This is a genomic window from Acinetobacter sp. 102, assembly GCF_037028485.1.
Classification (GTDB): domain Bacteria; phylum Pseudomonadota; class Gammaproteobacteria; order Pseudomonadales; family Moraxellaceae; genus Acinetobacter; species Acinetobacter higginsii.
Genome location: NZ_JAZEZK010000010.1, coordinates 57672 through 173014, shown reverse-complemented (window position 1 = coordinate 173014; position 115343 = coordinate 57672). Strand labels below are relative to the sequence as shown.

Annotated in this window: 111 protein-coding genes, 2 tRNA genes and 2 pseudogenes (2 of these 115 cut by a window edge); 51 read left to right on the top strand and 64 right to left on the bottom strand. The window is 40.4% G+C overall.

Annotated elements, in window-relative coordinates; all coding sequences use genetic code 11:
* The 3 genes from WA352_RS12135 to WA352_RS12125 form a co-directional block, all read left to right on the top strand.
* Positions 1–642: the 3' portion of a hypothetical protein gene (locus WA352_RS12135; RefSeq protein ID WP_171496660.1), read on the top strand. 72 nt of this gene lie to the left of the window's left edge; the window shows 642 of its 714 coding nt (coding positions 73–714); its start codon lies off the left edge, out of view; it ends in the stop codon at positions 640–642.
* Positions 643–1352: 710 nt separating this feature from the next.
* Positions 1353–1961 (top strand): hypothetical protein, encoded by a 609-nt coding sequence (locus tag WA352_RS12130; RefSeq protein WP_118971165.1) that lies wholly within the window; start codon positions 1353–1355, stop codon positions 1959–1961.
* A gap of 25 nt (positions 1962–1986) precedes the next feature.
* Entirely contained in the window at positions 1987–3231 is a 1245-nt protein-coding gene (locus WA352_RS12125) for a tetratricopeptide repeat protein (protein WP_336142716.1), read from the top strand.
* A gap of 210 nt (positions 3232–3441) precedes the next feature.
* On the opposite strand, the gene WA352_RS12120 is transcribed toward WA352_RS12125, so the two are convergent.
* Complete coding sequence (locus tag WA352_RS12120; RefSeq protein WP_227555535.1) at positions 3442–4401, bottom strand: hypothetical protein; 960 nt, start codon at positions 4399–4401, stop codon at positions 3442–3444.
* A 568-nt stretch (positions 4402–4969) separates the two neighbouring features.
* A pseudogene (locus WA352_RS12115) lies at positions 4970–5293 on the bottom strand (DUF3885 domain-containing protein); the annotation flags it as partial.
* A 162-nt stretch (positions 5294–5455) separates the two neighbouring features.
* Here WA352_RS12115 and WA352_RS12110 point away from each other — a divergent pair.
* A complete protein-coding gene (locus WA352_RS12110) occupies positions 5456–5587 on the top strand; it encodes a KGW motif small protein (RefSeq protein WP_264673604.1) in 132 nt (43 codons plus the stop codon).
* A gap of 63 nt (positions 5588–5650) precedes the next feature.
* Positions 5651–5965 (top strand): hypothetical protein, encoded by a 315-nt coding sequence (locus tag WA352_RS12105; protein WP_004805695.1) that lies wholly within the window; start codon positions 5651–5653, stop codon positions 5963–5965.
* Between the two features lie 3 nt (positions 5966–5968).
* Here the strand turns inward: WA352_RS12105 and WA352_RS12100 are convergent, their stop codons facing one another.
* Together WA352_RS12100 and WA352_RS12095 are read right to left on the bottom strand one after the other, a co-directional pair.
* Complete coding sequence (locus WA352_RS12100; protein WP_033133625.1) at positions 5969–7114, bottom strand: glycerate kinase; 1146 nt, start codon at positions 7112–7114, stop codon at positions 5969–5971.
* 132 nt (positions 7115–7246) lie between these two features.
* Positions 7247–8047 (bottom strand): enoyl-CoA hydratase-related protein, encoded by an 801-nt coding sequence (locus WA352_RS12095; RefSeq protein WP_033133626.1) that lies wholly within the window; start codon positions 8045–8047, stop codon positions 7247–7249.
* Positions 8048–8154: 107 nt separating this feature from the next.
* Here WA352_RS12095 and WA352_RS12090 point away from each other — a divergent pair, with 107 nt between their 5' ends.
* The gene (locus tag WA352_RS12090; RefSeq protein WP_162180585.1) at positions 8155–8721 is read left to right on the top strand and encodes a nicotinate-nicotinamide nucleotide adenylyltransferase; all 567 of its coding nucleotides are present in this window, start codon (positions 8155–8157) and stop codon (positions 8719–8721) included.
* A 1-nt stretch (position 8722) separates the two neighbouring features.
* Here the strand turns inward: WA352_RS12090 and WA352_RS12085 are convergent, their stop codons facing one another.
* Positions 8723–9640 (bottom strand): LysR family transcriptional regulator, encoded by a 918-nt coding sequence (locus tag WA352_RS12085; protein ID WP_033133628.1) that lies wholly within the window; start codon positions 9638–9640, stop codon positions 8723–8725.
* Between the two features lie 97 nt (positions 9641–9737).
* Here WA352_RS12085 and gstA point away from each other — a divergent pair, with 97 nt between their 5' ends.
* From gstA to WA352_RS12070, 3 genes are read left to right on the top strand one after another with little or no spacing between them, the layout of a single operon-like run.
* Positions 9738–10340: a glutathione transferase GstA gene (gene gstA, locus WA352_RS12080; RefSeq protein WP_005204870.1), complete on the top strand. Its 603-nt coding sequence runs from the start codon at positions 9738–9740 to the stop codon at positions 10338–10340.
* Between the two features lie 40 nt (positions 10341–10380).
* Complete coding sequence (locus WA352_RS12075; RefSeq protein ID WP_336142709.1) at positions 10381–10608, top strand: tautomerase family protein; 228 nt, start codon at positions 10381–10383, stop codon at positions 10606–10608.
* A gap of 2 nt (positions 10609–10610) precedes the next feature.
* The gene (locus WA352_RS12070) at positions 10611–10985 is read left to right on the top strand and encodes a nuclear transport factor 2 family protein (protein ID WP_033133629.1); all 375 of its coding nucleotides are present in this window, start codon (positions 10611–10613) and stop codon (positions 10983–10985) included.
* 48 nt (positions 10986–11033) lie between these two features.
* On the opposite strand, the gene WA352_RS12065 is transcribed toward WA352_RS12070, so the two are convergent.
* The 8 genes from WA352_RS12065 to dapD form a co-directional block, all read right to left on the bottom strand.
* Positions 11034–11396, bottom strand: coding sequence for a glyoxalase superfamily protein (locus tag WA352_RS12065; RefSeq protein ID WP_033133630.1), 363 nt, complete (start codon positions 11394–11396; stop codon positions 11034–11036).
* Positions 11397–11407: 11 nt separating this feature from the next.
* Positions 11408–11977 carry a CAP domain-containing protein gene (locus tag WA352_RS12060; RefSeq protein ID WP_033133631.1) on the bottom strand — a complete coding sequence of 190 codons (570 nt, stop codon included), beginning with the start codon at positions 11975–11977 and terminating at the stop codon, positions 11408–11410.
* Between the two features lie 121 nt (positions 11978–12098).
* Positions 12099–12560 carry a peroxiredoxin gene (locus tag WA352_RS12055; protein ID WP_033133632.1) on the bottom strand — a complete coding sequence of 154 codons (462 nt, stop codon included), beginning with the start codon at positions 12558–12560 and terminating at the stop codon, positions 12099–12101.
* A gap of 19 nt (positions 12561–12579) precedes the next feature.
* Positions 12580–13266 (bottom strand): diphthine--ammonia ligase, encoded by a 687-nt coding sequence (locus WA352_RS12050; protein ID WP_033133681.1) that lies wholly within the window; start codon positions 13264–13266, stop codon positions 12580–12582.
* A 94-nt stretch (positions 13267–13360) separates the two neighbouring features.
* The gene (locus WA352_RS12045) at positions 13361–13786 is read right to left on the bottom strand and encodes a hypothetical protein (protein WP_004805717.1); all 426 of its coding nucleotides are present in this window, start codon (positions 13784–13786) and stop codon (positions 13361–13363) included.
* A 30-nt stretch (positions 13787–13816) separates the two neighbouring features.
* Positions 13817–14485, bottom strand: coding sequence for a 7-cyano-7-deazaguanine synthase QueC (gene queC, locus WA352_RS12040; protein ID WP_201772399.1), 669 nt, complete (start codon positions 14483–14485; stop codon positions 13817–13819).
* Positions 14486–14562: 77 nt separating this feature from the next.
* Positions 14563–15273 carry a 7-carboxy-7-deazaguanine synthase QueE gene (gene queE, locus WA352_RS12035; RefSeq protein ID WP_005204859.1) on the bottom strand — a complete coding sequence of 237 codons (711 nt, stop codon included), beginning with the start codon at positions 15271–15273 and terminating at the stop codon, positions 14563–14565.
* Between the two features lie 119 nt (positions 15274–15392).
* The gene (gene dapD, locus WA352_RS12030; protein ID WP_005204857.1) at positions 15393–16214 is read right to left on the bottom strand and encodes a 2,3,4,5-tetrahydropyridine-2,6-dicarboxylate N-succinyltransferase; all 822 of its coding nucleotides are present in this window, start codon (positions 16212–16214) and stop codon (positions 15393–15395) included.
* 577 nt (positions 16215–16791) lie between these two features.
* Between dapD and carO the strand changes: the two genes are divergently transcribed.
* Positions 16792–17541: an ornithine uptake porin CarO gene (carO, locus tag WA352_RS12025; RefSeq protein WP_033133633.1), complete on the top strand. Its 750-nt coding sequence runs from the start codon at positions 16792–16794 to the stop codon at positions 17539–17541.
* Positions 17542–17644: 103 nt separating this feature from the next.
* On the opposite strand, the gene WA352_RS12020 is transcribed toward carO, so the two are convergent.
* The 6 genes from WA352_RS12020 to WA352_RS11995 all read right to left on the bottom strand — a co-directional run bounded on the left by WA352_RS12020 (position 17645) and on the right by WA352_RS11995 (position 23254).
* Positions 17645–18568, bottom strand: coding sequence for a CysB family HTH-type transcriptional regulator (locus WA352_RS12020; RefSeq protein ID WP_005189937.1), 924 nt, complete (start codon positions 18566–18568; stop codon positions 17645–17647).
* A gap of 53 nt (positions 18569–18621) precedes the next feature.
* On the bottom strand, positions 18622–19692 hold the full coding sequence (locus tag WA352_RS12015; protein WP_005204853.1) for a sulfate/molybdate ABC transporter ATP-binding protein: 1071 nt from the start codon (positions 19690–19692) through the stop codon (positions 18622–18624).
* Between the two features lie 11 nt (positions 19693–19703).
* Positions 19704–20588: a sulfate ABC transporter permease subunit CysW gene (gene cysW, locus WA352_RS12010; RefSeq protein ID WP_033133634.1), complete on the bottom strand. Its 885-nt coding sequence runs from the start codon at positions 20586–20588 to the stop codon at positions 19704–19706.
* Positions 20585–21418, bottom strand: coding sequence for a sulfate ABC transporter permease subunit CysT (gene cysT / locus WA352_RS12005; protein WP_005189928.1), 834 nt, complete (start codon positions 21416–21418; stop codon positions 20585–20587). Before cysT ends, cysW begins: the two co-directional genes overlap by 4 nt.
* A 77-nt stretch (positions 21419–21495) precedes the next feature.
* Complete coding sequence (locus WA352_RS12000; protein WP_033133635.1) at positions 21496–22098, bottom strand: RBBP9/YdeN family alpha/beta hydrolase; 603 nt, start codon at positions 22096–22098, stop codon at positions 21496–21498.
* A 148-nt stretch (positions 22099–22246) separates the two neighbouring features.
* Positions 22247–23254 (bottom strand): sulfate ABC transporter substrate-binding protein, encoded by a 1008-nt coding sequence (locus tag WA352_RS11995; protein WP_004654537.1) that lies wholly within the window; start codon positions 23252–23254, stop codon positions 22247–22249.
* Between the two features lie 251 nt (positions 23255–23505).
* Between WA352_RS11995 and pabC the strand changes: the two genes are divergently transcribed.
* Genes pabC through tmk form a run of 3 tightly spaced genes read left to right on the top strand, consistent with a single transcriptional unit; the run spans position 23506 to position 25998 of the window.
* Entirely contained in the window at positions 23506–24318 is an 813-nt protein-coding gene (gene pabC, locus WA352_RS11990) for an aminodeoxychorismate lyase (RefSeq protein WP_033133636.1), read from the top strand.
* Between the two features lies 1 nt (position 24319).
* A complete protein-coding gene (gene mltG, locus WA352_RS11985) occupies positions 24320–25399 on the top strand; it encodes an endolytic transglycosylase MltG (protein WP_005322091.1) in 1080 nt (359 codons plus the stop codon).
* A complete protein-coding gene (gene tmk, locus WA352_RS11980; protein ID WP_033133637.1) occupies positions 25399–25998 on the top strand; it encodes a dTMP kinase in 600 nt (199 codons plus the stop codon). Before mltG ends, tmk begins: the two co-directional genes overlap by 1 nt.
* A 205-nt stretch (positions 25999–26203) precedes the next feature.
* Here tmk and nadB read toward each other — a convergent pair whose 3' ends face one another.
* The gene (gene nadB, locus WA352_RS11975; RefSeq protein ID WP_171248658.1) at positions 26204–27841 is read right to left on the bottom strand and encodes an L-aspartate oxidase; all 1638 of its coding nucleotides are present in this window, start codon (positions 27839–27841) and stop codon (positions 26204–26206) included.
* 372 nt (positions 27842–28213) lie between these two features.
* On the opposite strand from nadB, the gene WA352_RS11970 reads away from it, so the two are divergent.
* The 12 genes and pseudogenes from WA352_RS11970 to WA352_RS11915 all read left to right on the top strand — a co-directional run bounded on the left by WA352_RS11970 (position 28214) and on the right by WA352_RS11915 (position 38129).
* On the top strand, positions 28214–29590 hold the full coding sequence (locus tag WA352_RS11970; protein ID WP_004805748.1) for a Do family serine endopeptidase: 1377 nt from the start codon (positions 28214–28216) through the stop codon (positions 29588–29590).
* 121 nt (positions 29591–29711) lie between these two features.
* Positions 29712–30164 (top strand): acyl-CoA thioesterase, encoded by a 453-nt coding sequence (locus tag WA352_RS11965; RefSeq protein WP_033133639.1) that lies wholly within the window; start codon positions 29712–29714, stop codon positions 30162–30164.
* A gap of 36 nt (positions 30165–30200) precedes the next feature.
* Positions 30201–30731: a GNAT family N-acetyltransferase gene (locus WA352_RS11960; protein WP_005322095.1), complete on the top strand. Its 531-nt coding sequence runs from the start codon at positions 30201–30203 to the stop codon at positions 30729–30731.
* A gap of 163 nt (positions 30732–30894) precedes the next feature.
* On the top strand, positions 30895–32712 hold the full coding sequence (gene lepA / locus WA352_RS11955) for a translation elongation factor 4 (RefSeq protein WP_005189899.1): 1818 nt from the start codon (positions 30895–30897) through the stop codon (positions 32710–32712).
* 73 nt (positions 32713–32785) lie between these two features.
* Complete coding sequence (gene lepB, locus WA352_RS11950; protein ID WP_005322098.1) at positions 32786–33649, top strand: signal peptidase I; 864 nt, start codon at positions 32786–32788, stop codon at positions 33647–33649.
* A gap of 24 nt (positions 33650–33673) precedes the next feature.
* On the top strand, positions 33674–34051 hold the full coding sequence (locus WA352_RS11945) for a DUF4845 domain-containing protein (RefSeq protein ID WP_004654518.1): 378 nt from the start codon (positions 33674–33676) through the stop codon (positions 34049–34051).
* Positions 34020–34715, top strand: coding sequence for a ribonuclease III (gene rnc, locus WA352_RS11940; RefSeq protein ID WP_004805889.1), 696 nt, complete (start codon positions 34020–34022; stop codon positions 34713–34715). The genes WA352_RS11945 and rnc overlap by 32 nt, the downstream gene beginning before the upstream one ends.
* A gap of 4 nt (positions 34716–34719) precedes the next feature.
* On the top strand, positions 34720–35745 hold the full coding sequence (gene era, locus WA352_RS11935) for a GTPase Era (RefSeq protein ID WP_005189893.1): 1026 nt from the start codon (positions 34720–34722) through the stop codon (positions 35743–35745).
* A 26-nt stretch (positions 35746–35771) separates the two neighbouring features.
* Positions 35772–35968, top strand: a pseudogene (locus WA352_RS11930) (NF038104 family lipoprotein).
* 9 nt (positions 35969–35977) lie between these two features.
* Complete coding sequence (gene recO, locus WA352_RS11925) at positions 35978–36685, top strand: DNA repair protein RecO (protein ID WP_005189885.1); 708 nt, start codon at positions 35978–35980, stop codon at positions 36683–36685.
* Positions 36686–36739: 54 nt separating this feature from the next.
* Positions 36740–37468, top strand: a complete 729-nt coding sequence (pdxJ, locus tag WA352_RS11920; RefSeq protein WP_005189881.1) for a pyridoxine 5'-phosphate synthase — start codon at positions 36740–36742, stop codon at positions 37466–37468.
* A gap of 4 nt (positions 37469–37472) precedes the next feature.
* Positions 37473–38129 (top strand): tRNA-(ms[2]io[6]A)-hydroxylase, encoded by a 657-nt coding sequence (locus WA352_RS11915; protein ID WP_033133640.1) that lies wholly within the window; start codon positions 37473–37475, stop codon positions 38127–38129.
* Between the two features lie 111 nt (positions 38130–38240).
* Here WA352_RS11915 and WA352_RS11910 read toward each other — a convergent pair.
* The 10 genes from WA352_RS11910 to gloB all read right to left on the bottom strand — a co-directional run bounded on the left by WA352_RS11910 (position 38241) and on the right by gloB (position 50158).
* Positions 38241–38316 (bottom strand) — tRNA-Asn (locus WA352_RS11910).
* A 9-nt stretch (positions 38317–38325) separates the two neighbouring features.
* Positions 38326–38401 (bottom strand) — tRNA-Asn (locus tag WA352_RS11905).
* 142 nt (positions 38402–38543) lie between these two features.
* The gene (locus WA352_RS11900) at positions 38544–39770 is read right to left on the bottom strand and encodes a multifunctional CCA addition/repair protein (protein ID WP_033133641.1); all 1227 of its coding nucleotides are present in this window, start codon (positions 39768–39770) and stop codon (positions 38544–38546) included.
* A gap of 96 nt (positions 39771–39866) precedes the next feature.
* Entirely contained in the window at positions 39867–42137 is a 2271-nt protein-coding gene (locus WA352_RS11895) for an NADP-dependent malic enzyme (RefSeq protein ID WP_005204811.1), read from the bottom strand.
* A 191-nt stretch (positions 42138–42328) separates the two neighbouring features.
* The gene (locus WA352_RS11890; RefSeq protein WP_033133642.1) at positions 42329–45205 is read right to left on the bottom strand and encodes a bifunctional diguanylate cyclase/phosphodiesterase; all 2877 of its coding nucleotides are present in this window, start codon (positions 45203–45205) and stop codon (positions 42329–42331) included.
* A gap of 122 nt (positions 45206–45327) precedes the next feature.
* The gene (locus WA352_RS11885) at positions 45328–46041 is read right to left on the bottom strand and encodes a 16S rRNA (uracil(1498)-N(3))-methyltransferase (RefSeq protein WP_004805905.1); all 714 of its coding nucleotides are present in this window, start codon (positions 46039–46041) and stop codon (positions 45328–45330) included.
* Between the two features lie 22 nt (positions 46042–46063).
* The gene (gene metF, locus WA352_RS11880; protein WP_033133643.1) at positions 46064–46900 is read right to left on the bottom strand and encodes a methylenetetrahydrofolate reductase [NAD(P)H]; all 837 of its coding nucleotides are present in this window, start codon (positions 46898–46900) and stop codon (positions 46064–46066) included.
* A 72-nt stretch (positions 46901–46972) separates the two neighbouring features.
* On the bottom strand, positions 46973–48355 hold the full coding sequence (ahcY, locus tag WA352_RS11875) for an adenosylhomocysteinase (RefSeq protein WP_005189859.1): 1383 nt from the start codon (positions 48353–48355) through the stop codon (positions 46973–46975).
* A 566-nt stretch (positions 48356–48921) separates the two neighbouring features.
* Positions 48922–49128, bottom strand: coding sequence for a hypothetical protein (locus WA352_RS11870; protein WP_004771531.1), 207 nt, complete (start codon positions 49126–49128; stop codon positions 48922–48924).
* Between the two features lie 298 nt (positions 49129–49426).
* The gene (gene gloB / locus WA352_RS11865; protein ID WP_033133644.1) at positions 49427–50158 is read right to left on the bottom strand and encodes a hydroxyacylglutathione hydrolase; all 732 of its coding nucleotides are present in this window, start codon (positions 50156–50158) and stop codon (positions 49427–49429) included.
* Positions 50159–50518: 360 nt separating this feature from the next.
* Here gloB and WA352_RS11860 point away from each other — a divergent pair, with 360 nt between their 5' ends.
* Positions 50519–51505, top strand: coding sequence for a hypothetical protein (locus WA352_RS11860; RefSeq protein ID WP_033133645.1), 987 nt, complete (start codon positions 50519–50521; stop codon positions 51503–51505).
* Positions 51499–52365, top strand: coding sequence for a histone deacetylase (locus WA352_RS11855; protein WP_033133646.1), 867 nt, complete (start codon positions 51499–51501; stop codon positions 52363–52365). Before WA352_RS11860 ends, WA352_RS11855 begins: the two co-directional genes overlap by 7 nt.
* Positions 52366–52418: 53 nt before the next feature.
* Here the strand turns inward: WA352_RS11855 and WA352_RS11850 are convergent, their stop codons facing one another.
* From WA352_RS11850 to WA352_RS11810, 9 genes are all read right to left on the bottom strand, one after another.
* Positions 52419–53114 carry a methionine ABC transporter permease gene (locus WA352_RS11850; protein WP_033133647.1) on the bottom strand — a complete coding sequence of 232 codons (696 nt, stop codon included), beginning with the start codon at positions 53112–53114 and terminating at the stop codon, positions 52419–52421.
* Positions 53111–54139 carry a methionine ABC transporter ATP-binding protein gene (locus WA352_RS11845; RefSeq protein WP_033133648.1) on the bottom strand — a complete coding sequence of 343 codons (1029 nt, stop codon included), beginning with the start codon at positions 54137–54139 and terminating at the stop codon, positions 53111–53113. Before WA352_RS11845 ends, WA352_RS11850 begins: the two co-directional genes overlap by 4 nt.
* A 72-nt stretch (positions 54140–54211) precedes the next feature.
* On the bottom strand, positions 54212–55087 hold the full coding sequence (locus tag WA352_RS11840) for a MetQ/NlpA family ABC transporter substrate-binding protein (protein ID WP_033133649.1): 876 nt from the start codon (positions 55085–55087) through the stop codon (positions 54212–54214).
* Positions 55088–55696: 609 nt separating this feature from the next.
* Positions 55697–56983, bottom strand: a complete 1287-nt coding sequence (gene purD / locus WA352_RS11835) for a phosphoribosylamine--glycine ligase (RefSeq protein WP_033133650.1) — start codon at positions 56981–56983, stop codon at positions 55697–55699.
* A gap of 203 nt (positions 56984–57186) precedes the next feature.
* A complete protein-coding gene (gene purH, locus WA352_RS11830; protein WP_033133651.1) occupies positions 57187–58761 on the bottom strand; it encodes a bifunctional phosphoribosylaminoimidazolecarboxamide formyltransferase/IMP cyclohydrolase in 1575 nt (524 codons plus the stop codon).
* Between the two features lie 82 nt (positions 58762–58843).
* Positions 58844–59113 (bottom strand): DNA-binding transcriptional regulator Fis, encoded by a 270-nt coding sequence (fis, locus tag WA352_RS11825; protein ID WP_001086304.1) that lies wholly within the window; start codon positions 59111–59113, stop codon positions 58844–58846.
* Positions 59114–59486: 373 nt separating this feature from the next.
* Positions 59487–60350, bottom strand: a complete 864-nt coding sequence (locus WA352_RS11820) for a DUF3426 domain-containing protein (protein WP_033133652.1) — start codon at positions 60348–60350, stop codon at positions 59487–59489.
* Between the two features lie 14 nt (positions 60351–60364).
* Positions 60365–61270: a 50S ribosomal protein L11 methyltransferase gene (gene prmA / locus WA352_RS11815; protein ID WP_033133653.1), complete on the bottom strand. Its 906-nt coding sequence runs from the start codon at positions 61268–61270 to the stop codon at positions 60365–60367.
* 176 nt (positions 61271–61446) lie between these two features.
* Entirely contained in the window at positions 61447–61839 is a 393-nt protein-coding gene (locus tag WA352_RS11810) for a hypothetical protein (protein ID WP_005204781.1), read from the bottom strand.
* A 252-nt stretch (positions 61840–62091) separates the two neighbouring features.
* On the opposite strand from WA352_RS11810, the gene mnmG reads away from it, so the two are divergent.
* Both mnmG and WA352_RS11800 read left to right on the top strand, forming a co-directional pair.
* Positions 62092–63972, top strand: coding sequence for a tRNA uridine-5-carboxymethylaminomethyl(34) synthesis enzyme MnmG (mnmG, locus tag WA352_RS11805; protein WP_033133654.1), 1881 nt, complete (start codon positions 62092–62094; stop codon positions 63970–63972).
* Positions 63973–64072: 100 nt separating this feature from the next.
* Positions 64073–64405 carry a DMT family transporter gene (locus tag WA352_RS11800; protein ID WP_005204777.1) on the top strand — a complete coding sequence of 111 codons (333 nt, stop codon included), beginning with the start codon at positions 64073–64075 and terminating at the stop codon, positions 64403–64405.
* 63 nt (positions 64406–64468) lie between these two features.
* On the opposite strand, the gene WA352_RS11795 is transcribed toward WA352_RS11800, so the two are convergent.
* The 3 genes from WA352_RS11795 to WA352_RS11785 form a co-directional block, all read right to left on the bottom strand.
* A complete protein-coding gene (locus WA352_RS11795; RefSeq protein ID WP_033133655.1) occupies positions 64469–65092 on the bottom strand; it encodes a sterol desaturase family protein in 624 nt (207 codons plus the stop codon).
* A 97-nt stretch (positions 65093–65189) separates the two neighbouring features.
* The gene (locus WA352_RS11790) at positions 65190–66191 is read right to left on the bottom strand and encodes an AraC family transcriptional regulator (protein WP_336142694.1); all 1002 of its coding nucleotides are present in this window, start codon (positions 66189–66191) and stop codon (positions 65190–65192) included.
* 121 nt (positions 66192–66312) lie between these two features.
* Positions 66313–67200: a DUF4198 domain-containing protein gene (locus WA352_RS11785; protein WP_033133657.1), complete on the bottom strand. Its 888-nt coding sequence runs from the start codon at positions 67198–67200 to the stop codon at positions 66313–66315.
* Between the two features lie 315 nt (positions 67201–67515).
* Here WA352_RS11785 and WA352_RS11780 point away from each other — a divergent pair, with 315 nt between their 5' ends.
* The 3 genes from WA352_RS11780 to WA352_RS11770 are packed head-to-tail and all read left to right on the top strand — an operon-like array spanning position 67516 to position 71190.
* Positions 67516–69087: a DUF2271 domain-containing protein gene (locus WA352_RS11780; protein WP_033133658.1), complete on the top strand. Its 1572-nt coding sequence runs from the start codon at positions 67516–67518 to the stop codon at positions 69085–69087.
* A gap of 33 nt (positions 69088–69120) precedes the next feature.
* On the top strand, positions 69121–69711 hold the full coding sequence (locus tag WA352_RS11775; protein WP_033133659.1) for a PepSY-associated TM helix domain-containing protein: 591 nt from the start codon (positions 69121–69123) through the stop codon (positions 69709–69711).
* Between the two features lie 9 nt (positions 69712–69720).
* A complete protein-coding gene (locus WA352_RS11770; protein ID WP_033133660.1) occupies positions 69721–71190 on the top strand; it encodes a sulfite reductase subunit alpha in 1470 nt (489 codons plus the stop codon).
* On the opposite strand, the gene WA352_RS11765 is transcribed toward WA352_RS11770, so the two are convergent.
* Complete coding sequence (locus WA352_RS11765; RefSeq protein WP_033133661.1) at positions 71187–71408, bottom strand: DUF6500 family protein; 222 nt, start codon at positions 71406–71408, stop codon at positions 71187–71189. The two genes, WA352_RS11770 and WA352_RS11765, sit on opposite strands and share 4 nt — an antisense overlap.
* A gap of 158 nt (positions 71409–71566) precedes the next feature.
* Positions 71567–73639 (bottom strand): TonB-dependent receptor plug domain-containing protein, encoded by a 2073-nt coding sequence (locus WA352_RS11760; protein ID WP_033133662.1) that lies wholly within the window; start codon positions 73637–73639, stop codon positions 71567–71569.
* A gap of 283 nt (positions 73640–73922) precedes the next feature.
* Here WA352_RS11760 and WA352_RS11755 point away from each other — a divergent pair, with 283 nt between their 5' ends.
* The 4 genes from WA352_RS11755 (at position 73923) to WA352_RS11740 (ending at position 79393) form a co-directional block, all read left to right on the top strand.
* Positions 73923–76121, top strand: coding sequence for a TonB-dependent receptor (locus tag WA352_RS11755; protein ID WP_033133663.1), 2199 nt, complete (start codon positions 73923–73925; stop codon positions 76119–76121).
* Positions 76122–76438: 317 nt separating this feature from the next.
* On the top strand, positions 76439–76624 hold the full coding sequence (locus tag WA352_RS11750) for a hypothetical protein (protein ID WP_004805957.1): 186 nt from the start codon (positions 76439–76441) through the stop codon (positions 76622–76624).
* A gap of 325 nt (positions 76625–76949) precedes the next feature.
* On the top strand, positions 76950–78269 hold the full coding sequence (locus WA352_RS11745; protein ID WP_004805960.1) for an NCS2 family permease: 1320 nt from the start codon (positions 76950–76952) through the stop codon (positions 78267–78269).
* A 125-nt stretch (positions 78270–78394) separates the two neighbouring features.
* Complete coding sequence (locus WA352_RS11740; protein WP_005204754.1) at positions 78395–79393, top strand: adenosine deaminase; 999 nt, start codon at positions 78395–78397, stop codon at positions 79391–79393.
* 42 nt (positions 79394–79435) lie between these two features.
* Here WA352_RS11740 and WA352_RS11735 read toward each other — a convergent pair whose 3' ends face one another.
* The gene (locus tag WA352_RS11735; RefSeq protein WP_005204736.1) at positions 79436–79990 is read right to left on the bottom strand and encodes a cytochrome b; all 555 of its coding nucleotides are present in this window, start codon (positions 79988–79990) and stop codon (positions 79436–79438) included.
* A gap of 219 nt (positions 79991–80209) precedes the next feature.
* Between WA352_RS11735 and WA352_RS11730 the strand changes: the two genes are divergently transcribed.
* Both WA352_RS11730 and rnhB read left to right on the top strand, forming a co-directional pair.
* Positions 80210–80593 (top strand): hypothetical protein, encoded by a 384-nt coding sequence (locus tag WA352_RS11730; RefSeq protein WP_004805966.1) that lies wholly within the window; start codon positions 80210–80212, stop codon positions 80591–80593.
* A 38-nt stretch (positions 80594–80631) separates the two neighbouring features.
* Positions 80632–81198: a ribonuclease HII gene (gene rnhB / locus WA352_RS11725; protein WP_033133664.1), complete on the top strand. Its 567-nt coding sequence runs from the start codon at positions 80632–80634 to the stop codon at positions 81196–81198.
* Positions 81199–81255: 57 nt separating this feature from the next.
* On the opposite strand, the gene csrA is transcribed toward rnhB, so the two are convergent.
* The 3 genes from csrA to alaS form a co-directional block, all read right to left on the bottom strand.
* On the bottom strand, positions 81256–81519 hold the full coding sequence (csrA, locus tag WA352_RS11720) for a carbon storage regulator CsrA (protein ID WP_004805969.1): 264 nt from the start codon (positions 81517–81519) through the stop codon (positions 81256–81258).
* A gap of 237 nt (positions 81520–81756) precedes the next feature.
* Positions 81757–83037 carry an aspartate kinase gene (locus WA352_RS11715; protein WP_004805971.1) on the bottom strand — a complete coding sequence of 427 codons (1281 nt, stop codon included), beginning with the start codon at positions 83035–83037 and terminating at the stop codon, positions 81757–81759.
* 66 nt (positions 83038–83103) lie between these two features.
* Entirely contained in the window at positions 83104–85794 is a 2691-nt protein-coding gene (alaS, locus tag WA352_RS11710) for an alanine--tRNA ligase (RefSeq protein ID WP_171248657.1), read from the bottom strand.
* 257 nt (positions 85795–86051) lie between these two features.
* Here alaS and WA352_RS11705 point away from each other — a divergent pair, with 257 nt between their 5' ends.
* From WA352_RS11705 to WA352_RS11680, 6 genes are all read left to right on the top strand, one after another.
* On the top strand, positions 86052–87077 hold the full coding sequence (locus WA352_RS11705) for a type I glyceraldehyde-3-phosphate dehydrogenase (protein ID WP_004805974.1): 1026 nt from the start codon (positions 86052–86054) through the stop codon (positions 87075–87077).
* Positions 87078–87114: 37 nt separating this feature from the next.
* A complete protein-coding gene (locus WA352_RS11700) occupies positions 87115–87429 on the top strand; it encodes a hypothetical protein (RefSeq protein ID WP_033133666.1) in 315 nt (104 codons plus the stop codon).
* 64 nt (positions 87430–87493) lie between these two features.
* On the top strand, positions 87494–87994 hold the full coding sequence (locus WA352_RS11695) for a GNAT family N-acetyltransferase (protein ID WP_033133667.1): 501 nt from the start codon (positions 87494–87496) through the stop codon (positions 87992–87994).
* 415 nt (positions 87995–88409) lie between these two features.
* Positions 88410–89576 (top strand): ATP phosphoribosyltransferase regulatory subunit, encoded by a 1167-nt coding sequence (locus WA352_RS11690; RefSeq protein ID WP_033133668.1) that lies wholly within the window; start codon positions 88410–88412, stop codon positions 89574–89576.
* Between the two features lie 57 nt (positions 89577–89633).
* Complete coding sequence (locus WA352_RS11685; protein ID WP_004805984.1) at positions 89634–90953, top strand: adenylosuccinate synthase; 1320 nt, start codon at positions 89634–89636, stop codon at positions 90951–90953.
* Positions 90954–91029: 76 nt separating this feature from the next.
* Complete coding sequence (locus WA352_RS11680) at positions 91030–91350, top strand: putative quinol monooxygenase (protein WP_033133669.1); 321 nt, start codon at positions 91030–91032, stop codon at positions 91348–91350.
* A gap of 325 nt (positions 91351–91675) precedes the next feature.
* On the opposite strand, the gene WA352_RS11675 is transcribed toward WA352_RS11680, so the two are convergent.
* Entirely contained in the window at positions 91676–92686 is a 1011-nt protein-coding gene (locus WA352_RS11675; protein ID WP_081406949.1) for a helix-turn-helix transcriptional regulator, read from the bottom strand.
* 212 nt (positions 92687–92898) lie between these two features.
* On the opposite strand from WA352_RS11675, the gene WA352_RS11670 reads away from it, so the two are divergent.
* The 4 genes from WA352_RS11670 (at position 92899) to WA352_RS11655 (ending at position 96651) form a co-directional block, all read left to right on the top strand.
* Positions 92899–94449: a circularly permuted type 2 ATP-grasp protein gene (locus WA352_RS11670; protein WP_033133671.1), complete on the top strand. Its 1551-nt coding sequence runs from the start codon at positions 92899–92901 to the stop codon at positions 94447–94449.
* 72 nt (positions 94450–94521) lie between these two features.
* Positions 94522–95124, top strand: a complete 603-nt coding sequence (locus tag WA352_RS11665) for an alpha-E domain-containing protein (RefSeq protein ID WP_033133672.1) — start codon at positions 94522–94524, stop codon at positions 95122–95124.
* Positions 95121–95900, top strand: coding sequence for a transglutaminase family protein (locus WA352_RS11660; protein ID WP_033133673.1), 780 nt, complete (start codon positions 95121–95123; stop codon positions 95898–95900). The genes WA352_RS11665 and WA352_RS11660 overlap by 4 nt, the downstream gene beginning before the upstream one ends.
* Before the next feature lie 16 nt (positions 95901–95916).
* Positions 95917–96651 (top strand): proteasome-type protease, encoded by a 735-nt coding sequence (locus WA352_RS11655; protein WP_004805995.1) that lies wholly within the window; start codon positions 95917–95919, stop codon positions 96649–96651.
* Positions 96652–96700: 49 nt separating this feature from the next.
* Here WA352_RS11655 and WA352_RS11650 read toward each other — a convergent pair whose 3' ends face one another.
* The 7 genes from WA352_RS11650 to rpsF form a co-directional block, all read right to left on the bottom strand.
* Positions 96701–97171, bottom strand: a complete 471-nt coding sequence (locus tag WA352_RS11650; RefSeq protein WP_033133674.1) for a DoxX family protein — start codon at positions 97169–97171, stop codon at positions 96701–96703.
* Positions 97172–97232: 61 nt separating this feature from the next.
* Entirely contained in the window at positions 97233–98306 is a 1074-nt protein-coding gene (alr, locus tag WA352_RS11645) for an alanine racemase (protein WP_004805999.1), read from the bottom strand.
* A gap of 57 nt (positions 98307–98363) precedes the next feature.
* Positions 98364–99809, bottom strand: a complete 1446-nt coding sequence (gene dnaB / locus WA352_RS11640) for a replicative DNA helicase (protein ID WP_004806002.1) — start codon at positions 99807–99809, stop codon at positions 98364–98366.
* 186 nt (positions 99810–99995) lie between these two features.
* Complete coding sequence (locus WA352_RS11635; protein WP_033133675.1) at positions 99996–100295, bottom strand: TM2 domain-containing protein; 300 nt, start codon at positions 100293–100295, stop codon at positions 99996–99998.
* 116 nt (positions 100296–100411) lie between these two features.
* Positions 100412–100858, bottom strand: coding sequence for a 50S ribosomal protein L9 (gene rplI / locus WA352_RS11630; RefSeq protein ID WP_004654410.1), 447 nt, complete (start codon positions 100856–100858; stop codon positions 100412–100414).
* Positions 100859–100870: 12 nt separating this feature from the next.
* Positions 100871–101098, bottom strand: a complete 228-nt coding sequence (gene rpsR, locus WA352_RS11625) for a 30S ribosomal protein S18 (RefSeq protein WP_000090661.1) — start codon at positions 101096–101098, stop codon at positions 100871–100873.
* Between the two features lie 11 nt (positions 101099–101109).
* Positions 101110–101493: a 30S ribosomal protein S6 gene (gene rpsF / locus WA352_RS11620; protein ID WP_004806006.1), complete on the bottom strand. Its 384-nt coding sequence runs from the start codon at positions 101491–101493 to the stop codon at positions 101110–101112.
* 173 nt (positions 101494–101666) lie between these two features.
* Here rpsF and WA352_RS11615 point away from each other — a divergent pair, with 173 nt between their 5' ends.
* On the top strand, positions 101667–102161 hold the full coding sequence (locus tag WA352_RS11615) for a hypothetical protein (protein ID WP_033133676.1): 495 nt from the start codon (positions 101667–101669) through the stop codon (positions 102159–102161).
* 158 nt (positions 102162–102319) lie between these two features.
* Here WA352_RS11615 and cyoE read toward each other — a convergent pair whose 3' ends face one another.
* The 7 genes from cyoE to ppsA all read right to left on the bottom strand — a co-directional run bounded on the left by cyoE (position 102320) and on the right by ppsA (position 111004).
* Complete coding sequence (gene cyoE, locus WA352_RS11610) at positions 102320–103198, bottom strand: heme o synthase (protein ID WP_241345132.1); 879 nt, start codon at positions 103196–103198, stop codon at positions 102320–102322.
* A gap of 10 nt (positions 103199–103208) precedes the next feature.
* Positions 103209–103538: a cytochrome o ubiquinol oxidase subunit IV gene (locus tag WA352_RS11605; RefSeq protein ID WP_004806013.1), complete on the bottom strand. Its 330-nt coding sequence runs from the start codon at positions 103536–103538 to the stop codon at positions 103209–103211.
* Positions 103538–104158 carry a cytochrome o ubiquinol oxidase subunit III gene (gene cyoC / locus WA352_RS11600; RefSeq protein WP_004806016.1) on the bottom strand — a complete coding sequence of 207 codons (621 nt, stop codon included), beginning with the start codon at positions 104156–104158 and terminating at the stop codon, positions 103538–103540. The genes WA352_RS11605 and cyoC overlap by 1 nt, the downstream gene beginning before the upstream one ends.
* Before the next feature lie 4 nt (positions 104159–104162).
* Positions 104163–106154 carry a cytochrome o ubiquinol oxidase subunit I gene (cyoB, locus tag WA352_RS11595; RefSeq protein ID WP_004806017.1) on the bottom strand — a complete coding sequence of 664 codons (1992 nt, stop codon included), beginning with the start codon at positions 106152–106154 and terminating at the stop codon, positions 104163–104165.
* Between the two features lie 3 nt (positions 106155–106157).
* Positions 106158–107213 carry a ubiquinol oxidase subunit II gene (gene cyoA / locus WA352_RS11590; RefSeq protein WP_004654397.1) on the bottom strand — a complete coding sequence of 352 codons (1056 nt, stop codon included), beginning with the start codon at positions 107211–107213 and terminating at the stop codon, positions 106158–106160.
* Between the two features lie 299 nt (positions 107214–107512).
* Entirely contained in the window at positions 107513–108274 is a 762-nt protein-coding gene (locus WA352_RS11585; protein WP_033133677.1) for an RDD family protein, read from the bottom strand.
* 351 nt (positions 108275–108625) lie between these two features.
* The gene (gene ppsA / locus WA352_RS11580) at positions 108626–111004 is read right to left on the bottom strand and encodes a phosphoenolpyruvate synthase (RefSeq protein WP_004806022.1); all 2379 of its coding nucleotides are present in this window, start codon (positions 111002–111004) and stop codon (positions 108626–108628) included.
* 158 nt (positions 111005–111162) lie between these two features.
* Between ppsA and ppsR the strand changes: the two genes are divergently transcribed.
* Together ppsR and WA352_RS11570 are read left to right on the top strand one after the other, a co-directional pair.
* A complete protein-coding gene (gene ppsR, locus WA352_RS11575) occupies positions 111163–111999 on the top strand; it encodes a posphoenolpyruvate synthetase regulatory kinase/phosphorylase PpsR (protein WP_004806023.1) in 837 nt (278 codons plus the stop codon).
* 275 nt (positions 112000–112274) lie between these two features.
* Complete coding sequence (locus WA352_RS11570) at positions 112275–114353, top strand: sensor domain-containing protein (RefSeq protein ID WP_336142727.1); 2079 nt, start codon at positions 112275–112277, stop codon at positions 114351–114353.
* A 60-nt stretch (positions 114354–114413) separates the two neighbouring features.
* On the opposite strand, the gene WA352_RS11565 is transcribed toward WA352_RS11570, so the two are convergent.
* Positions 114414–115343, bottom strand: partial view of an LLM class flavin-dependent oxidoreductase gene (locus WA352_RS11565; RefSeq protein ID WP_162180586.1) — the 3' portion only. Its footprint extends 72 nt past the window's final position; only the last 930 of its 1002 coding nucleotides appear in the window; the start codon falls outside the window, past its right edge — the gene reads right to left on this strand; it ends in the stop codon at positions 114414–114416.

The window sequence follows — 115343 nt, the reverse complement described above, 5'->3', positions numbered from 1 at the left end:
AGTGAACAAGCAAAAACGCAAACTGATGCACTTGATGTAATTTCTTTCAAAGAAGTGAATAAACCATGGGCTTTGGCAATGGCTCAACTTCAACAAAATTCAGACTCATCAAATTATTTAATTACACTTGTTGATATTGCAAAGGTCTTAGATCAAGAGCCTTTATTAACAGCTAATGGTTTTGGTCATGCTGATAACTATCATGAATCTTTTTATAAAAGACGTACTTTTCATGATTCAAAGACGGAATATATTAAGCACTTTCATGAAAGTCGAGAGATACTAAGAAATTCACTTGATGAGTGCCAACGATGTTGTATGTACTTACAGCATTTAAAAAAGTTAAAGACGGTTCGTTATAGTTTGGGAAGTTATGGTCTAAAACATAGTGTTGAAAGATATCATCGGAAGTTGAATCTATTCGATAATGCTTATGTTTCTAACGGTGCATTTATCTGCTCCGCTATTCATATGGGTTTTTCAGTTATGAGGAAAGACGATTTAGATCCAAATGCTTGGATTTTTGCTAGCTTACAATCAGACATAATAGTATGGGAAAGACTACTTGAAGAACAAAAATCTTTCCGTGCTTTCACAAAACAGCGACTTTTTGAGAAAGTTAGCAAGAATATTGGATTTTAATCACACCAATATTCCTTAGTTTACAATTATATTTTGACTGGGAAATTAAAGTCTTAAACATAGATTAAGACTTTAATATAAAAATTTAAAGGTATACGTGACTCAATTTCTTGTTTCATTAAATCATAGGATTACAGAAGCATTTGTTGACGAAATATACTTCAACTCAAGATTAAATAAAACTTCATAAAATTTAAATTGATTCCAAAGTAATTGACTGGACGGCTGCTTAAAACTATCATTCCTTTGCTGACCTAAATTGTCAGTCGGTTTTAGCAGACCGTGGCGTATAGCGTACCAGATTCATACTTTTCCAAGTGTGGATTATGTGCGAAACCTTCTTGTTCCCCCTTTGCGGTAGAACGGGAGGGGGACGCTTCGTGCGTGCTGGTTCTATATGCCCAGTCTGCTAACCCCCTCTTTGTTCTGCCACCATCATTTAGCAGTGATTTGGTAGAACATTTATTCGCATATAGGAATTTATCATGTCACATTCTCTTTTCTCATCTGTACCTCTACCACATGTTCAGCCTGATTATTTCAAACAATGGGCAATACAGAGCTAATTCTTAACTAACTGTATTAAAAGCAGCATTTTTAAATACAACAATTCATAAGGTGGATGGCTAATTCACGCCTATACAAAAATACTTATTTTTATATCCCCTTGTGATTGTGAAGTATTACATTGAACATATGTGGGAAAAACTATGACTGAATTAACTAAACCAAAAATCATTCCAATCGAAAAGCGTCCACAAAAATCTAAGCTATTTTTAAAGTGTGTGGTATTGCCGGTTGTGATCTTTCTCATTGTTGCCAAAATTTTTTCCTTTGGATGGTTTGGCTACTTTTTCTTTGGCTTTGACTTATTCTGGTTTGTGATCATTTACTACCTCTATGAATATGGAAATACCTACTTCGATGGGATGACTGATCAGCTCAAAAGTCAGGGTGAAACATTTGATTATCAAAATCGTGGGGTATGGATTAATAGCCAAGACAAAACAATCATCCTTTTTGATCAACCTGATCAACGTTTAGTTAAATATCCTTTTGACTATATCACCTCTGTAGGACACTACAACTTGGTTGAGGATCGCTTTAGAACTACAACCACTGTGATCAGTAACCCCATGATGGGAACTCATGTTAATCAACGAGAGTATAGAACACCAATGAAGCGTGAATTCCAAGTCAATATTGGAACACGAGATCAATTTAAACCTAACTACAGTCTTAAAGTTTTGTTTCCTTGGCATAGCCCTAAAATGGCAAGTGAAATTCGCCAGTTACTATCGGCTGGTCATTATCAATAACAACAATATATAGGATAAGTATTAGATGAAAAAATTAATGCTAAATATTGGTGTAACTATCAGTGTGGTCGTAACCAGTTCAACGGTAAATGCAGAAACCAAGAAAGTGAACCTTTTAGCAGGACTTAACTATGTTCTGTCTCAAGGAACTAGCAAAGGAGATAACAATCAAAGTAACCATAATATGGGTATGCTTTACTATTTAGGTAAAAATGGCTTAAATGTAGATCATAAAAAAGCGGCTGAATGGTTTTCCAAGGCAGCAAACAATGGTTATGCTCCATCACAATATACTCTATCAGTCATGTATCTCAATGGAGATGGCGTGGCACAGAATGTAGAGAAAGGCGTTGCTTTATTGCAAAGCGCAGCACAGCAAGGGCAACCTGATGCAGTTAAGATGTATAAATCACTACAAGCCAAAGTACAGCAATTTAATACGACTCAAACGGTATCAGTCCAGACAACTAACACAGCTATTAAACACTTTGATACATCGAAGCTTGAGCCTAAGAACTTTAAGCAAGTGATACTCCCTAACCTGAGTGCTGATACCGTCGCCAGAAGCTTTTACAAAGTGACATCATCTAGAGATAAAAGGCCAACTGATGATTGGGTAGATGGGAAATACTATTTCGTTAATTTTCCAGAACTGAATGGGCCTGACTCTAAGGTTGTAATTAGTATTACTCCAATCTTGAGCTATCAGAACTTACAAAAAGAAGATCGCTATTTGGTTGGTGTTGAGCGAGCAAAAGTATTTGGTAATGGTGCAGATACATCACATGCTAGTGTTGGCTATCTAGACCTATATCTGTTTAAAAGACTCGATAATGGTCAATTCCAATTGGTGTCTAAAACTGAGGGCAATGGAACAGATGGCTTTTATGGATATGGAAAAACATGGTGGAATGACAAAGAGCTGAAGAAGAACCTGAAACCCATGGGGAAGAATGTCATGGGGAGCTATACCACAGATGGTCGTTATGGAAATGGTTTTAGTGAATCATTCTGGGTTATTCTACTATTGAATGAAGATGATTATATCGTTCAAGGCTATATTCCTGAAGGTAATGGAAGTACAGATGAGCCAGAATATGGTTATTCTTCTACCCTTAAAGTAATCAAAACAGAGAAACCATTCTATTCTATTGAAGTTCATTATCAGGGAACTGAGATGAACGATAGTCATAGGATCATCAAGGTCAATCAAATATCAAGATATGAATATACTCCGCATGCTGAGGAATATTATACTAAACAGAAATGATCAAACTAAGCATAAGTTGCCCCCTCATTCAATGAGGGGAAATTCTACGAAAGATTCCACTAACAAATAAGTGAAGAACTCATTTTGGATTTAAAGATAATGACAAATGAGTTGATACATAATTTTTGCTCATAAGAATATTACTGTTAATGCCTGACAACTAAAATCTATATAACTATTTTATGGATAAATTTATTTTATATCATGGGTTTAATCTAATCCGGGGAGCGGCAACACAAGCTGTTTGTTGAACTGATCTATATGTATTACACGATCAATTGAGGGAGCTTGCTTGCCCATTTTACGTAAAGGCGTATGCCACTCAATGATAGGACCTTTGGGATTTGAAATAGAGAGAATATTTAGCCCAATAATATTCCCATTACATAAAAAACCTTGCACTTTTATGTCGACCTTATCATCTGTATACCAAGGTTGAATAGAGGGATAAAAAGTAGGAACATCATCGTCTGATTCTATTTTTAACCATGCTTTAATTCTTTGATTAGTTAGCTTTTTTATTACTTTTTGAGTGTATGGGTCGTATTTGAAATGTGCCAAAAATATACACTCTGATTCAGAGTATGAAAAGACTCGCCATTTGTCATCAGATTTATCCAATTTTATAGGACGTATTAATAAATTCGTAATGGTTTTGACCGTTGGATGTGAAGATACAAAAGGATAAGTCATTAACAATGAAACTTTTTCATAACTTGCAACTAAAAAAGCTATATTGTTGATGAATAGTTTCTGCTTATTTTCAAGTCCTAATTCCAGAAATTTGCCTGTATCTCTGATTTTATTTGGAAGAGGAAAGACTTCAAGAAATTTTTGAAGATCTGAATTTATATTTTTTTGTTCATTAAATTCACGAATGCACCAATTTGATTGGTCAAAAGAAGTTGTTAAAGAAAAGACAGGTAGATTAATTTTTCCCTCTATTGTCCCTGAATGATTTTTATTTCTAGACCAAATATCGCCAATCCTAAAACTCTTAGAACTGGAAGAAAGCGATATATTTTCTAATACAAAATCTCCTACAACAGTGTTATCTGTATTTTGTTCTATGACTTCACGAAAAATGACTTGAAAACAAGTTAGTATAGTTTTACGGTGATGTATCTTTGAAATACCCCCAAACCACCAAACTAAGTAATTTACATCCATCTTTAGTTTCTTAAAGTCAGAGGTGCTTCTGTAGCCATTCTTATTAGGGACAATAGGGAAAGGTATAGTCAGCTTCATAAATTTTAGTATGATTTATTTATTTAAATTAAAAGTTAAGGCATTATAGAGTAAATAGTTATTCTAAAACAAATGACTAAGATTTGACATCATTGTGTATTATGAAAGCTTGTATTAATTAGATTGAAATTTTCGATATGCAGTTTTTTCGAGAAAAACTATTTCAGCATAGATGATTAAAAATTACTCAGTTGCTGATAGTGTATTAGGGTGTGTTGACAATTGCTGTATAAAATTTAATCTTCATTGAAAATTACTTTGATTACCAATAAGTTATGAATTAAATTTTCACAAATAATCTTTAAGGAAAAATCGATAATTTTACTTTTAAATTCATAGTGTTATTATTCAAATGTCAACAGACCCTAATTGTCTAGGCTGTTCTGATGCTGCTAAATAATACGCATAAGTTTAGTTAGGGCTTTTAAGAGGTTATAGGTTTTTGTCTCATCTATTTGTGATTTGTCTCATTTATTTCTGAATCTCACAGTTGCTTTAAGTTTATTTCTTGCTCTAAATGAAATTTGTAGGGGAGTATAAAGGCTGGATCATAGGCTTTATTGTTACGGGAATGGCTAAAATAGTGACCTGAGACAATGAATATAGAAGCATCATCCCCAAAGCAGTCTGTAATAATTTTATTATGTCGATTTAATAACAATTCATATTCGGCAGTCGTATCCGCATATCTTTTTGACTTGGGAAGGCTATGAATTCTGAACCAAAATTGTGGAAAGTAGTGCTTAAGTAGATGAGAAATTGGAAGTTTGTCGGCATAGAACTGATCCCATAGGGATTGAAATGAGTTGCTCATATTTTGACATAGAAGAATTTAGTAATATATTATTAATATAATTTGGAATAATTAATTTAAGAAGTAAAAAAATTAGGAGAATAGGTTCATATTAATTTTCACTTTGAAAAAATGGTTCAATTTTTGCATTCTCAATAATGATCATAAGAATTGGAGAACAACATGATAAAACATGAAAATTATTTAAGAACATTGCATACAAAAGATCGAGGTTGGTTTTGGTTTGGCTTGACTGTCGTTATTCAAATCGTACTGATAAGCGTGAGCTATTTGATGATGAATATTTCACTTTGATTGTTAAGCTTTTATCGCGTTATGATTGAAGTCTGATCTACGCTTATTTGAGCTATTTAAACGATGCTAAAATTGATTTATTACGTGCCAGAGTCTCACCTTGAATCTACAAAATCTGCCATTTTCGAAGCAGGGGCAGGTGGTATTGGCAATTACGAGCATTGTGCTTGGCAAGTCAAAGGCATTGGACAATTTAAGCCTGTAAAAGGTGCAAATCCTTTTTTAGGGCAGTTGGATGAATTAGAGCAGCTCGAAGAATGGCGAGTTGAAACTATTGTCACAAAAGAAAAGGCCAGTGCTGTGGCAAAAGCTCTAAAAGCAAGTCATCCCTATGAAGAACCTGCTTTTGAGTTTATCCAGATTTTAGAGATTCAATAAGCTTTATTCTTTTCTAAGCATACTGCTTTGAATCAACCGAGCGATATCTGTTGTCCGTGCGCTCACCAGTTCTGCTGCATTGGTACAAGCTTCTTCTAGGCTGATCGGGCCTGAGGTTAATGAAAAAGCAGCAGTAATACCATGGGCGTAAAGTGCTTGGTAATTCTCTCCAAGCGTTCCTGCAATCACAATCACGGGTACATTGGCGGCTTGTGCAATTTTAGCGACGCCAAAAGGTGTTTTGCCGTTTAAAGTCTGCTCATCAAACTTTCCTTCACCTGTAATCACCCAATCAGCTCCTTGGATTTTGGCAGCAAGTTGATTCAGTTCTGCAATGACTTCAACTCCAGATCGAAACTCAGCCTTTAAGAATGTTTTAGCAGCAAAACCAAGTCCGCCTGCGGCTCCTGCACCAGCTTCATTACGTTGATCGACGCTAAGCAATTGAGCAGTAACGTCGGCAAAATGGGAGAGAGCTTGATCTAACTCCAACACTTGTTGAGGCGAAGCGCCTTTTTGTGGCCCAAAAATATGAGATGCACCATTTGGGCCACATAAAGGATTGGTCACATCGGCAGCCAATAAAAATTTAGTCTGTTGAATTCGTGAATCAAAATTTTCTAGATCGATCTGTGCCAAGTTTTGCAAGGTAAGACCACCAGCAGGCAAGACTTGATGATCTGCATCTAGAAATTTAGCACCTAATGCATTGAGTAAACCTGTACCTGCATCGTTGGTTGCGCTACCGCCAATTGTCAAAATGATTTCCTGAGCACCCGCATCTAATGCTGCGAGAATCAGTTGTCCAGTACCGTATGTACTGCTATGACATGCATCGCGTTGTGATGGTTGAAGCAGTTGAATACCACTGGCTTGTGCCATTTCAATGATGGCGATCTTTTTAGCATCTAACCAGCCCCATTTTGCCAGTACAGGTTCACCAAGAGGGCCTTGTACCATTTGCTCACGCCATTGCCCAGAACAAACTTCCAATACAGCCTCGATAGAGCCTTCACCACCATCTGCCATAGGGCATTGAATGATTTCTGCTTCAGGAAAGACCTGTTGCCAACCTAAAGCAATTGCCTGAGCAATACCATGTGTAGATAGGCTGTCCTTAAATGAATCAGGGGCAATCACAACTTTCATAAATTCTTTGCAATCTAATTTTAATCTAGCTTGAGCTTAGTCTGTCCGATGTTGAATATCTAGATGAATGACAAAAATAAAAAAGCCACTAAGTAGCAACTCAGTGGCTTGGTTTAATCAACGACTATTGCATTAATTAAACTGAGAAAAATCAGGTTTACGCTTTTGCATAAAGGCTTGTACTGCTTCCATCATTTCAGGAGAGCGCACACGTTGCATAAAAATTTCTGCCTCATCATCCACACATTGAATGATTTCAGCCAAGTCTTGTTTCATCAACGCTTTACTTTGTTTGATTGAAGCCAATGGCAACGCAGCTAAATGTTGAGCTGTTTGTTGTGCAGTTGCATAAACATCTTCAACCACGTCGTTCACCAGATTGGCTTTCACCGCAGTTGCTGCATCAAACTTCTTCGCAGTAAATAGCAATTCAGCAGCTTTTTGATAGCCCGCTTGTTTGACTAATAAACGACTTGCAGCACCTTCAGGAGACAGGCCAAGGCTGACAAATGGAATTTGGAACAGGGCGCTTTTATCTGCGAAAACAAGGTCAGCATGTAATAGCAGCGTTACACCAATACCAATTGCTACACCTTTGACCGCAATGATCAATGGCTTAGACAAACGTGCAGCAGCTTTTAACAATACAAATGGAGGTTGATCGCCAGCTTTACCTTCATGTGGCTTTTGGATAAAGCCCATAAAGTCTTTCATGTCATTACCCGCAGTAAAGTCTTGTTCTGCACCACGGAAGATCACCACACGAACGTCTTTATCTGCATCTGCTTCATCCAAAGCTTTTGCGATCCAAAGATAAAGTTCGCCATAGAGTGCATTTTTTGCTTCTGAACGGTTAATGGCTAAGGTGAGTACGCCATCTTCTAAATTTGCTTGCAAATGTTGATGAGGTTGTTGAATACAGCTAAGTGTCATCGTACTATCCTTGCTTTAATCCAGATTGATTTTTAAGTGCCCTCATTATGTCGCATATTTATCTGAATGACACAACTGATGAGTTCACAAAAAGTGAAATTACGCCTATGTACACATTTGACTATCTTGTTTTTATTGGACGTTTTCAGCCTTTTCATTTGGCGCATATGCAAACCATTGAAATTGCGTTACAGCAAAGTCAGAACGTGATATTGGCTCTGGGTTCGGCTCAATCTGAACGGAATATCAAAAATCCTTTTTTAGCCACTGAACGTGAACAGATGATTTTGTCGAACTTTTCTGAACAAGATCAAAAGCGGATTCATTTTGTGCATGTCGTGGATGTCTATAATGATGAAAAATGGGTTAAACAAGTTAAAGATTTAGTCAATGCCGTCATTGAACCCAATGCGAAAGTGGGCTTAATCGGTCATTTCAAGGATGAATCTTCGTATTATTTACGTTTATTCCCTGAGTGGCAGATGGTGGAACTGGATAGTTTGAAAGATTCAATTTCAGCAACGCCAATGCGTGAAGCTTATTATCGGGGGGAGATTCAAGCTGAGTTTTTCCCTGAGGGGACAATACAGTTTCTGAGTGAGTTTCAAAAATCAGCGATCTATGCTGAATTACAGAAAAAATATTTAATGGATGATCGCAGTAATATTGAATAATTTAATTGGCGTTTGTTAACTCGTTGACCAGGAAATCAATCAAAACACGGAGATGAAAAGATTCGTGTTTTTTCGATGGATAAACCAAAGAAAAAGGGCGGGATGCACCAGAAAATTCAGTTAATACTTCAACAAGCGTATGATTTTCGATTTCTTTTTCAACAATAAAACGATAGGTCTGTAATAAACCTGCACCGTGCTTGGCCAGGGTAACTGTGCCTAAGATATCATCCAAACAACGTATTTTTGCAGTCGTTACATATTCTACAATTTGGCGATTTAGATTGAATAGCCAAGGAACATTTTTTCCTGTGCTAGGTAATACAAATTGAATGCATTGATGATGCTGTAAATCCTCAAGGTATTGTGGGGTACCAAATTGCTTTAGATATTCTGGTGATGCAACTACGATCAACTCAGCTTGTTCAAGTTGACGTGCAATCAGATTCGAATCAGCGAATTGCCGGCCACGAATCGCTAAATCATACCCTTCTGCTATAAAGTCCACATTTTTATTGGTGAGTTGTACATCAATTTCAATCTTTGGATATTGTTGTGAGAATTTTGCCAGTAAAGGCAATATTCGATAATGCCCATAAGGTGTGGGAACGCTGAGTCTGATGAGACCTGTTGGTTGCTGATTTTGATTCTTTAATTGTTGTTCTGCTTCAAGAATTTGATTTAATGCTTGTTTGCATTCATCAAAATAGATTTTTCCTTGTGGGGTTAAACGGACTTGGCGTGTCGTTCGGATAAACAATGGAAGGGTTAAATGCTTTTCAAGGCGTGCGATTGAACGACTCACAGCGGCAGGACTAACACCTGCATGTAATGCAGCTTTAGAAAAGCTTTCGTATTCAGCAACTAAACAAAACAGTTCGACGCTGCTAAACATCATTCGTCTAAGTTGCTGTGACATTCATTACACCATGTAAAAAATGATTTGAGTTGTACGCTATTTAAGCACATAAATGTAAATAATAAGATAGCTTCATCCCTTGTGATGGAGTGATTGTATGAAACTATTTTATTCACCAAACGCTTGTTCTTTAGCCCCGCATATTGTTTTAAGAGAGCTTGGAATTCCATTTGAATTGATCAAAGTCGATTTACAGCAGCATTTGACTGTATTAGGCGACGATTTTTATCAGCTTAATTCCAAAGGGCAAGTTCCTTTACTCCAGTTGAATGATGAATCATTTTTATCTGAAGGCAGTGTGATTAGCCAGTTTTTAGTGGATCAGGCTGGGCGAAAAGATCTATTACCAGAAATCAATACACCTCAACGTTATCAGGTACTGGCGTGGATGAATTTTATTGCCTCAGAAATTCATAAGGCATATACGCCTTTTTTTCATGACAGCTATGCTGATCAGCGTAAAGCAGTATTTAGCTCAATATTAAATAAGCATTATAGATGGATAGATCAGCAATTAGCTGAGCAGCATTACTTAACTGGACCGGATTTTACGATTGCGGATATTTATCTGTTTGTGGTGACACGCTGGGCAGCATTCATTGAATTGGATCTAACAGATTGCATACATTTGACCAAATTTATGCAGCGAGTTGCCAATCGTGAGACCGTCAAAAATGCGATTGCAGTCGAAGCCGCTTAGCGTATTGATCTCAATAAAATTATTCTAGAAGAGAAAAATCATGCCTTATATTTTGATTCAAATTACCAATGAGAATGTTTCAGTACAGCAAAAGCAGCAATTGATTAAGGAGGCGACAGAGCTTGTAGTTCGGGTACTGGATAAGGACCCTGCAACCACATTTGTGGTGATTGATGAGGTGAATACAGATAATTGGGGAGTGGCGGGAGAGACAGTATCAATGCTGCGACGAAAGCAACTCGTCCATAATGATGAGGCGACGGGGTAATTATGGTTAACGATGTAATTTCAGCGATCCATTCGCAACTGCATCAATATTTTGATGCTTTATATTTTTGTGATGTGAACCGTTTGCAACAAGTATTTCACCCTGATGCCATTTATATCAATGCAACGGATCATCCTTTGTTAAAACTGGATATGGCAAGCTATTTTTCTATTGTGGAGAAGCGTATTTCACCCGCTTCTCAAAATGCGCTAAGACAAGATAAAGTGGTTTCCATCAACCTGATTCATGAGCGATTGGCAATTGTGCATGTTGAATGTGCAATTCAGCCAAAATATTTTTATGACGCATTAACATTGATATATGAACATCAACAATGGAAAATTATAAGCAAAGTTTTTCAATATGAAATTCTATAGCTATAAATCCTTTAAGTCTAAACGGAAAGCTGCTTGAGTTTATATTGCTTAAGCATCTTCCCAAAAGATAATTCGATTTGAAAATGGATCGGTGATACTCAGTTCCAATGTTTCCCAGTCGGTTTTCTCTACTTGAGGTTTAGCAAATTTATAGTCTTTTGCATCTAATTCTGCATGCAGCAAACTGAGATTTTCCCAATAAATACGAATGGCGCTATGCGGGCTAGTATCACCAAAATGTTCCGATAAGTGGATAATGCAATCGCCTTTGGAAATCTGTAGATAAATAGGGAAGTTATCCCCAAACGTATGTTGCCAGTCCAATTGGAAGCCGAGATACTCAAGATAAAATGCTTGAGCAAGTTCAATATCAAAAATACGAAAAATCGGGGTAATTAATCCAGATTGCATGGTTCTTCCTCTTAGCGAACACCAAACTGTTGAGTCCAATAACTCTTTTGCTTGGCTGATGCGTCGACTGTACAGGCTAGCGCATAATCTGTAAATTTTGGATGCATTAAATTATGACAATGCACAGGGCTGGCAAGCCATGTAGCCATCACATCATTTAAATTTTTTTGTCCACGTGCTACGTTTTCACCGCCGCCTCGACCTTTAAATTGTGTTTGTTTTAGACGGGTTCTAAAATCTTGCCCTGTGCTACTGACATGTCCAAGCACACTGTACTGCGCCATATCTTCGGCATGCGCCAATGCACTTTGATATAACTGATTGTTCCATCTAAGTGGTGCAACTGCGGGAAAATACTGTCCACCACATTGATGTGGATGTTGCCGAATTTCATTAATTGCATCAAGAAGCACTTGTTGATAGGCCGGGTTTTGTAGGTCTTGGCAGCGTATTTCAATCGGTGGTTTTTGAATTTGTGCGACTAAGGGGGCAGAATCTTGAGAAGTCGTAGGTGCATTGGAGTTACATGCCGCTAGAAAAAATAACAAGGATAGGGGCAAAAAAGCATTGGGCTGAGTCATTTTAAATGTCTTTAATTTAATTCTTTTAATCTATTTATCATACGTCAATCGCAAAGCTGAGGGCAATTTGCTTGAATAAAAAAAGCGAGTCTTTAACTCGCTTTTTTGTTACTTAACATGATTATGCTGATTGTAACGCTTTTAAGTCTTCAAGCACTTGTTCTGCATGTCCAGCAGCCTTGACCTTACGATAGCTTTTGACCAATTTCTGGTTATGGAAAATAAAAGTTGAGCGTTCGATGCCCATTACTTGTTTGCCATACATATTTTTCTCTTTGATCACATCGAAATGTTTACATAACACTTCTTCTTTATCACTGATTAAATCAATCGTGAGTGCTTGTTTCTCTGTGAAGTTCTGATGTGCTTTCACTGAGTCGCGTGAGACACCAATAATTTGACAGTTTAACGCTTCAAATTGGTCTTTTAAGCAAGAAAAGCCAACGGCTTGAGTGGTACAACCAGGGGTTGAATCCTTTGGATAGAAATAAAGTACCAGCCATTCACTACTCAGCTCTGCAAGATTCACTTCACCCTGTGTGGTTGGGAAGGTGTGATTCGGTAATTGAATATTCTCAGACATTGTTCATCCTTCGATAAAATTAATGTTGTTCAAGCTCAAGTGGCAAAAAAGCATATTCCTCATGATAAACAATATCGCCTTGGCGTACAGGAATAGCTTTGTTAAAAATTGGCCCATCAATCACGGTGGTGTGGAATTCACCGCCTTCACCACATGGATCAATGCCACGATTTTCTAATTCTTGGATGTATTCCAGCGTGAGCGTTTTGCCTAAATCTTCGACTTTCATGCCGAGTTTAAGATTAACCGTTACGAGAATACTGCGAAAACCCAGATTGATAAATTCTTCAACCACTTCTTTATGTGGGCGTAACCACAGCGGCATACCCAATTGCAACCCTACTTGTTGGGTAACACGATCATGCCAACAGCCATGTTGAGGCATATCTAGATCACCGGTTACCAATACTTCGGCACCGTGTTGTTTGGCTTGATCGAGTAGGGCAATAAATTTACTTTCATAATCCGCCCAACTGGAAGATGCCATATACACTGGCAAACCAATGGCCTCTGCTTGTGCGCGAATAATATCCAGTGGCATTGCATGTGAACGAGAGCGTTGCCCTTGTTCTTCTAACATCATAATTAACCCGATCACTGTGCCTGTTTGCATGGCGTGATATAGGGCGAGGGAACTGTCTTTGCCACCACTAAAAGAGACGATAGACTGCCTTTGATCAGCATTGGTTTTCCATTGGTCTTGCATGGTGTTGTTCAACTTATTCACGATAGGAGGGATTTTAACAAAGCCTAATAAAAAAGCCCGCATAAATGCAGGCTTTGTTCTGAGCAAGACAAGCTTATTTTTTCGGCGCTTGTTGCTGCTGTTGCTGGGCAGCTTTCATTGCTTCTTCAGTGAGCTTTTCTAACTTGCTCACAAGCGGTGCACCTAAGCAAGCTTGTAAATCTTTATTTTGCTGTTGTACAAAACCTAAAGTACTTGGGCTTTTCTTCGCATTGATTGCGCTTTGGATTTCCCATTTTTGTGCTTCAGTTACTTTACCTTGCGCGTCAATTTGACAACCACAGAATTTAGTTACTTCTGCTGCTGTTAATTTGCCGCCTTTCGCAGTTTGGTCTTTACATACATTGACCAACGCTGCTTTTACATTGGTACTTTTATACGCAGTTTGTAATGGATTATCAGCTGCGTGAGTTGCCGTTGCAAATAATGCTGCAGCTGACATCATTGTAGAAAGAATAAGATTTGATTTAGAAAACTTCATATAATGTACCTAATTTTTACCCTATATCGGTTATTCAGCGTAACGCGTTGGATCCGCAATACCTGCTTCGATAAAACCTTGTTGACGTAAACGACAGCTGTCGCATTTGCCACATGCACGTCCTTGAGCATCTGCCTGATAGCAGGATACCGTTTGACTATAGTCTACGCCATGTTCGATGCCTAAGCGTATAATATTCGCTTTGGATAAATGTAACAAAGGTGTTTCAATTTTAAGGGGTTTTCCTTCCACACCAGCTTTTGTCGCCAGACGAGCCAAATTGGCAAAAGCATCAATAAATTCAGGACGACAGTCTGGATACCCTGAATAATCAACAGCATTGATCCCAATGACGATGGCAGCAGCGTCAAAAACCTCGGCTGCAGCAAGTGCATAAGATAAGAAAATAGTGTTACGTGCTGGAACATAAGTTACAGGAATGCCTTCTTGTAATTGTTCTGGGACTTCAATGTTATGATCTGTAAGCGCAGAGCCACCTAAATTACCCAAATCAATATTAATGACACGGTGTTCTACGCCTGCACGTTGTGCAAGTGCTTTTGCTGCATCAAGTTCAGTCGTCGAACGTTGACCATACATAAAGCTTAGGGCGATACATTCATAATTTGCCTGTGCCCAAGCAAGACACGTTGTTGAGTCTAAGCCGCCAGACAATAATACGATGGCACGAGAACGCATATTATTTTCCATGATTCAACCTAAAAATAAATTTGAGAAAAGCCGATCTATTTTGCAGAACGGATATGGTGAGTATTTTAACGACCAGATTCATCATTCCATAACAGCTTATGCAACTGTAATTGGAAACGAACAGGGAGATGGTCTTCTAAAATCCATTGGGCTAAGTCACGCGCCAAAGCAGGCAGGGCAACAGCACCTTTTTCAACTGCAAAAGCAGGCGAGAACCATACTGTACTCACTTTATCTTGCAACTGGAATTGTTCAAGTTGTTGTTTCGACCACTCATAGTCCGCACGATTACAGATCACAAATTTAATCTGATCATGTGGCGTTAAATAGTCAAGATTGCTGTATAGGTTCCGATGATCTTCTTTAGAGGTCGGTGTTTTTAAATCCAGTACTTTGGAAACACGTGGATCAACTTTAGACACATCTAAGGCACCACTGGTTTCTAGAGATACTTCAAAACCGAGGTCACATAGGCGCTGTAATAAAATCAGGCAATTCGGCTGAGCAAGTGGCTCGCCTCCTGTGACGCAAATATAGGGTGTTTTATGTTGGCTTGCAGTTTCGATAATCTGTTCAAGCGATAAACGCTCACCACCTTCAAAGGAGTAGGTCGTATCACAATAACTACAGCGTAAAGGGCAACCTGTTAAACGAATAAAAACGGTCGGTAGACCAAAGGTATTCGCTTCGCCTTGCAAAGAGTAAAAGATCTCCGTGATGCGTAAACCCGCCGCAGGATCGGAGACAGGAATTGCAGAAGAACGTAAGGAAGCCATAAACAGTTACCACAAACAGTTGCTACACAAGCAGCATGCTACATAAAAAACAAAATCTCTACGACCATGACTGATCGTAGAGATGGGGAACGATCAAGTTCCGCAATAAATATTACAAATTAGTCTTCGCGTAATAAATCGTTCAAGCTGGTTTTAGCGCGAGTTTTCGCATCTACTTTTTTCACGATGATTGCAGCGTAAAGGCTGTAAGTACCGCATTTAGATGGAAGGCTTCCCGCAACAACCACAGAACCTGCTGGTACGCGGCCATAATGAACTTCACCAGTCTCACGATCGAAGATCTTGGTTGATTGACCAATGAAAACGCCCATTGAGATGACAGAACCTTCTTCAACAATCACGCCTTCAACGATTTCAGAACGTGCACCGATGAAGCAGTTGTCTTCAATAATGGTTGGGTTTGCTTGTAATGGTTCTAAAACACCACCGATACCAACGCCACCAGATAAGTGAACATTTTTACCGATTTGCGCACATGAACCTACAGTAGCCCATGTATCAACCATCGTACCTTCATCTACATAAGCACCGATGTTGACATATGAAGGCATCAAAATCACATTTTTCGCTTGGAAACTACCACGGCGAGCAACAGCAGGCGGTACAACACGTACACCCGCAGCTTTGAACTGTTCTTCAGTCCAACCTGCGTATTTAGTATCTACTTTGTCATAGAAACGAAGATCACAAGCTTCAATTGGCTTGTTGTCATTGAGTTTGAATGACAGTAAAACTGCTTTTTTTAACCATTGGTGAACAACCCACTCACCATCGATTTTTTCCGCTACACGAAGTGTACCGTTGTCTAAAGCAGTCAATGCTTCTTCTACAGCTTGACGGATTTCTGTTGGGCAGTCCGTTGCGCTATAGTTGGCACGGTCTTCAAATGCTTGCTCAATGATTGTAGAAAGCTGAGACATGATCTTCGTTCTTCCAAAAAAATTTTGAAGATTTTACACTAATTTTGTAGGGTCTGTTGCCATTTTATAAATAGGTTGCGTTATAAGCTAAAATTTTATCAGACGAGGCATGAAACGCAGGGAATGGCTATTCCCTTGCCAAGTTTCATAACGAAGTATGAGGAAATTTTAGCTATAACCCTTTGGGACAAGAAGTTTTTTTGTCGCTACATCGTTATGTCTTGTTCATTTAGAAAGCCTAAACTTCACAAGCCATGCCTTGTATCGCCTAAAAAATCTTGCGCCGTATACGGCTCATGTCGCAACCATAGATAAAGTGGCAGCAGACCCTCAGAATCTTTGAAAAAAGTAGTTACAATATATTGTTTTAAATTTAAGCAACAAAACTGTAATAAAAATGGAGACCATTGTTTTTTATCTATAATTTAGAAATACATAATTCATTCGAATTTGTATCAAAAAATAACAAAAAGTAATCAGTTTCTGTATAAAAAGTTAGCGATCATTCTTTTATGCTTATTCCACAAGCAACAATTATATATTTATTTAAATAAAAGCGTTTTGTGAGGAGACTTCAATGAAAGCTTTGCGTGTTATGTTAGCAGCAGGTGCATTAACAGCGATTGCAGGTACTGCATTTGCAGCGGATAAACAAGTGGTGAAGGAATCAGTTTATGCATTCCCTTCATACTTAGATCCAGTTTCTGTTCGTGCTGAGGTAGGTACTACAGGCTACGGTGGTGCAATTTCATATAAAGTCAACCCATACGTGAGCTTAAGCCTTGGTTATAATGGTGGCGATATTTCTTGGTCAGACAGTTTGAAAATTGATGGCACGAAATATGATATGGACATGGACAATAAAACAGCATATTTAAATGCTGAAATTTATCCATGGGGTACTAACCAAAATGCATTTGCTCGTGCACTTTATGTAGCGGCAGGTGTTGGTTATCTTGATAATAGTTATGATTTGAAAAAATCTGTTTCTAATACAAACGATACAATCAAAATTGATGGTTCAAACTACTACGCTCCTGGCGGAAAGGGTTCGGTTAAAGGCCATTTAAATTATGATAACCAAATTGCTCCATACGTAGGCTTAGGTTTAAATAGTCCTGTTTATAAAAACTTTGGTGTATTTGGTGAAGTCGGTGCGTACTATACTGGTAATCCTGAAGTTGATTTAAAGTCTGAAGGTTTAATTAAAGTAGGTGGTACCGAGTCAGGTCAAGCTGCGGCTGATCGTGATGCTGATAAAATCGCGAATAAGAGCAGATATGAGTGGATGCCAGTTGCAAAAGTGGGTGTGAGCTTCAAGTTCTAATCCATGCATTCAGCATAAAAAAACGAGCTCAATGCTCGTTTTTTTATGCGTTTTAATAAGCAAAACAAAAGGCTCATATGAGCCTTTTGTTTTTTTGGATAATTTATTCTTCTGGATAAGCTACTTTTTTCAGTGCTTTAATATCTGTTTCTGGTGAGCAGAGCGAAATAAATTCATAACCATAGCCACGGAGCAGATGTCCTTTTCGTACCGCAATCCAAGTGGTATTAACACCAAATATATCTGTTTTAATTTGTTGTAAACGATAATCACGCTCCGCATCATAAGCGACATCGTTGACAATCCCGACCCCCATATTCAGTTCGACATAGGTTTTGATGACATCGGCATCGAGGGCTGACATTACAATGTCGGCATGCAATTGTGCATCTTCAAAGGCTTTGTCAATTTTAGAACGGCCTGTAAAACCGCCATGATAGGTAATCAACGGATATTCGGCTAAGACGTCCAAGCTGATTTTATCTAGTTTCGCTAGAGGGTGGTCTTTTGGGGTGATGATACTATGGTGCCATTCATAATAAGGTACGCTGGCCAAATTATCTTCTGTTGTTAATGATTCGGTTGCAATACCAATATCTGCTTCACCTTGTAGCAGCATTTCTGCAATTTCAACTGGGCTGGCCTGTTGTAAAACCAAATGGACTTTTGGAAATAATTTTTTAAACTGATTCACAATCGGTGGCAGCACATAACGTGCCTGAGTATGCGTGGTTGCAATGGTCAGTGTGCCTTCATCCACTTTATTAAAATCATCGGCTAGACGTTTAATATTGTCAGCATCGACCAACATGCGCTCTACAATGCTTAATAAGGATTGTCCTGGTTCGGTGAGGCCTAATAAGCGTTTACCTTTACGTACAAAAAGTTGTACACCTAATTCATCTTCTAAATCTTTAATGTGTTTACTGACACCAGATTGGGAGGTATAAAGTGCCGCAGATGCTTCAGTTAAATTAAAGTTTTGGCGAACAGTTTCTCGAATAATTCTGAGTTGTTGGAAGTTCATAAAAGTTTTTCCTCATAAGAGGATGGGGCGTGTTTTACCCCATCAATATTATTTTAAGCAACTTGCGTTGTTTGATCTGCGAATAAATGAAGTTGAGCTGCACTGATCCAAACGGTTTGATTTGGTTTGAATTGATGTAAGTTCGCTTCTTCTACACTTAATAAAATTTCGATAGTACGTCCACTACGATCTTGTAATTCCGCCACAACTCTACCTGCAATCCACACTTCACGTAAGAACGTTGCCTCAAGGGTATTGGCTTGAGGTTGGGTATGAATATGTAATTCATTTGGTCGTGCAAATGCAATGACTTTCCCTTGTGGCGCATCTAATAGAGTCGGTAGCTGAATACGGTCATCGCCGATACGGATAATACCGCCAGTATGCTCACCTTCAAAACGATTTGCTTGACCAAGGAAATCAAAAACAAATGGGGTAGCAGGTTTTTCATACACTTCACGTGGTGAACCAATCTGTTCAACGTCACCTTTGTTCATCACGATGATCTGGTCAGCCACTTCTAAAGCTTCTTCTTGATCGTGAGTCACGAAGATCGAAGTAATATGCAGCTCATCATGTAAGGTACGTAACCAACGGCGTAATTCTTTACGTACTTTGGCATCAAGTGCACCAAATGGTTCATCAAGTAACAAAACACGTGGTTCAACTGCTAGTGCACGGGCTAAAGCAATACGTTGGCGTTGACCACCAGAAAGCTGAGCAGGGTAACGATCTGCCAAGAAACCAAGTTGCACCAGATCAAGTAAGCGTGTCACACGTTTTTTGATGTCAGCTTCCGAAGGGCGTGTTGCACGTGGGCGAACGCGTAAACCAAAGGCAATATTGTCAAAAACAGTCATGTGGCGGAATAGGGCATAATGTTGGAAAACAAAACCAACCTGACGTTCACGCACGTGGATGTCTGTTGCATCTTCACCTTCAAGTAAAACCTGACCACCATCTGCAGATTCCAATCCTGCAATGATGCGTAATAATGTTGTTTTACCGCAGCCTGAAGGACCAAGTAGGGCAACCAATTCACCTTCAGGAAAATCTAAAGAGATATTTTTTAGCGCATGGAATGCACCAAAGTGTTTTTCAATATTTTTAACTTGAATACTCATGTGTTTATTCCTTAGTGATTGGGCTGATGTTTATTTGCTTGTTCTTGGCGGACTTCGAGCCACGTTTTCAAGATCAAAGTGAGAATCGCTAAAAATGCCAGTAACGATGACACAGCAAATGCAGCACTAAAGGTATATTCGTTATAAAGAATCTCGACGTGTAGCGGTAAGGTATTGGTTTGACCACGAATATGACCAGAAACCACGGATACTGCACCAAACTCACCCATTGCGCGGGCATTACACAAAATCACGCCGTAAATCAGACCCCATTTGATATTGGGTAAAGTGACTCTCCAGAAGGTTTGCCAGCCTGAAGCACCAAGTACAATTGCGGCTTCTTCTTCCTCTGTGCCTTGTGCTTCCATTAATGGAATGAGTTCACGGGCTACAAACGGAACAGTAATGAAAATGGTGGCGAGTACAATCGCAGGTACGGCATAAAGAATTTTGATATCGTTATCCATTAACCAGCCACCCATCCAGCCTTGCGCGCCAAAAATCAAGACTAACATCAAGCCTGCAATCACAGGAGAGACCGAAAATGGTATATCTATAATCGTGGTAAGAATGGCTTTACCGCGGAAATGGAATTTCGCAACGGCCCATGCTGCTGCGACACCAAACACCACATTAATGGGTACAGCAATCGCGGCTGTAAGTAAGGTTAACTTTACTGCAGATAATGTGTCCGAATCGGTTAAGGCGTTAATATAAACATTCAGACCTTGCTTAAATGCCTCAACAAATACCAAGATCAGGGGAAGTAGTAGGCAACTTAAAAAAAAGATTAAGGCAACACCAATCAAGGTATAGCGAACCCAAGTTGGTTCTCGGGTTGCATCTCGGGTTTGTAATTTGATTGCTAAAGCGTTGCTATTGGTATTTAAGCTCATTGTGCAACTCTCCCTGTGCGACGGCTAGCCCATGCTTGCACCAAGTTAATTAAAAATAAGATGCCGAAAGAGAGGATGAGCATAACCACAGCAATGGTCGTTGCACCTGCGTAATCGTATTCCTCTAAGCGAGAGATGATCATCAATGGTGCAATTTCTGTTTTATATGGTTGGTTGCCTGCAATGAAAATAACAGAGCCATATTCACCAACGCCACGTGCAAATGCTAAGGCAAAACCTGTTAGCAAAGCGGGGAATAAAATCGGCAAAATGATTTTGGTAATGGTCTGCCAGCGATTGGCACCTAGTGCTGAAGCTGCCTCTTCCAATTCGGTTTCAATATCACTGAGTACAGGTTGTACGGTACGAACCACGAAGGGTAGACCAATAAAGATTAAAGCAAGTGTGATCCCAATCGGGGTATAAGCCACTTCAATCCCGAGTGGAGAAAGGTATTGTCCAATCCAGCCTGTTGGGGCATATAAAGAGGTTAAGGCAATACCTGCAACAGCAGTCGGTAGGGCAAACGGCAAGTCCACCAAAGCATCGACAATGCGTTTGCCTGGGAAGTTATAACGCACAAGACACCAAGCCAATAACAAACCAAAAATAACGTTAACCAAAGCGGCAATCAGTGCGGCACTAAAGCTAAGCTGTAAGGATTTTAAAATTCGTTCTGAGGTTAAGATTTCCCATAAGCCATCCCATCCAATCCCTAAAGATTTGATAAAGACAGCAGATAAAGGAATAAGCACAATCAAAGACACGTAAGCGAGGGTGAAGCCTAATGAGAGACCAAACCCAGGCAGCACTCGGGAACGCTGCGACATGATATTTCCTCAAAGAGAAATGTTTGCTAAAACAAGCAAATAAATAATGCGAATACTAAAATTACGGAAAGCTGGGGTTAGGCAAATTTCAAATTAAAATTTGCCTGACTCATTCGGACGATAGGCTGCATCTTTTTTTCAGGTAGCAGGTAGTTCAGGATCTCAGGGAAAGGACCAAATCCAGAAGCAACATTGATATGACCAACTGGACCTAAATTGATTGGTGTTAATTTCCATGCTTGAGCAAGTTGTAGTGCATCGACATAACCCAACCACGGATCATTTTCACTGATCAATAACGTGGTCGGCACGTCAATTTTCAGTTGCTGAAAATACTGTTTATAGTCAGTCAAGCTATGACGAGCGAAGCCTGCTTCACCAAAACGTGCTGGATTCGCGGGTGCAACCAAAATCAGATTTTTAACTTTTGCTCTGAGTTCTGGGTGTTCAGCCAGCGCAGCAACACTGGTTAAGCAGCCAAAGCTATGTGCAACGATTTGAACAGGCGCTGGAGCTGCAACAACAGTTTTAACAAATTGAGCAACCCATTCGCTTAACACAGGACGATCCCAATGTTTCTGTTGAACGCGAGAGCTAGACACGAGTTGCTGTTGTAACCAAGACTGCCAATGCTGCGCTTCGCTACCACCTACACCTGGAACAATTACGGTATGAATCATGTCTATTCTCCTTAACCCCTTAGAATCCCTCCCAACCTCCCTTTAAGAAAGGGAGGAGTAACACGAATTTAGTAACTAAACTAAAATCTGTGTAATTCCCCTCTTTCAAAAGAGGTGAGCTGCGTTTATTGCAGCGCAAGGGAGATTTTTATTTGCCTGTGCTGTTGATCTTGACGATTTGGTCAAAGATACCGCCGTTATCAAAGTGTGTTTTTTGTACTTTGGTCCAGCCACCAAATTCTTGATCAATCGTTACCAATTTAAGTGGTTTAAACACGTTGCTGTATTTCTTTAATACCGCGGCATTACGTGGACGGTAGAAGTTACGTGCAGCAATCTCTTGTCCTGCTGGTGAATACAGGTAGTTCAAGTAACCACGAGCGATTTGCAAGTTGCCTTTTTTCTCAGCATTCTTTTCTACAACAGCCACTGGTGGTTCAGCGAGAATCGATAGAGAAGGGGTAACGATTTCGAATTTGCCCGGTTGTTCACGGACTGCAAGGTAGGCTTCATTTTCCCAAGCCAGCAATACATCACCGATACCGCGTTCAGCAAATGTTGTGGTTGCACCACGTGCACCTGAATCTAGTACTTTGGTTTGTTTATAAATTTGACGAACAAATTCTTGAGCTTTAGCGTCGTTACCACCTTTTTGATGTTTCGCCCAAGCCCAGGCACCTAAGTAGTTCCAACGTGCACCACCCGATGTTTTTGGATTTGGTGTAATAATTTCTACACCTGGCTTAACCAGATCACCCCAATCTTTGATTTGTTTTGGATTGCCTTTACGAACAAGGAATACAATTGTTGAGGTATATGGCGTAGAGTTGTTCGGTAATTTCTTTTGCCAGTCTGCTGGAAGAAGTTTTGCATTTTCAGCGATTTCATCGATATCTGCTGCAAGTGCAAGTGTGACTACATCGGCATTTAAGCCATCAATCACGGCACGGGCTTGTTTACCTGAACCGCCGTGTGATTGTTTAAAGTCGATGTCCTGACCTGTACGCTGTTTCCAGAACGTACCGAATTGTTTATTGAAATCTGTATACAGCTCACGCGTTGGGTCATAAGAAACGTTTAAGAATTCTTGTGCCGCGAATGAAGAAACTGAGAGTAATGCGGCAATGACGCCGACTTTAACTTGAGAAAAACGCATGGAAAACCCCTTAAAATCTAAATCACTGTTTGGAATATGTACGCAGCATAACGCCAGTTTTTTTGCAAAAAAAATAATTAAAATCGAATTTGTTATGAAAAAAATAGAAATAGATAAAACAGATAAGCTTTGCTGAATTATTGATATATAAGTGATTTTTAATTTTAGATTTTAATTGTTATACTTATTTAAAATCAATAGCTTATTGGTTTTGGTGATGCTGGCTTATAAAGTGGAAAGGTATCTAGATTATGCAGTGTTATAAAAATGGACAATTAATTGATTCCATCCCTTTATTAGACCGAGCTTTTCATTATGGCGATGGCTGCTTTACCACAGCACGTATTTTTCACGGAATTTTTGAACTAAAAGAACTACACTTTGCACGTTTAAAATTGGCATGTCAGTCCTTACAGCTGGATGCAAATTTATCTTGTATAGAAAAGTCTCTTGTACAATTACAGCAGCAATATTCAAATCTCAATGGCACATTAAAAGTCGTGATTAGCCGTGGTGAAGGCGATCGTGGCTATAGTTTGCCATTACATGCGGCTGATGTGTATGTCTGGTATTACCCAAGAGTGACACAGGCTTTTCAGCCTGAGTGGATTGAAAGTGGCATGTTAAATCATGCTTTGGGTTTGAATATGCCGCATTTAGTGGGTTTAAAAACGCTGAATAGATTAGAACAGGTCTTACTCAAGCAAGAAGCTGATCAGCGTGGTTGGTTAGAAGCCCTTGTTAGTGATGTACAAGGTTATATTGTTGAAGGGGTAAGCAGTAATTGTTTTATTCGTATAAATGATCGATGGATTACGCCTGAACTTCGTTATAATGGCGTCCACGGTGTGATGAGAGCCAAAATCTTGTCGAGAATGCAGCAATATCAGATTGAATGTGAGCAGCGGTGTATCGATATGAATGAGATTGGCCATATCCAAAGTTTATTTTTTTGCAATGCGTTACATCCAATGAAAGCGGTTGTTCGATTTAATGATCAGGCCTTAGCGCAGCAACCCTATCTTGATTTATTTGAAACTTTAAAACTTAGCCAGATTGATTAATATGCCAAAGCCGCCAAATTCCAGCAAAAGTAAGAAAAAGCCCAAAGCGAAACCGAAATCTAGATTTTCTTTTTTTAAAGCCTTTTTGATCGCCATTGTTATTTTTGTATTGGCGATCTTTGGCATTGTATGGTCGAGTTTATTTAAAAATTACCCTGTAGACAGTAAAAAACAGCTTTTGGTGATTTCTTCTGGTGATACCTATTCACGCTTTATTGATCGTTTAGCCAAAGAAAATAAGGTGAATTTTCCAATAGTTTTAAAGCTGTATCAGAAGTTTATGATTCATGACACCATGAAAGCGGGCGTTTATGAAATTACAGAAGGCATGAGTATTCGTCAGGTGATGGATATGTTGTCTGATGCAGACAATGCACAGATGAACCGTATTTTAGTGATTGAAGGAACCACTTTTTCACAATTGATTCAGAGTTTAAGAAAAGACCCAAATGTCACCAATACTTTGCTTGATCTTCCGCACAGTGAATTATTAAAACAATTAAATATCTCATATACGCATCCAGAAGGCCTATTTGCGCCTGATACTTACTTCTTTGCCAAAGGCGAGACCGATAAAAAAATCTTAACCGATTTGTATCGCCGTCAAATGAAATCGCTGGATGAGGCTTGGGCCAAGAAAGCACCGAACTTACCGTATAAAGATAAGTATGAAGCGTTGATCATGGCTTCGATTATTGAGAAAGAAACTAGCCTTGATAGCGAGTTAGAACAAGTTTCAGGTGTATTTGTCCGTCGTTTGAAAATGGGTATGCGCTTACAAACAGATCCAACGGTGATTTATGGTATGGGCGATAACTATAAAGGCAATATCACCCGTAATGACCTGCGTACGCCAACGGCTTATAACACCTATACCATTAATGGTTTGCCACCAACGCCAATTGCTTTGCCAAGTAAGAAAGCAATTGAAGCAGCGATGCATCCTGATGATGCCAAAAATATTTACTTCGTTGCCACGGGCAATGGTGGGCATAAATTTACCGCGTCTTTAGAAGACCATAATCGTGCAGTGCAAGAATATTTAACTGTGCTACGTTCAAAGAAAAAGCAGGGCGAATAATGTTTATTAGTTTTGAAGGGACGGAAGGTGTAGGAAAAACTACGCTGATTCGTAAAATTCATCAGTACTTTGAACAGCAAGGTAAAGAAGTGGTGTTGACCCGTGAACCAGGTGGAACACCATTGGCGGAACAGATTCGCTCCTTATTATTGGCGGTGAATCATGAAGAGCAAATGAGTCATGATACCGAGCTGTTATTAATTTATGCAGCGCGTGCACAGCATTTACAGCAAGTGATTTTACCTGCATTAGAGGCGGGTAAGATTGTGTTGAGTGATCGTTTTACCGATGCCAGCTTTGCTTATCAGTGTTCTGGACGTGGTTTAAGTCAGGAAAAGTTGCAACTGTTAAATCAAACCTTTGTGGCGAAAATGCCGAATATCACCTTTTGGCTGGATGCCCCAATTGAATTGGGCATGACCCGTGCGCGAGAGCGTGGTGCATTGGATCGTTTTGAGCAGGAGAAATTAAGTTTCTTTGCTAAGGTGCGTGCAGGTTATGAGACCTTATGGCAAGCAGAACCTGAACGGATGAAGCGTTTGGATGCAACACAGAATGCAGATGTTGTGTTTGAAGAGGCGCTGCAATATTTGAAATGAAAGCAGCTATATACTCAATCTGCATCATCTAAAAAGTTTGTGTGATGCTTTGGCTTTATTTCTTATGCCTTACTTTTCAGGGATGAAAAGTAACAAAAATCCTTTGTTGAGCTGACGGTACATCCTTGATACCGCAGCTCAACGGGCGACATCCCTGTCGCTTACCGCGATAGTAAATATTAACTAAGAGTCTTCTTTGAAAGTATCACTCATTCACCAACGGCTGTTCCACTTTAAAATTAGGTGGTGTTAACACTGTTTTACGAATCTCATTTGAAAGTTCAGGATAATCTAGCGTGTAATGTAAACCACGTGATTCCTTACGTTCCATTGCACAACGTACAATCATTTCCGAAACTAGAACTAGATTACGCAATTCAATTAGATTCTTACTGACACGATAATCCTGATAATACTCAGTGATTTCACGTTTCAACATTTCAATACGGTGCAAGGCACGTTGTAAGCGTTTGGTGGTACGGACAATACCCACATAGTTCCACATGGTAGAACGAAGCTCATCCCAGTTTTGCAGGATTACCACATCTTCATCTGCATCTGTAACTTGCGTTTCATCCCATGTTGGAACATCAGGGAATTGAAACTCAGCATCAAATTTCTGTTCGATATCTTCTGCTGCACTCATGCCATAAACGAAACATTCAAGTAGTGAGTTACTCGCCATACGATTAGCGCCGTGTAGACCTGTATAAGAGGTCTCACCAATGGCATATAAACCGTCTAAATCAGTTTGGCTATGTTCATCTACCACCACGCCGCCGCAGGTGTAATGTGCTGCTGGAACAACAGGGATCATATCTTTAGTGATATCAATGCCGAGTTCAAGTAAGCGCGCATATAGTGTCGGGAAGTGTTCAGTAATAAATTCGGGTGATTTATGGGTGATGTCTAACCAGACATGACGAATACCTAAACGTTTGATTTCGTGGTCGATGGTACGTGCCACAATGTCACGTGGAGCAAGTTCAGCGCGTTCATCAAAACGCAGCATAAAACGTTCGCCATCTGGTAAGCGTAAATAAGCACCTTCACCACGCATCGCTTCGGTGATCAAGAACGAACGCGCTTTCGGATGATATAAACAGGTTGGATGGAATTGGTTAAATTCCATATTCGCCACGCGACAACCTGCACGATAAGCCATGGCAATACCATCACCTGTGGCAATATCAGGGTTTGAAGTATATAGATACGCTTTCATTGCACCGCCACAAGCCAGTGCAGTAAATGGCGCGAGGAAAGTATGCACCTGTTCATTAGCTTCATCTAAAGCATAAAGACCAATTGAACGATTGGCTTGGTTTTGATGCCCAAGCTTGTGTAGGGTAATCAGATCAATCGCAATATAATTTTCAAAAATCGTAATATTTTCTCGTTCTTTCGCACGTTCAACCAAGGTGGTTGAAATGGCTTTGCCGGTTGCATCGGCAGAGTGAATGATACGACGTTGTGAATGACCACCTTCGCGGGTAAGGTGCAATTGTTCGTCATCATCTAGCGTAAATTGCACGCCTTGTTTGAGCAGGAAATCAACGGAAGGTTTGCCACCTTCGACGGTATGTTTGACGGCATCTAATTCACAAAGATGACCACCTGCAATCATAGTGTCATTAATATGTTGTTGAATAGAATCTGTTTCATCTAATACTGCAGCAACACCGCCTTGCGCATAGAAGGTACTGGCTTCCGTCAGCGCCGCCTTAGCTAAAATTGCAATGTTGTAATGACTTGGTAAAGAGAGTGCAAGACTTAAACCTGCACCGCCACTGCCCACAATAATCACATCAAAATGGTGAATTGTTTTTAAATCAGGCATGTCAATCTGCTTCAGTTTTAAACGTTTGCTAATGACACCGCTTTTTTATCAAAAAGGCAAGGGCCAATCTGCCTAGAATTGAGTGAATTTTTAGCGAATGAGATTTATTTGCCGATTATTTTTTGCTTAATCTATATGGATGAGAAAATGATTACGTTTCAGTACATTGTTTTAATCTATCGTTAAGCTGTTCAGGATAAAACCATTTCTATCGGGTAAATTATGGTGTGTTTCTCCATAGTTTATTCACATTTCATCATTCTAGATCGTTGTATGCATTGAAAATATAAACATATTTTTACGAAAAGAATGATGGGTGTGTGCTAGAAATATAGACCTAAATTTCATTTTAATTATCAGTATGTAGGTTCTTGCTTCATGAAAAGTCGCTATTTACAACAAGGAATGTATGCTGCGGTATTTACGATAGCAGCATCTCAAGTCAATGCTGCATCGCCAGTAGATTTTTCAAATCTCGTTGAGCAGGTCAGTCCTGCGGTTGTGAGTGTCAATGTTGTTAAGAAAATGACTCAGGAAGAGTTATTACAGCAACAAGTCCCAGAAATTCTACGTCGTTTTTTTGGTAACCAAGTGATTATCCCTCAACAGCAGGGACCTCAAGAAAAAACGGCATATGGTAGTGCCTTCTTTATCGGGAAAGATGGCTACTTACTCACGAACCGTCATGTAATTGCAGATGCTTCACGTATCAGTATTACCTTAAATGATCGTCGTGAATTGGATGCGACACTTGTAGGAAGTGATGAGCGTACCGATATTGCATTGCTTAAAGTGAATGGCAATAATTTTCCAGAATTAAGAATTGGTAATGTAGACCAACTCCGAGTTGGCGAACCTGTACTCGCAATTGGTTCGCCATTTGGTTTTGATTATTCGGCTTCGGCAGGGATCGTCAGTGCAAAATCAAGAAATATGAGTGGAGAAACTTCGGTTCCATTTATTCAAACTGATGCGGCTTTAAACCCAGGTAACTCAGGTGGTCCATTGTTTAACCAGCGTGGTGAAGTAGTGGGAGTCAACTCACGTATCTTTAGTGGTACGGGTGGTTATATGGGCTTATCATTCTCGATCCCAATTGATGTGGCGATGGATGTCGTACAACAATTGAAAACAACTGGTAAAGTCACCCGTTCTTATCTTGGTATTATGATGCAGGATATTGATCGTAACTTGGCAGAAGCCTATAAGTTACCGAAGCCAGAAGGCTCGTTGATTACTCAGGTTGCGCCAAAGTCCCCAGCTGAAAAAGCAGGTCTAAAATCTGGTGATGTGATTTTAAAAGCCAATGGTGCGCCAATTTCGCGTACTAGCGATTTGCTTTATTCACTCAACCGTATCGCGCCGAACCAAACTGTTCAACTGGAAATTCTACGTGATGATAAAACACGTACAATTTCAGCAACATTGGGCACTGCACCAGATGACACTGCTGCTGATGCTGAGAAAAATAACCCAACCAGTGGTTTAGGCATGAGTATCCGTGATCTAACGGCAGCTGAGCAAGCGCGTTTAGATGTGCGTGGTGGTATCTTGATACAAGATGTGAAGCGTGGTGGTACTGCGTCGTTATCAAATCTGGTTGCGGGTGATGTGATAGTACAGGTGAATGGTACAGCGATTACCAATAGCCAACAGTTTGCAAAAACTGTTTCTGCCTTACCAAAAAATAGTGTTGCGCGTGTAACGATTATTCGCCAAGGTCAACGTGCAATCCTTGGATTACGTTTACCTTAATGATGGCATGAAGGTTATGTTGCTAAAACCACTCTAGATTAGGGTGGTTTTTATTTTGAAATACTTTCGTGTTTAGACTAGTGTAGCTAGCGGCACATTGTTTGATGAAGTATACAAAATTATGAGTACGATTTTTGATTTAAAAATACAAGTCCAGCCCAAGCATATCGATGTATTGGGTCATGTGAACAATGTGATGTACATCCAGTGGATGCAAGACGTTGCTTCAGCGCACATCGAAGCATTGGGTTTAGGTTTGGCACAATATTTAGAACTGAAACACGCTATGGTCGCGGTTGAACATCATGTTCAATACCGTAAGGCTGCACTGGAAGGCGAAGAAGTCATTTTGCGGACATGGCTAGATGATATTAATGCACTTTACTCGTTCCGTCAGTACGCCTTCTATCGACCTAAAGATCAGAGTATTTTATTTGTTGGCAATACCAAATGGGCGTGTATAGAAATTGATTCAGGGCGACCAAAGCGAATGTCACCAAGCTTTACCCAAGCGTATCAGCCAATTGCAACCAGTTTAAATCCAATGGACTTTAGTGTGACCTATTTTGAATAGAAAGCATTAAGTTTCGACCAGATGAGAGAGTATTTGATGCAACCATTGAAGACTTTAGCAACAGAACGTTTGATTTTAAATAGCCTACATTTAGATGATACTGCATTCGTTCTCGATATGTTTTCAAATGCTCAAGTACTCGAATTTTATGATTTAGATGCTTTCTCTGAGATTGAACAGGCGGAAGCGCTGATTCATCGAATGCATCATCGTTATTGTTCAGCATCGGGCTTTCGTTATGCGATACGTTTAAAGACCGGCGAAATGATAGGTGGTTGTGGTGTTAATCGTATTGTTGAGGAGGAGGGTGATCATCGTGCGATTATTGGTTATGACTTACATCCGAACTATTGGGGAAATGGTTATATGCTTGAGGCGATTACAGCGATGTTAAATTTGATTCGAACCGAGTTGTTGTTTGATCGAAAAATTCGCCATGTAGATGCACAAGTCATGCAGCAAAACCTTAAATCACAACGACTGTTACAGAAATTAGAATTTCATCAAATTCAACCTGTGGTCGAAATGGGGCGAACTTTCTTACAATTCCGATTGTCGTTATTTTGATATTGAGCTATTTGGGCCTAATGCTATACCGCATAAAACGTCTAGGCATAAATTTCTTTCGTCTTCATACCGAGCTTCTGTTATAATCGCGGGCAATTTTATTAAACCATTTGGCTCACTACTTTTTGAAAGTATAGGGCGTTCTATTTTGTTAAGGTAACCCATGGCGCAAGCTAAAAAATCCGTAGATATCAAAAATATACGCAATTTCTCGATCATTGCTCATATTGACCATGGTAAGTCGACTTTGGCGGACCGTTTTATTCAAATGTGCGGCGGTTTACAAGATCGTGAGATGCAAGCTCAAGTATTAGACTCTATGGAGCTTGAGCGTGAGCGTGGGATTACCATTAAAGCTGCATCGGTAACCTTGTATTACACACATCCAAATGGTCAAGAATATCAATTGAACTTCATTGATACTCCAGGGCACGTTGACTTTTCTTATGAGGTATCGCGCTCTCTAGCTGCCTGTGAAGGTGCGCTGTTGGTGGTTGATGCTGCTCAAGGTGTAGAAGCGCAGTCAGTTGCAAACTGTTATACCGCGATTGAGCAGGGCTTAGAAGTTTTACCAATCTTGAACAAGATTGATTTACCTCAAGCAGAGCCTGAGCGTGTCATTCACGAGATTGAAGAAATTATCGGGATTGAAGCGACAGATGCACCAACCTGTTCAGCAAAAACTGGTTTAGGTGTTGAAGGTGTTCTAGAGCGTTTGGTCGATGTGATTCCTGCGCCAGAAGGTGATCGTGATGCACCGTTACAAGCATTGATTATCGACTCATGGTTCGATAACTACCTTGGTGTGGTATCGCTTGTTCGTATTAAACAAGGTCGTATCCGCAAGGGCGACAAGATGTTGGTGAAATCAACTGGCCAAACACATCCTGTGACTTCAGTTGGTGTGTTCAATCCAAAGCATACCGAAACTGACATCCTCGAAGCAGGTGAAGTTGGTTTCGTTATTGCAGGGATTAAAGACATTTTTGGTGCGCCAGTTGGTGATACCATTACGCTTTCTAACACACCTGATGTTGCGACTTTACCAGGTTTTAAAAAGGTTAAACCACAGGTCTATGCAGGTCTGTTCCCGATTGATTCAAGTGACTTTGAACCATTCCGTGAAGCGCTGCAAAAACTACAGATCAATGACTCTGCTTTATTCTTTGAGCCTGAGAGTTCGGATGCGTTAGGCTTTGGTTTCCGTTGTGGCTTCTTAGGTATGCTGCACATGGAAATCGTGCAAGAGCGTTTAGAGCGTGAGTATGATCTTGATTTGATCAGTTCTGCACCGACTGTTATTTACGAAGCATTAACCAAGAAAGGCGATATCATTTATATCGACAGCCCTTCAAAAATGCCAGATGGCTCAACAGTTGAAGATTTACGTGAACCGATTGCTGAATGTCATATCCTTGTACCGCAAGAGTATTTAGGCAATGTCATGACTTTATGTATCGAACGTCGTGGTATTCAAAAAGATATGAAATTCTTGGGTAACCAAGTATCAATCACGTTTGAAATTCCAATGGCTGAAGTGGTCATGGATTTCTTTGATAAATTAAAATCATGTTCGCGTGGTTTTGCTTCACTGGATTATAACTTCGTTCGTTTCGAGAGTTCAGCGCTGGTTAAGGTTGATGTTCTAATTAATAGCGAAAAGGTTGATGCCTTGGCAATGATTTGTCACCGTCAAGATGCACGTCATCGTGGTATTGCATTGGTTGAGAAGATGAAAGATCTGATTCCTCGCCAAATGTATGATGTTGCGATTCAAGCTGCGATTGGTGCGCAAATCATTGCACGTTCTACCGTAAAAGCGATGCGTAAAAACGTATTGGCAAAATGTTATGGTGGTGACGTTTCGCGTAAGAAGAAACTTCTTTCGAAACAAAAAGAAGGTAAGAAACGTATGAAGCAAGTGGGAAGTGTTGAGATTCCACAAGAAGCGTTCTTAGCTGTATTGAAAGTTGATCGATAAAAAAGATCAGGCTGGGGGAGCATGCCGCTTTACCCAGTCGAATGACGGGCAGTGAAACTGCAAGAGAGGGTTTGTGGATTTTGATTTTAACTTGATTCTGGTACCAGCAACACTAATTTTCTTTTTAGTGTGGTTACTGGATAAGTTGGTATTGAAACAGCGTGCAACACGTGGGCGTAATCAAGAGAACTTTGTCATTACTTGGGCATATGACTTTTGGCCTGTGTTGGCTGTTGTGCTGGTGCTACGTTCTTTCTTATATGAACCATTTAATATTCCATCAGATTCTATGGTTCCGACCTTAGAAACAGGTGATTTTATCTTGGTGAATAAGTTTGATTATGGTGTACGTTTACCAATCGTAAATACTAAAATCATTGATGTCGGTGAGCCAAAACGGGGTGAAGTGATTGTATTCCGTTATCCGCCACAACCAACCATTAGCTATATTAAACGTGTCGTTGGTGTACCAGGTGACCATGTTCAATTTAGAAATGGTCAATTAATGATTAATGGCCAGCAAGTTGCAAAGGTAGAGACTCAATACTCGCGTGAGAAAGATCAGCAAGATACGCCTACAGCGCTTTATTTCAAAGAAACTTTAGGTGAACATCAGCATTTAATCCGCTACTTGGAAGGACGCAATCCGCTTGTTGAACAATTCCAGTTTGCACAATTGAGAGGTGCTGAAGCTTTGGTGCCATTTGTCGCAAAAGAGAATGATGTATTTATCCAAAGTAACGGTCAAGATTGGGAAGTAACAGTGCCAAAGGGACAATACTTCGCAATGGGTGATAACCGCGATCAAAGTGCAGATAGTCGTTTTTGGGGCTTTGTACCTGAAGCGAACCTAACAGGTCGTGCTTTTTATGTATGGATGCATAAAGAACCTGGTTTTAATCTTCCAAGTTTCAACCGAAATGGTAAGATTGACTAATAAAAATATATAGGAAATAGACAGATGCGTAAATCTCAACAAGGGACTTCGTATATTGCAATTTTATTTGGGGTAGTCTTATTTGCAGTTGCTGTGAAAGCAGCAATTGCGATTTGGCCAGCATACTGGGATGACAAACTGATTAATACTCAAATTGAGGGGCTATTAAAAGATAGTCCTGCAAATATTACACCGAGTAAGTTTGCATCTCAGATGGATCAACGTTTTGATATGAACGGGATTCGCGATCTACATTTTAAAGATATTGCGCAAGTGACTTATAAAGATGATCTTGTGGTGATGAAGAAGTATGAAATACGTAAGCCTTTCATGCTGAATATCAGTTTAGTGATGACCTTTGAGAAGACTTTTGACCAAAAATCTGCAAAACAAGCTCAATGATACACGGCTGCAAGGGCGAATAGGTCACCAGTTTAAACAGTTTGACTTGTTAAAACTGGCTTTGACCCATCGCTCGGTCAGCCATAAACATAATTATGAACGCCTAGAATTTCTAGGCGATGCATTATTAGGGATGATCGTTGCAAATTATTTGTACAATGCCTATCCCCTAGAAAATGAAGGTCGCTTAACACGTATGCGTGCGACTTTGGTTCGACAGGAAGCATTGGGGAAAATTGCAAATGACTTACAATTGAGTCGGTCATTAATTTTAAGCACAGGCGAGTTAAAATCGGGTGGACATCACCGTGAATCGATTTTGGCTGATACGGTTGAAGCCATTATTGGTGCTATTTATTTAGACAGTAATGATCTCAACTTGCTCGAGCGCATTGTGTTAAAATGGTATGAACCATATCTTGATCATATCGAACCGACAGATCAACTGAAAGACCCTAAATCACGTTTGCAAGAGTATTTACAAGCACGTAAAAAACCTCTCCCAGTTTACGAGGTTGTAGATATTCAGGGCGATGCCCCGAATCAACATTTCAAAGTGGAATGTGATGTAGCGGGATTGCCAAAAATTATAGGCGAGGGCTCAAGTCGTCGTTTTGCCGAACAAACGGCAGCGGCAGAGATTTTAAAATTATTGGAGCAATAACCTGATGTCTCATTCAGAAGAAAATAAGCCAGAAGCAACTGAACAGCAAGATGGCAATAATGTAGTTGATCAATTTTTTAGTTCTCAAGGAAGCACAATTCCTTCAGATTTCAAAAGCGGTTTTGTTGCGATCGTTGGCCGTCCAAACGTGGGCAAGTCAACTTTGATGAACCATATCTTGGGTCAGAAGCTATCCATTACCTCACGTAAGCCACAAACCACACGTCATAAGATCGTGGGGATTGATTCACGTGAGAAATCACAGGCAGTATTCGTAGATACTCCTGGGATGCATAAAAAAGAAGTACGTGCCATCAATAAGATGATGAACCGTGCTGCTCACTCAGCATTGCGCGATGTGAACTTGGTTTTATTTGTGGTTGATGCACAAAAGTGGACTCAAAACGATGAATTGGTTTTGGAAAAGCTTAAAAATGCAGATATGCCTGTGATCCTTGTGATCAATAAGCTAGATACCTTCGAAAATAAAAATGAAGCTTTGCCGCTGATTCGAGAGCGTGCCAAGTTAATGAACTTTGCTGAGATTGTTCCAGTATCAGCGTTGCGTGGTGCGAACCTAGATCATTTACGTGACACGATTGAGAAGTATCTGCCGTATCAACCACCTTTGTATTCATTAGATCAGATTACCGATCGTTCTGAACGTTTCCTTGCGAGTGAAATCATTCGTGAGAAAATTATGCGTCAGTTGGGTGAAGAGCTTCCGTACGATTTAACGGTTCAGATTGAATCATTTAAAACTGAAGAAGCGGCTGTAAACGAAAAAACAGGCCGTTTAAAGCCACCTTGTACCTATATTGATGCGACCATCTTTGTGGAACGTCAAGGCCAAAAAGCCATTGTAATTGGCGACAAAGGAGCGAAGCTGAAAAGTATCGGTATGGATGCACGTGCAGACATGGAAAAGATGTTTGAACAAAAAATCATGTTGACACTTTGGGTGAAAGTCAAAGGTGGCTGGTCTGATGATGAACGTGCACTAAAAAGCTTAGGTTATAGCGATATTTAACTGTCTTGTTGACAATGGAAACAGGTATGAAAATAACAATCCGTGTACTCGCAATCGTGACGTGTGTATTCATGTTGCAGGGCTGTATTCATAAGCTTTAACTGTACCTGTGAAAGTTGCCTATAAGACCACTAAAGGTGTTGTTAAAGGGACGGCTGCGGTTGTAGGTGCAGTCATTCCTGATGGCGATGATGAAGAAAAGGATGAGAAAAAGAAGGACTAGTATCGTTCTATGATGCGTAATGAAGTCCTGCATGGCTATTTGATTCATCATCGTAAATATCGTGAAAAAAGCCATATTGTGCATTTATTTACACAAGAATATGGTCGGGTGGATGGGATTCTTAGGCAGATCCCACCGCCGCAATACCAACCTATTCGTCTGCAAGCTTCTGGTAAGTCGGAACTTAAAAATTTCACAAAATTAGAAATCCTGAATCAACCTGTGTTCTTTCATGGTGATGCATTTTTTGCCGGTTTTTATTTAAATGAAATTCTATTGCGACTGTGTCCTTTAGAAGAGATGATGCCGCAAACATTCGAACAATATCAGTTGATTCTCGCGCTGTTACAGCAATTGGCTACACATGAGCAAGCGGCTTTGTTTCTTCGACAAATTTTACGTCAATTTGAGCATGTATTATTACCTGAACTTGGTTATGCCATTGATTTCTCAGTAGATGCGAGCCAAAAAGACATTCAGGTCACTCAGCACTATCAATTTCAGCTCAATGATGGCTTTTTACCAGTTTCACAAGCTTCGCGTTCAACACTTGATGGTGCATTGATTACCTCCATGCAAAGTTACGAAGATGGGCAGGATTTTTCTCACGAACAGCTGCAATTATTGGGTAAACTATACCGTCAAATGATTAGCTCTTTGCTGGGTGATCGGCCGCTGAAAAGCAGGCAACTTTGGATTCAAAGTACACAAAATTGATATTCCTGATGTATTGAAAATAATGATTCAGGGCTAAACCGATAGGATATTTTTATGGCTGCAATCTTGGGTGTAAACATTGATCATGTTGCGACATTAAGGCAAGCACGTGGTACAACTTACCCTGATCCAGTTCAGGCGGCTTTGGTCTGTGAACAGGCAGGTGCTGAGGGGATTACTTTGCACTTGCGTGAAGATCGCCGCCATATACAAGATGATGATGTACGTCGCATGCGTCCATTGTTAAAAACACGTATGAATCTTGAATTGGCTGTGACTGATGAAATGGTTGCATTTGCCAAAGAGATTCAGCCGCAACATGTGTGCTTTGTACCTGAACGTCGTCAAGAAGTGACAACCGAAGGTGGCTTGGATGTGGTTGGTCATTTTGAAAAAGTCAAAGCGGCGACCCAAGCACTCAAAGCTATTGGCAGTGATGTGTCTTTGTTTATTGATGCAGATTTAGCTCAAATTGATGCTGCTGTCGCATGTGGTGCACCAACCATTGAGATCCATACGGGTGCTTATGCAGATGCGGAAACGGATGAGCAACAACAAGCTGAATTAGCTCGTATTATCAAAGGTGCTGAATATGCAGCGGCAAAAGGTTTGGTTGTGAATGCAGGGCATGGTTTGAATCTGGATAACGTTGCAGCGATTGCAGCAATTCCACAAATTCATGAATTAAACATCGGGCATTCAATTATTGCCGATAGTGTATTTGTTGGTTTGGCTCAAGCAGTAACAGATATGAAAGCAGCGATTCAGGCTGCTGCGAGATAAGTTGATGAGTAGTGTAAATTATGATGAGTTGATGCAACCTGTCATCGCTTTTTTGGGTTGTGCGACTCCTCAGGCGTGGTTGGATGAAGCCATTAATAATCTGGACATCTTAATGCAAGACCATGCTAACTGTGAGAAAAAAGCAGCGAGTACAGCAATGAACTTGATGTTCCGCTATAGTTTCTTTACGGACCTGCAAGTGAAATTGGCGCAATTGGTGCGTGAAGAAATGCTGCATTATGAGCAGGTTTTGGAATTCATGAACAAACGTGGCCAAGAGTGGAAGGGCTTAAGCGCAGGGCGCTATGCAGGTGGGTTACGTAAAGAAATCCGTACTTATGAGCCTGAGGCTCTAATTGATGTGATGATTATTGGTGCATTTGTCGAAGCACGCTCGTGTGAACGTTTCTATGCGCTAGCACCGATTGTGGATGATGAATTGGGGCGTTACTACCGCTACTTGCTTAAGTCTGAATCTCGTCATTTTGAGGACTATCTGGCTTTAGCTTTGGATGTTGCAAAAACAGCGAAGCTTAAAGATCCAGAAGAGACGATCCAGCAACGCATCGAGCATATTCGTGAAGTGGAAAAAAATCTGATTTTAAGCCCAGATGATACATTCCGTTTTCATAGTGGTGTGCCAGCAGAAGTTGCCGCTTAATCTAAATTATAAGTGAAAAGGCCTGTGTTCATCACGGGTCTTTTTTTATTGGGTATTCTTTTAAATAGTATAAAAAAAGCCCCGATCAATGATCAGGGCTTTTTAGAATCTTGGCTCTCCCACCTGGGCTCGAACCAGGGACCTGCGGATTAACAGTCCGTCGCTCTACCGACTGAGCTATGGGAGATTAGTAGATTGGCTCTCCAACCTGGGCTCGAACCAGGGACCTGCGGATTAACAGTCCGTCGCTCTACCGACTGAGCTATTGGAGAATCTGATGCGCATTTTAGGCATGAAAAGCAGATGCGTCAACAACAATAGTAAATAAAATTAATCGTTTGCTTGATTAATAATCTTTTTGGCATATAGATAAGCGAATCTGTACAAAAAAGACTTAATTTACTTAAAAATTAATCAGTTATTGTGCAACTCTTTAAACTTAGCTAGTGCTTCAATGCGATACTGAATCAGCATTTCACCAATTTCTGGACCAGTCACATGTTCAGGTAAATCTTGCGCACGAATATTTCTGACAATTTGCATCGCATCTAACATGTATTGCGCTTGTGGGTACGGGCGTTGCTCTAAGCCTAAACGACCTTTGGCATCACACTCACAGGCCTGAACAAAAGCTTCCACTTTTTCAGGTCGACGCAATACATCTAAGCGTTGTAAAAGACGCCATAAAGTGCCTGGTTTCAGATTCTTGACTTGATGGCACTTCAAATGTTCTTTACACACAATTAAAGCTAAGCTTTTTAAATGGGTGGGTACTCTTAAACGATCACACAGATCCGTTACAGGCTGAAGACCACGTTCTTCATGCATGATATGGCGTGGTAGTTCGTCCACAGGGGTGAGTGCCTTGCCAAGATCATGCACAAGCACAGCAAAACGCACATCAAGCGCATATTTTGCTAAACAGGCTTGTTTAAGCGCCATGAGGGTGTGAATACCACAATCAATCTCAGGATGGTATTCAGGACGTTGTGGTACACCAAATAACGCATCAATCTCTGGAAACAAGATTTTTAAGGCATCACACGCTTTGAGTGTTTGGAAATATACATCAGCATGATCTTCCAGCAATGCACGTGAAGTTTCTTTCCAGACACGTTCAGGCGTTAATGCATCAAGCTCACCAGATTTGGCAATTTCCTGCATTAATTCTAGGGTTTCATCTGCGATTTTAAAGCCATAGCTCGCATAACGAGCAGCAAAACGCGCTACACGAAGTACGCGCAGAGGATCTTCGGTAAATGCATCTGAAACATGGCGTAGAATTTTTTGATCTAAATCGTCCTGCCCACCATAGGGGTCATAGATGGTACCTGCATCATCCATTGCCATTGCGTTAATGGTTAAATCACGACGAATGAGATCTTCTTCTAACTTAACTGTAGTGTCGGTAAAAAATTGAAACCCGTGATAACCCACACCAGATTTACGTTCAGTACGTGCAAGTGCATATTCTTCTTTTGTTATTGGATGTAGAAATACCGGGAAATCTTTTCCCACGGGTTGATAGCCTTCGGCGAGTAATTGCTCGGGCGTTGCTCCAACCACCACATAATCTTTTTCGTGATAGGGATGGCCGAGTAAATGATCTCGGACAGCACCGCCTACTAAATAAACTTGCATGAAAAAACCTCTATTCTTCACACAATCATGCTACAGAATAGAGGTTTTCTCAAGGGTTAAGCGAAGCTTTTCAAGAAAAGCAGGGCTTAAGTGAACTTAGTTTTGACTTTGCTGAATTTCGGCAACCGTTAATGCAGTCATATTCACCAAACGACGCGTCGTTGCTGTAGGTGTCAGAATATGAACAGGTTTTGCAGCACCTAATAAAATAGGACCAATGGTCACATTATTACCTGAAGTTGCTTTTAACAAGTTGAATGAAATATTGGCTGAATCTAAGTTAGGCATAATCAACAAGTTTGCCGAACCTTTGAAGCGTGAGTTCGGGAATGCAAAATGACGAATATTTTCATCCAATGCTGCATCACCATGCATTTCACCTTCAACTTCTAACTCAGGTGCTTGCTCTGAAAGTAGGCGATAGACTTCACGCATTTTTTGAGCGCTTGCATCGGTTTGGTCACTACCGAAGCTTGAATGAGAAAGCAGGGCAACACGTGGTGTAATCCCGAAACGACGAACTTCTTCGGCCGCTAAAATCGTCATTTCAGCAAGTTGAGTCGCAGTTGGATTGGTATTTACATAAGTATCTGCAATAAATAAATTGCGATCTTCAAGCATCAATGCATTCAGCGTAAAGAACGTGCTGCGACCTTCTTTTAAGCCAATGACGTTTTTCACGAAATCTAAATGAATGTCATAGCTTGAGTAGGTACCACATAACATACCATCGGCTTTGCCAAATTTAACCAACATTGCTGCGATGAGTGTTGAGCGGCGACGTGCTTCACGTTGTGCATATTCAACTGTTACGCCTTTGCGTTGCATGATTTGATGGTATTCTTTCCAGAAATCATCATACGAAGGATTCTTTTCCTGATCGACGATCTCAATGTTCACGCCATGCTGTAAGCGTAAACCTAATTTTCGAATATTGTCTTCAATCACGGCAGTACGACCAATTAGAATTGGTTTCGCTAAGCCTTCATCAACAACAATTTGAACAGCACGTAATACACGTTGATCTTCACCTTCAGCATACGCAATACGCTTCGGATCAGTCTTCGCTTGAGAGAAGATTGGTTTCATCAAGAATGCTGAGTTATACACAAACTCAGAAAGACGTTGACGGTATGCAGAGAAATCTTCAATTGGACGAGTCGCAACGCCAGAGTCCATTGCTGCTTTGGCAACAGCTGGTGCGATTTCCAAAATCAAGCGTTGATCGAGTGGACGAGGGATCAAATAGTCGCGGCCAAATGACGCAGATTTTTCACCATAGGTTGCAGCATCCGCTTCAACATGTGCCATGCGTGCAATTGCATGTACACAGGCAATCTTCATTTCTTCATTAATGGTGGTTGCACCAACATCGAGTGCACCACGGAAGATATAAGGGAAGCAAAGTGCGTTGTTCACTTGGTTAGGATAGTCTGAACGACCCGTTGCCATGATTGCATCTGGACGTACTTCGTGCGCATGTTCAGGTAGAATTTCAGGATCTGGGTTTGCAAGTGCAAAAATAATTGGATTTTCAGCCATTTCCTTAACCATTTCTTTGGTTAAGATACCTGCTGCTGAAAGACCCAAGAACATGTCTGCACCAGCCATCACTTCATGCAATTGTGTTGCTTGAATGTCTTGTACATAACGCTTTTTCGATTCATCTAAACCTTCACGTGATGTAGTGAGCAGACCGCGAGAATCGGCAACAACGATATTGGCTTTATTCACACCTAAAGCGCAAAGCAAGTCTAAGCATGAAAGTGCTGCTGCACCGGCACCTGATGCAACGATTTTAATTTCGTCAATTTTTTTATTTACCAGTTGTAAAGCATTCAGCAATGCTGAACCGACAATAATACTGGTCCCATGTTGGTCATCATGGAATACAGGAATTTTCATGCGTTCGCGAAGTTTCTTCTCGATGTAGAAACATTCTGGCGCCTTGATATCTTCTAAGTTGATACCACCAAAAGTCGGCTCTAATGCAGCAACGATATCTACGATCTTGTCTGGATCATTTTCATCAATCTCGATATCAAAGACATCAACACCAGCGAACTTTTTGAACAGAACGCCTTTACCTTCCATTACAGGTTTAGACGCGAGCGGACCAATATTTCCCAAACCAAGCACGGCTGTACCATTACTCACGACGGCAACCAGATTACCGCGCGCTGTATATTTGGCAGCGGCAGAAGGGTCACGTTCGATTTCCAAACATGGCGCAGCAACACCAGGTGAGTAGGCAAGCGCTAAATCTCGTTGGTTAACGAGCTGCTTGCTAGGTGTCACACTGATTTTTCCTGGGGTTGGAAATTCATGGTAATACAAAGCGGCTTGTTTTAAAGATTGATCGTCCATCTGAGTCTCGTTTGTTCCGATAATAATCAGACATATAGCTGTCTAATTACGATATTAAGATAAGTGCACAAGAATATAGCACTAGTTCATGCTTTCGCACAGTCAAAAAAGCTTATTTTCACTGAACTGCATACCTATTGACAGTTGCTATTCCGTGAAAAATAAACAGCAAAAAAGGTTAAAATTCACGTTTAAATGGAATATCTTGCAGTTGACAGCTGCTTTTGTTTTTGCAGATATTCTGTCGCATGGGCGGCAGTAAGCGGTTGTGAAAATAAGTAACCCTGTAATATGTCGCAATTTTGTCGTTTTAAATACCCATACTGCTGCTCGGTTTCAACGCCTTCAGCCACAACTTTTAAGCCAATGGTCTTGCCCATGGCGATCATGGCATTAACGATCGCATCTTGTTTGGCATTACCAATTTTCGAGATAAAAGCTCGATCAATTTTTAAAATGTCAATTGGATATTCGGTGAGGTAAGCAAGAGAGGAGTAGCCTGTACCGAAATCATCCAGTGCGATTGAAATCTGACGTTCTTTAATGGCGTACAACACGGTTTTGACACTGTCAGTGTTTTCAATAAAGGCCGATTCAGTAATTTCGAGTTCGAGATTTTTTCCTGAGATCTCATACGTATTTAACACAGCATCAATATCATGCAGTAGTTGGCCGCGTAAAATTTGCTGTGCCACGATATTGACTGCAATATTGATATTGTTAAAACCAAGCTTTTGCCATGTTTGCAGTTGCTTAGCCGCTTCATGTAAAACTAGCTGTCCAATATCAGAAATCAGACTGGTACTTTCCGCTAAAGGAATGAAAATGCTTGGCATGATTAGACCTTTCGTTGGATGCTTCCAACGGATTAGGGCTTCAAAACCATTAATTTGGTGATTATGTGCATTAATTTTTGGCTGATAGTACACAACCAGCTCGTTATTCTGAATGGCTTTTCTGAGATCAAGTTCTAGATCAGTGTATTTGGCTACAAAATTGGCTCTTTCATTGGAGTAGTAGCGAATGGTGTTACCACCTAAGCGCTTGGCTTCGGTCAATGCCTGTTCTGCATGGGTATTTAAATTATCGACTTGGCGGCCATGTTCTGGATAAATGGCGACACCGATCGAGATACTGACAAAGTATTCTTGCTCTGCCAGATAAAAAGGTTTGCTAAAGGCTTCAACGATGTTGTTACACAATTGGTGAATCGGTGGATGTAGTGGTGAAATTTCATAAATAATCGCAAAGTCATCTGCACTTAAATGGGCGACTAGTAGCGCATCAATATTACTAATACGTAAGCGTTGTGCCACTTGTTTGAGGAGCTCATTACCCGCTTGATTGCTAATGATTTCATTCAAGGCACGGAAGCGGTCGATATTTAAACGGATGACAGCCAGATGCTGAATCGACGCTTCATTGATCAAATATTGATGCAACTGCTGTTGATAATAAAAGCGGTTAGGGAGATCGGTGAGCGTATCGTAATTAGTCAAATAGGATAAGCGTTGTTCTTGATGCTTACGTTCAGTCTGATCTGAAACAATACCGATATAGTTGATGACACGCTCTTGTTCATCTTTCACTGCATTGATATGAATCCACAAAAAACAAGATTTTTCAGAAATATAAGTTTCTTGAAATTCACCCTCATATTCCTGTTCTTCACGCAGTGTATCAAGAATTGATAAATGAAAATTATGATGATGCTGCTTATTTTGTTTGGTAATTTCAAATAACTGTTTACTCACGATTGCTTGTTTATCAAGGCCTGTGAGCTGTTCATATTTAGGATTCACTTCAACATAGTTAAAGTTTTCATCTAAAATGAAAATACCTTCTGAGGCCTGCTCAAATACGCTGGCTGCAAGCTTTAAACGTTCCTGATCTTTCTTTTCCTGATTAATATCACGGTGAATACCGACCATTCGTAAAGGGGTGTCATCTTTTGGATCCCTTAAAATCACCTGACCAACATCATGAATCCAGGTCCATTCACCATTATGGCGTTTAATTCTGAAGGTTTCTTCATAACGCTTGGTTTGGCCACATAAATGATTATATAAGGTGTTTTTTACCCGCTCGATATCATCTGGATGGATGATTTTATGCAGGAGGGTGTAATGGTTTTCAGAATTGCGCGTGACTGCTTGACTATGTGCATTGGTGACTCCAACGGTATGGCTTTCAAGATTCCAGTCCCAAGGGCGAATGCCTGCGGTTTCATGGGCAAAACTTAAGTTCTGACGATGTTCTTCTAAGCTTTCATTCATTTGCGTCAAGTCGAATGTACGCTCACGCACTTTTTGTTCCAATAGGTGATTATTGAATTGCAGTTGCGCTTCAATATCTTTGGATTTATTCACTTCACGCTGTAATTGCTGACACAATTCTTCAGTCCATTGGTTGTGCTGCTCAGCGACATCAATCAGTTGTTTATTTTTATCTAAAACTAAGGCCAAGCGTTTATGAATTTTATAGGTGACTTGCGCGCAGAGTACGGTTGCGAAAAATGAAGAGTAATATGCAAGGTAGAATAGGGTGTGATCATGATCTCGATGTAAAATTTGAGATGCGATTAAAGGTGCAATACTTGGAATAAAAAATAAGAAGAAATAGCGAATATGTTGGGTTAAAAAGGTCAGTGCAATGATATGAGATGCAGTGAGTAGTAACGCAGTTAGGGTCAAAATATGTGACCCAATCAAATGAGGAATATCGACAGCCAAGTAATGATTAATGACAATTGTATTGACTCCGATCAGTAAACCAGTAAAAAAACAGATCACTTGAAAAATGATGTTGGTCTGGTTGCTATAACGAACTGAAGAGTAGCGTTTGAGTAAAAAATGACAGATACAGGTAAAGCTAAATAAAAGGATGAGGGTAATGCTCATCCAAGTCGTGAAAATATTTGATTCAAATGAATAAAAAATACCAAATAGGGCGTAATCTAAAAGACAAATGCAGAAGACACTTAATACAAATAAGCGTACATGATTTGGATAATCGATTTGATCTGTGTAGATAAACTGTGGCAAATTTTTTTCCTGAGCCCCTAACATACAAAGAATAATCCTTTTCATTTTTTATCTATATTCACAGTCTTTGTTTTTTTGTAAACACAGCAACGTTTTATTTTAAATTAACGCTAAACATAGCAGAAAGCAATGTCACGACATTACTTCTATGCAAAGTGATAATTTAAAATAGATAAAGCAACTACTGGGGCTGTTTCAGTTCTTAGAACACGGTCTCCGATACACCAATTTTTAAATTGATGTTGATTGGCAGTATTAATTTCTGCTTCACTCAGGCCACCTTCTGGACCTATCAGTAGGGCAATGTCTGGTAGGCTGTTAAGTAGGACATTCGTTTGGTCTTTGTTTGGAGCCAGCACAAAGCGTGATGACGGTAACTCCGAGTTTAGCCACTCAGTTAAGCTGATGGGTGGCAAAACTTGAGGAACTCGATTCATGCCACATTGCTCACAGGCGGCGATTGCCACAGATTGCCAATGGTCTAATTTTTTCTGGTCACGATCGTATTTTAAACGCATTTCACAGCGTTCACTGGTCAAGAGTTGAATCGTTGTAACACCAAGTTCAGTGGCTTTTTGAATCGCATAATCCATGCGATCACCTTTACTCATCACTTGACCTAAAACAACGTTGAAAGGTGCTGTACGATCGGCTGGATCAAATTGATCAACAGAAACCAAGGCATTTTTCTTATTGATTTGAGTCAGTGTTACGATATATTCGCCACCTTTTCCATTGAAAAAGATGGCTTGTTCTTGTTCTTTTGCACGTAGCACACGTACCCAGTGATGAAATACCGATTCGGTTAATTCAACGGTGTTGCCAGTATTTAATTCGGTTTCGATATAAAAACGATTCATGCTTGGGTTGTGCTCGTACAAATTAGTTTAAACCAAGATCGACAACCAGTTGTCGAGTCGGTTCAGTTTGGTTCATTGAATAAAAATGCAGCGTTGGTGCGCCACCTGCGATCAGACGTTCACAAAGTTTCACAATCACTTCGTGACCGAATGCTTTGATACTTGCACTGTCATCGCCATAAGCTGCGAGTTGTTTGCGGATCCAACGTGGAATTTCTGCACCTGTTCCGTCAGCAAAGCGGATCAGGTTGCTTGCATTGGTAATTGGCATGATACCTGGTGCAACTGGAATATTCACGCCAGCTTTAGTAATACGTTCAATAAAATAGAAATACGCATCTGGATTGAAGAAAAATTGAGTAATACCTGCATTCGCGCCTGCATTTACTTTTTCAACAAAACGTTGAATATCACTATCAAAGGTATCAGCTTGTGGATGCATTTCAGGATAGGCAGCCACTTCAATGTGGAAATGATCGCCTGAATGCTCGCGGATAAAGCGAACTAAGTCTTGGGCATAAGGGAGTTCGCCCAAACCGACCTGACCTGATGGTAAGTCACCACGTAAAGCGACAATACGATCAATCCCTTGAGATTTATATAAATCTAAGAGCTCAGCAATACGTGCTTTGTCATCACCAATACAAGAAAGGTGAGGCGCAACTGGTGTACCTTTGCCGTTAAAGTCACTAATCGCAGCTAGAGTACGTTCGCGTGTAGAGCCACCTGCACCATAGGTAATCGAGAAAAACTCTGGGTTTAATCGTTGTAATTCTTGATGAACAGTTTTTAATTTTTCCGCGCCCGCATCAGTTTTTGGTGGGAAAAATTCAAAAGAAATAGGAACACGTTTTGTCATTTCAAATCCTTTTTAAAATCGCTTGGAATTTTAGAAAAAAGGGCAGTCCGTAAAACGTCTGCCCTGATTTTCTTAGTATTTATAAGCGTCAGATTTGAACGGACCTTCTACAGGAACGCCAAGGTAATCTGCTTGTACTTGCGTTAATTGTGTTAACACACCACCAAAGCCAAGGACCATTGCAGCGGCAACTTCTTCATCTAATTTTTTAGGAAGAACTTCTACGCGAATCGCTGCTTGTTTTTGCTCAGCAGGTAAGTCAGCAAATTTTTCAGCAAATAAATGCATTTGACCTAACACTTGGTTAGCGAAAGAACCGTCCATCACACGTGATGGGTGGCCTGTTGCATTACCAAGATTCACTAAACGACCTTCAGAAAGAAGGATGAGGTAGTTGTTTTCGTCTTCTGAACGATACACTTGGTGTACTTGTGGCTTCACTTCAACCCACTTGTAACCACGTAAGTATGCAGTGTCGATCTCTGTATCAAAGTGACCGATGTTACACACTACAGCACCCGCTTTTAAGCTATCTAACATTGCAGAATCACATACATGGTAGTTACCAGTTGTCGTGACAACAAGATCAGTATTGCCTAATAAGTCTTGGTTAATATCTTCTTTTTTGCCAGTTTGTACGCCATTTTTATATGGAGATACGACTTCGTATCCATCCATACATGCTTGCATTGCACAGATTGGATCAACTTCAGTTACACGAACGATCATGCCTTCTTGACGTAAAGATTGCGCAGAACCTTTACCAACATCGCCATAACCAATGACTAGTGCACGACGGCCAGAAAGTAACATGTCAGTTGCACGTTTGATGGCATCATTTAATGAATGGCGGCAACCGTATTTGTTGTCATTCTTCGATTTAGTGATCGAATCGTTCACGTTGATCGCTGGTACTTTAAGCGAACCGTCTTTCCACATTTCCAACAGACGTTGTACACCTGTTGTTGTTTCTTCAGTAATACCGTGGATACGTTCTAAAAGCGCAGGGTATTTGTCATGAACAAGAGCAGTTAAGTCACCGCCATCGTCCAAGATCATGTTGGCATCCCAAGGCTGACCGTTGACATTGATTTGCTGTTCTAAGCACCACACATATTCTTCTTCAGTTTCGCCTTTCCACGCGAATACAGGAACACCGCTTGCAGCAATTGCAGCTGCAGCATGGTCTTGAGTAGAGAAGATATTGCAAGAAGTCCAACGCACCTCTGCACCGAGTTCAACTAAAGTTTCGATTAAAACAGCGGTTTGGATTGTCATATGGATACAACCCAAGATTTTTGCGCCAGCAAGTGGTTTAGCTGCTGAATAACGTTTACGTAAACCGATCAAAGCTGGCATTTCTGCTTCAGCAAGTTTGATCTCTTTACGACCATAGTCAGCAAGGGAAATATCAGCAACTTTATAATCTGTAAATGAAGCATTCACCGCGTTCATCAGGATCTCCTAGAAAAAATAGTATGGATCATTCTGTTCGCGGATGCCGTTGTTGGTTAAAACGAGTGTCTAACCGATCGTCGAGCCTGGCAAATTGATCTTTAGTGCCGATCAATTGTCGCAGCATCCCTCGACTGGGCATAATGATACTTGGAAATTGCGTTTGTTCCAAGAGGGGCTGCTGAAGTTTCATCCATACATTGCGTTATTGGTTAAAACGACATAAACAAGGCATGAAACGCTGGCAATGGCGGACCCCTTGTCAAGTTTCATAACACAGTTTAGGGAAGTTTTAGCCAATAACCCTTTGGGACAGGGATATTTTTTGCCGCTACCACGTTACGTTTCGCTTACTTAGAATACTAAGTTACGCAAAACCCGCCTTGTGTCGTCTAAAAAATATCCTCTGGCGCAAGTATCTGTGAAACATCAGCAGACCCTAGGATTTTGTTTGAAATGGTTAGAAAATGAAGGATTAAATGAGAGATACGTCTTAATTATTTTTATGAGCATCAATCAAGGATTCCAAATCCCTTTGAAACCCTGATATCTAGGGAAATTTGCCATTAGGCTTTTAAATGATCTTCAAACTCTTCACCCAGTTGCATTGCTAAAGCATTGCCAGATAAATCGCCTGTGACTAAACCATATTCTTTTTTGAAGCTAAATGTGAAACCGCGGTTATCTGTCAGATTTTTAACCGAATATCCTAATTTTTCTAACCAAATACGGAAAGCCAATACGTTTTTTGCTTTAACAACTCTGTTTTTCATGACAGATCTCCTTGTGAACATGTATTTATTAATAAGGGTCAGTTAAATTTTTTTAAAGGGGGATTGCATAGATTTATTTTTCCACATGTAAGTAATGTAAATTTAGCGTAATTTTTATAGATAGAATCTTATCTGTGTTTTTGTTAGTTTGTTGAATTTACTATAAAAAATATTTTTTATAAATGTGGTGAAAATCAAGTTTTAGGGAAAATATTCTTGAAGCAAATGTAAAAAATGATTTCATTTTCTACTTTGCTGTGAAAGTAGAAAATGAATCAGTCGAAGCGATGGGATTTAATCAAAATTGATCTTTCAGACTACGAATTCGGGCAAACTCTTCTGCACTTTCAGTCCGCAGGAAGGGATTGGTTTCAAGCTCTAATTCGATCGTACTTGGAAGGGTAATTTGATCTGCTTCTCTTAGTGCTTTGACTTGTTGCATGCGCTCTTGCAGCGCGACATTATTTGGTTCAACAGTTAAAGCGAATTCAGCATTGGCAAGTGTGTATTCATGGGTGCAGTATACTTTGGTCTGAATAGGTAACGCAGCCAACCGATTCAATGAGTGATACATTTGCTCCGCTGTACCTTCAAATAGACGACCACAGCCCATTGCAAATAAGGTGTCACCGCTAAACAGCGTTTCAATTTTTTCAATAAAATAAGTAATATGGCCAAGGGTATGACCAGGCGTCGCAATAATTTCAACTTTGAGGTCATTAAAATGAAAATGATCGTCATTTTGCAAAGGGCTGGAGATGAGTGAAATTTTACTCAACTCATCACGCGGACCGTAGACCATTATATTCTGATCGGCGAGTAAACCCTCAACACCGCCAGTGTGATCACGGTGCCAGTGCGTCAGCCAGATTTGTTTAAGTTGTAGACCATGCTGCTCACAGAAATCAGTAACTAAACCAGCTTCAGTGGGGTCAATGGCAACGACTTCTTGTGTATCTGTATCTTCCAATAACCAAATATAGTTTTTTAAGGCATTTTTTACGTCAATTGCATGAATCTTATAATGCATAGCCGAATCCTAAAGCTTTGTTTCGTGAGGTTATTACGGTTTGGGTACTCATATAAGTGCCTATTTGTAGTGTAAGTGCAAATGCAGTTCAGTGCAAAATTCCTACTGATTTATAGGGCTGAATAATGACTTTATCGGGCAGATTTTGACAGCCACTTTCAATAGATATCTTAATCGTTGACAAGTGTTATTTTTTCAATAAAGATGTGATAAAAGTTTTATAAGTTAATGATTTATCTTTAGTCGTATAAAAATATTGAAGTAAAGTTAAATAATTTCAATGATTAAATTTAAAAAGAGAAATACAGATCTTTTGCGATGAGTGAAAAGTGATAAATCTGAAGAACAAGAGGGGGCGTTATGTCTGAGCTGATCGATCATGAAGTGGTCGTTATCTTTAAAAAGTATTTATATCCGCTCTCTGCCAAACTTACAGAAATGCTGAATGAGCATTTTAGTCATCAGACTGAACGTCGGGGTTGCGGTTATACGCAGGCGACGCGTGTTATTGCAGAGTTTGTTTCTCAAGTTCGGGATCCAATCGGGTTTCAGGATTTGCGTATTTTTGAAGAATACGAGACCAAAGCTTTGCGTAATATTCTTAATCAAAGCTCATCTTATGGTTTAGAGTTAGAAACATGGCGTAATTTGGATACCAATTTAAACGTCCAGCAATGCTTGCAGCGTATAAATCCACAAGAAAGTTTTGCACAGAGCTTACAGCAGGAAGTTGAGTTTCAAGCCAAGTTAAGAACCATTCATCAATATGCAGAACTTGAAGAAAGTCAGCTGATTTGTCAGCTTCTTAGCGATATTATTCTGCCGCAAAAAGCACAGCAGATTGGCATGATTGAGTGTCAGGCTTTAGAGGAAAAGCCTAAGGTCGGCTCTTGTCCAATGGCAGAAAAATTCTTCTTGCGTATTGCACACCACCGTTTATTAAGGCAGGGCGAAATCAATATTTTTGTGGATGAGCATGATCAACCCATCATGATGGAAAAGTTAAATATGGGGGATAACCACTCTTGCATCAGCTTAGTTCCCTTAATGATGAATGGTGTTCGTTTACCTGCCGGAAGTCTGTTTTCAACACATTATGAAATCGAGCAACTCGAGAAGCATAAAAATAAGCAATATAAAGGCTATGTGATCCCGATTGCCGAGATGAATGGTTTTTGGTTTTTACGTTTAACAACTTTGGCTGTGTCACCTGAAAATCGTGCTCGGGCATTTGGATATCACTTTAAACAACAGGTCGACAATGGATTATTTAGACCTGATACAACCGAATTGAGTCAGCTGATGGAAATTGCGCGTGATCAGATTTACGTAGGACATCCATGCTAAAAGCCTGTTACTCTCCACGCTATTTTGCACGAACGCATACCAATAGTATGGAAAAACTCACTGCTGTTGCGGATGTATTACGTGCTCAACAGATGGCTGAACTGATCGATCCTGGCAGTATTGATGTTGAGCTGTTAAAGAAATTGCATAATCCACAGTATGTGGAGGCGTTTTTATCGGGACAGTCAGCATTTGCCACCATACAAGGATTTAAGCCGTGGAATGAACAACTGAGAGATGCAATTTTATCGGTTCAGGCTGGACAGTTAGTTGGAGCTGAAATTGCTTTGAATGAGGGGATTGCAGCAAATATTGCTCAAGGTTTTCATCATGCCAGTTATGAATCTGGTGCAGCCTATTGTACCTTTAATGGCTTAGCGCTGGTTGCTAAGCAATATCCTGAAAAACGAATCTTTGTTTTGGATTGTGATCAACATGGTGGAGATGGCACAGCTATTTTCACCAATCGTATGACCAATCTGATTAATTTTGGAATTTTTGGCATTCGTTTTGGCTGTAAGGCTAGTGAGCGCAGTTTGACCCGTTATATTCACCCCAAACAAGGTAATTTCGATTTATATCGTGAAGCGATCTTTGAGGCATTCCAATATGCTTCGCGTTGGGATACAGATTTAATTATTTATCAAGCAGGCATGGACTGCCATCAACATGATAAATACGGCTCTAAATGGTTTAGCACTGAGTTATTATTTGAACGTGACAGAATTGTCTTTGAGATGGCCAAGAAAATGAAGATTCCAATACTGTTCGTTTTGGCTGGAGGATATCAAGCATTGGATGATTTAGTGCCATTGCATGTCAATACTTTTAAAGCGGCGAATGAAATCTATTTTCCTTAAGTAAAAATACAAGACATAAAAAAACGCTCAGCTGAGCGTTTTTTCTATTTTTTCTATCGCAGTTTTGCTAACCAATCACCGAGCATTTGTACCATCTGAACCAACAGTAATAACACGATGACCGTTAAAATCACCACACTGGTGTCGAAACGTTGGTAACCATAAGAAATTGCCAAGTCACCAATACCACCAGCACCAACAGCACCTGCCATTGCAGTTGCACCGATGAGCGAGATCGTACCCGTAGTTAAATTCAGAATCAGAGAGCTACGTGCTTCAGGGATAATAAATTTAAAGATAATTTGCCAAGGTGAAGCACCCATTGCTTGAGCGGATTCGACAATGCCTTCATTCACTTCAAGTAACGAAGTTTCAATTAAACGACCTAAGTATGGGCCCACATAAATAGTCAAAGGCACAATCGCTGCCCATGTTCCAATTGAAGTGCCAACCAGCATTTTGGTCAGTGGAATAACGGCAATCAGCAGAATAATGAAGGGAAGGGAACGCAGTGCATTCACAATCGGATTGAGGAAATAATAAATCGCGCGATTTTGTAAAATACCACCTGTGCGGGTAACCACTAAGGTAATGCCTTGGATAAGTCCCCAAATACAGCCAAACAGCAGAGAAAAGAACACCATTTGAAAGGTTTCTTGCAGGGCGGTAACAAACTGGTCAATTGAAAGTGAACTATGCCAAAATGGTGCTGTGATTTGAGTCAGCCATTGTACAATTAAATCTCTCATTGGCTAACCACTCCAGACTGTTCAACTTTCACACCTTGAAGCTCAAGGAACTTTACCGTTTCTTGGATCATAAGCGGGTCGCCTAGCAGTTGGATAAACATTTGGCCAATCACCGTGCCATTAATTTCGGTCATGTTGGCAAATAGGATATTCAAACTGATATCAAACTGCTTAATCGCTGCCTGAATCACAGTTTCTTGTGCTGATGTACCTAAGAACTGCAAGCTATAGATGCTATTGTGATGCTTATGCTCAAGATTATTCAGAATATTGATCGGCAACTGTTGTTGCAATACCGTTTGAATAAAGGTTTTGGTGGTTGGATGCTGTGGCTGACTGAAAATATCCAGTGTCGGGCCAGTTTCAATCACATGACCTGACTCCATGACCGCCACATAATCACATACTGATTCGATGACATCCATTTCATGGGTGACCATCACAATAGTAATGTTCTGTTCTTTATTAATCTTTTTTAATAGTGCTAAAACAGATTTTGTGGTCTGTGGATCAAGGGCAGAAGTTGCTTCATCGCAGAGTAAAATCTTGGGATGATTTGCCAGCGCACGTGCGATACCAACACGTTGTTTTTGCCCCCCTGAAAGCTCATCAGGGTAGGCATCTTTTTTATGTTTAAGATCGATAAACTCAAGTAGTTCAGCCAGACGTTTTTCACGTTCAGCTTTGCTATGCCCAAGTAATTTAAGTGGCATTTCAATATTTTCAGACACGGTTTTAGTCTGAAGGAGATTGAAGTGCTGAAAGATCATGCCAATATTTGCACGTTCTTGACGAAGTGTTCGCGCGTCCATAGCAGTAAAGTCTTTTTGATTGATAATGACTTGCCCCTGCGTCGGGCGTTCAAGCAAATTAATCAAACGGATCAGCGTACTTTTACCTGCACCACTATAGCCGATAATGCCAAAGATACTACCGTCCGGGATCTCTAAATTGATCTGGTCCAGTGCATTGATCGTTTGACCTTTCAACTGATAGTGTTTCGAAATGTTTTTAAATTGGATCATGTTCGTCAGTACTATGGCAGAAAAGAAAAAACAGGCAAAATCACTTTGCCTGTTTTATTTGAGAGCATTATATTACGAATTTGCTTCTGTGAGGTAGCTTGTTGGTTTGTTCACGTCAACTTTCGTACCAGCAAAGTGTTCTTGAACATATTGCTTCACTGCTTCAGTATGATAAAGCGCGCCAACTTTTTGTAACACAGGATCATCTTTACGAGATTCTGCAGTTGCTAATACGTTTACGTTTAATTTAGTGCTTTGGTCCACTGGTTCATAGAAGATTGCGTCTTTAAGTACGTTTAAACCGCCTTCCATCGCAAGCGTGTTACCCAATAAAATTGCATCAACTTCGTCTTTAACACGAACTGCTGTTGCCATTTGAATTGGTTTGATCACGATTTTTTTGCTGTTTTCAATAATATCAGCAGGCGTGCCTTTGACTGGATCGAAGTCAGCTTTTAACTTGATCAAGCCAGCACTTTGTAAAAGTAATAATGCACGTGATTCGTTTGCACCATCATTTGGAATCGCAATGGTTGCACCTTCAGCAAACTCTTCAACCTTTTTCACTTTACTTGAGTAAATACCCATTGGCTCTAAATAAGTGGTTGAAACAGGTGCAATCTTGTCTTTATTTGCAGCATTGAATGCGACAAGGTAAGCGTAAGATTGGAATGCATTCAAATCAACTTCTTTATTTGCGGCTGCAGTGTTCATTGCAACGTAGTCTGTGAAGTTCTTGATTTCGAGTTTAAGTCCAGCGGCTTTAGTTTCTGGTAATGTTGCGATATAACGCCAAATATCAGCGTCTGAACCTGTAGAAGCGATTACAACGGTTTGTAATGCAGCAGCATCACCTTTTTGTTCGGTAGATGCGGTATCTGGTTGTTTACTGCATGCCGCAAGTAATAACACAGATACACTTAAAAAAAGACTAATCAGCTTTTTCATGTATAAATCCTAATCGGAAAAATGGCGAGAAAATCATCATTTCTCTAGCATTAATGATTGCAATAGGTTTGTATGTTGTAAATTGACATCGCACTCAAAACAATCCCTGAATTATTCTTAAAGTTTGAACAAGTGTGATAGATCTACAACATCCGAAAAGTAGATGAATATTCATGTTCCGATTCAGTATATACAGATAGGAACCAACTGTTCATCTCATTTTCAAATCAAATTTGGATTTAGCTGCAATTTGTTTTGTTAGGTTCAATATTCTAGACATTTAAAAATAATGAAAAAGAATATACAGTTAACATAAAAACAACATCTAAAATTTCGGCAATCATAGCAACAATTTATGGGCGGTTATAGTGGAACAGCTTGTACTTTGAAGCTTAATAACCTACTTGCTAGAAGATAATTATGGTCTAAGTAAATATAAATAAATGATAGTTTTATGAATTTTTCCAAAAATATAGAGAGAGGAATCAATTGAATAATAAATATATATTTTTCTGAATTTTATATTTAAATAATGAATATAGAATTCATATTTATGCGGTTTATGGAATAAAAAAGCCTTCCGAAGAAGGCTTTTTTGCTCAACAAAGCTTATTCAGCTTTTTCTCGTGCAATGGCACGGTAACCGATGTCACTACGGTATTGCATCCCCGTAAATGTGACTTGACCACAAACTTCTAAGGCATTGATTTGCGCTTCTAGCACAGTATCACCCAGTGCAGTCACACAAAGTACGCGACCACCAGCAGTAATGACATGACCATCTGTGCTCATTGCCGTACCTGCATGGAAAATCTTGGTGTCTTCTGGAGATTGACCAAGACCTGAAATCACATCGCCTTTGCGAACCGTTTCAGGATAACCGCCAGCGGCCAGCACGATACCAATCGATTTACGTTCATCCCATTCAGCTTCGCTTGGTAAATTACCTGCAATACCTGCTTCCACTAAATCAACCAAAGATGATTTTAAACGCATCATGATTGGTTGGGTTTCAGGGTCACCAAAACGACAGTTGAATTCGATTACACGCGGTTGACCTTGTTCATCAATCATTAAGCCAGCGTATAAGAAACCTGTATAAACATGACCATCTGCAGCCATACCATCAACCGTAGGGCGCATCACTTCTTTCATGACACGTTCAAAGACTTCTGCCGTTACCACTGGTGCAGGAGAGTAAGCTCCCATACCACCTGTATTTGGTCCTTCATCGCCTTCAAAAATACGTTTGTGATCTTGTGAGGTGGCCATTGGCAAGATGTTGTTGCCATCGATCATACAAATAAAGCTAGCTTCTTCACCCGCAAGGAACTGCTCAATCACTACACGTGAGCCTGCATCACCAAATTTGTTGCCTGCAAGCATATCGTCAATCGCAGCAAAGGCTTCTTCGTTGGTCATTGCTACGATCACGCCTTTACCTGCAGCTAGACCATCTGCTTTAATTACGATTGGTGCACCGTGTTGTTCAACATAGGCTTTAGCCGCAGCAACTTCAGTAAATACATCATAAAAAGCCGTCGGAATGTTATGACGCTTTAAGAAGTGCTTGGCAAATGCTTTAGAGCCTTCAAGCTGTGCAGCATACTGGGTTGGTCCCCAGATTTTTAAGCCTGCTTCACGTGCTGCATCCACCACACCATTCACTAATGGTGCTTCTGGACCCACAATGACCAAAGCAACATCATTTGCCTTGGCAAATTCAATAATCGCTGGATTGTCTAAAATATCGAGCTCAACATTTTTACATTTGTCTTCAGTTGCTGTCCCTGCATTACCCGGTGCAACGAACACTTGAGTGACTTTTGCATCTTGTGCGATTTTCCATGCAAGTGCATGTTCACGGCCACCGCTACCCAAAACTAAAATATTCATTATTAAGTTATTTCCCTTTTTCAGTATCTAAGAATATACCTGTTCAGAATAAAAAAGTCCCTCTTAACCTCTCCCTTGCGGAACTACAATCGTTCCTCATCTCCTAAGAGGACAGGGAACCCATATTGATATTGGTGTAGTCTCCCTCCTTTTAGGAGGGAGATTTAGAGGGAGGTAAATAAGACGGAATTTTTAAAGTAGTATTAGTGACGGAAGTGACGCATGCCTGTGAACACCATGGCAATACCAGCTTCATCCGCTGCTGCAATGGTTTCTTCGTCGCGCATTGAACCGCCTGGTTGGATAATACATTTAATACCAGCCTTAGCCGCATTATCAATACCATCACGGAAAGGGAAGAAGGCATCGGATGCCATCACAGCTCCTTCAACCACTAAACCAGCATGCTCCGCTTTAATCGCTGCAATACGTGCTGAGTTGACGCGGCTCATTTGACCAGCACCTACACCAATCGTTTGACGGTTTTTGGCATAAACGATTGCATTTGATTTCACATATTTCGCAACTTTCCAAGCAAAGATCAAATCATCAATTTCTTGCTCAGTTGGTGCACGCTTGGTCACAACTTTAAGATCATCTTTAGTGATCATGCCTAGGTCTTGGTCTTGAACCAATAAGCCGCCATTCACGCGCTTATAGTCAAGCTGTGCTGCACGAGCGTCAATTGCTGGAAGCTCACCACATACCAACACACGTACATTTTTTTTCGCACCGGTGATTTCAAGTACACCATCCGCAATGCTTGGTGCAATAATCACTTCAACAAATTGACGATCTACAATCGCTTGTGCAGTCGTAGTGTCCAATTCACGGTTGAATGCAATGATGCCACCGAAAGCAGATTCAGGATCGGTTGCATAAGCAAGATCATAAGCTGCTTTAATGCCGTCCAATGAAACAGCAACGCCACAAGGGTTTGCATGTTTAACGATGACACAAGCGGGCTTCGCAAATGATTTCACACATTCAAGCGCTGCATCGGTGTCTGCAATATTGTTGTAAGAAAGTTCTTTGCCTTGTAATTGTTTCGCAGTAGAAACAGATGCTTCTTGAGCAGTCGCTTCAACATAGAAAGCTGCGTTTTGGTGTGGATTTTCACCATAACGTAAATCTTGTGCTTTATTCAGTTGGGTATTGAAGGTACGTGGGAACAGATCCGCTTCGCCTTCAGTTTTGCCAACGCGTGCGCCTAAATAAGATGCGATCATGCCATCGTATTGTGCAGTGTGCTCAAATGCTTTTACCGCTAAGTCGAAACGAGTTTCGTAAGAAAGCGCACCATTTGCTTTTAATTCAGCAACGACTGTGTCGTAGTCAGCTGCATTCACGATAATGCCTACTGAAGCATGGTTCTTTGCAGCGGCACGAACCATCGTTGGACCACCGATGTCGATATTCTCGATTGCATCTGCAAGTGAACAGTTCGGTTTTGCTACTGTTGCTGCAAATGGATACAGGTTTACAATCACTAGATCAATCGGATCGATGTTGTGTTCTTGCATCACTGCTTCGTCCAGACCACGACGCGCTAAGATGCCTCCATGAATTTTTGGATGTAATGTTTTTACACGACCATCCATCATTTCAGGAAAACCTGTATGTTCAGAAACCTCTACTACGGCGATATTGTTGTCTTTAAGCAACTTATATGTACCGCCCGTAGATAAAATTTCTACCCCTAGAGCTACAAGATTTTGAGCGAATTCAACGATTCCGGTTTTATCAGATACAGAGATTAAAGCACGTTTGATAGTCATGATTTTAGTCAACAGTTTGAAGTCTACAGATTAAAAATAAAAGGCAAAAAAAATGCCCACGAGAACGTGAGCATTTTATCAATTATTCACTCATTAAACCGTGAGCTTTTAACTTTTTGCGTAAAGTTCCGCGGTTAAGGCCTAAAATCTCAGCGGCACGTGTTTGATTACCGCGAGTATATTCTAAGACCACAGATAAAAGAGGTTTCTCCATTTCTGCTAAAACCATGTCATAAACTTGAGATGGTTGCTCACCTTGCAATTGTGCAAAATAATGACGAACTGCGCGATCTACATGGATGCGAAGAGCGACATCAGATTGAGCCGTAAAAATAGGAGATTTGCTATTCATGCGTGTTAATCCGAAATATCAAAATATCACTTGGGTAAAGTGATATAAATGTGGTCTAAATTACTGAGCCCCGTTTTAGATCCTAAAACAGTGACTCTAAAACAAAAGGACTATTAGCTTGCCACAAATCCTCGAGTTGTGTAAAAAATAAGCGTAACAATAGTTAAATATTTGTTACCGCCTACTTTTAAAAACAAAAAAACCAACAATGCGCTTATTGGGTAAAAGCACAGTTCGTTTAACGATTTTATTGTCTATAAATTACGAGGAGTAAGTAGGTCAAGCATTCGTGGCGCGTATCATACCACTGTCAGCGAAAAAGTGAGCAAATTAACTGCACTTTTTTTTGTTTTTTTGTCACTTTTTTGAGCTTTTAGGGCTGTACAAATTCTAAACTATAGTCATTGAAGCTATTTTTACTTTTTGGAAGGGTAAATTCGAAGCGAAAAGGGCTGTTGGTTGGAATGCGTTGAATCGTTTTCAAACTGTCAACTAAATAATCTTGTGGTTTGAGCATTACGTTAAAAACGGCTTCGTCGTTTTGTTTGAGCACGACTTTAATAGGAGGCAGTGCCACGCTGTTCTCATTATGATTTAGAAGTACACCTGAAAAAACAGTAGCATCTTTTTCTCCACGTTTAATTTTTACTTTTTCAAAACTAAGATATTTATATTGTTCATCACTGGTTTTGCACGAGAAAATGCCGCAAGCATAATTAAACATCTGATTCAAGGCTGGGCTTTCATGCATCAGTTTTGGGTTGAACCATAAAATCTGAAAAGCAAATACTAAAATTAAAGCAATATTACCGAGCCCCCAAAGCGTGTAATACAGCCAACCATGTTGTTTATCATTATTATTCTCATGGTCAATTTGTAAAGTATCTTCAGACAGATTTAAATTAGGTAGGGCAGTAACAGGTTCGGTATTGAAATAATTGAGGTTGTTGAGATAGGTCAATAAATCAATATTTGAGTTTTCAATTTTCTGATCAAAGATGCTCAAAATCTGCATTTGTTTTTCTGCAAACGAGCTGTCAGGTTGAATTGAAGAAAAAAGTGAGCGATTGACAGGTGTCGGAATCGCTTCACTATCTGTTTCTAATAAGTTGGTTAATGCATTAAAGTTAATGACACATTTCGGACAACAAACCATACCCTGTGCAACACTGAGTTGTGAAAGGGTCACTTTGTACACAGTTGAACATTTAGGGCAGCGGGTTTGTTTTTCACTCATAAGTAACAATGTTCTCAAATTGTTGTTTTACGTTTTCCCGAAATGCGACACCAGTTTTCTTCACGCTTTTCGATCTCTAATATATCAAAAAACTGTGAGTAAACACTAGAAACATCAGCAACTTGCTCTTCGATTACACCAGCAAGTGCGAACTCGCCCTCATTTTTTATTAAAGTTGAGAATTCAGGCGCAAGTGCCATTAATGGTGCCGCTAAAATATTGGCGACAAGGACATCTGCTTGTTGTGATTTAAATTCTTGATCAAACTCTTCGGGTAATCCTACAGAAAGACGATCCAGTACACCATTTAATTCTGCATTTTGTTTTGTCGCAAGTACCGCTTGTGGGTCAATATCAGTCGCATAAACTTTTTTAGCGCCGAGTAATAAAGCCGCAACACCTAAGATGCCTGAGCCACAACCATAGTCGATCACAACTTTGTCTTTAACATCAGTTTTACCTAGCCATTGTAAGCATAAGAAGGTACTTGCATGGTTTCCAGTACCGAAGGCAAGGCCTGGATCTAGCTTAATATTGGTTGCATCAGCTTCAGGTGGTTCTAACCATTCTGGTACGATCCAGTATTTTTCACCAATTTGAATCGGTTCATAATAATCCATCCAAGCACGTTCCCACACTTGGTTTTCCAAGTATTCATGGCGCATTGGTACATCTGGAAGTTGTGCTTTTAAGAAGGCTTCTAAAGTATCGACATCAATTGGATCATCTTCTTCTTGTTGATAAATCCCCGTGACGATGACTTTATTCCAAAGTGGCGTTTCACCTGGCAATGGCTCAAGTAAGGCTTGGTCTTCAGCATCATCTAAAGTTACGCTCACCGCGCCTAATGACAGGAGTAATGTTTCGGTCAGTTCGACTTGGTTTTGATCAACAGTAATATGAATTTGTAGCCAGTTCACAGGAAAACCTAAATAAATGTATTTGTGCTTATTGTAATGGATTCGTGCTTGTTAAAGGGATTATAAAGTAGACAGATTACAATTTTAAGATGAAATATTTTGTCCTCATGCAATCTATTATATTGTTTTTATATAAAAGAAGGCCAAATTAGGCCTTCTTTTATATCATTTATGCATTAAGGTGCAGTCTGTTCGACATCAGGTGCTACTGGTGGTGCAGGAGCGATAGCGGGTGATTCCATAGGTGCAGTGCTATTGTCTGCTGGTGCACTACTGACTGGGCGAGGTGCCGATTGCGTTTCTGAGAGACGACTTTGAGTCTCAACGGCAGCATTAGATGCAGGTGTTGGTGGTTGGAATGCTAACTTACCAGCTTCATTAGGCTCACATGAACCATTGAAAACAACGCCTTTAAATGCAAATGAAACTGGATCACCTTGTTTTTTGCCTTTACAGACCTGTTGATATTTCTTGGCCTGTTGGTCTTGGCTTGCTTTGGTATCTGCATGCGCAGCTACGCTAAAACATAGACTACAAATTAGAGATGAAAATAAAAGCTTTGAGTTCATATCATTGTCCTAAAGTATTTTTTATACACTTTTTAGGATAAGAAACTGGGCAGATAAAACAGTGGTGTTCAAGTTAATAGTGATGAATCGCTGTGTGCAGTCTAAGAGGAAAATGCAACATAAGGTTTCTTTTTGTATGTTCTGTAGTCAGAACAGGGGCTTGCAAGCCTCAACAATCTTGACTGTTTTTGGCAATTTAATGCAAAACTCCTGTATAATGCTCTGTCATTTTTTGAATACACATTTACCACTATGCACTATCCTAAAGTTTACGACGTTATCGTAATTGGCGGCGGTCACGCTGGTACGGAAGCAGCACTTGCTGCGGCACGTATGGGAAGACAAACATTATTGTTAACGCATAACATTGAAACTTTGGGGCAGATGAGCTGTAACCCAGCGATTGGTGGTATTGGTAAATCACATCTTGTCCGCGAGATCGATGCACTCGGTGGTGCAATGGCACTCGCAGCGGATAAAGGTGGTATTCAATTCCGTATTCTAAATTCTCGTAAAGGTGCAGCTGTGCGTGCAACACGTGCGCAAGCGGACCGTGTACGTTATAAAGCAGCGATTCGCGATACTTTAGAAAATCAAGCGAACTTGGATATTTTCCAGCAAGCTGCAGACGACTTAATTGTTGAAGGCGATACTGTTAAAGGTGTTGTGACCCAAATGGGTATCCGTTTTGATACCAAGACGGTAGTATTGACGACAGGAACTTTCTTGGGTGGGGTGATTCATGTCGGCTTACAAAATTCAAGTGGTGGTCGTGCAGGTGATCCACCATCAATTGCTTTAGCGCATCGGTTACGTGAACTTAAATTACCCGTTGGGCGTTTAAAGACAGGTACTCCGCCTCGTATTGATGCACGCACAGTTGATTTTTCTGTCATGACACCACAACCGGGTGATTTCCCATCGCCAGTGATGTCGTTTATGGGTGATGCATCTATGCACCCTGAACAAGTGAATTGCTATATCACGCATACCAGTGAAAAAACCCATGAAATTATTCGTGGCGGTTTAGATCGTTCACCAATGTATACCGGTGTGATCGAAGGTGTTGGCCCACGGTATTGCCCATCAATTGAAGATAAGATCCATCGTTTTGCCGATAAAGATTCACATCAAGTGTTCTTGGAGCCAGAAGGCTTAGATACCCATGAGCTTTATCCAAACGGCATTTCGACTTCATTGCCATTTGACGTGCAGTTCAATTTGGTTCGTTCAATTCGTGGTATGGAAAATGCGCATATCTTGCGTCCAGGCTATGCGATTGAATATGATTATTTCAATCCACAAGCGTTGAAATTCACACTTGAAACCAAGGCTATTCAAAACTTGTACTTTGCTGGTCAAATCAACGGTACCACGGGTTATGAAGAGGCGGGGGCACAGGGCTTGCTTGCAGGTTTGAATGCTGCACGCCGTGCGTGGGAACAAGAAGAGTGGACACCAAAACGTGATCAAGCTTATATGGGTGTTTTGGTCGACGATCTAATCACTTTGGGTACTAAAGAACCGTATCGTATGTTTACTTCACGTGCGGAATACCGTTTGATGTTACGTGAAGACAATGCCGATCAGCGTTTAACGTCAATTGGTCGTGAACTTGGCCTAGTTGATGATGAGCGTTGGGCTGCATATAGCGAAAAAATGGAAGCGGTTGAGCGTGAAACTTCTCGTTTACAACATTTGTGGGCTGCACCAAATAACCCAATGGGTAAAAAGTTCGTTGAAATGACAGGTGCAGATCTCAGTAAAGAATGTAGTGCGATCGATTTACTGAAACGTCCAAATATCAATTTTAGCCAAATTGCTGAATTAACAGGTTCAGAAGTGTCTGAGCATGTGGGTGAGCAGATTGAAATCGCGGTGAAATACGAAGGCTATATTAATCGCCAGCATGAAGATGTTGCACAATTAAAACGTCTTGAAGAAACCCGAATTCCTGCTGATTTTGAATATGAGGGTATTTCGGGTTTGTCACGTGAGATCACATTAAAGTTAAACACGGTTCGCCCTGAAACCTTAGCGCAAGCAAGTCGTATTCCTGGTGTTACACCAGCTGCGGTACAGTTACTGATGATTACGATCCGTAAAAACAATATGGCGAAGAAATCGGCTTAATTGCCTGCTTCGTCTATTGTCGTAAATGTTAAAAACACCCTTCTACAAAGGGTGTTTTTTTCTGCTAAGCAAATTCTGTTTAATTGAAGGGGATGAGTAAATGAACAATTGGATAATTTTATTCATTGCGATTACTGCAGAAGTGATCGCAACCTCTGCCTTAAAAAGTAGTGAAGGTTTTACCAAACCAGTTGCTTCCATCGTGGTTGTAGTGGGTTATGTGATTGCATTTTACTGCTTGTCTCTAACCTTAAAAACGATTCCTGTAGGCGTTGCTTATGCGATTTGGTCTGGCGTTGGGATTGTTTTGATTACGACTGTGGCTTGGTTTGTATTTGACCAAAAATTGGATATTTGGGGAATAATTGGGATAGTCTTGATTATGAGTGGTGTGTTGATTCTTAATTTACTGTCTAAAACCAGCTCGCATTAGCTTTGCCACAAAAAACCGAGTCATGCATAACTCGGTTTGAATTAATCTTCTACTTCAACGTATTTATAACGCGACCTCAATCCCTTGGCGTAAATTCTGTTGATCAAATTGTGTATTGGCATCAATTTGAGCATAGGCTTTTGGTAAGAGACGGCGTGCTACGCGATTCACTCTTTTTTCTAGCCATTTCGGCATGTTGATCGCCAATGGATTGGTTTCTGTTACCGATTCATCGGTCATTACCCGCGTTCCCATAATGTAATCAAACCATGGCTTAGTCACACACCAATTGGCATTTTGATTGCTGGTCATGTGATGATCATAGTGCCAAGGAATTCGTTTTTTAGCGAACTCTGGATCGAGATGTGATTTGGCATGTACCTTCCAATAATTCCAAATGCCGTAGTACAGACCTGCGGTAAAGAACGGCGCAACCGGTAGAAAAATGGTGGATGCGGCAGCTAAGCCGATGAGCGCTGATTTTTCATTGTACATTTCAGAGTTTTTAAACATCGACTCTGCATAGCCTTCATCATGAAAGCCATTTAAGCGAGCACGTTTGTGATGTGCAATATGGGTAAAGAACGGACTGTTTCTATTTTTGCTTGGAAATTCGTGTAACCAGACTTTGTGGAAATACCACTCCATACCATTTGCAACAAAAACACCTACTGGAAAACCGATCATGCTTGGATTACCTCGTCTAACATAGATCGGATTTTAAAAAGAGAAGGGCTAAAAGTTTTGACTGATCTGACAGTTTTAAGCTGCCTATCCAATCAATTTACGTCTGTTTACGCTGTCGATATGCGCTTGGGGTCTCACCAGTCCAGCGTTTAAATGCTCTGGAAAATGCTGAGGGTTCAGAAAAACCAGTCAGATAAACAATCTGGTCGATGCTTTCTTCGGTTTGAGAAAGTAAGCGACGAGCAAGACGTTCACGATAATGGGCAATGACTTTTTCATAGCGGGTATTTAATAGTTGTAAATCTGCTCTTAAGCTACGAGCGCTACGTCCTAAATGTTCGGCAATGATGTTCTGATCAAATTCACCAGACTCTAATAAACCACTGGCCAAGATTTTTTCGATTTCGTTTATAAGCTGGTGTTTGTTTAATAGCTCAAGCTGTGAGGCGGCATGATGTTCATGTACTTTTAACAGTTCTGGTTCATGAGCAGCAGAGGGCGTCGTTAATTGTGCTGAATCAAAGCAAATATAGCCATTATCTTGCCCGAGTTTGACAGAACATCCCCAGATTTTCTGGTATTCCTCTTGATCCGCTCCGTCTAGATATGGCAGGCCAATTTCAGTCGGCGTAAAAGTTCCGTCACTAATATATTTAAAGAAATTAAGCAAAATACCAATCGCACATTCCAAATAGTGTCGAACAGGATGATTGAGCCCTGAAATCATCACTCTATGTTCATTTATCATTTCTAAGTTAAATGACATGGCATCAGTGAGTAAGGCCTGATATCGAATGGTTCGTTTGAGGCCTTCCCCAAATGTTGCACTACTGAGAAAAAGATATTCAATCACTTGTCCACGAAAGGGTGGAACATTGTGCCCAACATGTAAACCAATATCGGGATCATGACTAATTTGTTCTGCGGCTTGCCAAAAGCGTTGCTGTGTGGCGTTGTCACGACGGACAAACTTATCAGGTGGCTGATCGGGTAAATGAACACGCGCAAAGATGGCAGCGGCATCTAAATTCATCTTTTGCATGGTTTGATAAACCATCCATAAAAAGATGCCCGCATCACTGGTTTTTTTTGAAGTCATAAAACAGGCTAAAGATGTGTTTTAAAACAATATACGCTGTTCTTTTTGAGATAGAAATAGATTGCAACTAAATCAGAGGATAAAGGTACTTATACGTTGATAAGCACCTTAGTCAAAAGGCTTATTCAGTCACTTCAACCGTTACACTGTAGGTATAAGATTGCGCGATGGGTGGTTTGGTGTTGTCAGCATTCGTTTCAGGATAAGCGGTGGTAATCAGGTAAATACCAGCTTCACTAAACTTCACTTCAACCTCGCCTTTGGTGTTGGTTTTAACATGTGGTTGTTCACGTTTTGCATTGGGTTGATAGCTGCTAGCACCTTTAAACACATCAACTTCTAGATTTGGAACAGGCTTACCATCCATGAGCACTTGTGCTTTAAAAGATTCACCTGCAAACAACTCATTTGGATGAGTGAGGAACTTAAACTCGAAACCTTTGTTGCTCACAGCAGGCACAGCACTTGGTTTGCCTTTAGTGATAAAACTTTCAGCAATATAGGTATTGCTAGTTTGTGCTGTTTTTGCGTTGGCAGGAATTTGGTCTTCAGCAATAAAACGTGGCGGTTGATTGGCTGGTGCTTGAGCTGCTTTTTGCTCTGCATTATTACCTTGTGGCTGCATCGGGTTTGCATTGGCAGGGCGTTGAGGGCGAACACGTAACCAACGACCATCAATCAATGCATATTTGGTTGGGTTGCCTGTCGCATTTTCAGTACGAAGACGATAGGTGCCATCCGTGGTTAAATTGACTTCTGCAATATTGAATTTTTTTAATTCTGCTGCTGCTTTAATGGTTTCGGTTTTTCCTTCGGGCGTTGTCACCTGATAATCAGTTTTAAAGTTGCGACTTGCTACAAAGAATTTTTCAACGGTAATTCCACTTTGGAAGCTAACGCTATCGGCCTTACTGTCGAACACTTCTGGCAATAAAAAAGGGCTTGCTGTATGAGCAAAGCTCAGAGTTGGTAGCGCAGAAAATAGAGCAACAGTGAGTAGATGACGCATGAAGAATTCCTTAAAAGAGAAATAAACAAAAATGCAAAAGATTTGCTACAATTTACTTGATAACGAGTATCAGTTGCAATATTATTTCGATAAAATTTTAATCGTTTTTATGCCATTGGGCAGACAAAGATTAAGAAGTTTTTTATCTCCCAAATGCGTGTCGCAAATGAATCAAATGTTTTTGATTTTATTCAGAATAAAATCATTTCATTTCCATGTTCTTTTGGCTGTAATTCATGTGAGAAGCCGAGCGATTGACTGTGCATAAAGTCAGTAGGTCGGCCGAGTTAAATCTTAGAAAATGGAAGCTTAACGATGTCATCAACGCAACAAATTTTTCGCCCCGTTCTACTCATATTTCGTTTATCTCCGTTGATGGCAGCCATTGCTGTATTTATGTCTCCAGTCACGATAGTTCAGGCCAATGAAACTACTGTAAAAGATGCTCAGACCTTACAAGCACCCATTCAAACACCAAGTTATAGCTTTCATCAAGATCATATTTTAGGAACGTCTTTGGATGTGGTTGTGACCACTGCACATCAAAAAGATGCAGAAAAGGCATTACAGGCAATTCAGAACGAAGTGGCACGATTGGACCAGATTTTATCGGTATGGCGTGATGATAGTGAAATCAGTCAGCTCAATCGTGAACAACAGATCGAAGCTTCCTCTGAACTTTATGAGGTAATTGCTGCTTGTGAACAATGGCGCAGTGCGAGCTGTGGTGGTTTTGATGCACGTTTAGGCCAATTGATTCAGTTATGGGAACAAAGTCATCAGGTACACAATCTGGATGATCAAACGCAAGAAGCTTTATTAAGCCAATTAAAAACTCAAAGTATTGAGTTAAACCCGAAAACCAGACAGATTAAACTCGATTCAGCCATTAAAATTGCACCTGATGCCTATGCCAAAGGCTATGTCATTGATCGTGCCTTGATTGCGGCAAAACAAGCTGTGCCACATTTACAGGGGATTTTGATCGATATTGGTGGCGATATGCGTGTGTGGGGTCAATCACCACAACAAGCGGGCTGGAAAATTGGTATTCAGAATCCAAATGAACGCTTTGATAATACAGCACCAACACAAGTTTTAAATATTAAAGACCAAGCTGTTGCTTTTAGTGGGCAAGGTTATCGTTCGTTGGCAGGCCAATCGCATTTGCTTAATCCGCAAACAGGTATGCCAATTCAAACCGTAGAGCAATGTGTCGTCGTAGGACAATGCGCTGCAGATGCGGATGCTTTGGCAACGGCTTTAACCGCAATGTCGCCTCAGGAAGGCATGCAGCTGATTGAACAATTGGTTGGTTTTGAAGCGCAATTGGTGGCGACTGATGGCAGTCGTTATCAAAGCTCAGGTTGGTCTACACTTTTAGATGCCAATCAACCTGCGATCATGCGACATGTGGCAGCTAATGGTGCAGCAACCGCTTGGCCTAAAGGTTATCAGGCACAAGTTGAAGTGAATATTCCTAAGCTCGCTGTTGATAATTATCGCGCGCCTTATGTTTCAGTATGGGTGACGGATAGCGATAAAAAATTAGTGCGTACCCTTGCGGTTTGGGGTAAAGATGAGAAATGGATCAATTCAAATTATGTGTGGTGGCGTCGCTATGGTCGTCAAATGCCAAACTTGGATGCGGTGGCTAAGCCATCACGCCAACCAGGACAGTACCGTTTAGCTTGGGATGGTAAAGATGAAGCTGGTAAAGCTGTCGATGCAGGTAAATATTTAATCCATATTGAGACCTCTCGTGAGCATGGTGATCATTCATACCAAAGTTTTGAATTAGAAGTCGGGCCGAAAGCGGTAACAAAAACACTTCCTGCACAGGCAGAAATTGGTACGCTGAAACTAAACTTCCAACGTGGTGCTTAATTAAAAGCCCTACTTATTTACGAGGCTTATCTCTTGTATCAACGCCGTGATTTTTACCGCCATGCACGCTATGTGCATGGCTGGCTCTCTGCATTTGCTTTCATCGTACTGATTTTTTTTGCTGCCACAGGACTATTACTGAATAATCCCGATTGGTTTAAATCACCCAACGATGAACAAATTGTAAAACTCACTTTACCTGCTGCTTTTGTCAGTGCCATCCAAAAACAAGAGAATCCAACTCCGGCGATTCTGGATTTTGTTCGAGACAAGCAGCCGCTGATTGGGCGTTATAAAAGCAGTGAAGTGATGGATGGGGAGGTGATGATTCGTTTAGAGAGTCCTGCGGGTTCAACAGATCTCTGGGTGTTGATGGATGAAGGTCAAGTTGAAATTACCCAAAAACCAGCAAGCACTGTTTCATTGCTCAATGATTTACATCGCGGTAAAAATGTCGGTGCAACATGGCATTGGCTCATTGATATTAGTGCGATCATCATCATTTTATTGTCCTTGGCGGGCTATATTTTATTTTTAACCATTAAAACCCGTTTAATTACGCATTTGCTGCTCACAGCAGGCAGTTTAGCGGCAATTATTTTACTCATTTGGTTTGCCATTTAAGGGGACATCATGACTCAGGCTGTGCTGATCGTTATTGCTATATTGGCAATATTATTGAGTCTGCATCTTTTTGTGATTGTGTGGCTATATTGGCAGCAAAGAAATTCAAAATCACTGCTGCAATCGCATCCTGCTTATTTGGTGGTCTATGCCAGTCAGTCTGGACATGCCGAAATCTGGGCGAGACACACCGCTGAGCAATTACGTTTAGTTGATGATCAGATTGCGGTCAGAAATATTCAAGATCTAAGTCTCCATGATTTAAGCGAGCAACAACGGATTCTATGGGTGGTCAGTACTTATGGTGAAGGGGATGCGCCGGATAGTGCACAATCCTTTATCAATAAAGCTTTTACTCAAGGCCTAGATTTATCCCATCTATCTTTTGCAATCTTGGCATTGGGAGATCGGCGCTATGCTCACTTCTGTCAGTTTGGGCAGCGACTGGAACAATGGTTAGTTCAACAACAGGCGCAGGCTTTATTTAATACGGTTTTAGTAGATCAAATGAATAGCCGTGATTTAGAACAATGGTTGAATGGGTTAGAGCAGCTAACTTCAATGCAGTTCAGTGATTTAACCCATTCTGAACAGAGGCTGCAATTAAAGTTTGCGCATCGGCAGTGCTTAAATAAAGGTAGTATCGGTGAACCCATTTATAAAGTTCAATTGATTGGTGATGAGGACTTGGTTTGGTCATCAGGTGATATTTTAGAGATTCAATGCGAAAACAATTTGGATGATGTTGAGGCATTTTTGCAATCACAGCAACAGCCCATCAATGCTAAGTTGATCGCTCAATTAAGCACGCTGAATTTAAGAAAATTACCGAGCAAAGCAGAGCAGTCTTTTCAGCAATGGTTAACACAATTTGAGCGCTTACCTAAGCGTGAGTATTCGATTGCCAGCTTGGCTGAAAACGGCTTTATTGAATTGGTGGTCAGACAGCAACGTACGGCAACAGGTTTAGGCTTGGGTTCGGGCTGGTTGACACAAGGCTTGCAGCAAGACCAAATCTTACAAGCTCATATTCGTCATAATCCAAGTTTTCATTTGCCGCATGATGCACGACCTTTGATCTTGATTGGTAATGGTACGGGGATTGCGGGTTTGCTGGCACATCTACGTCAGAGAGAGCATTGGGGTTATAAACAAAACTGGCTGATTTTTGGTGAAAGACAGCAGCAATTTGATCATCTTTATCAGACGGAAATTCATTATTGGCAACAGCATGGTTTTCTTGATCAAGTTGACTATGCATTTTCCCGTGATCAAGCCGAAAAAATCTATGTACAAGATTGTTTAAAAGCACAATCCACTCGATTACAGACTTGGGTTGCACAGGGCGCAGCAATTTATGTCTGTGGTAGCCTTAAGGGTATGGCGGGTGGCGTTGATCATGCCTTAAAAGAGATTTTAGGTCTTGATTTGCTGGAGCAGCTTAAACAACAACAGCGTTATCAACGCGATGTGTATTAATCGGATTCAGCTAGAACCAGTGCTTTAATCTTGCTGGCTTTTTCAAAATGATCCAGTCGATGCTCCATAATCCACCATTTAGCAGCCTCCATGAGAAGTTCAGGATCATCATTTTTATTGGCAAAGAAAGCATAAAATGAAAGTCCGACATTGTTGCCTTTCTTGGCCATTTTTTCATCGCAGATATGAACGATCTTCGCTTTTAATTCGGTTTTCATCTTGTTTTTAAGTGGTTAATCAGAATTTGGTGCAGATCATAGCATCCTAAACCTAAGTGATTGTCATCATTTAGTTTTAATATTTGTTTTGAAATTAAAAAAGTCAGCTTGAGCTAAGCTGACTTTCGGTACTTCAATCATTTTAAAGCGCAAGAAAATTAGAATTTTTTCTCAAGGCTGAACTGTAATGATGGAATGCTTTCATTGGTTCTCGCCTGATATAAGCTGCCATCTGTTTGATTGGTGAGGCGTTCCTTATAATGGGTACTCAAGACGTTATTGAGATTAAGACTCGCTGCCCAGCCATGACTAAAGCGTTTGGTTGCGCTCAAATCTAAACTAAAACGTTCATTGGTGGTGCGATCATAGGGTTGACCATCTAAGGCGCGGGTAAATTCAGGCGTGTAACTGACGTTCACGCTGGTTGAGAGTTGCCATGGTTTATAGCTATAGGATAAGCCCGCACTAGTATTATAAGGTGCAACATCACTGGCTAAGCGTTCACGGTGTTGCCCATCTTCGATTTTGGCACGAACTGTTGACACTTGCCCATTGAGCATAAACGCATGTCCAGCTTCGGTTTGTTTGAGTGCATAGCGTCCAGACAACTCAACGCCATAAGTGGTCGCTTGATCTTGGTTTTGTGGGCGCTCCACATAACGTGTGCCTTCAAGTGCGATGACTTTCTCGATGTAATCTTTAATTTCACGATGATAGGCCGTAACACTCACACCACCACTCGCAGAATCATAGGCAAGGGTGGATTCAGCTGCACGGATTTTTTCTGGTTTTAGGTTTGGATTGCCACCACGATCAGGATTATTCAAGCTACCTGCATCACTGTCTGTAGAGACAGTCACGTTCGGAACCAGTCGATCGGTATTTGGGCTTTTAAATGCTTGGCTCAAGTTAGTTTGAATTGACCATTGCTCAGTGAGGTCAAAACGATAAGCCAAAACTGGACTTAAATGTTGATCTTGATAATCAACCAAGCCTGAACGATTCAGCCATTCCTGACGCGCACCTAAAGTCACCGTTTGGCGGTCTGTAAAACGCCAGCTACCTTCACCATAAACAGCATAACGTTGCTCATCCAGACTTTTGCTGACATTACTATCGAGTTCATTACTGCGAGTATCAAAACCAAATTTAATCTGACGGTCTTTATCTAATTTACGGACCCCATCATAGGCAAGACCGTACTCATTTACTGTTTCATCGGTATAAATTGTGTTTTGTGGCGAGCGGGTGAGCTGTGTTTCTGTCTGACGTTCAACAGACAAGCGGATTTTATCACTCAGATCTTTGTCTTTACGTTCATAACGCGTGTTTAAGCGAATACTATCGTTCTTGTCATCTTGAGTCTGATTGGATGAATAGCCATCCATTTTAATATTGCGATAGAACAATTCTGCAATCAACTTTTGTTGATCATCGAGATCGTATTGCAAACGGGGCGAAAACATCTGCATGGTACGGTTTACGGTACGGAGTTGTTCTCGTGTTCCAGTTGCTGTTTCAGTTTTGGTGATCGAGGTGTTGTCCATCCACATTTGATTGGCAGAGACACTATAAGACCACTGGTTTTCACGACCGTCTGCTTGAATGTTGATTTGCTTGCGTTCAGATTGTTGTTCACCGCTATCGCGTAAGCCATAGCCGAGCTTCACTGAGCCATTTAAGCGGGTATCTAGAGGTTCTTTTAAAATGATATTGATTACCGCTGAGGATGCAACAGAGGCTTGGGCAACGCTGGGTTGTTTGACCACTTCAATACGTTCAATCATTTCAGGTGTAATGGTATCAATAACCGACATACCACCACGTGGGCCACCTTGCACGGGCTCGCCATTGACCAAAAATGTGGGTGCGCCGCCACCACGAAAACGCATGCCCGAAGCGCCACCACCGCCGCGTGGTCCTTGGCCAAAACTTGGTATCTGGAAACCAGCAGCACGACGCAAAGCATCCATAACCGACTGGTCGCCATATTGCAGCATTTCTTCTTGAGTAATGATGGTTTTAGGTACAGCACTAATATCATCATCTTTGGCTTTTTGAGGTTCTGCTGAAGCTTTGAATGAAAGGGTAGGTAGAACCTGAGTACTTGATTCAGATACCGTGGAAGCGGGAGTCTCACTTTGGGGTTCGGTAGCATAAATTGATGCACTTATACTGAGTAAAGCTGAGCTGAGTACACTCAGTTTTCCATAACACGTAGAAATTTTCATTATCAAACCCCAAAAATGATCAAATTATTTTCTGTGTAGCCTAATGTAAAATTGTGTAGAAAAATGGAATTTATTCCTAAGAACTCAAAGATTTAAAAATTATTTTCAGAATTGTCTTTGAAGGTGAAAATGAAGCATAAATTTTAAATGAATAATAAATGGCCTGTTTAGTTAAAAATTAATGCAAAAAATGATGAAAATGAGAATGATTTTTATTAAAATTGTAGCGTTTTTTTGTTTTTAATATTTTTTTAATTTTTGTCTGAGTTTTTTGAGAAATTTTATGCGTTCTTTACCCTTAAATATGCATCACAAGCCTATTTTCAAATTTAGCTTGTTAACCATGATGCTGTTGCAAGCACAGTATGCTTTTGCCAATGAGGCTCCAACACCAACAGCAGTGATGCCAACCATTAAGATCGAAGCAATGAGCGAGCTTGATCCGATCAAAAGTTATATCGATTATGATCAGGCAAGTGTGACCCGAAATGGTCTTAAGAAAAAAGATATTCCACAGACCATCGATACCATTGATGTGCAAAAATATAAAATTTATGGCGCCAATGATCTGAGTATCATGCTACAGGGGACACCAGGTGTATCAACCAGTTATGACATGCGCGGTGACGGGATTAACTTAAGAGGATTTAATGCAGATACAGGCGATATTTATCGTGATGGTATTCGTGAAAGCGGTCAGGTTCGCCGTAGCACAGCAAATATCGAACGTATTGAAATCTTAAAAGGCCCTGCGTCGGTTCTATATGGTCGTAGTTCGGGTGGTGGCGTAATCAATATGGTGAGTAAATTCGCCAATTTTGATTCAAAAAGCTCGGTGGGTATCTACGGTGGTTCATATGATAACTATGGAACAACAGTAGATTTCAATCAAGTGCTCACAGATAACGTTGCTGTACGTTTAACTGGAGAATATGGAGAGTCAGATAGTTTCCGTTCAGGCATTGAAAATAAAATCGAAATGCTTTCACCAAGTTTTACTTATAAAAATGATGAGGGTTTAACTTGGACCATGCAATATACCTACGATAAATTACATCGTGTGCCGGATCGTGGACCATCTTATACAGCACTTCCGAAGGGAACCTCGATTAAAACAGGTTTTGCCCAAGATGGAGACTATGTAAATGATGTTTTACAAGTTGCGCGTTCTGACCTGAATTACGAGTTTGCACCAAATTGGAATTTTCATTGGGCACTAAGTTATCGTCAAGCAGAGCAAAACTTTGATCACTTTTATGCGGGTGGATTATGTGCGACAGAAAGTACAACGGTAACTAATGCTGGAACATGTAAAGGCCATGTCGGTGATATCTCACAAATTTATTATTGGCAGAAAACCGATAATAAAACCACTAGCAATACTTTTGATATCCGTGGTGAGTTTGATACAGGCAGTATTAAACATAATTTATTGGTTGGTGCAGACTGGACTTATGAACAACGTGAGCCGCTTTTAGCCAATAAGAAAGATGGTGGTGCTATCTATGGCTATGTAAATCCGTTAACTGGTGAGCGCAGCAGTTCTAGAGGTTCGGGTAACTTAATATTAAATACACATAACTATAACCAAGGTGAAGGTTATGGTGTATTCATCCAAGACCTCATTAGTTTTAATGATTATTTTAAAGTCATGTTGGGTGGTCGTTATGACTATTATCAATCTGAAACCACCAACCGTTTAAAATCACGTGAGTCTCTGGACTATCATCGTCGTATTGATGGTGAGAGCTTTAGCCCAAATATAGGTTTTATTTGGCAACCTGTAGAAAGTCAGAGCTTTTATGCCTCTTATAGTAAAAGCTTCGCGCCATTTGGTGGGCGAGTGGGAGTAAGTGTTGTTTCAGCAAATACAGATGTAGATACATTTGATGCTAAACCACAATACAATGAACAATACGAAGTTGGTATAAAAAGTGATTGGCTGAATGATCGTTTAAATACCCAGCTTTCTGTATTTGACATCCGTAAGAACAATATCCGTTACCAGCCAAACCCAGATGAGCCAGAAAAGTGGGCTGTTGGTGCGCAGCACCAGTCCAAGGGGATTGAATTTAGCTTTATTGGACGTGCTTTAGATAATCTGTTTGTACGTGGTGGTTATAGCTATATGGACACGGAGGTTTCTAAAGATCCCAAGCCACAAAATGTTGGAAAAGAGTTAAATAATACGCCTCACCATACTGGTAATCTCTTTGTTCGTTATCTACCAACAGATAAGATTTATGGTGAAGTGGGGGCAACTTATGTCGGTGATGCCAAAATTTATCCAAACGGAAACCTAGATAGAGAACCAACTGACTTTGCTGGGTTTACTCGACTAGATGCTGCGATTGGCTATAGTGCAGATCCTTGGAACATTACATTCGCTGTCAATAATGTGACCAATAAAGAATATTGGCGTTCAGAGTCAATGCCAGGTACACCACGCAACTTCTTGGTGCGTTTGAACTACCAGTTCTAATCTAAACACGTTAATGTGACTTTAAGCACTTTTGTCTAGACAAAAGTGCTTTCTTGTTTTTAGCTGCTGAAAATGAACAGTTTTTTCTGTTATAAAGATATAGTTTATATCTATCTTATTGAATTATATAAAATGTCATTGCTAAAAAAACTGGAATATTCTAATATTTGATTGAGTGAAAATTAAGCAAAAAACTTATTAGAATAACTGTATAATTGTGATGTGGTTATCATTTGTGATTTTAATATGCGTTTTTGTTCTCCTTTTCAGTCTTTTTTGTTAGCATTAAAGAAAACTTTATAATAGAGATAATAATAATGAAGATTAAGATTGCAATCGCTTTGGCTTTTTCTGTATTTATTTTGGGTTATGTCACCTATGTTGATGCCCAAACCAAGAAACGCCAAGAGCTAATGAAAATTGTTCAAGATGCCGAAAACAGCTTGAATACGATACAGCATAATCAACATACGCATTTATCCTCTTATCAGCGTAATCAGTAGTTTTATGTGCCAATAAAGAGCATTGCTGATTCAATCATCTGAGTTTGATCGTGAAATACGCTTTTTTTGTATTGTGATACTCAAGTTTTGAGTAGAATCTGTTAAAATATTTACCATTAAATAAAAAGCTGCATGTTGATATGCGGCTTTTTACGTTTTGATATCGGAATCGAATTTATACATATCTTCTGTGTAACAAGCGCAAAGCTGGCATATAGATTGCTTTTAGCCTTGTATACCTTTTTGTGTACATTCAAAAAAGATTGCAAACACAAACGTATAGATTTCATATTCTACGATCTTAGATTTCAACAGGTGCTATGTTATGACAACGCCTAATGCTTCGGCTGGTTTGTTAGAACGCTTATTTAAGCTGAGCGAAAACAAAACCAACTTTAGAACGGAAGTTCTAGCAGGTGTAACTACATTCTTGACGATGTGTTACATCATCATTGTAAACCCACTCATTCTTTCTGAAACTGGCATGGATCATGGTGCTGTGTTTGTTGCAACCTGTTTGGCTGCGGCAATTGGGTGTTTGGTCATGGGGATTATTGCGAACTATCCAATCGCACTTGCACCTGGAATGGGCTTAAATGCTTATTTTACCTATTCTGTTTGTTTAGGCATGGGCGTGCCTTGGCAAACTGCTTTAGCTGCAGTTTTTGTGTCAGGGTTGGTTTTCCTTGCAATTAGCTTCTTTAAAATTCGTGAAGCAATTGTCAATGCAATTCCAATGTCTCTGAAATTTGCAATTGGTGGTGGTATTGGTTTATTCCTTGCTTTAATTGCACTGAAAAATGCAGGCATTATTGTTGATAATCCAGCGACCTTGGTTGGTCTAGGCGATATCAAACAGCCAACAGTCTTATTGGCCTTATTTGGTTTTTTAATGATAGTAGTTTTGCATCAGTTTAAAGTACGTGGTGCGATCATTCTTAGTATTCTGGTTGTGACTGCGATTGCAACTGCAATGGGCTTGAATGAGTTCAAGGGTGTTGTCGGTCAAGTTCCTTCTCTAGCACCTACCTTTATGCAAATGGACTTCGAAGGTCTATTTACCGCCAGTATGGTTGGGGTGATTTTCGTCTTCTTTATTGTCGATTTATTTGACAGTACAGGTACCTTAGTTGGTGTGTCACATCGCGCAGGCCTGCTTCAAGATGGTAAATTACCACGTTTGAAGAAGGCATTATTTGCAGATTCAACTGCAATCGTAGCGGGTGCTGCTTTAGGTACATCGTCAACTACACCTTATATTGAATCAGCTTCAGGTGTTGCGGCAGGTGGACGTACGGGTTTAACCGCAGTCGTTGTTGCATTCCTATTCATTGGTTGCTTGTTCTTGGCACCATTGGCTCAATCAGTTCCAGGTTTTGCAACAGCACCCGCATTGTTATTTATTGGTGTGTTGATGATCCAAGGGATCACACATATCGATTGGGATGATATTACTGAAGCTGTTCCTGCCTTTTTAACCATCGTATTTATGCCATTTACCTATTCAATTGCAGATGGTATCGCGATGGGCTTTATCAGCTATGCATTGGTGAAACTACTGACAGGAAAAGCAAAGACAGTTCCTTATATGGTTTGGATTATTGCGGCACTGTGGGTGTTTAAATTTGTTGCATTTGGCGGCTAAGCAAATCGTTATTATTATTTTATCATTCTCTTTGTGAGCTGTTTGAATAACAGCTCTTTCTGTGAAGAGAGCCTAAAAGGGCGTTATTTCGATAACACCCTTTTTTCTTTAGACGTGGAGTTAATATGAATCAAATCGAGCTGATTCGTGCTTTACCCAAAGCCGAATTGCATGTGCATATTGAAGGGACTTTTGAACCAGAACTGATGTTTGCAATTGCACAGCGTAATCAGATTCAGATTCCCTATCAGTCGGTTGAAGAAGTGAAGCAAGCGTATAACTTCCATAATCTTCAATCTTTCTTAGATATTTATTATGCGGGCGCAAATGTGCTGGTGCTTGAACAAGATTTTTATGATCTTGCTTGGGCATATTTCGAGAAATGTGCTGAAGATCGTGTGGTACATACCGAAATGTTCTTCGACCCACAAACGCATACTGAACGTGGGGTTGAATTTGCAACTGTGTTGGCTGGCTTAAAACGTGCCTGTACAGATGCACAAGCAAAGCTAGGAATTAGTTCTCAGTTGATCATGTGTTTCTTGCGTCATTTAAGTGAAGAAAAAGCATTTGAAACGCTTGAGCAAGCATTGCCATTCAAAGATGACATTATTGCGATCGGTTTAGACTCAAGCGAAGTTGGACATCCTCCAGCAAAATTTGAGCGTGTATTTGCTAAAGCCCGTGAAGCTGGTTTCTTGATCGTGGCACATGCGGGTGAAGAAGGCCCACCAGAATATATTTGGGAAGCTTTAGACTTGTTAAAAGTAAACCGTATTGATCATGGTGTGCGTTCTGAAGAAGATGAGCGCTTAATGGCGCGTTTAATCGCTGAGAAAATGCCTTTAACAGTTTGTCCTTTAAGTAACTTAAAGCTTTGTGTTGTAAAAGACATGGGTGAGCACAACATCCGCCGTTTATTGCAGCAGGGCGTACATGTTACTGTGAACTCAGATGATCCTTCATATTTCGGTGGTTATATGAATGATAACTTTGTGGCGATTCAGCAAGCTTTGGATTTAAGCAATGATGAATTAAAGCAACTGGCAATCAACTCTTTTGAAGCTTCATTCATTTCGGATGAAGAAAAGCAAAAGTGGATTGCAGAAGTGAAAAAGATCTAAATTAAAAAAACCGCGTAAAGCGGTTTTTTTATATCTGAAGAATTATTTGGGCTGGCGTAGCATACTGAGCAAGACATTATCTTTATCAATCAGATGATGTTTGATGGCAGCCAAAGCATGTCCGGCAACGAGTAGGCCAGCGAACCATGAAAGATAAATATGTAGAGGTTTAACAATTGCTAGTAATTCTGGATTGTCTTGTACTAAACGTGGAATTTCGAATAAATATAAAACTGGAGCAGGGTGGCCAGCACTCCAACTAAATAAACAGCCAGTAATTGGCAACGCTAATAACATTAAATAAAGGAATAAATGTCCAACATGCGCCAACATTTTCATCAGCGGCGACATGGTGTTTGGTAGTTCAGGTACAGGGTGGGTATAGCGCCAAAAAATACGGATAACGACTAAGAAGATAATGGTGGTTGCTATATTTTTATGTAGGGTAATGACGGTTCCTTTGAAACTCCCATCGGCATCGTAGCTAAGAAAATTACCACTATAAAAACCGATAAGCCACGCAATGATAAAAATAGCAGCCATGAGCCAATGTAAAACTTGCGCAGTGCGTGTGTAATATTGTGCTGAGGTTGGCATCGCAACATCCTAGCTGTGATATGAGTTCTTTGATTTTAAATAGCGCTTTTTCCTACTCATACAGTGTAAATGTAACGGAGCGTTTTATGAGTGGAACGTTGTAGTACTTATAAATCATTTATCATTGTTATATTATGTAAAGATAGCACAGGGTCATATCATAAAACGTGTCATTTAGGCACAATACGCCTGCCAAAATTTAGATACGGAATAGAAATCATGAAAAAGTTGGTACTTATTGTAGCTCCTGCTGTTTTAGCTTTAACAGGCTGTGTTACTCCAGATGGAAATAACTCAGTGGGTACAACTTCACAACAGTTAGGCATGGCTGCATTGAAAGTTGCTGTAAATGCGAAATGTATTAATGAAATTAATACGCTGCCAGCGTGGAAAACAGCGACACGTGTAATGACCGCAGAACAACGTGAAAATATTCAAACTGAAGTTTGTGGCTGTGTTAGTGAAAAAGCACCAAATAGCGTAACAGCAGTAGAATTGGCTACCGCAGCTATTGATCCAACAGCACGCGCGACGATTGTGACTCAAGTGGTTTCTCAAACTGTAAATGCATGTGTGGCTGAAACTTTCAAGAAAGCGGGTTAATAAGATAAGGCTGAGTCATCGGCCTTTAGAGATTTTATATGAGAGTTGCTGGTGTAGATGAGGCTGGGCGAGGACCATTAGTGGGTTCTGTTGTTGCTGCCGCAGTCATTTTAGATCCGAATAATCCGATTGAGGGTTTAAATGATTCTAAAAAGTTAACCGAAAAAAAACGGGAAAAGCTGTTCTTGGAGATTCAAGAAAAAGCTTTAGCTTGGTCAATTGCTGAAGCAAGCCATGCTGAAATTGATGAATTGAATATTTTGCAAGCCACTTTTCTTGCAATGCGTCGTGCAGTAGAGGGATTAGCGGCTTCTCCTGCAAAAGTAATTGTAGATGGTAACCAGATTCCAAAAGGAATTACCATTCCGTGTGAGGCGATTGTGGGGGGGGATGCTAGCCATGCAGAAATTAGTGCGGCCAGTATTCTAGCGAAAGTGACCCGTGACCGTCAGATGCATGAGTTAGATCAGCAATATCCTGACTATGGGTTTGCTAAACACAAAGGTTATCCAACTAAAGCACATTTTGAAGCGATTGCGGCTCATGGTGTCATTGATCAACACCGCCGTAGTTATGCGCCTGTCAAGAAAGCTTTAGGGCTGTAAAAACAATTAAAGCGACTAATTTTAGTCGCTTTAATCATTCGAGAAGAATGCGGCATATTAACGATTGAAGTTATTATGTTGAGAAAAATCATTATTCTCTTCTTCATAAGAATGTTGATAATCTTGATCAAGATGTTGCAGATGCTCATGCATGGCACGTTCATGTTGGATACGTTGGTAAATTTCCTCACGATGCACAGAAACTTCTTTTGGAGCATTTACACCAATACGCACCTGATTGCCTTTTACGCCAAGCACAGTAACACTGACTTGATCCCCAATCATTAATGTTTCTCCGACACGACGGGTCAGAATCAGCATGTTTATCTCCTTGCTAAACGCTTAAACTTGCGACAGGGAATTCATTGTTTGAAAGCACAGCCTAATATACAGAAAACTCTAACAGAAATATGTAAAAAACATTTTTTTTCGTAAGTTCTGTGAGAGTCTTTTTAAAAACCTCAAGGCTAATATAACAGAGCCACTATAAGAAAAACTATAGTGGCTCTGTTTTTTTTCTTATTTACTTGCGAGTAAATATGTTTAAGCAGCTATTAATTAAGCACGTGCACTGCTTTCGCCGTGTTCACGATCTAGGCCAAAAGCTGTATGTAAACAACGAACTGCCAATTCTAAATAGTTTTCTTCGATGATCACAGAAACTTTGATTTCTGATGTAGAAATCATGAGAATATTAATGCTTTCTTCAGCTAATGCAGTAAACATTTTGCTCGCTACACCTGCGTGAGAACGCATACCAACACCTACGATTGACACTTTTACGATGTCATCACGCGTCACAACTTCACAACCTTCGATGCTGTTTGCAGTTTGTTCTAAAATTGCTTTTGCTTTCGCCAAGTCGTTACGATTCACGGTAAAAGTAAAATCTGTTGTACCGTCTTCTTCAACATTCTGGATAATCATATCCACTTCGATGTTGGCATTGCTGATCGGTGATAAGATTTTAGATGCGATACCTGGTTCGTCAGGAACACCTAAAATAGTGAGTTTTGCTTCGTCACGGTTAAATGCAATACCTGCGATGATTGGTTGTTCCATATCGTCTTCCGCCTCAGTCGTAATTAGTGTACCTACGTTTTGTTTGAAATCTTCATCAAATGCGCCATCATTATCGTTATCAAAGCTTGATAATACACGTAATGGCACCTGATATTTGCCTGCGAATTCAACAGAGCGAATTTGTAAAACTTTCGAACCTAAAGATGCCATTTCTAGCATTTCTTCAAAAGAAATACGGTCAACTTTCTTTGCTTTAGGCGCTACACGAGGGTCAGTGGTATAAACACCGTCTACATCGGTATAAATCTGGCATTCATCTGCTTTTAGTGCTGCTGCAAGTGCAACGCCTGAAGTATCTGAACCACCGCGACCTAAAGTTGTGATATTGCCATTGGCATCATAACCTTGGAAACCGGCAACGACGATGACACGACCAGCATCTAGATCAGCGGTCATTACATCAGTATCAATGGATTCAATACGTGCTTTGGTAAACGCGCTGTCAGTTTTGATACCAACTTGACGACCTGTATATGATTTAGCTTCTACACCAATAGAATTAAGTGCCATAGCTAACATGGAAATCGTTACTTGTTCACCCGTTGACACCATTTGATCTAATTCGCGTGGGTCAGGGGTGCTAGTAATGGCTTTGGCAAGCGCAAGTAAGCGGTTAGTTTCACCACTCATTGCTGATACAACCACGACCACCTTGTGACCATGATCATGCCAACGCTTGACACGATGAGCAACATTTAAAATGCGCTCAGGAGTACCCATAGAGGTACCGCCATATTTTTGAACGATTAAAGCCATAGTTGTTCCATATAAGCCATGACCCTGAGAGGCATCAGGGTCAGTTACACAAAAGTGAAGTCTTTATTATTGCGCAAGCCAAGCAGGTAATGCTGCGATGACTTGATCAAACTTCTCGTTAAGTGGCGCGCCACCTTGTGCTAAGTCAGGTTTACCACCACCTTTACCGCCCAGCTCTTGAGCCAAGTGTTTGATGATGTCACCTGCTTTTAGAGTTGCAGCGTATTGTTTAGCGACGGAAGCGATTAAACTCACTTTATCACCTTCAACACCAGCTAAAATAATGACTGCATCTTCTAATTTTGATTTTACGCTGTCATGAAGATTGCGTAATGATTTGGCATCTAAACCTTTTACCGATGTGATAAGCGTTTGACGACCCGCAATTTCTGTGACTTGATCTAAAAGCTCAGCCGCTTGGAAGCTCGCTAATTTTTGATTCAATTGTTCGATTTGCTTTTGTAGGCTAGAAGCAGTTTCAACAATTGCTTCAACTTTCTCTACAGTTTGGTCTTTTTGCGCTTTCAACAAACCGTTAATGATTTGGATATCTGTTTCTGCTTTTTGAACCACTTCAAGCGCTTTGGTGCCAGTCACGGCTTCAATACGACGAACGCCCGCAGCAACACCACCTTCAGAAGTGATTTTAAATAGACCAATATCACCCGTGCGCTTAACGTGAATACCACCACAAAGTTCGATAGAGAAGTTTTTTTCTTCAATAATAGAACCCATAGAAAGTACGCGAACTTCTTCGCCATACTTCTCACCGAACAGCATCATTGCGCCTTTGGCTTTTGCTGATTCAATATCAAGTAATTCAGTTGTTACAGGGCTGTTCGCAATGACTTCGGCATTGACTAAACGCTCAATCTGTTGCAATTGTTCAAACGAAACAGGTTGGTCGTTGGCAAAGTCAAAACGTAAAATATCGCTGGCAACCAAAGAACCTTTTTGTTGTACATGCTCACCAAGAATCTGACGTAAAGCCGCATGTAGAAGGTGAGTCGCTGAGTGATTACGCGCTGTTGCTGCACGAATGTCTGCTTTAACCGTTGCTTCAACATTTTGAGTGGCTTTGAGGCTACCCATGGTCACGATACCTTGATGGACAAATGCACCACCAGATTTTTTAGTATCTTGAACTTCAAAAATACCAGTATCGTTTTTGAAGATACCTGTATCACCGATTTGACCACCGCTTTCTGCATAGAAAGGGGTTTGGTTCAATACGATCAGTGCTTCGTCACCTTCGTTGATTTCATCAACTTGCACGCCATCTTTATAGATCGCAACGATTTGACCTTGGCCTTGAGTCGCTTCATAACCATCAAATTGAGTTTCGCCTTCAACTTTGACAATGCTGTTGTAGTCAACTGCAAATTTACCTGCATCACGTGCACGTTGGCGTTGCGCAGCCATTTCAACTTCGAAGCCGGCTTCGTCAATGGTAAGATCACGTTCACGTGCGATATCAGCGGTTAAGTCAGTCGGGAAGCCGTAAGTATCGTATAGTTTAAATACGGTTTCACCAGCAATCACATTGCCTTTCAGTTGTGCTAATTCACCTTCTAACAACTTCAAGCCTTGCTCAAGTGTTTTCGCGAATTGCTCTTCTTCTTTAAGAAGCTGTGCTTCGATGCGTGCTTGCTGCGCTGCAAGTTCAGGATAGGCATCGCCCATGACTTCAATTAGCGGTTGTAACATCTTATAGAAGAATGAACCTGTTGCACCTAACTTGTTACCATGACGCACGGCACGACGAATAATACGACGTAGCACATAACCACGACCTTCATTTGAAGGGTTAACACCGTCAGCAATCAAGAATGAGCATGAACGCGCATGGTCAGCAATCACTTTTAACGATGCAGGATATTCAACTGGTTTATTTTGTGCTTTTGCTTCAGCTTCAATGGCAGTGGTATCTAAACCAATGATTTCAGCAGCAGCTTTTAATAAGTGTTGAAACAGGTCAATTTCATAGTTTGAATTGACATGTTGTAGTACAGCCGAAATACGCTCCAAGCCCATACCTGTATCAACAGAAGGTGCTGGAAGAGGGTGCATGACACCATCAGCAGTACGATTGAACTGCATGAAAACGTTGTTCCAGATTTCGATGAAACGATCACCATCTTCTTCTGGTGTGCCTGGTAAGCCACCCCAGATATGGTCACCATGGTCATAGAAAATTTCAGAACAAGGACCACAAGGACCTGTATCACCCATTGCCCAGAAGTTATCTGATGCGTATTGGCCACCTTTGTTATCGCCAATACGGATAATACGTTCAGCATCGATACCAATTTCTTTGTTCCAGATATCAAATGCTTCATCATCGGTATGATAAACCGTGACATATAAACGATCTTTCGGTAAGCCTAACCACTGTTCGCTGGTCAAAAATTCCCAAGCAAATTTCAGTGCATTTTGTTTGAAATAATCACCGAAAGAGAAGTTGCCTAACATTTCAAAGAAAGTGTGGTGACGTGCGGTATAACCTACGTTGTCGAGGTCATTATGCTTACCGCCGGCACGGACACATTTTTGAGATGAAACAGCACGAACATAGTCGCGCTTTTCTAAACCTAAGAAACAATCTTTAAACTGGTTCATACCAGCATTGGTAAACAGCAAAGTTGGGTCGTTGGCGGGAACGAGAGAACTCGAAGCGACACGTGTATGCCCTTGCGATTCGAAATAACGCAAAAATGCTTCACGGATTTCAGCTGATGTCATAAAGCGAGTACTCACAACCAAGACACTCCATAATTTTGAATTTGGCTATATGCAACAAGGTACGTTGTGTCTAACGTTCTACAATCGAACCCAGTGCGTGGCATAGATTTTAAAAGTGCTAAATTATAACGGAAAATACCTGCCTCACCAACGATTTTACAAGCAATATCATATAAAACTGTGTTTAAGCTAAAAATCTATATTCAACAATGTGCTTGATGTTTTACCATATAGCATAGAAAAGATGATGTTTTGATGAATAAGGACCCTACATGCAACGTATCGCTATCAATGGATTTGGTCGAATTGGTCGGAATGTATTACGTGCGTGGTTTGAGAGTCCTAAGCAATTTCAGTTTGATATTGTTGCCATTAATGACATCGCAGATGTGCAGACCTTGGTGCATTTGTTCAAATACGATACCACGCATGGTCGTTTTGCAGGTCAAGTTGAAATTCAAATTGAAAATCAACATATTTTTTTGAATATCCAGTCCAATCAGCGTCAGTTAAAACTACAGGTTTTTAAGCAGGCTCAGCCAGAATTATTGCCTTGGGCTGACTTAGATATTGATGTGGTGCTTGAATGTACCGGTTTATTCCGTTCACGTGCTGATGCTACACGCCATGTTGAGGCAGGTGCAAAGCGTGTGATTATTGGTGCTGCACCTTTTGATTCTGTGGATGCGGCGATTGTCTATGGTGTTAATCATAATGACGTAAAGGCCACAGATCAAATCATCTCCAGTGTCTCATGTACCACACAGGCCTTAGTGCCGTTGGTTAAAATTATTGATGATGCCTTTGGTATTGATACCGCATTAATGACAGAAATCCATGCGGTCACAGCCGATCAATCGGTTTTGGATCACGCGCATCGGGATTTACGTCGTGCACGTGCATCTGGGCAAAATATTATTCCAACCACATCAAGTGCCTTGGGTGCATTGAAACAAGTCATGCCGAAAATGGAAGATCGGATCAATGGCTATTCCATTCGTGTACCGACCATTAATGTGGCTGCCATTGATCTCACTTTTGTTTCGCATTCACCGATTACTGTGCATAAAATCAATGAAGTTTTGAGCAAGGCGGCGCAATATGATTATGCGCAGATCATGCAAGTGACAGATGAAGATCTGGTTTCTAGTGACTTTAATCATTCGCCTTATTCTCTGATTGTGGATTTAACTCAAACCATGGTGGTGGGACATCAAGCGAAAGTTTTTGCGTGGTATGATAATGAATGGGGATATGCAAATCGCTTACTCGATTTGTGTGAAACTTTTTGTGATTAATGATTTAAATAATATAAAAATTAATTCGGAGTAGTGAATGACATTGATGTTGATTTGGGGATTAATTGCTATTTTATTGGCGGCGGTTGTATTTTTATTCTGGCTGCAGTTTAAAAATGTAGATGTACCAAACCAAGATGTTCAAGTTTTGCAACTTGAAGAAAAAGTTGTGCATTTAGAATTACATCTAAAAAAGAGTTTGGAAATCATGCAGGATCTGGCCAAGAAGATGCATGTGCAACAAGAGGTTTTGGATCGAACTGTGGCAAATATTGCCGCTTTAGAAAAGCAAAATGTTGAAATGGTGAATTTGCTAGAAATCGTAGTAAAAGGCGGCAAAGGAACTGAATAAATATAAGCTAATTTTTGAGAATCTTTTATAAAAATTCAGATTCGCGATAAGTTAGAGGTATTGAATGAGTCCAGACTTGGAGGAATTGGTGGTACGTCTCACCACCGAGGAGGATTGGAAAATCCTTAAAACCGTTCGTTTAGAGTCTCTACTGGATAGTCCTGATGTTTTCGCTGCTAATTATGCGACTACAGAGAAATATAGTGAATCAGAATGGCGTGACCGTGCCTCACAAAAGACTAAATTTCGATATGTTTTAGCAATTAAAGGGGATCGGGCAATTGGGATTATTGGTGGAACTCAAAACGCTGTACGTGAATTTAATGTGATCGCGATGTGGGTTAATCCTATGTTTCGTGGCAGTGGTATAGCCGATCTGCTGATTTCTGCGATTAAGAATTTAGCCGTTTCTAAAGGTCATTCTAGGATTGTATTAAGCGTATCTCCAAAAAATGAGCGAGCAGTGTGTTTATATTCTAGGCACAATTTTGTGTTTATACCTGAATGGGAATCTTTAGCCCTGAGTTCAGGTGAAAGAAATCAAAAAATGGAATGTGTTTTTTAATATAAACTAAGAACAAGACCTTAAGGTGTTTCATTTATTTGGGGTAATCGCTGCTTAAGAGGCTCGGAATTTCGGACAGGCAGTCTTGCATGTGACTCCCAAGCAATCAATGTTGTAAAAATCAAACTTGATCAATTGCAAGCAGGGCAATAGTTCAGATGTTAGGCAGTTCTTAGGGACAAGAACATGGACTTATACTCTCAGTGATTAGTTTCAATCTATTGAATCTACTCGTTAATTTTTCTTACTTAGTGAAGTTATTTGATCAATAAACCCGAAAGATTTATTCAAATTCGAAGGTGCATCACATAAATCTTCGTGCTACACTACGCTGAATCGGGCATTCACCCGATTTTTTTATGTGGTTGCTTTTTGTGTGGATGCTTCCACATTGAACAGATTTTAGGTTTGGAACATGGCCATTTCAGAGACATGGTTGCTCCCTGACGGGGTAGCAGATGTATTGCCAGAACAAGCGCAAGTGGTTGAAACCTTGCGTCGAGAAGCGTTAGATTTCCTCGCAGTTCGAGGTTATCAATTGGTGTATACGCCATTTATTGAATACATCGAATCGCTCTCGCTACTTTCAGAATCTAATCAAGATTTAGATTTAGTTACCTTCAAAGTTATTGATCAACTATCTGGCCGTTTACTCGGTGTGCGTGCGGATATGACGCCGCAAGTTGCGCGTATAGATGCTCATGTTCGACCAATTGAAGGTGTAGCACGTTATTGCTATGCAGGTTCAGTCTTGCATACCAAACCACAGAATTTCAATGCAACCCGTGCACCTTTGCAGTTAGGTGCAGAGTTGTATGGTCATGACAGCATCGAAGCAGATGTTGAAATGATCAACGTTATGTTGGCGTTAATTGAGCATACTCATACTTTAGAGGGCGCTCATTTAGATTTAGGTCATGTTGGTTTATTCCGTAGTCTGGTTAAACGCGCTGGCTTAAATAAAAATACCGAAAGTGAACTTTCTGACTTATATCAGCGTAAAGCTTTCCCAGAGTTAGAAGAATTCACGCAAGATTTAGCGATGGGTGCGGACTTTTATGCTTTAGGGCGTTATGCAAGCGACCTTGATGCACTAGAAATGCATTTAAGCCAAGATATTTTAAATGATGCGGATTTCAAAAATGCATTAGATGCATTGAAATCTACATTAGCGCAAATCCAGTCACGTTGGTCGAATCTGAACATTGGGATAGATGTGGTTGAGTTACGCAGCTATCACTATCATACAGGTTTGATGTATGCCATTTATGCACCGAATCGTGCCGCACCACTGGCTCAAGGTGGTCGTTATGATGGTATTGGTGAGCATTTTGGGCGTGCGCGTCCAGCAACTGGATTTAGTTGTGACTTATATGCTTTAGGCGCGACTCAGTTTGTAGAAATTGAAACTGTGGTTGCACCGAAAGGCCATGATCAAGATTTATTAAATGCAATTGCAGATGTACGTGGCAAAGGTTCACGTGTGGTGCAGTTGTTGGGTAATGATGATTTAAGCTCAGTGCCTTATGCGACCCATCAGTTGGTGTCTCAAAACGGGCAGTGGGTGATTGAAAAAATTTAATTGCCAAGTTTTAAGACTTGGTTTCCAATTTTAACAGCATGATGTAATGAGGCTATTATGGGCAAAAATGTTGTGGTACTTGGTACCCAATGGGGCGACGAAGGAAAAGGTAAAATCGTCGACCTGCTCACAGATCAAGCGGCTGCGGTAGTTCGCTACCAAGGCGGACACAACGCAGGTCATACGCTTGTGGTAGGTGGTAAGAAGACTGTATTACACCTCATTCCATCAGGTATTTTACGTGAAAACGTATTGTGCTTAATCGGGAATGGTGTTGTTCTTTCTCCTGAAGCCTTGATTAAAGAAATGGCGATTTTGGAACAAGAAGGCGTACCTGTTAAAGAGCGTTTACGTATTTCTCCAAACTGTCCACTTATTTTGCCAAACCACATCGCGCTTGACCAAGCACGTGAGAAAAAACGTGGTAACGCGAAAATTGGTACAACTGGTCGCGGTATTGGCCCAGCTTACGAAGACAAAGTTGCACGTCGTGCTGTACGCGTAGCAGATTTGATTCGTGGTGGTGCTTTACTTGAAGAAAAACTCAAGGAAATGCTTGAGCTGCATAACTTCCAACTTTCTCAATTCTATGGCGTTGAAGAAGTTAAGTTTGAAGATGTACTTGCTCTTTGTGATGCATGGCGCGAAGTTCTTGCTCCATTAGTGATTGATGTAACGACTGTATTACATAATTACCGCAAAGAAGGTAAGGCAATCATGTTTGAAGGTGCGCAAGGTTCATTGCTGGACATCGATCATGGTACCTATCCATTTGTAACAAGCTCGAATACTACTGCTGGTGGCGTAAGCTCTGGTTCAGGTATGGGTCCATTGCATTTAGACTATGTATTGGGTATTACCAAAGCATATACAACACGTGTAGGTGCAGGTCCGTTCCCAACTGAGTTGCATTATGATGCAGCAACAGATACAGGTGATGCGATTGGTCGTCACTTAGGTACAGTTGGTCATGAGTTTGGCGCGTCTACTGGCCGTCAACGTCGTTGTGGTTGGTTTGATGCTGAGATTTTACGTCGTTCGGTTGATGTGAACTCGTTATCTGGTATTTGCCTAACTAAGCTTGATGTATTAGATGGTTTAGAAGAAGTAAAAATCTGTGTGGGTTATGAAGATGTAGATTCTGGCTGTGCAGGTTCTTCTGATGCGATTTCATTTGAAAGCTTGAAACCGATCTATGAAACCATGCCGGGTTGGAGCGAGTCTACTGTTGGTTTGACTCAAATTGATCAACTTCCTGCAAATGCATTGGCCTATGTACGTCGTATTGAAACTTTAATTGGTTGCCCAATTGATATCGTTTCAACAGGTCCTGACCGTGCAGAAACAATCGTATTGCGTCATCCATTTTCAGCATAAGCTGAATTGATGACAAAAAAGCTCTCATGAATTTGAGAGCTTTTTTTATGGGAAATATTTAGGGAGAGCGAGGTAAATGACCTTAAAACTGATTGCTGAAGACTATATCCAGCCAGACAAAATTGATGAGGTGTTAGCGCTTTATCAAGAGTTGGTAGAGAAAACTAAAGCCGAGGCAGGATGCATTGCTTATGATCTTTATCATGACCATAAACAAAAAGGGCATTTTGTTTTTATCGAAGAATGGGTTGATCGTGAAGCACTAGATTTACATGTACAGTCGGAGCATTTCCGGAAATTAGTGCCTCAGATTGATCAATATCAAATACAGGCTGGGCGTTTTACCCATTTGCATCGCTTCGAAGTTTTATTATCTGATAAAAAAGAAGATGAATAAGTTGATTTTGACGCAAAGATCAGCGATAGCAAAAAATTAGATTTTGATTCCAATCTTTGTTATTTCACAGTCTAAAAAATCCTCGTTATAGTGATTCTACGTTCAAACAAAGAGGGTTTAACCATGACCAAAAAGAGAATCCGCTACAATGGCTATGAATTAGCGTGCCGATGTTAATTTAAATCTAAGCGCTTAAAAAGGTACAAACCAATTTTGATCAAGGCGGGGAGAGAGGTTGGTTTGAACATTTAAACAATAAAAATAATATTGAGTGTTTGATAATAAAATTTATAAAAAATCGAAGAGAACCGAAAGGTTCTCTTTTTTATTGGGCTTGCTCTTCAATCTCTTTCACTGCGTTATAAACGGCAGCGGGTTCAATATTCAGCATTTTCTTACCAAAACTTCTGAGCCACCACACCAGTTGTGAGGTAAATGGAACAGTTGCAGAGACTTCGACAATGTTTTCTTCTAGATGTTGGATGATTTGATCCTTACTCAGCTGGCTTTCGTAGAAACTCTTGGCTGTACTCTCGGTCATGGTCAGTTTTAAATGAATTTGTTCGGTTGGCTTGCTGTAGTCAACACGGAAACCCAATGCACCTGATTCAATATAATTATCAATTTCAAAGTTCACAGGATGTAAGGCGCGACTTTCCAATACCGTTGCTGCTTTAAAGCGGTGCAAGGCGAAGGTTTGTACTTCAGTTTTATCATTTCGGGTACAGATTAAATAAATCACTGCACCTTTTTGAACCAAAGCCAGCGGATTGAGGATATAGGTCTTATCTTCGCCTTGATGGGTACGGGCGAGATAAATACATTCGATCTGTTTGTCTTGTAATAAACCTTCATAAATCGCTTGTTGTGCATGTTTGTCGACAACAGGCGGAATCAAGGGTTGTGTCGCCGGTACAATACGAACACGGTTGATCCATTGTCGAACATTATTTTGTGTCGATAGGCTACGTTTGGCCAAATCAAACCAAGGTGTCATTTCTTCTAATAAACTTGGTGGAAGCAAGTGACGTAAATGCTCTTCGACCATCATAAACGTAACCGCTTGCGAGCTGGTCATGTGGGGCAAGCTTTGAATTGGTGCATCTGAACGCCAACGCCAACCTTGTGGTACGGTTTTATTGCTCTCGATTGGGAAACGCTGAGCAATTTGATTTAAATCACGCTGAATGGTACGCAGACTGATATCAATGCCTTCGCGTTCTAATATTTCTTGTAATTCGCGTGTGCCCATCCATTTCCCAGTAGAAAGGCGGGATAAGATTTGCCATTGGCGATAAAGGCTATTGGATGTTTCTTTTTCTTGTATGGATGACATAAGCGAAATACATAATTCAATGGTCTAAAGCAGACACAATAAAAAAACTATACTTAATTATCAAGTCCATCCTATCTAGATTACGTATTTACGACTGAAATGACCCTAGTTTTGCTTAAATATTCTAAGTCTGGTTGAAAATTGATCATTTTGTATAAGTGGCATTGAAATTGCTTCCTTTAGATATAAATAAATGATGAGACGAGGTTTCTATGTCAGAACAAGAACACAACCTACATATCAGCACAGATTATTACGCACCAGAACCCAATCCAGCAGCATCCGTTGATACCTCTACATTTATTTCGCAGCTCAATGTGACCACCAATTTATTTGAGCAACTTAAATCACAATTTTTCAATGAAATGTTAGATGACAAAAGTTTTAACGGTGAAGCATCGAAAAAAATTGAGCAATGGTTGAGTATTCGTAGTCTTGATGATTTAAAAACACTAGAAGCACAAGCAAAACAGCATTTCTTATATCAAGGCATTACTTTTAATGTTTACGGTGATCAGGAGGGTGCTGAGCGTACCATTCCTTATGATTTGATACCGCGTGTGATTGAAAAGAAGCAATGGGAAAAGATCGCGACGGGCTGTGCACAACGAGTCAAAGCATTAAATTTATTTCTAGATGATATTTATCATGGACAGCATATTTTAAAAGAAGGTTTGATTCCTGCAGAACAGGTGATTGCGCACGAAGCGTTCCAGCCGCATATGCTAAAGCACCAGTTGAAAGGCAAGGTTTATTCACAAATTAGTGGTATCGATATCATCCGTGATGGGCAAGGTGATTTCTTTGTGTTGGAAGATAACCTACGCACACCATCAGGTGTGTCTTATATGCTGGAAAGTCGTAAAATCAGTCAGAAATTGATGCCAGATCTTTGTAGCAGTAATAATTTACAGGGGATTGAGCAATATCCAAGTCTGTTAAAAGCAATTCTCGAAGAAAATGCTTATGTCGATCAGCCATTAATTGTGGTGCTAACACCTGGGCGTTTTAATAGTGCCTATTATGAACATTCATTTCTAGCGCGTGAAATGGATGTACCGCTAGTGACCAGCCGAGATCTGTATGTAGAAGATGATAAGGTTTTTGTCAAAACTATTCGTGGTCGGCAGCAGGTAGACGTTATCTATCGCCGTGTTGATGATGAATTCTTGGATCCACTCAGTTTTAGACCTGACAGCACTTTGGGTGTACCCGGACTGATGTCTGCATATTTACAACACAATGTTGTGATTGCCAATGCACCGGGAACAGGGGTGGCGGATGACAAGTCGATTTATCCTTATGTCGATCAGATGATTCAGTTCTATTTAGGTGAAGTACCTATTTTGAATAATGTGCCAACTTATCAATGTCGAGAAGCGGAGCAACTGGATTACGTACTTAGTAATTTAGAAAAATTAGTGGTGAAAGAAGCACAAGGCTCAGGTGGTTATGGCATGTTGATTGGTCCTCAAGCAGATCAACAACAGATTGATTGTTTCAGACAGAAACTGATTGAGACGCCACATTTATATATTGCACAACCGACTTTGGCACTTTCCGTTGCTCCAACCATGACAGCAGAAGGCGTTGCTGAGCGACATATTGATTTAAGACCTTTTGTACTCAGCTCACCTTATCGCACTGAAATTGTGCCGGGTGGCTTAACACGTGTTGCCATGCAAGCAGGCTCTCTCGTGGTGAACTCTTCTCAAGGTGGTGGAATTAAAGATACATGGGTGGTTGAATCATTACGTTCCTGAACCATATCCACAGCCCGAAGATGATAACAATGCGGGCTGTGAGATTGAAGATTAAGAAAAGGGAGGAGATTTATGCTTTTACTTAGCTCAAGCGCTCAACATATTTATTGGTTAGGACGTTATTTATTCCGTATTGGTCATGTGGCTGGACATTTGCCTTTTGATGATAATTATCAGGCATCAGAATTTGCACAGGCACTTTGTTTGCATATTGATGATGCAGAAAACTTGAATCAATTTATGTTAGATCGTCAGCAGCCTTATTCTTTATTGAGTCAGCTTGAGATTGCGCGGGACAATATTCAGGAGTTGAGGGGATTATTAACCGCACAGGCCTATGCAGAACTCAATTATCTGATCAAAAATGTGGCAGCAGATGGATTAGCCATTCAGGATGTGGTGCATAGCTGTTGCGACATTCTGAAAGCTGAGCAAGAAGATATTTTTCTATTTTTTCATATTGGGCAATGTATTGAGCAAATTGATACCTATTTCAGATTTCAACACAATACACATGCTGTTTTTGATGCGATTGATCCAACCATTGAGCGGTTATATCATTTGGGATGGCAAGACTTACAACCGTGTTGGGAGACATTAAAAGAACAGCCATATTTAAATCAGTTTTATGCATTTACCTATAAATTGGAAAATCAATTTGAGGTATCCTCATGAAACTCATGGTGAATCACCAAACGCATTATCAATATACTGAGATTGCGCGGAACAGTGTCCAATCCATCAAAATGATGCCACAAAGTTCACGGCATCAGAGTGTAGAGAATTGGCATATTAGTGTGCCAGGACAGTACTCGTGTCAACGTGATGCATTTAATAACCTATGGATTACAGCAACGCAACGCCATGATTATCGTTATTTGACGATCATGGCACAGGGTGTAGTGGATTTGCATGCGACTGAGTTGGGTTATTTTGAGACAGATATTTCAGCATTACTGTTTTTACAACGCACGGCAATGACCTGCTGTGACCTGACCATGACGGATTTTGCGCATTCGATTGTTGCTGTAAAAGACCGCCACCATTTGATTGTTTTATCAGAAAAAATCTTACAGCAAGTGCCTTATCAACCTGAAAGTACCTCGGTTACGACCTCAGCTATTGATGCCTTTTATGCGGGTCAGGGAGTGTGCCAAGACCACGCACATATATTAATTGCCATGTGTCGTGCGTTACAATTACCTGCACGTTACGTTTCGGGCTATATCTACGATGAAAATCAGCCACACCTCGCCAGTCATGCATGGGCAGAGGTTTTTGTGGATAATGAGTGGTATTGTTTCGATGTAAGTAACCAGATATTTACACCCCAAAACCATATATACGTTGCAGTTGGACGTGATTATTTAGATGTGGCGCCTGTTCGTGGTATTCGTGAGCAAGGCGGGGTAGAAAGTATGATGTCTGTGGTGCAGGTTTTGGCGTGTTGAATGTAAAGAGAGAAAGATGACCTATTGTTGCGCATTAAGATTAGAGCAAGGTTTGGTATTGATTAGTGATACCCGAACCAATGCAGGGGTCGATCATATTTCTGTATTTCGTAAGTTGCATACCTTTGGTGTTGAAGGTGAACGTTTTATTGCTTTGCAAACAGCAGGTAATTTGGCGACGACACAAGCCGTGATCGGGCATTTGCAGAATGCTTTGGCTTTGCATCAAGAGCCGAATTTGTATAGTGCCAATACCATGTTTGAAGTGGCTGAATTGGTTGGAAAAACTCTACGCAAAGTGCTTGAAGATATTACCAGTGACACCCAAGAACAGATGAATTATTCATGTAGCATATTGGTCGGTGGGCAAATTCAAGGCGAGGAGATACAGCTTTATAATGTGTATCCACAAGGGAACTTTATTTGTGCAACCACCGATACGCCGTATTTCCAAATTGGTGAAAGCAAGTACGGAAAACCGATTCTAGATCGTGCTTTACACTATGATATGCCTTTGGATGATGCACTGCGCTGTTCGCTTATTTCTTTTGATTCGACTTTGCGCTCGAATGTTTCAGTGGGTTTGCCTTTAGATGCACTGGTTTACCATAAAGATAGTTTTAAAATTCCAGAAGGTAAGCGGATTGGTGAGGATGATCCTTATTTTACTCAGATTAGTCGACAGTGGTCTGAGACCTTGCGCCGTGGTTTACAAGAGTTACCAAAGCCAACAGCGGACTATGGTTTATAACTTCCTTAAACTCCCTCAAAAGCATAGATCCTTTTGAGGGAGAATCATCCTAAGATGTTGTTATATTTTTGCTTAGAATAAGATCTAGCGACAGTATGCTTGGCCGAGATGTAATCAATATCGCCAGAATGAGCATATACAATAGGTCATGTATATAGAAGAACCAACTGAGCCAGCTTATCGGATCTAAGCCGCTTGGAATCGTATGAATCCCAACCGTGTATAGTGCTGTCAGGCAGATCATAAACAAGAAAATACTGCTGATCTGAGTAAATAAGCCCAAAATCAGAAATAAACCTGCAAGCATTTCAGTGACTGACACAAAGCTACTCATGATTGCTGGAAATGGAATGCCTGCATCAATGATCGTTTCCAGCATAATCAGTTTATTTTTTTCAACGAAAAGTTTATTGAAGCCTGTGGTGAAGAAAAAAATGCCGATCGAAATTCGGATCAAAAAGAGCACGAATTGCTGGATCGGCATTTTATACAGCGGATTATCATAAATCAGTTTGAGCATTCTGGATCTGAATGGTTAAAACCTTATTAGAGATAAAACACAAAAATTGATCAAGTAATGTTTAGTTATCTAATTGACGTATTGGGCGTTGGGTGAGGCGGCAAAGTAGCTCGTAGCCGATAGTTCCGTTTGCTGCTGCAACATCATCAACCAGGCGAGATTGGCCCCAAAGCTCAACTTTTGTGCCAATTTCTGCTTTAACATTGCTGATATCAATGGCGATCATATCCATGCTGACACGGCCGACTACAGGAACAAGTTGCTGATCGATGGCAACAAAGTTTTGCTCGATATACGCGCGTGGATAGCCGTCACCATAGCCAATCGAAACAATGGCAATTTGTGACGTACATGACGCTGAGTAGGTCGAGCCATAACCGACAAACTCACCTTGTTGAATCTGATTGAGGGCAATAATTTCGGCACTAAAAGTCATTACCGGCTTTAGATCGAGTTCATGTACATTGCGATCCGCGAAGGGTGATGCACCGTAAAGCATGATGCCCGGACGAACAAAATCAAAATGCAGTTCAGGGTATTTATAAATCGCAGCAGAATTACAGCAAGATACCAAGATCGGTTCACAGGCTTGTTTTACCTGTAAGAATTGTTGCTTTTGTTGCTCATTTAAGGGGTGGTCTACGTCAGCATTGGCAAAATGCATGGCAAGTACACAGGTAAAACCTTCAGTTTTTAAACGTTGAATCACGTTAATGATTTCATCGACTTTGAAACCTAAACGGTTCATGCCGCTATTTAGTTTAACCCAAACCTTTAAACCCAACGCATTATAAGCAGCTTTATGTTGAATCAACCATTCTACTTGTTGTTTGTGATGTACGATGCATTCAAGTTTCTGCTCGATGACTTGCGTCATTTCATCTTCAGAAAATACACCTTCAATCAATGTAATCGGCTGAGTGTATCCAAGTTGCCTGATCTCCAGTGCTTCTTCTAAACAGGCGACACCAAAAGCGTCCGTGGCCTCAAGGGCGGCTAAACAGTTTTTGACTCCATGTCCATAAGCATTGGCTTTGACCATACTGACGATTTTTGAATGTGGAGCAAGTTGTTTAACACGGTTTAAATTATATTGCAGTGCTTCACTGTCAATATAAACTGTTGCTTGGCGCACCCTGAGTTCTCCTTTGGGTCGACTTGGATTGTATATAAAATAGAAATAGTTTGAATGTTATTCGTCATCTTCATACTGAGCATAGAACTCAGGTGAGAGATTACTAAAACGCGTATATTGACCTTCAAATGCGAGACGTACGCTACCAATTGGACCGTTACGTTGCTTACCGATAATGATTTCAGCAGTACCAGCTTCTTTAGATTCTTTGTTATAGACTTCATCACGGTAAATAAACATGATCAAGTCGGCATCCTGCTCGATCGCACCCGATTCACGTAAGTCTGACATTACTGGGCGTTTGTTTGGTCGGTTCTCCAAACTACGGTTAAGCTGAGACAGTGCAATTACAGGGCATTGCATTTCTTTGGCCAAAGCTTTTAAGCTTCGTGAAATTTCCGAGATCTCGCCGACACGGTTATCACCCATGCCTGGGACTTTCATCAACTGTAAGTAGTCGACCATGATACAGCCGATTTTACCGTCATGCATTTTAGCTACACGACGCGCACGTGCACGTAGTTCGGTGGGTGGTAGGGCAGATGAGTCATCGATATAGAGATGCATTTCTTGTAGCTGAAGAATAGTTCCAGTGACTTTGGTCCATTCGTCTGCATCGAGATTACCTGAACGTAGATGGCCCTGATGGACTTTACCCATTGCTGAAATCAAACGCATAGCAATCGAGTCTGCTGGCATCTCCATAGAGAATACGAGAGCAGGTAGGCGGTTGTATTGCAGTACACTTTCAACCAGGTTCATGGCGAACGTGGTTTTACCCATCGATGGACGTGCTGCAACAATAATCAAATCTCCCGCCTGCATCCCTGATGTTTTATTATCAAGCTCTAAGAAGCCTGTGGTTAAACCAGTAATGTTGCCATCTAGTTTAGACAGTTCATCTAATTTGGTGATAACGTCAGCAGTCACAGAGCTGATTGATTTTGGCCCAGAATCTTTTTTATTGTTATTGTGCTGTTCTGCCAAAGAGAAAATACTGGTTTCTGCTAAATCAAGAATTTCACTGACTGGACGACCTTTGGTGTCATAAGCATTTTGTAAAATATCACTGCTGATCTTGATCATGTTACGCAGAGTTGAGAACTCTTTGATTTTATTTGCATAAATTTCAAGGTTGTAGAAGCTTGATGGAGAGTCTGCCATCAATTGCATCAGATATTCTTCACCACCAATGGCATCTAACAGGTTTTGTTTGAGCAACCAGTCATTGACCAAAACAGCGTCATACGGTGAGTTTTCCTGTGCTAGTTTTTCGATGGCACGATAAATATATTTGTGACGTGTCGCATAAAAATCATTTTCTTTAAGCAGGTCGCTGACTTGTTCAAATGATTCAGCAACCGTCATTAACGCTGCCAATACCGCTTGCTCAATTGCAAGATTATGAGGTGGAGTGCGAAATTCTTTTAGTTGACCTGAGTCACTCACTTTACTCTCTGTGTTTGGAGAATTTTTTGTAAAATTGGCATTCGCCTGTGACATAACAAGACCTAATAAAAAGATGAAACAAAACCGAATGACTATCTTAATCCAAATGGAGGTCGTCGGCACAATTTAATTCAGTGAAAATTGTGAAAGTGATGCAATAGCATAATAGATAGTCACTTCTACTATCACAGCTAGTGTTATGGTGCTTCTTATGTATTGATTGAGATAAAAGACTTTGTTTTAAGGTTTTACAAACCAGTCCTGAACAAATTTGCCATTTTTTAAGCGATACGCTGAAAGGCCGTAGCGAAGGTTATTCTCTTGGGCATCTTTAACAAAGCCATTGTCTTTGCCTAAAGAATAGAGAAAAGCATCAAGCAGGAGTAGGGCTGTATCGATAAACCACCAAAAGCCTAAACCGCCAAAAGTAATTAATTTTAAAATGCCACTGGTTTTTTTTCCGAGATAGAAACGATCTATGCCAAAGAACCCTAAAAACATGGCAAGTACCAAAGCGATGATACGATTTTTATTTTGCATATGTGGTCCTATAGAGATGAAAATTATAAGATTTAAAACTTAATTAGATATGTTTTTGTATTTTTTAGAGATAAAAAAAAAGAGCATGTAAAACATGCTCTTTTTCTTTGCAGAAATTACTCAGATACGATAGTAACGAGAACTTCAGCAACAACATCATGGTGCAATTGGATTGCGATGTTGAATTCACCAGTGTGACGAAGCGCACCGTTTGGTAAACGAACTTCTGCACGGTCTACAACAAGACCAGCATTAGTTAAAGCATCAGCGATGTCACGAGTACCGATAGAACCGAATAGTTTACCTTCGTCACCAGCTTTCGCAGTGATTACGATGTTAACTTCGTTCAATTGTTCAGCACGTGCATTCGCAGCAGCTAATACTTCAGCTTCTTGCTTCTCAAGTTCAGCACGACGAGCTTCAAAAGCAGCAGTGTTTGCTTCTGTTGCAGCTACAGCTTTACCTTGAGGGATCAAGAAGTTACGACCGTAACCAGCTTTAACTGATACTTTGTCGCCTAATTTACCAAGGTTTTTAATGCGTTGTAATAAGATAACGTCCACAGCTCACCTCACTTACTTATGGTTGTCAGTGTACGGAATCAAAGACAAATAGCGAGCTTGTTTAATAGCTAACGCTAATTGACGTTGATAACGAGCTTTAGTACCTGTAATACGGCTAGGAACAATCTTGCCGTTTTCAGTGATGTACTGTTTTAATGTGTCGATATCTTTGTAGTCGATGTACGCAACATTCTCAGCTGTAAAGCGGCAGAACTTGCGACGACGGTAAAAACGTGCCATTGATGTTCTCCTTATTCAGCTTCTGGAACTGCTTGTTGTGCTTCTTCACGTTGAGCTTTACGCGCACGTTTTTCTTCAGCACTTTTAGCAAGCAAAGATTCTTCAGTAATTGCGTTTTCACGACGGATAATGATGTTACGAATAATTGCATCGTTATAACGGAACAATTCTTCTAACTCATCAAGCGTCGTTTGACCACATTCAACATTCATAAGAATGTAGTGTGCTTTGTGAATTTTGTTAATCGGGTAAGCCAATTGGCGGCGGCCCCAATCTTCTAAACGGTGAATTTGACCTTCAGCTTCTTTGATCTGAGAGATATAGCGTTCAACCATACCTACAACTTGATCGCTTTGGTCTGGATGTACCAATAGTACGATTTCGTAGTGACGCATTGTCAGCTCCTTACGGTTTAAGCAGCCCCTAATTAAAAAATTAGAAGCAAGGAGTCATAACTAAAAAGTTATGTCGCAAATTGCGAAGCGGGGATTATATGCAAATTGACGCTATAAAGCAAATTTGCCATAGTCTTTGTGATATATTTTTTAAATAAAAATAGGCAATAAAAATGGAACCACAATTTATAAAGACAGTTGCCCTGCTTGAGTCGATTTTGCAGTCGAATACTGAGGAGGCATATTTAGACGCTTTTGAGCAATACCAAGGTAACATTTACCAAATCTTAATGATTGTCGATTGGCGTGAAGAGGACGAGGCGATTATTGAATATTGCGAAAATATTTTACAAACGGGGAGTTTGCGGGCAGAGATACAAAATGCGGATAACCTGCAAGGATTTACCATTACTGTTTATTATCAGAATCAAACTTTGATTATTCCTTATCAAGGTGAGGGCGCAGATCGAGATACCACCTTAAAAGCACTCAATCAAATTTTGCAGCCTGATTATGAAATCCGTTTTTGTGTGGCTTCCGATGGGTCCGATACCTTGGAGTTCATTCCGTTACCTCAAGAGGTATGGCAAAAATTAGATCAAAAATATCCACATAATATTGATCAATTTTTTAGACGTTTTGAGCCAGACAGTGAGTTTTTTGGCTAGAGTCGTGTTGCAGGTTAATCTTTAAAGATTATATGTAACGACTGATTTGGAATTTAGTCTGGGCTTGTTTCATTTAGGCAATAAAGAACGAAATGTTTTTATTGCACGAAATGATAAAAATTGGGAGAGCATAAAAAGATAGAGCATTCTCTATCTTTTTAAAAAATAGGAAAGAATGGTGCAGGGCTTTTAAAGGTGAAGCTAAAGCTTAAACTGATAACAGTAATGAGGATTACTGAGAAAAGGAAAAAGCGTTTGGCCCAAAGCTGATCATCTTCGGCCTTGAATCCTAAAATAGCAATGTAGAACCAGTAAATGCAAAGTATATTACAGATGACCAAGAACACGATATTGGTGTATCCATATACATATAATGCATTCATCGATAGAGTAAATAAAACCACATAAATCAGTGATTCGATTTTTGTTCTAAGGATTGAACGGGCTACAGGTAGAATAGGAACGCCTGCATTTTTATAGTCGTCAAAACGATAAATTGCGATTGCCCATGAATGCGGCATTTGCCATAAAGCATATGCAACAAAGATCAATAGGGCTGCCATATCGAACTGATGACTTACAGCCACATAACCAATAACAGGTGGACTCGCTCCAGAAATACTACCGATCACGGTTTGATGGATTGTGGTGCGTTTGCTCCACAAACTATAAAAACCGACATAGACGACAAAACCAATGACAGCGAATAAAAAAGCATAAGCATTAACATAAAACCAGAGCATGCTAAAGCCAATCACACCTAAAACCAGCGCATAGCACATGGCAACAGGAGGGGAAATGGTTTTGGTCACAAGTGCACGGTTCATGGTGCGTTGCATTTTCTGATCGATGTCTTGATCAATTACGTTATTAACTACACAACCAGAAGCAACCACTAATGTTGTTCCGAGAAGAGTAAGTAATAATAAGAGGCAGTCTATAGAGCCTTGGGCGGCTAAGAAGAAGCCGCCCAAGGTGGTAATAAAATTACCGAAGAGAATTCCTGGTTTAGTCAGGAATAAGTACTTTTTCCACATGACGATCAGTTTAGATCATCATGTTGTAGTGTAGGTAATTCATAATCCACACAGAGCCGACTAAAAGTACAGCGATACATAAGATTGTGTAGATAAATGCAATAAGGTTCCAACGTTGGTCAGATGATGTATTCATGTGTAAGAAATACACAAGTTGTACAAGTACCTGAGCAACAGCAGTAATTGCAATTACTGTAACTAAAATGCCACGACTAAAACCACCAGCCATCACCATCCCGAAAGGGATGATGGTAAGGATGACAGATAGGATAAATCCAATCGTGTATTGTTTAAAGTTACCGTGTGACGCACCTGCAGCATTATGGTCATGACTACTCATTAGAGAACTCCCAGTAAGTAAACGACGCTGAATACACAGATCCAAACGATGTCAAGGAAGTGCCAGAACAAGCTTAAGCAAGCAAGACGACGTGTATTCGGTAAAGTCAAACCATTCTTTTTAATTTGGTAGATTAATACCAGCATCCACACTAAACCAGAAGTTACGTGGATACCGTGTGTACCAACCAAAGTAAAGAATGCAGATAAGAATGCACTGTGAGTTGGACCATGGCCTTCGTGTACAAGGTGATGGAACTCATAGATTTCCATACCAATGAACGATGCACCAAAAAGGAATGTAACAAACAACCAAGTGATCACTTGATTTACATTCTTTTTATAAGATGCAAGTACAGCAAAACCAAATGTTACCGATGAAATCAATAAGGCAAATGTTTCAGTTAACACGAAGCCTAATGAATCATGGAACAGGTCATATGCACTTGGGGTTCCTGGCGGGATATGACTGCTTAATACAGCGAACGCAATGAAGAGTGATCCGAAAAGAATCAAGTCACTCATCAAGTATGTCCAGAAACCAAAGACCGTTAAGTCAGTATCATCATGTTCATGATGACCATCGTGGCCGTGGTTGTCGTGATGAAGTACTTCAGCCATTTCCTTAGTCCTTCTTCAAGTGTTTTTCAAGTAATGCATAGCGTTCGTTTTCAATACGCTCAACTTCAGCAGCAGGAACGTAGTAATCAACATTCTTCGTGAATGAGCTTACGATCAAGCTAACAATAGCTGAAACGAATGAAACAACAGCGAGCCACCAAATATGCCAGATGAGTGCAAAGCCAAGAATTGTAATGAACATTGCAATGACAAAACCAGCAGCACGATCAGTCGGCATGTGGATGTCTTCATATTTAGTGTTACGTGCGTATGCTACACCATTTTCTTTGTCAGTCCAGAAACGGTCAACGCCGCTAGCATCTGGTTCATGCGCAAAGTTATAGAACGGAGCAGGAGATGACGTTGCCCATTCAAGGGTACGGCTATCCCATGGATCGCCTGTATGGTCCATGTTGTCCTTACGTTGTAAGAAACCAACGATGATTTGCATTAAGAAACATGCAATACCGATCGCGATAAGGACAGCACCAAACAATGCAATCGCTAAGTATGGATCCCACTCAGGGTTGTCATATGTATTCAAACGACGCGTCATACCCATGAAACCAAGGATATAAAGTGGCATGAATGCAAAATAGAAACCAATGAACCAGAACCAGAACGCAGCTTTACCCCATGCTTCGTTGAGCTTCCAACCAAACATTTTCGGCCAGTAGAAGATGATGCCGGCAAACATACCAAACACCACACCACCGATAATTACGTTATGGAAGTGAGCGATCAAGAATAATGAGTTGTGTACAAGGAAGTCCGCAGGTGGAACAGCCATAAGTACACCAGTTAAACCACCGATACCGAATGTTACAAGGAAGCCAAGCGTCCATAACATAGGAGTAGTATAGGTGATGCGACCTTTATACATTGTGAATAACCAAGAGAAGATTTTCACACCTGTAGGAATCGCAATAACCATGGTCATGATACCGAAGAACGCGTTAACGTTCGCACCAGCACCCATGGTGAAGAAGTGGTGAAGCCATACAACAAACGCAAGTACAGTAATCGCAATCGTCGCATACACCATTGACTTATAACCGAACAACGCTTTACGAGAGAAGGTTGCAACGATTTCTGAGTATAAACCAAATGCTGGTAATACTAAGATATATACTTCAGGGTGACCCCATGTCCAAATCAAGTTCACATAAAGCATTGGGCTACCGCCAAGCTCATTTGTGAAGAAATGGAAGCCGAAGTAACGGTCTAAAGTAAGCATTGCAAGCGTACCTGTTAATACAGGGAATGATGCAATGATTAATACAGCCGTACAAAGTGAAGTCCACGTGAAAATAGGCATGTCCATTAATTTCATGCCAGGTGCACGCATTTTGATGATGGTAACAAAGAAGTTAACACCAGATAAAAGCGTACCTAGACCAGAAACCTGAAGTGCCCAGATATAGTAGTCAACACCAACACCAGGAGAATATTGAATGCCAGATAGAGGAGGGTAAGCCATCCAACCAGTCGCAGCAAATTCACCTAATACAAGTGAAAGCATCATTAAACCAGCAGCACCAGCGAATAACCAGAAGCTTAAAGAGTTTAATAATGGGAAGGCAACGTCACGAGCACCAATCTGTAAAGGTACAGAGATGTTCATCATACCAACAACAAGACCCATTGCTACGAAGAAGATCATGATGACACCGTGCGCGGTGAAGATCTGGTCGTAGTGGTCAGGGTGTAAGTAACCTTCGCCGCCGCCTTTCGCGAGGAAAAGTTGTAGACGCATCATGATCGCATCGGCGAAGCCACGCAACAGCATGACTACAGATACGATGATATACATGATACCAATCTTTTTATGGTCTACAGTGATAAACCATTCGTTCCACAAATATCCCCATTTCTTGAAATAGGTAATACCGCCTAATACAGCAATTGCACCAAGTGCCATAAAGACCATGGTGACAAGTACAAGGGGTTCAGTCGGGATAGAATCCCACCCCAATTTACCAAAAATCATATCCATGTCTTATTCCCCTTGAGCAGCGTGTTCTGCTGCAGCATGAGTTTCTGCCGTTGCATCATGTCCAGCAGAATGGTCAGCACCGTGATAGTTACTCATGTAGTGGTTGATGATTGTTTCAAACAATTTTGGCTCAACTGATGAGTAATAAGTCACTGGGTGTGGCTTAGTCGGGAACGGTTTCATCGCTTCAGCTTTTGCAAGTGCTTCTTCATCACCAGCAGCTTTAGCACGATTCACTAAATGCTCGATCTGATGCTTAGAACGATCGCCATCTTTAAGCGTTGCTAACTCAGCTTGGTCAAGTGTGCCTTTTTGAATTGCTTCAGGGTTAATACTTGTACCATTACCAGCTTTCACTGCTTCTACCCATTGTGCAAATTCTGGTTCAGTCACGCTATGTGCTTTAAAGCGCATTTGTGAGAAACCGTAACCTGAATAGTTTGCTGAGAAACCACGGAAGATACCTGGTTCGTCGGCTAATAGGTGAAGGTGAGTTTGCATACCAGCCATTGCGTAAATCTGACCGCCTAACTGTGGGATGAAGAACGAGTTCATCGTGAAGTTAGAAGTGATCTTAAAGCTTACTGGTGTTTGTTCTGGGAAGCGTACTTCGTTTACCGTTGCAATGTTTTGCTCAGGATAGATAAAAATCCACTTGAACTGTTCAGCGACAGCTTGAATAGTCAATGGTGCTTTATCTGATTCTAACGGACGGTAAGGGTCGTACTTGTGGGAACCCCACCAAGTTAACCAAGCTAAAATACCAATAATAATGACAGGTACACCCCATACAACGATCTCAATTGTCGTTGAGTGTGCCCAAGTAGGTTTATAGTCTGCATCTTTATTCGATGCGCGATATTTCCAACCAAACCATAATGCCATAATGATTGATGGAATCACCACCAATAGCATTAAATAGATCGCAGTCATCATCAGGTTACTTTGACCTTGACCAACTGGACCTTTATTGTTTAGAAGTACCATATCACCGCCACACCCAGTCAAGAGCGCAGCCATCGTTGATAAAGACAATACAGCTAAAATCGTTTGTCTCATTTTACAACCTCGGTGAAGAGTCCCATTCCCTAATTAAAATTATGGGATAGCGATTAAAGTGTCGCGTGATTGATAAGGATTGGTTAAAAAATGCTTAGCAATCACGCGACACCGCAACGTTGTTGGGCATTATGCCTTATATTGAAAAACTAAGCTACTCATAAAGTCGTGTGAAATACTTGTTTTAAAACCCGATTTATTTTGTAGGGATTGTTATTTGCATCTGTGTTTTTTATATAGATATCAGCTTAATACATAAAAAAAGAGGAATAAATCCTCTTTTGTTTATCGATTTGTGATTACTGCTTAATGACCTTAGTTTTTGCCATTTTATCGTGCAAAGTTTGACGATTTTTGGTAAATGCGAATAAAGCATAATCAATCACGGTAATGATTGGGACAAGGATCAAATTGAGAATGATAAAGAACACGCTTCTCAACCAAAAGGCCCGAATTGTGCTGACTTTTTCTGATGTTTCGACATCCACAATTTTAATCTTGGCGATTTTTTTACCAATACTCTGGCCTGATTTTGCAATAAAGAACGCCTGAATCATGAGCATGATAATGAGGTAAGCAAAGATCATTATCCATGCTTCATTTGGAATTAGCTGCATCAATTGATGCTGTAATTCTACTGCTTTATCAGATGCAATTTGGGTGGCTTGCATCTGTTTTTGAATTTCAAACAACTCTTGGTATTGGCTTTCATTAAAAAAGAAAGATGGGATAGAAGCCATCGGTAGCCAAAGGATGAGATCAAAAACTTTCGCTAGCGCACGTGAATGAAAAGGTGCGAGTTCAGGTGCTTTTTGCTCGACTTTGATTTTGTAAGTTGGTTCGTTCGTTTCAGTTTTAATTTGAGCACTAAAAGGAGAGTAACCTACAGGTTCGTAGACAAGTTTACCTTGTGTCAGTTCACCAAGTGTTTTCCATTCAGCCATACCTTCATGCCAAGCTAAATCGGTCAATAAAACTTGTTGACTGGCAAGCATTTGGTTTACTTGTTCTAAACTGTAAGGTCCTGCTTGTTGATTATTACGAGCCAAGTAAATTTGCATAATTTTAAAATCTCAATTACAAGGGTGTGTTGACATTTCAGACATGTCTGGCGTTATAGGCTAAAACAACCCAAACAAGGCATGAAACGTAGACAATGGCAGTTCCCTTGTCAAGTTTCATAACGAAGTTTGGGGAGGTTTTAGCCATAACCCTACGGGACAAGGACATTTTTGCCACTACTGCGTTATCTTGCGCAGCTGCAATCGCTGCTCATTATTTAGAATGGCTAAATTGCGTAAGCCATGCCTTGTATTGTCTAAAAATGTCCGTTGTCGCAAGTATCTCTGAAATCTCAACAGACCCTACGATGAAAAAAGACCCTGCGAAAGAGGGTCTTTTTCTAAAAAAGACTAGGCTTTCTTGATTTGTTCTTCAGCAAGGAAGAACCAAGTATCAAGTACTGAGTCAGGGTTAAGTGACACAGATTCAATACCTTGTTCCATGAGCCACTTCGCAAGGTCAGGGTGATCCGAAGGACCTTGACCACAAATACCAACGTATTTTCCTGCTTTGCGGCAAGCATGAATTGCCATAGAAAGGAGCGCTTTAACTGCTGGATCACGCTCATCGAATAAGTGAGATACGATACCAGAGTCACGGTCAAGACCCAGTGTTAATTGTGTTAAGTCGTTTGAACCGATAGAGAAACCATCGAAGTGCTCAAGGAATTGCTCAGCCAATAGGGCATTGGTTGGTAATTCACACATCATGATGACTTTGAGGCCATTCTCACCACGTTTTAAACCATTCTGAGCAAGAAGTTCGATCACACGTTTCGCTTCAGAAACTGTACGCACGAATGGGATCATGATTTGGATATTGGTTAAACCCATTTCATCACGTGCTTTTTTCAAGGCACGACATTCAAGTTCAAAACAGTCACGGAAGTTATCAGATACATAACGACTCGCACCACGGAAGCCCAACATTGGGTTTTCTTCTTCTGGCTCGTATAGCTTACCGCCAATCAAGTTTGCATATTCATTCGATTTAAAATCAGACATACGAACAATCACTGGCTTTTCTGCAAATGCAGCAGCAAGTGTTGAAATACCTTCAACTAACTTCTCGACATAAAATTCGATTGGAGAAGAGTAGCCAGAAGTACGCGCCATAACGGCAGCACGTGTTTCGCGTGGCAAGCTGTCAATGTTTAACAATGCTTTAGGATGCACACCGATCATACGGTTAATGATGAACTCAAGACGTGCAAGACCAATACCTTCATTCGGGATTTGAGCGAAGTCAAAAGCACGGTCAGGGTTACCAACGTTCATCATGATTTTGAATGGTAATGAAGGCATTGAATTAATCGAATTACGTTGTACTTCGAAATCTAATGCACCTTCATAGATGAAGCCAGTATCACCTTCAGCACATGAAACTGTTACTTCTTGACCATCAGTCAGTACTTCTGTTGCATTACCACAACCCACGATTGCTGGAACACCTAATTCACGTGCAATAATTGCTGCGTGACAAGTACGACCACCACGGTTGGTCACGATTGCAGCAGCACGCTTCATCACTGGTTCCCAATCTGGGTCAGTCATGTCAGATACAAGTACGTCACCGTCCTGAACCTTATCCATTTCTTTAATCGACGTTACAACACGCACTTTACCTGAACCAATGCGTTGACCGATTGAACGACCTTCACAGATAACAGTACCGCGTTGTTTTAACAAATACCGTTCCATGGTACCGACATTTTGACGGCTTTTTACTGTTTCAGGACGTGCTTGAACAATATAGATTTGACCATCATCGCCATCTTTTGCCCATTCGATATCCATCGGCGAGCCGTAGTGTTGTTCGATGATTAAAGCTTGCTTTGCTAATTCGTGTAATTCGTGATCATTTAATGCGAATTGTTGGCGTTCTGGTTTTTCAACGTCAACCACAACCACTGATTTACCCGCAGAACCTTCTTCACCATAAATCATTTTCTGGTGTTTAGAACCGAGGTTACGACGTAAAACAGAGTGTTTACCTGCATTTAAAAGCGGTTTAGATAAATAGAATTCATCTGGGTTTACAGCACCTTGAACGACCATTTCGCCTAAACCGTAAGATGCAGTAATAAACACAACATCACGGAAACCTGATTCTGTATCAAGCGTAAACATAACGCCCGCAGCACCAGTTTCAGAGCGAACCATACGTTGTACACCAGCAGAAAGGGCAACAACACTATGTTCAAAGCCTTGGTGTACACGGTAAGCAATCGCACGGTCATTATAAAGTGATGCAAAAACTTCTTTAATCGCGATAAGAATATTATCAATACCGCGAATGTTGAGGAATGTTTCTTGTTGACCTGCGAAAGACGCATCAGGTAAGTCTTCAGCCGTTGCAGAAGAACGTACCGCAACAGCAATGTCTGGGTTGCCGTTTGAAAGTGCAGCAAAAGCTTCACGAATTTCTTGTTCTAATGTCGCAGTAAGCGGAGTTTCAACAATCCAGTTACGGATTTTTGCACCAGTTTCAGCAAGTGCATTTACATCTTCTACATTTAGCTGAACAAGTTCAGCCTGAATACGAGCGTTTAAGCCGCTTTGATCCAAGAACTCACGATAGGCAGCAGCAGTAGTTGCAAAGCCACCAGGTACCGATACACCAGCATTGGATAAATGGCTGATCATTTCACCCAAAGATGAGTTTTTCCCACCTACGAGTTCGACATCGTGTTTTCCTAATTTTTCCAGACCGATTACGCGCGCTTCCAAAGTATTTACTCCACTTTTTTTGCAGTATGAATGACCATCATTGGTATGAAATTATACAAAAGTGCTTAGATTTAGTGTTTTACTAAGCGACAGTCATGTTAGATGAGTTTACTATAAAGATTATAGAGCACTAAGACAAATGTTTAAGGAGAATTTTGATGCCCGTAAGTAAAGAAATTAAACGGAGCGTTTTTTTTATTTCAGATGGTACCGCAATTACCGCAGAAACCCTTGGACATTCACTACTTGCGCAATTTCCAAACGTTGATTTTGACATCCATATTATACCGTATATTACGACTGAAGAGGCGGCTATGAATGTCGCTGTAGAGATCAATGCATGTCAAAGTCGTGATGGTTCTTTGCCGCTAGTTTTTGATACCTTGGTTGATCCGCATGTCCGTGAAATTATCAATACTGCTAAGGCGGTCAACTTAGACGTTTTTGAAGGCTTGATTAGTAAATTAGAACAAGAATTAGGTACGCCACCGACCACTTTGGTTGGACAAACTCATGCGGTAACTGATTCTGAATATTATAAAGCGCGTATCGATGCCGTACATTTCGCACTGGACAATGATGATGGGGCAAGAACACGCCATTATGACAAAGCTGACATTATTTTAATTGGCGTATCACGTTCAGGAAAAACCCCGACCTCAATTTATTTGTCATTACAATTTGGTATTCGTGTAGCGAACTATCCATTGACTGAAGAAGATTTGGATGACAATCGTTTGCCAAAAGTACTGCGCGAACATAAAAACAAGCTATTTGGTTTGATGATTGATGCCGAACGTTTGGTGGCAATCCGTAACGAACGTAAAGCGAATAGCCGCTATTCAAGTTTCAGCCAGTGTCAGATGGAATTACGTGCGATTGAAGGGATCTATATTTCTGAAGGGATTAAATATTTAAATGTCACGGAAATGTCGATTGAGGAAATCTCAACACGTGTCTTACAAATGACGGGTTTAAAACGTCGTATTGGCTAATCAGGCCTGACTACCTCAGTCATCTGGATGGGGTAGTCTGTAATTTTTTAGATCATTTTCTTAAAGAAAGTTTGACAAATATCGTGAATTTAAAGTAAATAATTGATATTAAATAATAAAGTAAATCTAACTGATCAGTCTGCAATTGGTGATAATTTTATTGCATTTCTGCTACAATACTGTGATTTAAATCTCACTTTTTATTGTTGGTGGTCTATGGCTTTTATTGCAACTGAATATCTTGATAGAGAGAGTTCTGTTTGGAACAGAAGTCTGTGAACTTGGCAATTCCTTTTCACTCTAACCATCAACTGAGTGAGGCCCAACAAAATATTTTTAACCGTATTCCGAGTCTGGTCTGGCTGCTCTCTGAGTATGGAGATGCGTATTTTTTTAATAGTTTAAGCCAAGAGTATTTTGGTTTTAACGACCTAGAACATTTTGCAAAAGACTGGGTCGATTTAATCCATTCTGAGGATAGAGCAATCTTCCAAAGTGAGTGGCAGCAGGCATTTATCTATAAGTCCCCATTTCAAATTGAATGCCGATTAAAACATCAGTCTGGTGCATATCGCTGGTTTTTATTGTCAGCAAAATTTATAGCGGCGAATTCAGAAGAAAAAGCACATTGGTTTATCAATAGCGTTGATATCCATGAAACCAAGCAGTATCAACAAAACTTAGTTCAGTGTATTAATGCCCAAACCAACATGCTGGATAATAGTATTGATTGCATAAAATTATTAGAAGCAGATGGCTCTTTACTGCATGTCAATAAAACGGGATGTATCGCACTTAATCTTCCTCAAAGCCAAAATAGCTTTGGCATGAAGTGGGCCGAGCTGTTACCTGTGGAAATAAGAACCAAGGCAAGTTATGCCTTAAAAACGGCACTTAAAGGGAAGGCTGCGCGTTTCCGTGGGATGAGTGGAGAAGGGGCTGAAAGACAATATTGGGATAATTTACTCACGCCGATATTAAATGATAAGGGCCAGATCGTGCAGGTTTTGTGTCTGTCTCGCGATGTGACCACACAACGCCAAACTGAAATCCAATTACAGCTTTCGAGTGAGTTAGACGATTTAACAGGGTTATATAACCGTCGTTTCTTCAAATTACAACTTAAGCGTGCATTACATCGACATAAAAAAGGCAAGAAGTTACTCGGCTTGATGTTGCTAGATTTAGATTACTTTAAACATGTCAATGATACGCTTGGCCATGCAGCTGGAGATCATCTACTCCGTGTTCTGTCTAAGCGAATAGAAAACATTTTGCCTGAAAACACTTTTGTCGCTCGTTTAGGCGGTGATGAGTTTGCTATTGTCGTCAATGGAATTGAGACACAAGTAGAGCTTGAAAAAATAGCTGTGGATGTGAGTCGACAGTTAGAAGCCCCGATTACTTATGCTGGCAATTTGATTAATGGCAGTATGAGTATCGGTTGTGCGATTTATCCACGAGATGCAAAAGACTCAGCTAATTTAATGAAATGCGCAGATACTGCGCTCAATGATTTGAAAGCGACGGGACGTGGTGGTTTTCGTATGTTTAACCAGCAGATGCAAGTTGCGGCTCAAAACATTGCAATTCAATTAAATGATGCGCGCCATATTATTCGTGATGATCTTATCGTCCCATTTTACCAGCCGAAAGTGCGTTTAGCAGATGCGAAGGTGGTTGGTTTCGAGGCATTATTGCGTTGGCAGACGGAAGATCAGCATATCCATTCACCTTGTAATATTGAACAAGCATTTCAAGACTATATTCTGGCAACAAAAATTAGTGATGCAATGCAGAATAAAGTTTTTAAAAATATTGCAGCCTGGATAGCACAAGGATTGGATGTTGTTCCTGTTTCAATCAATGCAGCACCAGTCGAGTTTCTGAAAGACAATTATGCTGAGCGTTTACTCCACCGTTTAAACGCCTACAACATTCCACATCATTTAGTAGAAATAGAAATTACTGAACATATCTTGGATGATCGTGGTTCTGACTATGTGATTCGAGCATTAAATTTATTGAAACAACAAGGCGTTAAAATATCATTGGATGACTTCGGTACGGGACATTCCTCTTTAACCCGTTTACGGGACTACCCAGTAGATTGTTTAAAAATTGACTGCGATTTTATTCGTCAAATGAATGATGATGAGGCGATTTTAGCCATTGTACAGGCGATCATCGCTTTGGGGCCAAAACTGTCATTGGATATTGTTGCGGAAGGTATTGAGAACACTGAACAATTAGAACTCTTAAAATCTTCTGGATGCTCAATCGGACAGGGCTATTTATTTAGCCGAGCTGTGAATGTAGAACAAGCAACAGAGATGCTCCAAGCTGGAATTTAAATGGATGGTGAATCTACAAGGCTGATTGGGAAATGAACCTTGTAGACTTAAGCCAAAGATTTAGCTGTTTTTAATATCCATCAATAAACTAAAATTATCTAAGCGTTTTTGCGTATCGTAGATATCACAAGTAAAGATGAATTCATCGACATCATATTGCGCTGCAATTTTATTTAATCCAGCTTTAACACTTTCTTGAGAACCAATTTGTGCCATGGCATAAAAATTCTGAATTGCCACTTGTTCAGCGCTAGATGCAAGACTTTCAGTTGAATCAATCGGTGGTTTAAGCTTTAAGCTATGACCGCGGATCAGATTCAAAATACGTTGATATGAACTGGTCGCCAGATATTGAGCTTCCTCATCTGTTGCAGCAACGACTGTTGGGACACCCATTGAAACATAAGGTTTATCGAGGTATTCCGAAGCTTGGAAGTTATCACGATAGATCTCAATAGCTTGACCTAACATTCTTGGTGCAAAATGAGACGCAAAAGAATAAGGCAGTCCAAGTTTTGCGGCCAATTGTGCGCTAAATAAACTTGAGCCGAGTAACCAAACAGGCACATGGGTATTTTGACCTGGTGTGGCGATAATTCTCTGATTCGGTTGCGGTGCTTTAAAATATTGCAGAATCTCTATCACATCTTGAGGGAATTGATCTTCAGTTTCCTGACGGCCGCGACGTAAGGCGCGCATGGTCATTTGATCTGTGCCTGGTGCACGACCCAAGCCGAGTTCAAAACGGTCTGGATAGAGTGTGGCTAGTGTTCCAAACTGCTCTGCAACCACCAATGGTGCATGGTTTGGCAGCATGATACCGCCAGAGCCCAAACGGATGTGCTGCGTATTTGCGGCAATAAATCCTAATAAAACTGCTGTTGCTGAACTGGCAATCCCGTCCATATTATGATGTTCAGCCAACCAAAAACGCTCATAACCTAGTTTTTCCGCATGTTGCGCGAGTTCTAATGCATGACGGAGAGAAAA

Excerpts from the sequence above, each read along its gene's own strand:
- WA352_RS11795 (WP_033133655.1), bottom strand. The coding sequence starts at position 65,092 with ATGATCGGTTTTCCAGTAGGTGTTTTTGTTGCAAATGGTATGGAGTGG.
- WA352_RS11695 (WP_033133667.1), top strand. The coding sequence starts at position 87,494 with ATGAGTCCAGACTTGGAGGAATTGGTGGTACGTCTCACCACCGAGGAG.
- lepA (WP_005189899.1), top strand. The coding sequence starts at position 30,895 with ATGGCGCAAGCTAAAAAATCCGTAGATATCAAAAATATACGCAATTTC.
- cyoA (WP_004654397.1), bottom strand. The coding sequence starts at position 107,213 with ATGAGACAAACGATTTTAGCTGTATTGTCTTTATCAACGATGGCTGCG.
- recO (WP_005189885.1), top strand. The coding sequence starts at position 35,978 with ATGATGCGTAATGAAGTCCTGCATGGCTATTTGATTCATCATCGTAAA.
- queC (WP_201772399.1), bottom strand. The coding sequence starts at position 14,485 with ATGCGTTCTCGTGCCATCGTATTATTGTCTGGCGGCTTAGACTCAACA.
- metF (WP_033133643.1), bottom strand. The coding sequence starts at position 46,900 with ATGACAAAACGTGTTCCTATTTCTTTTGAATTTTTCCCACCAAAAACT.
- WA352_RS11730 (WP_004805966.1), top strand. The coding sequence starts at position 80,210 with ATGAAAAAGTTGGTACTTATTGTAGCTCCTGCTGTTTTAGCTTTAACA.
- WA352_RS11755 (WP_033133663.1), top strand. The coding sequence starts at position 73,923 with ATGCGTTCTTTACCCTTAAATATGCATCACAAGCCTATTTTCAAATTT.
- WA352_RS12055 (WP_033133632.1), bottom strand. The coding sequence starts at position 12,560 with ATGTCTGAGAATATTCAATTACCGAATCACACCTTCCCAACCACACAG.
- pdxJ (WP_005189881.1), top strand. The coding sequence starts at position 36,740 with ATGGCTGCAATCTTGGGTGTAAACATTGATCATGTTGCGACATTAAGG.
- WA352_RS12075 (WP_336142709.1), top strand. The coding sequence starts at position 10,381 with ATGCCTTATATTTTGATTCAAATTACCAATGAGAATGTTTCAGTACAG.
- WA352_RS11785 (WP_033133657.1), bottom strand. The coding sequence starts at position 67,200 with ATGCGTCATCTACTCACTGTTGCTCTATTTTCTGCGCTACCAACTCTG.
- WA352_RS11690 (WP_033133668.1), top strand. The coding sequence starts at position 88,410 with ATGGCCATTTCAGAGACATGGTTGCTCCCTGACGGGGTAGCAGATGTA.
- WA352_RS11855 (WP_033133646.1), top strand. The coding sequence starts at position 51,499 with ATGCTAAAAGCCTGTTACTCTCCACGCTATTTTGCACGAACGCATACC.
- WA352_RS11660 (WP_033133673.1), top strand. The coding sequence starts at position 95,121 with ATGAAACTCATGGTGAATCACCAAACGCATTATCAATATACTGAGATT.
- dnaB (WP_004806002.1), bottom strand. The coding sequence starts at position 99,809 with ATGTCACAGGCGAATGCCAATTTTACAAAAAATTCTCCAAACACAGAG.
- WA352_RS11745 (WP_004805960.1), top strand. The coding sequence starts at position 76,950 with ATGACAACGCCTAATGCTTCGGCTGGTTTGTTAGAACGCTTATTTAAG.
- WA352_RS11670 (WP_033133671.1), top strand. The coding sequence starts at position 92,899 with ATGTCAGAACAAGAACACAACCTACATATCAGCACAGATTATTACGCA.
- WA352_RS11970 (WP_004805748.1), top strand. The coding sequence starts at position 28,214 with ATGAAAAGTCGCTATTTACAACAAGGAATGTATGCTGCGGTATTTACG.
- pabC (WP_033133636.1), top strand. The coding sequence starts at position 23,506 with ATGCAGTGTTATAAAAATGGACAATTAATTGATTCCATCCCTTTATTA.
- WA352_RS11860 (WP_033133645.1), top strand. The coding sequence starts at position 50,519 with ATGTCTGAGCTGATCGATCATGAAGTGGTCGTTATCTTTAAAAAGTAT.
- WA352_RS11780 (WP_033133658.1), top strand. The coding sequence starts at position 67,516 with ATGTCATCAACGCAACAAATTTTTCGCCCCGTTCTACTCATATTTCGT.
- cysW (WP_033133634.1), bottom strand. The coding sequence starts at position 20,588 with ATGAGCTTAAATACCAATAGCAACGCTTTAGCAATCAAATTACAAACC.
- WA352_RS11915 (WP_033133640.1), top strand. The coding sequence starts at position 37,473 with ATGAGTAGTGTAAATTATGATGAGTTGATGCAACCTGTCATCGCTTTT.
- WA352_RS12015 (WP_005204853.1), bottom strand. The coding sequence starts at position 19,692 with ATGAGTATTCAAGTTAAAAATATTGAAAAACACTTTGGTGCATTCCAT.
- WA352_RS11740 (WP_005204754.1), top strand. The coding sequence starts at position 78,395 with ATGAATCAAATCGAGCTGATTCGTGCTTTACCCAAAGCCGAATTGCAT.
- WA352_RS12120 (WP_227555535.1), bottom strand. The coding sequence starts at position 4,401 with ATGGATGTAAATTACTTAGTTTGGTGGTTTGGGGGTATTTCAAAGATA.
- WA352_RS12045 (WP_004805717.1), bottom strand. The coding sequence starts at position 13,786 with ATGAAGTTTTCTAAATCAAATCTTATTCTTTCTACAATGATGTCAGCT.
- era (WP_005189893.1), top strand. The coding sequence starts at position 34,720 with ATGTCTCATTCAGAAGAAAATAAGCCAGAAGCAACTGAACAGCAAGAT.
- WA352_RS11840 (WP_033133649.1), bottom strand. The coding sequence starts at position 55,087 with ATGAAAAAGCTGATTAGTCTTTTTTTAAGTGTATCTGTGTTATTACTT.
- WA352_RS12130 (WP_118971165.1), top strand. The coding sequence starts at position 1,353 with ATGACTGAATTAACTAAACCAAAAATCATTCCAATCGAAAAGCGTCCA.
- WA352_RS12110 (WP_264673604.1), top strand. The coding sequence starts at position 5,456 with ATGATAAAACATGAAAATTATTTAAGAACATTGCATACAAAAGATCGA.
- WA352_RS11700 (WP_033133666.1), top strand. The coding sequence starts at position 87,115 with ATGACATTGATGTTGATTTGGGGATTAATTGCTATTTTATTGGCGGCG.
- csrA (WP_004805969.1), bottom strand. The coding sequence starts at position 81,519 with ATGCTGATTCTGACCCGTCGTGTCGGAGAAACATTAATGATTGGGGAT.
- WA352_RS11765 (WP_033133661.1), bottom strand. The coding sequence starts at position 71,408 with ATGAAAACCGAATTAAAAGCGAAGATCGTTCATATCTGCGATGAAAAA.
- WA352_RS11900 (WP_033133641.1), bottom strand. The coding sequence starts at position 39,770 with ATGCAAGTTTATTTAGTAGGCGGTGCTGTCCGAGATCATTTACTCGGC.
- WA352_RS11870 (WP_004771531.1), bottom strand. The coding sequence starts at position 49,128 with ATGAAAAACAGAGTTGTTAAAGCAAAAAACGTATTGGCTTTCCGTATT.
- WA352_RS11885 (WP_004805905.1), bottom strand. The coding sequence starts at position 46,041 with ATGAATCGTTTTTATATCGAAACCGAATTAAATACTGGCAACACCGTT.
- WA352_RS11960 (WP_005322095.1), top strand. The coding sequence starts at position 30,201 with ATGCAACCATTGAAGACTTTAGCAACAGAACGTTTGATTTTAAATAGC.
- WA352_RS11810 (WP_005204781.1), bottom strand. The coding sequence starts at position 61,839 with ATGAACTCAAAGCTTTTATTTTCATCTCTAATTTGTAGTCTATGTTTT.
- WA352_RS12020 (WP_005189937.1), bottom strand. The coding sequence starts at position 18,568 with ATGAACTTCCAACAACTCAGAATTATTCGAGAAACTGTTCGCCAAAAC.
- rpsF (WP_004806006.1), bottom strand. The coding sequence starts at position 101,493 with ATGCGTCACTACGAAATCGTACTATTGGTACATCCAGACCAAAGCGAT.
- WA352_RS12070 (WP_033133629.1), top strand. The coding sequence starts at position 10,611 with ATGGTTAACGATGTAATTTCAGCGATCCATTCGCAACTGCATCAATAT.
- WA352_RS11615 (WP_033133676.1), top strand. The coding sequence starts at position 101,667 with ATGGAACCACAATTTATAAAGACAGTTGCCCTGCTTGAGTCGATTTTG.
- cyoE (WP_241345132.1), bottom strand. The coding sequence starts at position 103,198 with ATGTGGAAAAAGTACTTATTCCTGACTAAACCAGGAATTCTCTTCGGT.
- WA352_RS12060 (WP_033133631.1), bottom strand. The coding sequence starts at position 11,977 with ATGACTCAGCCCAATGCTTTTTTGCCCCTATCCTTGTTATTTTTTCTA.
- WA352_RS11675 (WP_081406949.1), bottom strand. The coding sequence starts at position 92,686 with ATGTCATCCATACAAGAAAAAGAAACATCCAATAGCCTTTATCGCCAA.
- purH (WP_033133651.1), bottom strand. The coding sequence starts at position 58,761 with ATGACTATCAAACGTGCTTTAATCTCTGTATCTGATAAAACCGGAATC.
- cyoB (WP_004806017.1), bottom strand. The coding sequence starts at position 106,154 with ATGGATATGATTTTTGGTAAATTGGGGTGGGATTCTATCCCGACTGAA.
- rnhB (WP_033133664.1), top strand. The coding sequence starts at position 80,632 with ATGAGAGTTGCTGGTGTAGATGAGGCTGGGCGAGGACCATTAGTGGGT.
- WA352_RS11800 (WP_005204777.1), top strand. The coding sequence starts at position 64,073 with ATGAACAATTGGATAATTTTATTCATTGCGATTACTGCAGAAGTGATC.
- WA352_RS11705 (WP_004805974.1), top strand. The coding sequence starts at position 86,052 with ATGCAACGTATCGCTATCAATGGATTTGGTCGAATTGGTCGGAATGTA.
- WA352_RS11585 (WP_033133677.1), bottom strand. The coding sequence starts at position 108,274 with ATGCAAATTTACTTGGCTCGTAATAATCAACAAGCAGGACCTTACAGT.
- WA352_RS11770 (WP_033133660.1), top strand. The coding sequence starts at position 69,721 with ATGACTCAGGCTGTGCTGATCGTTATTGCTATATTGGCAATATTATTG.
- WA352_RS12065 (WP_033133630.1), bottom strand. The coding sequence starts at position 11,396 with ATGCAATCTGGATTAATTACCCCGATTTTTCGTATTTTTGATATTGAA.
- WA352_RS12050 (WP_033133681.1), bottom strand. The coding sequence starts at position 13,266 with ATGCAAGACCAATGGAAAACCAATGCTGATCAAAGGCAGTCTATCGTC.
- WA352_RS12105 (WP_004805695.1), top strand. The coding sequence starts at position 5,651 with ATGCTAAAATTGATTTATTACGTGCCAGAGTCTCACCTTGAATCTACA.
- purD (WP_033133650.1), bottom strand. The coding sequence starts at position 56,983 with ATGAATATTTTAGTTTTGGGTAGCGGTGGCCGTGAACATGCACTTGCA.
- WA352_RS11890 (WP_033133642.1), bottom strand. The coding sequence starts at position 45,205 with ATGTTAGGGGCTCAGGAAAAAAATTTGCCACAGTTTATCTACACAGAT.
- dapD (WP_005204857.1), bottom strand. The coding sequence starts at position 16,214 with ATGTCTCAGCTTTCTACAATCATTGAGCAAGCATTTGAAGACCGTGCC.
- tmk (WP_033133637.1), top strand. The coding sequence starts at position 25,399 with ATGTTTATTAGTTTTGAAGGGACGGAAGGTGTAGGAAAAACTACGCTG.
- WA352_RS12125 (WP_336142716.1), top strand. The coding sequence starts at position 1,987 with ATGAAAAAATTAATGCTAAATATTGGTGTAACTATCAGTGTGGTCGTA.
- gstA (WP_005204870.1), top strand. The coding sequence starts at position 9,738 with ATGAAACTATTTTATTCACCAAACGCTTGTTCTTTAGCCCCGCATATT.
- WA352_RS11750 (WP_004805957.1), top strand. The coding sequence starts at position 76,439 with ATGAAGATTAAGATTGCAATCGCTTTGGCTTTTTCTGTATTTATTTTG.
- WA352_RS11655 (WP_004805995.1), top strand. The coding sequence starts at position 95,917 with ATGACCTATTGTTGCGCATTAAGATTAGAGCAAGGTTTGGTATTGATT.
- WA352_RS11850 (WP_033133647.1), bottom strand. The coding sequence starts at position 53,114 with ATGAGAGATTTAATTGTACAATGGCTGACTCAAATCACAGCACCATTT.
- WA352_RS12095 (WP_033133626.1), bottom strand. The coding sequence starts at position 8,047 with ATGACACTTAGCTGTATTCAACAACCTCATCAACATTTGCAAGCAAAT.
- mltG (WP_005322091.1), top strand. The coding sequence starts at position 24,320 with ATGCCAAAGCCGCCAAATTCCAGCAAAAGTAAGAAAAAGCCCAAAGCG.
- cysT (WP_005189928.1), bottom strand. The coding sequence starts at position 21,418 with ATGTCGCAGCGTTCCCGAGTGCTGCCTGGGTTTGGTCTCTCATTAGGC.
- WA352_RS11760 (WP_033133662.1), bottom strand. The coding sequence starts at position 73,639 with ATGAAAATTTCTACGTGTTATGGAAAACTGAGTGTACTCAGCTCAGCT.
- WA352_RS11605 (WP_004806013.1), bottom strand. The coding sequence starts at position 103,538 with ATGAGTAGTCATGACCATAATGCTGCAGGTGCGTCACACGGTAACTTT.
- WA352_RS11845 (WP_033133648.1), bottom strand. The coding sequence starts at position 54,139 with ATGATCCAATTTAAAAACATTTCGAAACACTATCAGTTGAAAGGTCAA.
- ahcY (WP_005189859.1), bottom strand. The coding sequence starts at position 48,355 with ATGAACGCGGTGAATGCTTCATTTACAGATTATAAAGTTGCTGATATT.
- mnmG (WP_033133654.1), top strand. The coding sequence starts at position 62,092 with ATGCACTATCCTAAAGTTTACGACGTTATCGTAATTGGCGGCGGTCAC.
- cyoC (WP_004806016.1), bottom strand. The coding sequence starts at position 104,158 with ATGGCTGAAGTACTTCATCACGACAACCACGGCCACGATGGTCATCAT.
- WA352_RS11635 (WP_033133675.1), bottom strand. The coding sequence starts at position 100,295 with ATGCAAAATAAAAATCGTATCATCGCTTTGGTACTTGCCATGTTTTTA.
- fis (WP_001086304.1), bottom strand. The coding sequence starts at position 59,113 with ATGAATAGCAAATCTCCTATTTTTACGGCTCAATCTGATGTCGCTCTT.
- WA352_RS11735 (WP_005204736.1), bottom strand. The coding sequence starts at position 79,990 with ATGCCAACCTCAGCACAATATTACACACGCACTGCGCAAGTTTTACAT.
- WA352_RS11665 (WP_033133672.1), top strand. The coding sequence starts at position 94,522 with ATGCTTTTACTTAGCTCAAGCGCTCAACATATTTATTGGTTAGGACGT.
- WA352_RS12000 (WP_033133635.1), bottom strand. The coding sequence starts at position 22,098 with ATGATTCATACCGTAATTGTTCCAGGTGTAGGTGGTAGCGAAGCGCAG.
- carO (WP_033133633.1), top strand. The coding sequence starts at position 16,792 with ATGAAAGCTTTGCGTGTTATGTTAGCAGCAGGTGCATTAACAGCGATT.
- WA352_RS11895 (WP_005204811.1), bottom strand. The coding sequence starts at position 42,137 with ATGGACGATCAATCTTTAAAACAAGCCGCTTTGTATTACCATGAATTT.
- queE (WP_005204859.1), bottom strand. The coding sequence starts at position 15,273 with ATGGCTTCCTTACGTTCTTCTGCAATTCCTGTCTCCGATCCTGCGGCG.
- WA352_RS11680 (WP_033133669.1), top strand. The coding sequence starts at position 91,030 with ATGACCTTAAAACTGATTGCTGAAGACTATATCCAGCCAGACAAAATT.
- WA352_RS12090 (WP_162180585.1), top strand. The coding sequence starts at position 8,155 with ATGTACACATTTGACTATCTTGTTTTTATTGGACGTTTTCAGCCTTTT.
- WA352_RS11820 (WP_033133652.1), bottom strand. The coding sequence starts at position 60,350 with ATGAGTGAAAAACAAACCCGCTGCCCTAAATGTTCAACTGTGTACAAA.
- WA352_RS11685 (WP_004805984.1), top strand. The coding sequence starts at position 89,634 with ATGGGCAAAAATGTTGTGGTACTTGGTACCCAATGGGGCGACGAAGGA.
- WA352_RS11965 (WP_033133639.1), top strand. The coding sequence starts at position 29,712 with ATGAGTACGATTTTTGATTTAAAAATACAAGTCCAGCCCAAGCATATC.
- WA352_RS12100 (WP_033133625.1), bottom strand. The coding sequence starts at position 7,114 with ATGAAAGTTGTGATTGCCCCTGATTCATTTAAGGACAGCCTATCTACA.
- rpsR (WP_000090661.1), bottom strand. The coding sequence starts at position 101,098 with ATGGCACGTTTTTACCGTCGTCGCAAGTTCTGCCGCTTTACAGCTGAG.
- WA352_RS11945 (WP_004654518.1), top strand. The coding sequence starts at position 33,674 with ATGCGTAAATCTCAACAAGGGACTTCGTATATTGCAATTTTATTTGGG.
- WA352_RS11995 (WP_004654537.1), bottom strand. The coding sequence starts at position 23,254 with ATGCGTTTTTCTCAAGTTAAAGTCGGCGTCATTGCCGCATTACTCTCA.
- WA352_RS11715 (WP_004805971.1), bottom strand. The coding sequence starts at position 83,037 with ATGGCTTTAATCGTTCAAAAATATGGCGGTACCTCTATGGGTACTCCT.
- WA352_RS11650 (WP_033133674.1), bottom strand. The coding sequence starts at position 97,171 with ATGCTCAAACTGATTTATGATAATCCGCTGTATAAAATGCCGATCCAG.
- WA352_RS11790 (WP_336142694.1), bottom strand. The coding sequence starts at position 66,191 with ATGACTTCAAAAAAAACCAGTGATGCGGGCATCTTTTTATGGATGGTT.
- ppsR (WP_004806023.1), top strand. The coding sequence starts at position 111,163 with ATGCCCGTAAGTAAAGAAATTAAACGGAGCGTTTTTTTTATTTCAGAT.
- WA352_RS12085 (WP_033133628.1), bottom strand. The coding sequence starts at position 9,640 with ATGTCACAGCAACTTAGACGAATGATGTTTAGCAGCGTCGAACTGTTT.
- gloB (WP_033133644.1), bottom strand. The coding sequence starts at position 50,158 with ATGCATTATAAGATTCATGCAATTGACGTAAAAAATGCCTTAAAAAAC.